Below are 115,343 nucleotides of genomic sequence, written 5' to 3' on the forward strand. Positions count from 1 at the left end.
ATATTTTAATATCATTTTGCTATGGTTCTGCTCACCATGGGTATCACACCAACGGATTGGAATACCCGCAGCATGTAGCTCTGAAGCAACTTGTCGGTTAGGAATACCATTCTTTTGTCGGCCAAATGCATCTTTATTTGGATCAAGTAAAACTCGGACAATAACCCCTCTATCTTGAGCGCTTTTTAGAGCCTGAATAATCTTGCGTTCAGATAAATAGAACATACTTAAATCAAGATGCTCTTTCGGCTTAGCTGAGTTAATCAATTTCAATACAGATTGATAAATCGCAGCTTCAGTTAACACCTGAACTTGTGGTTTGGTTACGTCTTTTTCAAAGTCACCTAAAATGAGCGATGGAGAACTACTACCTGACATTCGCGCAACCGCGGCTTCAGATTGTAAAACGTCTGCGGCTGTCGCTCCTGTTACAACTAATGCAACATTTGAGTGTCTAGAACTACCATCATGCGGATTTGCTGAAGTCACCAGTGACTTCCAACCAGCATCGGTATCGACAACTACAGTTTTACGGTGATTCGCCTTAAAGTTAAATAAGTTCAAATAACTGCGCAGTGTAATTTTTTCCTCACCAAATGGATTTGGCAACCAGCCTTTTTCAGGGTTATTTCCAACATTCTGACAGCAGATATACCATAAGCCTGACCAGAACGGATTAGAAGCACGTAAAGGAGCTAAATTGGTTTCAATCACATCAACACCCGCTTGACGTAACTGGCGGTAATGTTCAGGGCTTAAACCACCATATACTGAGTTAATCGGGTCAGTAATTAATACAATCTGGATTTGGCGATTCTGTCTTTTTTTACTTACTAATGCATCGGTTAACTCTTGCATTAATGGCCTTTGCTTCAGTTTTGAGTCACCCACTTCTGAATTAAACAAGAACATGTCAACCACAACTGTGGTTTTTGCCTCATCAATCATTTTCAAGATTTCATCAAAGATGTGCTGATCGACCTGCTGTTGTCCTTTTGCATCAAGGTAGGTTTTATCTGCTAAAAATTTGACATCAGCATGTCTAAGCTTGCCACTAAAGTTAATTCCTTGTGGCAATGGTTTTACCGTGTGATAAATTGCCGATGCAATATATGCAATAGCAACAACGCAAAGTAATATCGCCATATAACGACGCCCAGACCAATTTATTTTTTGATGAATTCGTTGAAAAATACGCATAAAAAAGACCTAACTTGATGCTTTCAAATTAGGTCTTTTAGATTGATTTTTCAAGTTTAGTTTCGTGTTAAAGCCTTAAAAACTAAACTCAACACCTACCGTAAAATTGCGTCCAACTTGTGGAATATTTGATAAGAAAGATGCATGTTGATAAACCGTGTCATCTAACAAGTTATTCGCTTTCATATAAACACGATAATCTGTTTTTGCACCATATTGTCCAGAATATGCCACCCCAAGATTGAGCATATTATAGCCTTCAGTTTCGGTTTCGTAAGCTGCGATCTTGTCTTGGTTAAAGACATGATAATACTCAGCAGAACCACTAAAACCATCACCAAAATCTGCGTCGACTTTAGTACCTAAACGTCCTGCTGGAATACGCGGGGCATTACCTTCTGCATCAATTTTACCGCGCACATAGTCACCAAAAGCACTGATCTTGTACATTGGTGTAATTTGATAACCAATTTCCCCCTCTGCACCATAGAAGCGTGCTTTATCTTGAGTATATTGAACTAAACGGAAGTCTTTATAACGGTCAAGGGTTTGCGCATAGATGTAGTCATCAAACCAGTTATGGTAAACATGAAGATGGTAATCAAGTTTGTTATTATCAAAATGCAAACCTAACTCAACATTATTCGATTTTTCCTTACTGAGTTGATCATTTCCTAACTCATAAGTATTTGTCGCAAAGTGCCCACCATTTGCATATAACTCTTGAGCTAAAGGTAAACGTTCCTGATGTGAAGCGACAAAAGAAAGTTTGTAGTTCGGTGCAAACTCCCAGTTCGCAGCACCTGCATAGGAAAATGCAGAGCCATCAAAATCTTGTTTAGAGTTATCGTCTACATCAACTTCTTGCTGATCTGCACGTGCAGAAAGCTCAAAGTGTACGTCTTTCCATTGCTTATGTTCTAAAGCAAATACGCTCCACTTTTTGGTAGTGGTCGGTGCCATAAATGCTTCTTCGCCAGTTAAATTCAGTTTTTGCTGGCCTAACTGTGCACCGATCACCCCTTCCCAACTTGCAATTGGGTTATGTACTAACTCAACACGCCCATCATAGCCTTTGTTTTGGAATCGGGTTGCAATTGCTCCCTCTTCAATTTCGTCATGTTGATAGTCGGTATAGCTCGCTTGTGCACGTAACTTTTGGAAGCCTGCAAACGGATCATTTAACTCAGTTTTAAAATCATAACGCTCAGATTTTAAGTCAATCCATGGACCGCCATGTTCGTGACCATGTTCTTCTTGTCCATGATCATGAGCTTCTTCACCATCTTCATGCTCATGGTCTCCACAATGCAAATGTGGTGTACCTGTTAAATGAGCGCTACAACTTTCATATTCATGACTATGCCCCGGTAAGCCATATTGATCACGACGGTTGCTATAAGAAATACCTGTATAACCACGGTCATAAATCCAAGACAACCCAACGTTAACCGAATCGCCCTGAGCAAAAGTATTGTCTACACGGCGCTCTTTTTCACCTTCATGAATGTAATTTGGCGCAATGTAGTTATTTGCATCACGTGTTAACCCCTCGACACGTAAAGCAACCTGGCTACCCAAGCCAACAGTTACTCCAGCGCTCGCCAGTTTTTCATCACTTCCAGTGTTGTAACGTAAGCCAACTTGTCCTTCATAACCGTTTTCAGGCATTTGCGTAGGGATCTTGTTATCAATGACGTTGACTAAACCACCTACAGTTCCAGCACCAAACAATAAAGTTGAAGGACCTCGAATCACTTCCACTTGCTTCGCAAGCACAGGATCTACAGTTACCGCATGGTCAGGAGACAAGGTCGAAACATCAATATTTTCTGATGAATTTTGGAGTACTTTAACGCGTGGTCCATCTTGCCCACGAATCACTGGTCGACTCGAACCAGCCCCAAACTGATTAGCATAAATTCCAACTTCACTACTCAGCGCATCCCCAATAGTGGCGGCCCCTTGCGATAAATGCTTTTGATCAACAACAGTATCTGCAACTGCAAAATCTTGTGAAGTTTGCTCAAGTGGATGAGCCTTAATTCGAATAGTTTCTAACTTTTCAACATTTTCACTTTCTGCTGCAAACGAAGGAACGGATATGACAGCTAAAATGGATAAGGTCAAAATATTTTTATAAAACTGCATTGGATGTGTCCCGGATCACGATATGTTTTATTTTTGTTATATTATAACATTTCGTTTGTTTTGCAATAAAAAACATTTCTGATTCGACGATTCGTTAGACTGGTCAACTAAATGATGTGAGTAATTTTTGATTTCTAATGCCTTTTACCATCTCTCATGCCGTTATAGCTCCTCCCTTATCTAAGCTTAGTCAAAACACTTTACCGATTGCTGCGTTAGCCATTGGCAGTATGACACCCGATCTTTACCGCTTATTTACAGTTCAGTCCAGCATGCTGACGCACCAATGGAAAGGTCTGATTTATCCCAACCTTGCATTAGGCCTCGCCTTTTGTGCAGTTTGGTATTCTCTTTATCGTCCAGTGGTGTACCGTTTTTTTGGTGTGCAACATGATCTTGGCCTCAGCTCTTTAAAACGTATTTTTATATTTTTTATTGGCGTTATATTTGCACTCATTGTCGGTATAGCAACTCATCTAATTTGGGATGGTTTAACACATTCAGACTTTCGAACGTTTGTATTTAAAGATGTATTAGCTACAACTATTCATCTTTCTGGTCATCCCTACCCTTTGCACCGTCTTTTACAACTTGGCTCCTCTGCTATTGCCTTACCTTTTCTTGGTTGGATGGGTATTCACTATTACCAGCGCTACAAACAACACTGGAAAGTAAGTAAAAAAATAAAAATTTTCGCGTGGTCTCTGTTTATTCTATCTACAGTCTTAGGCTTATTTTCATTTTGGGATTATGCACGTTACATACCCCATGAGGTTTGGCATGCCGATACCTATTATTTTACAGGCCGTTCTATCAACGAGTTTATGCAAGGTTGGCTCAGCACATTTAGTTTAGGGTGCTTACTTTTCCTATTTTTGGATAGACAACAAAGAATGGGGTAATTTGGAAAACTTGCTGCCAAATTGCTCATTTTTCGCTTAATTTCTGCGGTTTTTTGATCTACTTCTTGTGGCAAACCATGCAACAGGGCATAATCGAAAACTTATTTTTTTGACGGTGCGCGGTTTACGCATCCGTCTTTTCAGCCAATATAGTTTGGATAATCTTCATTATGATGCGAACTCATTACTGTGGCTCTTTAACTGAAGCCCAAATCGACCAAACCGTTACACTATGCGGTTGGGTACATCGTCGCCGTGACCATGGCGGTGTTATTTTCCTTGATATGCGTGACCGTGATGGCCTCGTTCAAGTGGTTATTGACCCAGATACTCCAGAAGCATTTGCAACTGCAGATAAAGCACGTTCTGAATATGTATTAAAAATTACAGGTCGTGTTCGTCGCCGTTATGAAGGTACTGAAAATGCCAACATGGTGAGTGGTCAAATTGAAGTTTTAGGTAAAGACATCGAAGTTCTTGCCGCTTCAGAAACACCTCCATTCCCTTTAAATGATGAAAATACCAATATTTCTGAAGAAATTCGTTTGAAATATCGCTTTTTAGATATTCGTCGTCCTGAAATGTTGGATCGTTTACGCTTCCGTTCTAAATTGACCAATCTTATTCGTAACTATTTCGAAGATAATGGTTTCTTAGACGTTGAAACACCTATTTTGACACGTGCAACTCCTGAAGGTGCGCGTGACTACTTAGTACCAAGTCGTGTACAAAATGGTAGTTTCTATGCACTTCCACAATCACCACAATTATTTAAACAATTGTTGATGGTGGGTGGTATTGATCGTTACTACCAAATCGCGAAATGTTTCCGTGACGAAGATTTACGTGCTGACCGTCAACCAGAATTTACTCAAATCGACGTTGAAACATCGTTCATGAGTGACGATGACATTATGGACTTAATGGAAGTCCTTACTGTGAAGATGTTCGATGAACTTCTTGGCGTTAAATTCGATAAATTCCAACGTATGACTTACGCAGATGCAATGCGTGACTATGCATCAGACAAACCTGATATGCGTATTCCGTTGAAACTCGTTGACGTTGCAGATTTAATGCAAGAAGTAGAGTTCAAAGTATTTGCTGGTCCTGCAAAAGATCCTAAAGGCCGTATTGTTGCTTTACGTGTTCCAGGTGCAGCATCATTGCCACGTAGTGCAATCGATGAATACACTAAATTCGTTGGCATCTATGGTGCAAAAGGTTTGGCTTACATCAAAGTTAATGAACTCGCTAAAGGAATTGAAGGCCTTCAATCTCCAATCGTGAAATTCATTGAACCGATCGTACTTGAATTGTTGGCACGTGTTGGTGCGCAAGATGGCGATATCGTATTCTTTGGTGCTGATAAAGCTAAAGTTGTAAATGATGCAATGGGCGCACTTCGTGTGAAGATCGGCCATGATTTGAATCTTGCAACTTGTGAGTGGGCTCCACTTTGGGTTGTTGATTTCCCAATGTTTGAAGAAACTGACGATGGCAAATGGACTTCTGTTCACCATCCATTCACTCTACCAAAATCAAGCGTAGAAGAAGTGAAGAGCAATCCAGGTGAAGCACTTTCTGTTGCTTACGACATGGTATTGAACGGTACTGAAGTTGGTGGTGGTTCTCTACGTATTTATACATTAGAAATGCAAAAAGCGATTTTTGAAGCGCTTGGTATTTCTGATGAAGAAGCAGAAGAGAAATTCAGCTTCTTATTAAATGCACTTCGTTACGGTGCTCCTCCTCACGGTGGTTTGGCATTTGGTCTTGACCGTTTAGTAATGTTAATGACTGGCGCGACTTCTATTCGTGACGTTATTGCATTCCCTAAAACGAAGACTGCTGAATGTCCACTTACTCAAGCACCTGCTCCTGTTGAAGCAAATCAGCTTCGTGACTTGGGCATCCGCTTACGTGAGAAGCCAAAAGCTGAAGAATCTAAATAATTTTTAGATTCTCAAATTAAAAAACCCTGCTTATGCAGGGTTTTTTATTAAGTAAATTTCAAATTTTAATGGGATATTTCTTTTTCAAAACTTGAGAGTGTTTTAAATTTTTGATCAAAAATTTGAATGATTTCTGTTTTAAGCTTTTCAAAATCGACCACGTGTTCATCGTCATTTAGACAAATTTGTGGAAGTTGTTCATTCTTAATAACCTGATTAATTTCAGGAAGATTTTGTAGCCTTAAATTAAAGTTTTGTCCACGCTCAAATATATTGACAGGATAAAAACGAGATGAGCACAACTGCCACAACCGAAAAAGATACTGATTAACGTCTAAAGGCTGTCTAAATCGATGACTTGATACTTCATTTAAATAAGCTTCTTCAGTTTTCCAAACTTCTTCAAATACCGATTTCAAAAAAGGTTGAGGTAAATGAGTACTATAAAAACTTGAAAATTTTCGGTTATATAAACTTAAAAAATTACCCACATTACTGCTCATAGAATAGCGATAGTTAAAAAGTGCATAGGGATTTTTATGGAGTAATTTTCGCTTATCAAAATGCTTATTAATAATCGCAACATCCGTTAGGGCAACGGCGCCTAGAAAGTTCTCTTCACCTACGACCATAAGTGGCTGTAAACGCACACCATCACAAGGTAAACCATTTCTAAAAAAGAACTCAGGCTCTAAAGGCCTATTGATAAAGGTATCATCATTAAAATAAACAAAATGTTCTGCTAGTCCCTCAATTTTATGAATATTGATTTCAATAGCATGTGAGTTAAATGTCGGTAAACAGTTTGATTCCATGATTTGATCATGTGTGACCAAATTTAACTTAGGATGATTTTTAACTAAAAATTCAGGGAAATGACCACAAGTCACCAGATGGATCTTTCTAACCCACGGGCAAAATTTCTCAACAGATCGAAACCAGTAATGAAGATTATTCCAGTCGCGATAGCGGCATTGATCAACAAGTTCAACCACCTTTGTTTTAGTTTCTTTAGATTTATAATATATGTATTGTTGCTGCCATTTCGTATCGGTTGAGTCCACCCAAATCATTACAAAATCAACAGGCTGCATTAAACATATATCCAAATAAGTACAGAAATTTACTAGAAAATTTCAGATAAAAATGGAATTCGAGGTTTATTAATGTTAATAAAAATTCACAATTTATTCATAATTTTAATTTTTCTACACAATTGACTCAATTTAGACTCTATTGAGATGAGAGTGGGCAAATGGCATAATATCAGCACTTTTTCTCCCTTGGTGATTCATTATGGCAATGCGCCCTGATGTACGTCGACATGCTTTAATCGTAATTGTATTCTCTCTTGCGCAGTGGTTTTTCATGCGCTATATCCTTGCAAATGAATTATTTAACATCACTACAAATCAACGTATTCTTTATTTCTGCGTAAGTAGCTTAGCAGGTGCATTGCTTATTTTTGTTGCGCTGATTTATATGGTTTTGAAAGGAAATGCGGATAAAAATTAATATCCGCTTCCCCTCATAAAATTCAGATAATCCTAAAATTTATTTCCCAATATAGTTATCGCATAACTGTATCAATTCCGGATGTCTGTCATGCTGATGGACAATAGGAATGATCTTTTGGTTACGATTGATAATAAGACCTTGATCATTAATCGTAATTTGATCTATTGGATATAATCCAAGAGTTACAATAATAGACTCAAATGGCTGACAGCGAGTTACATCTTCTAAATCATTGGTAATTAATAATTTATTGTGCATTGCCTGATCATAAATTCTTTCAGACATTTTTTGATATGGCTGTTTGCAGAACTCTTCAATCATTTTATTGATATAGACTTTAATCGAGTTCATATCTCCAATTGTGACGCCTGAGCACGAAACCTGCTCATCTTTTGCACTATTATAAAAACCATCTCCATATGCATCGATAATCCATTTTTGATTATATTGCTCAGTGCCTATCGTATAATCTGGATTTTCCATACCAACAAAGAGCCCTTTGCCCAGATCTTTAAAAGGATTACCCTGAAAAAAAACATCTCGCACATCGCTGAGCAGCACATGTGAAGCATCAGGATGACTTTCTACAACTTCTTTATATTCAAAAAAGCGACTCACATGCGGATAGCCTGTGATTTTAAGGGCTTTTATTTTTGAATCTGGAATTGCTTCATTTACAATTAATCCAATAATTTTCTTAAGAATATTCTTTATAAACTTAAACTTGTAAATACCTGAGTATTTTGACTTCGATTTAAATTTCCCAATCGTTGAAACTTTAAATTCAATTTTAAAATTTTTGATATTTGAAAATGCATTAACAAACTCTGGCATTTGCTCTTTATAGATAATTAAAGTCAAAATGCCATCAAAGTCTGTCTTTTCCAAAGAATATACAAAAGAAGAAATGAGGTCAGCACTGTATCCAGTTGCTGACCCGATAATAATATTTTTTTGCTTAGTCATAAAATTAGTAAGAAAATTTAAAAAAACGACTAAATTATATATTTATTAAGTATATATTTCTTTAGTTTAACTCTTAGGTAACGTAACAAATCACTATCATCTTGTGAAATAGGAGTAATTAAGCTTCTTTCCTTTTCTAAATAACTTAACGCATCATCATTTTCAATAATTGGGTGATCGAATAAAAAGCTAACATAAAAACTGAAATCACCTCGTCCAACAAGGTCTTGCCAGTGATCATAAATTTTTATCGGTTGATGATAATCAACTAACATTTGTGCCATTTTACGATCTACAACATAGGCATACGCATAGGCTAGTTTTTCGAGATAGTCATAATCAACTTTTAGAATTTTTTGGTTATACAACTCTTCGGATAAAAATTTTCCACGAACGCGATTGCATATTTTCATTTGAATACCGCCCAAGCTTAGGAAAAAGCACGGACCTAGATTCAAAGAATGAATGTGCTTTTCTAAGTCTTGGAAATCAATTTCAAAACGTTCGATCACATCATCTTCAAAAATAATTGCATATTCTTCATCGGAGTTTAAAAAATCTTTTAGTGCAGCAATATGAGACATGGCACAACCAAGCTCACCAGGCGTCATCGGTTTTTTCTTGCCAGCTACACCTTGTTGAAAATATTCACTAACGCTTAAATTCTTACCGATTACCCCAAACTGCTTAAATTCATCGCGATATTTGTAAAATGTTGCTTGAGAGTACAACTTTTTTAAACGTTCACTATTAGCAGATTCAATACTGATTAAATATTTTTTCATTTCATTCAAATGTTAAAATGAGTCAGGGATAGTCTATCTAATTATAGTTATATCGAGTGTAAAATTTAATGCTAAATCGCCTGATTCAAAAAAAATGGTATAAATACCAACAAGCAAAAAAAGCAAAATCTTTTGACTCTCATTGGTATATGCGTTTTGGCTGGTTAGAGCAACCTTTTACTACACTTGAGCAACTGGATTCTCTCTTTGAGATCCACTCCCCTAAAAAGTTTACATTTGCAGATAGCTTTTATGCTTATGAAAATGGCCGTCATTTCATTTTTTTTGAAGAAGTTGATGACGAACATCCTGTAGGTTTCCTTTCAGTTTTAGAAGTTTTTAAAGATGGCACCTACACACCACCCGAGACAATCTTAAAGCTCGACTATCACCTTTCTTATCCTTGTATATTCAAAGTAAAAGATACTTGGTACATGATCCCAGAGACTTCTGCCAACAAGACGATAGAACTTTGGAAATGTACTGAATTTCCACTGAAATGGGAAAAGCATTCTAATCTGATCGAGAATATCGAAGCAGTCGACAGCACCCCTTTCTATCATGAAGGCTTATGGTATCTTTTTACTTCAACACGTCGTGACTGTAAGAAATTTGGTGACCGTTTAGATCTATTCTTTACCGAAGATATTTTAAACCCGAACTGGCAAGAGCACCCCATGAACCCAGTGTGCCGAGGCAGTCAGCAGTTCCGTATGGCGGGTAAACCTTTTATTTATAAAGGGCAATTGGTTCGACCAAGCCAAGATTCTTTAAAACGTTATGGTGGTAATATCGAATTAAAAGCGATTAGTCAGCTTAGCCCGACAGCTTATGAAGAAAAATTACTAGAAGTAGTTTTACCAGATTGGGATCAAGCAGATGACGGTTGTCATACCATTAATGTCGAAGATAACTTCGTGGTACTTGATGCCATCCGCCTTACACCGAAGAATAATTAAGTTTTCAGCAGGCTTTTATAAATGTTAAGCGTCTGCTCAGCCATGGCTGGTACAGTCAGTTCAGCCTTGGCTTTTGCATATAAAGGGCTAAAGTCGTGTTGAGCTTCAGGTTGAAGCGCACATTTAAGCGCTTTTGCTAAACCTTGTGCATCTCCGATTTCTGCCAGATATTGCTCTGGCAGCCACTCAATCACACCGTTTACTTTGGTTGAAGCCATTGCTTTATCAGCCTGTAAAGCTTCGACCATAACAAGTGGAAAACCTTCACGATCTGATGACAAAACCACGATATCTGCTAATTGCACCAGATCTCGAGCATCAGTTCTAAACCCAAGAAAAGCGACCCGATCTTGCATGTTTAATTCACTGACTTGTTTTTCTAAACTTGCTCGAAGTGAACCATCACCAATAATCCATAAATTGGCATCAATCTGTTGCATCGACTCAATCAGTAAACTGATATTTTTTACTGGCTCTAGACGTCCAATACACATAACAACTTTTTTGCTTGCATCTAGCTCAGCAAAATCTTTTTGAATCGATTGAAGTAACTTTTCTTTATTTTCAACTGTAAGTACGGGTTGAGGATAGACCCCGTTGTAAACCACATGGGCTTTAGACTCTGGAATGCCTTGCGTGAGTGCTTGGCTCACTGCAATAACGGCATCACCCGCTAAATAAGCAGACTTATTCTTTTTGGTACCATGTACTGTTGTCACAAACTTTGGGCCAGATAAAAATGGCTTAATTCGGGCAATCAGTTCCGCCGCCTTTCCTGCTTGTGCATGAACAATAGCAGGTTGAATTTGCTGGATAAGATTTTTAAGTTGCCAGAGTAAAAAAATATTCCAACGGCTACGTGCAAAATCAACCGCATGAAAATTTACTTGTTGGCTAAATTTGTCTAGATAGCAAGGATGTGCAATCACATGTACTTCATGATTTAAAGCGAGCTCATTAACAAGGTTAAAAGTGTGTTGCTCTAAACCACCAACTCCACCACTAGTTGCCAATACCTGAACAATTTTCATAGCTTGCCTACTTATTTTTTATCTTTATTCATAGTCTGTTCAAATAGTTTGGCTTCTTTTAGAAAAGCATAAAACGCGTTAATCATACTATTTACGAAACCACGCCAACCATTCAAGAAACTACGGCGAATAAAATAAGATTTCATGAAAGTCACTGGCATTACTAAAACCAATTTTACAACGCTTGGAGACTTTCCTTTTTGGTATTTCTCTAATGCTTTTAAATTGGAATATTGATTATTTTTTTCGACTTTAACGAAAATGCTCGACTCGCCATAATGATAGATATCATGTTGAGCACGCTGAGATTCACCTTGTACAATCACATTTTCATGGACCTTATTGGCAAGGTCGTAATGCCCTTTAGACTTACGGAAAAAACGCACCTTTGCATGCTTTTTAGTATGTTTGCTGTTGGGAACGCCTAAAAACACGTCATTAATCGGTGTGATTAAAGCATCAAGTTTATTCTGCTGAATGGTCTCAACAATTTCTTGTTTTAACTCGTTAGATAAGACTTCATCACCATCTAAATTGAGTACCCAATCATTTCGGCATTTTGCTAAAGCTAAACTTTTTTGCCCAGCATAACCTTGCCAATCTTGATGAGAGATTTGCGTATTTTCAAAGCACTCTGCAATTTCATAAGTATTATCAGTACTGCCAGAGTCTAAAATAATAACTTCATCAAACTCACTGACACTTTGCAAAGTTCGCTCTAACCAAGCACCACAATTTAAAGTGACAATATAGACACTACATGGAATTTTATTCATAACTTATAACGTCCTTTAGCAAGGGCGATACGCATCTGTAAAGCATTCATGGCACCATGCGTGCTGACACGTGGAATATTAAATTGGTTAACAGCTTCATAGGCTTCGATTTTTTTACGCGTCGATACAGCGTTTTTAAAGCCAATCTCTTCAGCCATTTTCTGGTGTTTTTCGTTAAATCGACCAAATGGATAGGCAAAGCTTAGGCACTTCCCAACTAATGCTTCAACGTCGCGTTTAGACTGAAGCATTTCATCGTAAGCGGTTTGATCATCAAGCTTAAGTAAGTTCACATGATGTTGGGTATGCGCACCAAATTCAATCAAACCAGAATTCGCCATTTCATGGATTTGCTCATGACTTAGCTTTTCAATTCCTTCAATTTGCGTTGCCAAATAAATGGTTGCCTTTGCATTATATTTTTTAAGTAATGGATAGGCATAAAGATAATTATCCATAAAGCCATCGTCAAAACTTAAAGCAACGACATTTTTTTGATTAAGATATTGTTCAAGCTCAGAGACAAAACAAAAAGTAGCCCCTTTACGCGTCAACAACGTTAAGAGTTGTTCAAACTTTTCAGGAGGCATGTTCATACCAGAGGCTGCATCTTTAGGTGTAACCTGATGCAACATCACAATGCGTGGTAGTTTGTTCGAACGAAACGGAAGCCAGAATGTATAATTACCCAGCACATATAACAGTGCAGCAAGTACTAATAGGCCTACCGCAACGTACAAAAACCACATCATGCATAAACCTCATGTGACCATTCATAATCTTCTGAAAGGGGCTGCTTAAATGTCACTTCAACCATAAATTGGGTGATGCGTTTAGCATTGAAAGACCTACGTGTTTTCTCCCAACCCTCTTTCGCTATTTTTTCAGCCTGATCTGGGTTTTGATCAAAGAATTGGATCTTCTTGGCCAAGTCAAACTGATCATCAAAGTAAACCACTTCCTGCTCGGTGTAGAGCTTCTCAAAGCCCGGAATTCTTGGGCTAAAAGTCAATAAACCATTACCAGTCAGTTGTACAATACGGTCAGAACTATACAGAGTTACATCATTACGGCGTGAGTAATTAAGTCCCATTTTTGTTTCAGATAGAACTTTATAATACGCTTTACCGTAAACACCAGGTTGCTCAAAACATCCATAATATTGATAGTTTACATGGCCTTGTTGCAACGCATCTGCTAAGTCCTTTAAGAACTTCTCACGCTCAGGTTCTTTATAGACTACGCCACAAAAAATAAAGGTCTTATCCGTATTAGCGTTTGAAAATTGCTGTAGTGTTTCTACATTACGATGACCCACATTTGGCAGATAGGCTACGCTTAAATGCGGCTGTTTTAATTTTTGTAGATATTCTCCACCGGTTGTACAGAAAATAGCATCTAAATACGGCGAGAATGCTTTAACAAAGTCGAGTTTGCTTTCAAGATAAAGCGGGTCAACATACCAAAATGCAATTTTAGTATTTGGATAAGCTTCTTTAATCTGCCTAAGAACATCTGGACTCATTAAGTCACTATGTCCAATGAGTACCAGATCAGGTTCAATATTATTAACGACCTTTAGTACTTCTTTATTGGCCCAACTGGCACCCAGTTTTTTTGTTTTAAAAATGGTTCCCATTCGAGCCATGTCACGAAAACTAAAGTCATAAACGAAATGGCCATTTTCAATTAATCCGGCAGAAATTTTACGGTCTGTGCAGTAAAAATGGGCGCCTTGTTTATTAAAGCCAAAATTCGCAATATGCAATATTTTCATTTATTTACTCAAAATAAAAAATTTAATTTTTCGCTAAAAGATATGTTGCCACACGGTCCGCTTCTTTAAAAGCATAAGGTTGTGGTAACTGTACAACACAAGTCTGCTGTGAAATTAATTTTGATTCTAACATTTGATCAACTGAGTGGGTAATCCGGTCATCTTTCAACCTGTCCACTGCCATTACACCGACTCGACAACCCGCGGTAAGCGCCTCAAAAATCATAGATACGCTGTCTTCTGTTACCCAAACTGCTTCTGCTTTTTGCATTTCTTCAAAAATCCAGCCTTGAGGTGTTTGATCAACTGGAAATATTTGTAAATGCCCAGCAAAGCTTTGCTGTCTTAAAATATCGATAAATTCTGCTGGCGTGCGGCGTGAAGTTGTCAAAATAATTTCAGCGTTTGGATTATTCTCAACAATTTTTTCAACACTGCTTAATACTTTGTTTTGGTTCCATTGATGTCGTTTAGATGAACCACCTAAAGCAATTAAAATTCGGTCTTTTTGATGGCGGTTTTCATTACGAATGGGATTTAATGCACCACGTGTAACAATCACATGGCTATCAGCATGAATACCATCATGTTCTGGAATAACAGCGTAATCAAAGCAAACTACAGGTAAGTTAGGCTTCATCAAAATAATAGTTTTGGCTTTTCTAAAAATTTTGCCGAGTAACCAGACACGAAAATGTGTGTGGCTTCCCACTCCAAATATAAAATCGGGTACTTTTTTTAATAACGATTTTTTTGAAGAGAAAAGCGCCTGAATTAAAGAAATAATTGGCAAATCAGAAATAAGAATCTCTTCAAAAGTTGTTTCTGGCTGTTGTCTTTGCATTGCCTGAAACAAGCCTAATGCTTGTGAACGGTGCCCTGCCTTACCATCAGAGACATAGACAATATGCATAAAAGCTCCCGAAGCCAAAAATAAAAAGGCGAAACTTATGTTCGCCTTTTTATGTTAACGGATTAACTTATTTTACGTAAGTTAACCAGTGTTCATATTTCGGATTTCTACCTTGAACTGCATCAAAGTAAGTCTTTTGAATTTCAGTAGTAATTGGGCCACGACCACCTGTACCAATTGGACGGTCATCGTATTCACGAATTGGTGTTACTTCCGCAGCAGTACCTGTGAAGAATGCTTCATCTGCAATGTAGAATTCATCACGTGTAATACGACGCTCAACAACTTGATAACCAAGATCTTTAGCAATCGTCATTACTGTTTGACGTGTAATACCATCAAGCGCACCACCAGCGATATCTGGAGTGTGTAAAACGCCATCTTTAATTAAGAATACGTTTTCACCAGAACCTTGGCACACATAACCTTGTGGGTCCATTAACATTGCTTCGTCGTAACCAGAATGTGCAACTTCTTGGTGAGCAAGAATTGACAATGTGTAGTTACCAGATGCTTTTGCTTTACACATCGTCACGTTTGGATGATGGTGAGTAAATGATGAAGTTTTAACACGAATACCATTCGCCATTGCTTCATCACCAAGGTATGCGCCCCACGCCCATGCTGCAACTGCGGCATGAATCGTGTTATTTGTTGCTGCAATACCAAGTTTTTCTGAACCGATCCAGATTAATGGACGTAAATAGCAAGAAGCTAATTTATTTTCACGAACAACATCGATTTGTGCTTGTTCAAGCGTGGCTTGATCATACGGCACTTTCATTTGATAAATTTTTGCTGAATTTAACAAACGTTTTGTGTGGTCTTGAAGACGGAAAATGGCAGTACCTTTAGGCGTTTCATAAGCACGAACACCCTCAAATACGCCCATACTGTAGTGTAATGTATGGGTTAAAACGTGAATCTTTGCATCACGCCAATCAATTAATTTTCCATCTTGCCAAATAAAACCATCACGATCAGCCAAATTCATGGAACACTCCAAATTGTTATAAAATCATTCACTATCCAACTCAACCGAAGCGGTTGGGTCTATTAATCTTTGCCATAAATTGCAAACGACCGCACGGGTACTACGCCAGTCCGCTGCGCTGACTTGCATGGATTGATTTGCAAGGGCTAAGCGGTGGCTTTCGGCACGTTCACTAAGATAGGCTCGAATTAATGCTGTGGCATCTTCACTGGATAAGCAGTCTGCTTTAGCAGCATCTTCTAATATTCTTACATTATCAGAATAATGGGCGAGATCGGGTTTCGTCCCGCTCCATGCAAGTACAGCATACTGTGCCATAAATTCGATATCGACGATACCACCTGCGTCCTGTTTTAAATGAAAAATACCATGTTTTTTTTGTTCAGAAGACGAACCTAGGTGGTCTTTCATTTTCTGACGCATTTTCAACACTTCCTCACGAACATAAGCCTCATCTCTAGATTGAGTCAATATCTCGCGTCGAAATATTTCAAATTTCTGGCAAAGCACCTCATCACCAGCAATAGAGCGTGCTCGAACGAGTGCCTGATGCTCCCAAAGCCATGCACTTTTCAACTGATAGTGTTCATAAGCCTTAAGACTTGTCACTAATAAACCGGCCTCACCTGAAGGTCTTAACCGCGTATCAATTTCATAGACACGGCCATCAAGGGTTTGAGTGGTCATGAGTGACATAAACTTTTGAGCGACACGCATAGCAAACTCAAAGCCACTAATTGACTTCGTTCCATCCGTATCTGCTTGTTCATCTAGATAATGAATAAAGACAAGGTCCAAGTCAGAACCATAGCCAAGCTCAATCCCACCCACTTTGCCATAACCAATAACAGCAAAAGCTTTGTAGTCGAGTGAGCAGCGTTTTCCATCAACATCACATGGATAACCATGACGCTTTGCTACGGTCTGATAAGCTAAATGAAGTGTTGCATTAACACTCACTTCAGCAATATCGGTTAATGCATCAGATACTTTCATTAGCGGGCTTTCAGCTAACACATCACTTGCCGCAACAGTGAGTACATTGCTCTTTTTAAACAGTCGAAGTGCTCGCATTTGGTCTTCAACTTGATCAATTTCGATACGAAGCAATTGCTGACGTAATGAATCTTCTAAGTCCTTACGCTTTGGTAACTCAAAGCCCATCGATAAAAACTCATCAAGCAGTACTGGATATTGCGTTAACTCTTCACAAATCCACGGACTTACGGTCGCCATTTTAACTAAGCGTTGCAATGCACCTTTACTTTCAATCAACATCACCAAGTACACGGTTCGGCGCATGACTGATTCAATCAGCGGCATTAAGCGCAAAAGTGCAGTTTGAGGTTGTTCTGACTGTAAAATCACTTCAATTAAATGAGGCCAGAATGTCTTTAATCGCTGAACAGCATTTGAAGGTAATTTTTTGAGTGCGTGACCATGCCAGAATTCATGAATCAGATTTTTCGCATTGTCATCCAACACTTCATCTAACTGCTGCTCTAACTGTCCAAAGTTTTCAGTTGCGGCATTTGAACTGGTATCTTCAATGAGCTGCTTAAATTGAACTTTAACTTTTTGACGTTTCTCGTTAAGAACATCAATAAATTCATCCCAACTCGTAAAACCTAAGGTATCTATAATGCGCTGTCTTAAGTCTACTTCTTCTGGCAATAGCTGGGTTTGTTGGTCATTCAGCGCTTGAATTGCGTGTTCAACACGGCGCAAAAATAGATAGGCATCTTCAAGTTCTAAAACAGCTTGTCTTTCTAACAAACCTGCTTCACCAATATGCTCAAGGCTAACTAAACATTGACGATCTTGCAGCTCACGTTTAGAGCCGCCGTAAATAAGCTGAAATACCTGAACAATAAACTCAATTTCGCGAATACCGCCTGCCCCGAGTTTAATATCATCCTCAATATGACGACGCAGAACTTCGCGCTCAATCATCGCTTTCATATCGCGCATCGCGGCAAAAGCGGTGTAATCGACATAACGGCGGAACACAAAAGGACGTGTCATCTCTAACAAGTCTTGCCCTTCTTTACCGCCCGTCACAACACGCGCTTTAATCCACGCATAGCGTTCCCACTCACGACCATGCTGACTTAAATATTTTTCTAAAGCTGCGTGACTAATTGCTAGTGCTGAGCCATCACCCCAAGGACGTAAGCGCATATCAACTCGAAATACAAAACCATCCGCGGTAATGTGCTCAAGCAAATAAATGAGTTTTTGTCCCCACAAAATACAGAACTGCTGTACATCAATGCATTTACGACCATTAGTTTCACCTTGTTCATCGAAGGCAAAAATCAGGTCAATATCACTCGACAGATTAAGCTCTTGAGCACCAAGTTTACCCATGGCAACGACAATCAAATCTTGAACTTTGCCAGAGTAGCTCATCGGTTCACCATGTTTCGCCACAAGCGCTACACGTGCAAAATCCTTTGCCGCACAAATACTGGCATCGGCAAAATCAGAAAGTTCGCGTGTGAGTGTGACAACATCGGTAAGCTGATTGGCATCTTGCCAAATCCAACGGAACATTAAACGACTTCGTAAAATGCGTAATCCACGCATCCAAGATGTTTCGTCACCAATTCCATCTAATGTGGTTTGTACAAATTGATAAATCTGTTCGGTCGAGAGCGGTGCAGTAAATTGATCTAGTTTGTAATCTTGTTCTAAAACAGCTTGATGCAAGCCTAAAACTTGTTCTGCGTACTGACTCGCACGCAATGTTTTTTGTAACTGCTCCGCATTCATATAAAAAGCTCTTTTCCTCGTACTCTGTTTTTAGTTATAGCAGTTCGAGTAGTGGTAGGAAAAGGGATTAGACTAATTTTGCTTCCGCTGAAGAGTAATGCTCTGCATGAGCCTCATGACTTTCTTGAGCAGAAGGTAATAAAACTTTAAATGTCGTTCCTACGCCTTCTTTTGAACTGACATCAATTTTACCCTGATTAATTTCGACAAAACGCTTACAAAGACTTAAACCTAAACCCGCACCTTTTTCACCTGCGGTTCCTTTAAAGCTGGCTGTAATACGTGGATGGAACAAATTTGTCATTTGTTTTTCGGTCATGCCTAAACCAGTGTCTCGAACGGTTATTTCTATATTTTTGTCAGCTTGCCTAGCTTCAATAAAGACTTTGCCAGAGCCGTCAATATCTGTAAATTTCAGCGCGTTTGACACCAAGTTTTGAATTACAGAGGTCATCATATTGATATCGGCATAGATGTTTAAATCATCTGGAACATCATTGACCAGTTCAATATTTTTCTTCAAAGCTAATGTGTGCAGTACATCGCAAACAATATTGCTGACTTGTCTAAGCTTAAAGTTAATTGGGTGATAAACAAAACGCCCACCCTCTGCCATCGCCCATGTCAGTAAGCTTTCAAGTAAGTTATAAGTCGATTGTGACGTGTCATATAAATAATCTGCAATATTTTGAATGCTAGATTCATCTAAAGTTTCACGCTCTTTGGCGAGTACTTCAGAAAACCCGAGCAGCCCATGAAACGGCGCTCGTAAGTCATGCGAAATAATCGAGAAAAATTTAGTTTTACTAGAGTTAATCGCAACTTGTTGTTCATAGAGTTCGTTTAACTCTTCATAGTTAAACTTCAATTCGACTTGCTGCATAAAAGTCGAACAGTAATCGAGCAGCAATTGAATATCGTCATCTTCAAATGTAGCTGCATCGTCATCGAAAAAGACAGCAAAGCCCATAGACGTTTTATCGGGGTGTAAAAGATGCACGGCCAATGCCCTGCTGCACTCGATGTTTAGTTCTTTTAAATAGTTGGTTAAGTTTTGATAAGAGGGATGTGAGTGATTAATGATCTGTTGTTTAGCAAAGCACTGTTTTAAATGTTTCGAAGGTTTAAACGAGATTGCCGTCATACCCTCAGGGCAACGATGCCAAAAGTAAGGTTCCTGATTAAAAGTCAGTAAGGCTTTTTTACAATTCAAAAGACGAAGACTAAACCGGAAAAATTGCTCGATGTAGTTCTGCTCGGCATTTAATCCAAGTAACAGAGATATCCTACAAGCACTTAACTGCTCAACCTGATTTAGTTCTAAACGCTGGAATGTCATTGCCCGCCTCACAGATTTTGTCGTTTTTGGTCGGAACCGCTCTTAAAAATGTACTTATAATCATTATGATCTACTACAAACTTTAACACAGTACATTAAAAGAGCAACGTTCTTTTCAAAATAGAAATGTGAAGTTTCAATTAAAGGTTTTCAGATACATAAAGTGGGTATGCTTGAGGAAAATACAACAAATGTTTGAAGGTAAAGAGTTGTAAGATGTTAGAAATGCGAGTTCAGAATACTAGTAAAACAGAGTAAAAAAATAATATTTGAATAAGAGCTTAGATTCTTGCTCAGTTTCGCTTTTATCAAACGTGTTTGGCATTTAAACAAGAACTTCTTGAGCTAAAAAATGAAAGATTTTTATAAGCTCTGAATTTATAACTAGAAATTCTAGTCCGATTCTTGGGATCAAATAATAACTTCCTAAGCTCTATCCACTTTTTTATAACCAACAAAAAACCCCTAAGCCGTTAGCTTAGGGGTTTTCGTAGAATCTTACGATTCTGAATATGGTCCCGAGGGTCGGACTCGAACCGACACGTCATCTCTGACAGCGGATTTTGAGTCCGCCGCGTCTACCAATTTCACCACCTCGGGAGAGGAAGTATGTTTGTGTTGCGTATATTAGCGCGTTTGTAAAACTTGTCAAACCCTAAGTGAATATTATCGTTCACTTTTAGATCATTTAAACATTTTTCATGATTTAGGCCATAAGCACAGCCATAAAAAAGCGAAAAAGTTTATACTAGGCCCAATTTTTGCGGTGTTTTTTCCTAAATATGCAACTGTCCGACTTTTCCTTTGAATTACCTGATGAACTTATTGCCCGTTATCCTCTTGAATCACGTAGTGCTTCGCGGTTATTACACTTAGACTCAAAGGGTCAATATCACGATCACATGTTCACAGACATTATCGATCTGTTCGAAGAAGGTGATCTATTAGTGCTCAATGACACTAAAGTCATGAAAGCGCGACTTAAAGGAAAACGCTCTACAGGCGGTGCGATTGAGATTTTGGTTGAGCGCATGTTGAACCACACCACAGCGTATTGCCATATTAAATCGAGTAACTCGCCTAAAGCAGGTGCAGAGCTTTTTGTTGGTGCAGATAATATTCCTGTGATTGTACGTGGCCGTCACGAAAATTTATTTGTGGTTGAGTTTTCACAGCCGATCTTGCCTGTACTTGAGCAATATGGTCAGTTGCCTATTCCGCCTTACTTTAACCGTGAAGCAGAAGAAATTGACACAGAACGCTATCAAACGGTTTTCCATAACCCAGAGAAAATTGCCAGTGTTGCAGCACCTACTGCAAGCTTGCATTTTGATGAAACACTTCTAGAAAAATTAGAACAAAAAAATGTTCAAAAAACCTTTGTGACTTTACACGTCGGTGCAGGCACATTTATGCCTGTTCGTACTGATGACATTACCAACCATATCATGCACAGTGAATGGTGTGATGTACCTCAAGAAACCATTGATTTAATTTTGGCGACTAAAGCACGCGGCAATAAAGTGATTGCTGTTGGTACAACAGCAACACGTGCTTTAGAAAGTGCAGCTCAAGCTCATGGTGGTAAAATCGCGGCTTGGACTGGCGACACGCAAATCTTTATCTATCCGGGCTATGAGTTCTGCATCGTAGATCGTTTAATTACCAACTTCCATTTGCCAGAGTCTACTCTGCTGATGTTGGTGTCAGCGCTTTCAAATCGAGATAATATTTTGGCTGCCTATGAACATGCAGTTAAAAGCCGCTATCGTTTCTTTAGTTATGGCGATGCAATGCTGATTGATAAATTAGACGTTTAAAGACTAAGGCTGGGTTAAACCATATCGGTTAATGGAAAGGTTTAACCCAGCCCAAATACTCACAATAAAAAATAATGACTTTAGCTCTGTGAGTTGCAGAAATTTAGCAATGAAATCAGGCATCAACTTTTAAAGAAAAATTCTCAATTTAGAAACATTTAGTATTTATCTCTTTCAATTTAAAAGATAATCTAGAAATAGCTCTTTATGATAATGAACTCATTACTTCCATGCCAATCGATACTGTACAAGAAGCTCTTCATATAAGGCGTAAAAAAAATACACAGGTTTTTCGCAATATCGCTCGACTTTGGGACGCTGGACAAAAATCTCATTCAGCCCAAGATCTTTTAAATGCTTTACATCCATGGCGAGAAGATCACAACCTTCGTTTTTTTAATGTGCTCCCCTATTTACTCGCTATTTGCAGCATCACAATATTAGGTTTTGGTTATTTTCTTCATCCACATATTCAATATATTTGGAGCTTTTTAGGTGCCTTTTTAACAGGGTTTCTGGCTTATTTACTCTATCAATCTCAAGAACCATTAACGCAAGTTATTCGTTATCTAGAACAGCGTATGGTGATTTTGCGTTACGGTTTACAGTTTCAGCAGTTACCAGCTTATCTTCCCATTCATGCTCAGCCAGTTTTAGTTCTGAGTAAATTAAAACAGTATTTCCCTCTGTTTAACCGAGGGACTGAGTCTAACGAAATTACTCAGTTTGCTTCGACGACATGGAACGATGGAGTAACCGATCATCAAGTCTTGCTGTTTCAATATCATTACGTTAATGAAATCCCTATTATTCAAGACCAAAATAGCGATAAAAAAATTATAAAAGAAATTCATAAAGATTTATGGGGCGCTTTTATATTTCAAATACCAGCTTTGGGCATTGCTGTTAGCAATCAACGTTCTCGTTTTTTTACTCCCTACACCAGTAAATGGCAAAGTAGCGATATTTTAATTAACCAAGAACTTAATATTTTTGGGGTTGATCAACATCAGTTAGCCAAAGAAGTTAGTCCAAGCTTAACTTTAAAATTAAATGATTTTTTTCAGCACTTTAAAGGTGATTTAATTTATCATCACGAAGAACAAATTTTGTGTTATCTGGGTGAGCAAAATCTTTTTCAGACTACCAGTAAGCAAGATGAAATTCATGATGTTTCAGCATTACGTGGGCACTTGCGTACCATGACCATGCCGCAATATGAAAAATTTCAGCAATTAATGTTGAACTTAATTAAATAAATCTCTCGTATGACTTGATTGTCGTCTCATTAAAAATGAGAAGTCAAAAGTACACTGAGGGAATAACAATAAGGAACTGACCATGACTGGTTTATTTATTTTCCTGGGGATTTTTGTTGTACTGATCGTCTGGGGCGTTCACATCCGTAATACCATCGTACGTTATTTTAATGCGACCAAACGCGCTTGGTCTGAGGTTGCCAATTTCGAACGTCAAAAGGTAAAGACTTTAGAGGCGCTTGAGACAACACTGAATCAATATACTTATTTTGAAAAATCGACATTAGAAAAAGTCACTGAATTACGTCAGCAAATTCTTAATTTAAATGTGAATAACACTGATATTTCTCAGCTCCAACAAATCGAGAAAATGAGCAAAGAACTAATTCGCAGCTTAAATGTTGTTGTTGAAAACTACCCTGAGCTTAAAGCCGATTCGCTTTATAGCAAAATGATGGATGATATTCAGGAACAAAACGAAAATGTGGGTGCTGCGATTAGCATTTTTAACCGTAATGTCGAGCTGTTCAACAATCAGATTGAAGTATTCCCTAACAATCTCATTAACACCTTAACTTTATCCAAGAAAGCGATTCGCCCTTTTAAGGATAATCTTGTTAATGAAAATTTTGACTATAAACCTAATTTTTAATAGGAAAAAAACAGCCCCTAACCTGTCGGAAATTTTATCTATTTTATAACCAGCTACATTTAGTAGTAGAACTACATCGCAGAATCAAGGAAAATAGCTCTCTTTTTAGCAGCGAACTGTTTCTTCGCCTCTGCTCGTGTTCAGGATTTTTAGATGAAGTTTGAAAAATTAGGTCAGTCGGGGCGCGCCCGTCGTGGTCGTTTAACTTTAGAACATGGTGTTGTTGAAACACCTGTTTTTATGCCAGTGGGGACTTACGGCACAGTCAAAGGTATGCTACCGCGTGATATCGAAGACATTCAGGCACAAATTATTTTAGGAAATACCTTCCATTTATATTTGCGCCCGGGTCTTGAAGTGATTAAAGAACACGGCGGTTTGCATAACTTTATTAAATGGGATAAGCCAATTTTGACTGACTCTGGCGGTTTCCAGGTTTTTAGTCTTGGCGCAATGCGCAAAATCAAAGAGGAAGGTGTTACTTTCCGCTCGCCGATTGATGGTTCAAAAGTGTTTTTATCGCCTGAAATTTCTATGGAAATTCAGCAGGTATTGAACTCTGACATCGTCATGATTTTTGATGAATGTACACCTTATCCTGCAACGCATGAAGAAGCACAAAAATCATTGCAGCTTTCTTTACGCTGGGCAAAACGTTGTAAAACTCATCATCATGATGAACTCAAAAATAAGAATGCGTTATTTGGCATTATTCAAGGCGGTATGTATGAAGACTTACGTGATGAGTCTTTAAATGGCCTTCTTGAAATTGGCTTTGACGGTTATGCGATTGGCGGCTTATCTGTAGGTGAACCTAAAGAAGAGATGATCAAAGTTTTAGATTATCTCCCAAGCAAAATGCCACAAGACAAACCGCGTTACTTGATGGGCGTTGGTAAACCGGAAGATATCGTTGAAGCGGTGCGCCGTGGTGTCGATATGTTCGACTGTGTAATGCCAACCCGTAATGCGCGAAACGGTCATTATTTTGTCACTGATGGTCTGGTACGTATTCGTAATAGTAAATATCGCCATGACCAAAGTCCGCTCGATCCACATTGCGATTGCTACACTTGTAAGAACTTTACCCGTGCTTATCTATTCCATCTTGAAAAATGTGGAGAGATGTTAGCGTCTATGCTCGGTACCATTCATAACTTACGTTATTACCAACGTTTAACTGAAGGTATGCGTGATGCATTAGAGAATGGCACATTTGATGAATTTGTTCAGGACTTTTATGCCCGTCGTGGTTTAGAAGTTCCACCATGTCCGGTTGATGAATAAGCCCGATTTGCGCTCAACCTCAAGACAAGGTAAATTGCAAAACGAATTAGGATTATGTCAGGTATCTGACTCATATTTTTAACTTTAGGAAATCAAAATGAGCTTTTTAATTTCTGCTGCACATGCAGCACCAGCAGCTGGCCCAACTACAGGTATTTTGCCAAACATCTTGATGATTGTTGTATTCGTTGCAATCTTTTATTTCTTAATTTGGCGCCCTCAAGCAAAGCGTGCTAAAGAGCACCGTTCTTTAATCGAAAGCTTAGGTGTAGGTAGTGAAGTTGTGTTCGCTGGTGGTTTAATGGGCAAAGTGACCAAAATTGAAGGTGACTATGCAGTTGTTGAACTTAGCCGTGGTGTAGAAGTAAAAATTCAGCGTGCCAGCGTAATTTCAGTATTACCTGAAGGCACTCTAAATAACCTTTAATCATAAAACAGTCGTGCTTTAGCACGACTTTTTCATTTAAGAAGAAAGCGAATGCGTTACCCTGCATGGAAATATTTACTGATTCTGGTTGTTCTGGTAGTCAGTACATTATACGCACTGCCTAGTCTATATCCGGATGAGCCCGCCGTTCAAATTTCCGGTGCCAAAGCTGGTACCCAAATTGATCAAAGTGTGGTGCAAAAAGCAGAGCAAATTTTAAAAACAGCAAATATTGCAAGCCACGATAATACTTTTACAAATAATGCTGCCCTCTTGCGTGTCAGCTCTTCTGAAGCACAGTTGAAAGCAAAAGAAGTATTACGCCGTGACTTAGGTGATCAATATGTTGTCGCCCTAAACCTTGCCCCAACCACACCGGAATGGCTGCAAAAGATTGGCGCAAAACCAATGAAACTTGGTTTGGACTTACGTGGTGGTGTCCACTTCTTGCTTGAAGTAGATATGGACAAAGCCGTTGCCCAACGTATGGAAACCTCTGCCACCGATTTGCGTCGTCAGTTCCGTGAAAACAAAATCAAATTTAATAGTCTTGCATTAACAAACAATGTAATCACTGTTCAATTTGCTGACAATGCTGACCGTGATGCAGCAATGGATTTTTTACGTCGTAATGGGAATGAATATACTCAACAGGCATTAGCAAGCTCTACAGGTTCTACTTTAAAGCTTACTTATACAGATGTACGTCGTCAGGAAATCCAGTCATATGCGGTAAACCAAAACTTAACAACATTACGTAATCGTATTAACGAACTTGGTGTTGCAGAAGCATTGGTACAAAGTCAGGGTAGCAACCGTATTGTTGTTGAATTACCAGGTGTGCAAGATACAGCTGAAGCTAAACGTGTTTTAGGCCGTACTGCAAACCTCGAATTCCGTTTAGTTTCTGACTCAAATGATCAATATATTGACCCATATACAGGTAAATATAATGGTCAACCTTTACCTCCGGGCACAGAAGTTTTTGCTTATGAGTCTTTGGATAGCGGTCGTCAACTTTTGTTGCAACGTAACCGTATCTTAACTGGTGAGCGTGTTCAAAATGCAAGTTCTGGCTTTAGCCAAGACTCTGGTGGTGCCGAGGTAAATATTACCCTCGACAGTGCTGGCGGTAAGCTTATGTCCGATGCAACTCGTAATGCTGTTGGTAAACGCATGGCGGTATTGTTCATCGAAAATAAGCAAAAAATTACTTATGTCACAGATCCTAAAACTGGTGCACAAACAGAAGTTCGTACTCCATACACTGAATCTGTAGTTATTAATGCTGCAACAGTTCAAGCCGTTTTAGGTTCAACTTTCCGTATTACCGGTTTAAGTTCTCCTCAAGAAGCATCAGAACTTGCATTAATGCTACGTGCAGGTGCTTTGGCAGCGCCAATGTACTTTGTTGAAGAACGTGTGGTTGGTCCAAGTCTTGGTCAAGAAAATATTGATAAAGGCGTATTATCAACTCAAATCGGCTTCTTGCTTGTTGCAATCTGGATGGTGGTCTTCTTCCGTGTATTCGGTTTAATCGCTAACTTTGCACTTGTTGTTAACTTGGCAATGATTTTAACAGTCATGTCTTGGATAGGGGCTTCCCTCACCTTACCAGGTATTGCGGGTATCGTTATTACCATTGGTATGGCTGTCGATGCGAACGTACTGATATGTGAGCGTATTCGAGAAGAAATGCTCTGGGGAGCCTCGCCCAAACAGGCCATTGTGGCCGGTTATGATCGAGCCTATAACACGATTTTTGACTCGAACTTAACAACGTTCCTTGTTGCTTTCATTTTGTTTGCAATTGGTACAGGCCCGATCAAAGGTTTCGCCGTAACATTAATGATTGGTATCGTATGTTCGATGTTTACTGCAATTACAGTGACTCGCGCAATTGTACAAATCATTTATGGTAAACGCCGTAATTTGAAAAAGTTGAGCATTTAAGGAGATCGATGATGACTAAAGTGACTCAACAAGATTCAAAACAATATGGACGTCCGGATGATGCAAAAATCATCCCGTTCATGAAGATTGCTAAACCTGCGGCAATCTTCTCGATCCTGATTACGTTAGCGAGTATTTTCTTTATTGCGACTAAAGGTCTTAACTTAGGTTTGGACTTTACAGGTGGTGTTTCAGCTGAGCTTAACTATGCTCAACCAGCCAATCAGTCAGAAGTTATTCAAGCACTCGACAAAGCTGGTTTTAAAGATGCTGTAGTACAGACACTTGGTAGTAATAAAGACTTACTTGTGCGCATGCCAGTACAAGAAGTTAAGGTTGAAGACCTTACAAATGCCATCACCAAGGCTGTACAGTTGCCAAATAATACCGCAGAAGTTCATAAAGTAGACTCTGTAGGTGGTCAAGTAGGTAACGAGCTTTATGTTCGCTCTGCTGGTGCTGTTGCGCTTGCTCTTATTTTAATGTTGATTTACGTGACGATCCGTTTCGAGTTTAAACTCGCGATGGGTGCCGTGATGTCTTTATTCCACGACATCATCATTATTATTGGTGCTTTTGCATTATTCCAGTGGCCGTTTGACCTTACAGTTTTAGCTGCGGTACTTGCTGTTATTGGCTTCTCGCTTAACGATAACATTGTAGTGTCAGACCGTATCCGTGAAAATTTCCGTAAAATTCGCGGTGCGACTCCTCGTGAAATCGTCGATATTGCTTTAACCGAAACTTTACGTCGTACCATTCATACATCAATGACCTTATTGCTTGTAGTTCTAGCAATGATGTTCTTAGGTGGTGATGGCTTACACTGGTTCGCTGTGGCAATGTTTGTTGGTGTTTTTGTAGGTACTTACTCTTCAATTTATATCGGTACAGCTTTTGCCTTATGGCGTGGTCTTAATCGTCAGGACTTCATCGTTCAGGTTAAACCTGAATTTGAAGATGACATTCCTTAAGTTAGATAAAGTAAGACATATAAAAAAACCGCGATTAATTCGCGGTTTTTTTTATTTAAAATATATATCATTTACGGCGCAATGCATCTGAAATTGCTTCAACCAACTGTTGAGAAATTTCTTGCTTAGATGCTTTCTCTAACTCACGCTTTTTCATGTGGTAGTTTTCAGCAAAGAAAACTGTCATCGCATTTTCATCAGAAGCAAAACCAATATCTGCACGTGATACATCATTGCATGCAATCATATCTAGTTTTTTAGCGACCAGCTTTCCTGCCGCATATTCTTCAACATTTTGTGTTTCAGCTGCAAAGCCTACCATAAATGGGCGTTTTTCCTGACCCGCAATGGTTGCTACAATATCCGGATTTTTCACAAGGGAAACGTTCAACTCATCCCCTGCCTTCTTAATTTTATGCTCGGCAACTTCCGCTACGCGATAGTCTGCGACTGCTGCAGTTGCAATGAAGATATCACAGCCTGTTTCTAACGAGTCCATACTGATATCTAACATTTGTCTTGCTGAAGCAACATTTACTCGTTTTACACCATTCGGTGTATCTAAACTTACAGGTCCAGCAATCAGAGTTACTTGTGCACCCGCAGCATAACAGGCAGCAGCTAAAGCGAAGCCCATTTTGCCAGTACTGTGGTTCGAGATATAACGAACAGGGTCAATTGCTTCACGTGTTGGCCCAGCAGTAATCACAACTCGCTTACCTGCCAACAACCCAAATTTTTCAGCAATTGCACGTTGAGCCTGATGGAAATACCCAGCGACTTGCCTTGCAATTTCTTCTGGCTCTGGCATACGTCCTAACCCGACATCACCACACGCTTGCTCACCCGCATCTGGCATGATCACATGCACACCATCTTCGACCAAAGTTTGTAGGTTTCGCTGAGTTGCTTTGGCTGCCCACATTTGCTGGTTCATGGCAGGTGCAACCCAAACAGGAGATTTTGTTGCCAAAAATACTGTACTGAGCAAATCATCTGCTAAACCATTAGCAAATTTTGCCAATGTGTCACAGCTTGCAGGAGCAACCAGTAATAAATCAGCCCAACGTGCTAATTCAATATGTCCCATTCCAGCTTCAGCCGCAGGGTCTAAAAGTTCAGTATGAACTGGATTACCAGAAAGAGCCTGAAAAGTTAGTGGAGTAATAAATGCCTGAGCACCATGGGTCATGACCACGCGAACGTCAAAACCATAATCTTTAAGGCGACGGACTAAAATGGCACTTTTATAGGCAGCAATTCCGCCCGTAACAGCTAAAACAATGTTTTTATGAGGAATAACACTTAGATCAAAGCTCACGAACAGGATACCTTACTGTTGCAGTGGCGCTCACAATAGCATTAAATACGCGCAGACCCAAGATTGATTGGGCAAACAAAATAAAATTTTAAGCGAATTATGCTGGGGAATATGAATACTTCTATTAAAAATTGGCCCGAACAAGAGCGGCCAAGAGAACGGTTATTGCAACAAGGCCCTCAAAGTCTCTCTGATGCGGAGCTATTGGCGATTTTTCTTCGCTCAGGTTCAAGGCAACATTCAGCAGTCGAATTATCACGTTTACTCATTCAACACTTTGGTAGCCTAAATGCAGTGTTTGATTCATCGTTAAGTGAATTAACTCAATTTAATGGAATTGGAGCAACGAAATACTCTCAATTACTGGCAGTTAAAGAACTTGGACGGCGTTATCTCGATCATCACTTCCACAAGAATAATCTTAGTCTTCACTCTTCTGATTTAGTTTTAGATTATTTACGCTATGAATTAAAAGGTGAAAAACAAGAAGTCTTTGCCGTGCTGTGTCTAGATCCAGAATTAAGAAAGCTTCATTTTAAAAAGCTATTTTTTGGTTCAATGCAGCATTGTGCGGTCTCGGTCAATCAAACTTTACGATACGCCTTACAACAACATGCTTGCCAACTCGTTATTGCACACAATCATCCATTTGGTTCAGCGCAGCCTTCTGCCGAAGATATTACCTTAACTCAGCAACTCGAACATGCCTGCCAACTTGTTGAAATACGGCTCCTAGATCATTTTATTATCTCCCCGGAAGGAAGCTTTTCATTTGCTGAACAACAACTGCTCAACCCCGCAACAAGATCAGTTCAATAATATTGACAAAGCTTAACTAAGCCTAGAAGATCAAAACAAAAATAGTGATGCTTAAAATAAAATGATTGTTCGTGATCAACCTAGTATTTTCAAAGTTTTATTCTCTTGGCGAGGAACGATTTTACCTAAAATTCTTCCCTCTCTAGGTGTTGTTATGTTGATCTCGTCAATCATTGGTGGCGTGGAATATATCAATCTGTACCGCTTTCCAGAAATTCCTTTGGTGGGCTTTACGCTCATTGGTGTCGTACTTTCTATTTTCTTAGGATTTAAAAATACTGCATGTTATGACCGTTGGTGGGAAGCGCGAAAGTTATGGGGTGTTTTAATTGCAACTTCGCGCCATTTTGACCGTGACTGCCGTATTTTAACTCAAGCTCGTCGAGAGCGTGTTATTCAGCATGTGATTGTTTTTGCTAATGTGTTACGTGATCGTTTACGTCGTCAGACTGCGAACCCAACTGAGTTAATTCAAACCAGTGGTATGAGTCAGCAAGCACTCACCCAACTCTATCAGCAAAATAATGCCCCTCAGTACACGTTGAGCCTTATTCACTGGGAATTATTACAAGCGCTTAAAGAGGGTGAAATCTCTGACATCATCTATGCGCAAATGAATAAAAATGTTTCAGATTTAAGTGTCGTACAAACTGGCTGCGACCGAATCGCTAATACACCTATTCCATTTGCCTATTCAGTTTTGCTCAATCGTACTGTCTATTTTTTCTGTTTTATGTTGCCGTTTAGTCTGGGTTCTTTGCTTGGTTTAGCGACACCGCTTCTGGTTGGAATTTTGGCATATACATTCTTAGGACTTGATGCACTAAGTTCGGAAATTGAAGAGCCGTTCGGGACTCAAAGTAATGATTTACCTTTAGATGCGATGGTACGTAGTATTGAAATTGAGCTTTTAGGAACTTTGGGTAAACCTACCCCACCACCAATTCAGGCTCAAGATAACAATTTGCTCTAAAGTCTCTTAGAGAAAACGTTCCCAAATACCTTGTTGATTAGCCGTTGGTTTAGGTGTATTTCCCAATTTAATCCATGGCATATTTTCACCATGAAAATCACTGCCAATCGACACAGCTAATTGATATTGCTCAATCATCCGATCGACCATCTGGCGAGTAGATAACGTTTCCAAGGGTGGAGGTAGCTCAATTGCATCTCCACCTGAAGTTGCGAACAATTCAATTAAATATCGAATGTTAGTTGCAGATAAATCATAACGAGTTGGGTGAGCTAAAACCGCCAGCCCTTTACTTTCATGGATCACATCAATTGTTTCTTTTAATCCTAAGCCTTCAAACTTAACAAAGGCACGTCTTCCCTCTTTTAAGAAACGATCAAATGCTTGTTGAGGGCGGCTTACAATATTCTTCTCGACCAATGTTTTAGCAATGTGAGTTCTTGTCACACGGTCAGCCTGATCTTCAACTTTGGCAAGAACATCTTCATAAATCTGAAAACCAATACATTTTTCTAATAAATCGCAAATGACTTTAGCTCTTTGCGCCCTAACTCTTTTTTGTTGTTCTAATGCTTCTAAAATTGGTGCTTCATCTTGCATGTTTAAAGCAACAATATGTACGCCATAACTTTTTTTAGTTGTTGGGCGTGACCACTGACTCGAAATCTCAGTACCAGAAATTATTTTTAAATCATAACCTTGCGCAGCAATTCTGGCTCGCTGCAACCCATCCATTGTATCGTGATCAGTTAAAGCCAAAGTATGCAAATTCACATCAATAGCAGCTTGCACCAGTAATTCCGGAGACAAAGTTCCATCAGAAATATTGCTATGTGTATGTAAATCTATGCCTTGCATCTTTTATACTATGCCATTCACCAAACCTGATCAGATACTCTAACATGAAAGCACTTCTGGACTTTGTTCCATTAATTATTTTCTTCTATTTATATAAAACAGTTGATCCAGCTAACGCACAGCATCCTTTACTTAAACTGATCGGGTCTGCTGGCGGTGCAGATAATAATAATATTCTTGTAGCAACTACTGGTCTAATTATTTCAATGCTCGTGGTATATGGTGCCCTATTTGTTTTCCAAAAATTCCGTTTAGATAAACAACAATGGTTTGTATTGTTTATGACTGTGATTTTTGGTGGCATCACGCTCATGCTAAGTGATGATTTCTATATTCGTCTAAAAGCTGCAATTTTGAATTTGGTTTTTGCAGGCGCATTCTTGGTTTCACCTTGGTTTGGTAAAGATCGTAAGCCACTCATACGACGTTTATTTGATCCTATTTTAGAGTTAAGTGAAAAAGGTTGGAAAAATCTAAATTTCGCTTGGGCAGTCATGTTTGTGGTGATGTCTTGTTTGCATGTGTTCTTTGCATTTTTATTTCATGGCGGAAAATATTGGGGTGAATTCACTGCATTTGGTGACATGATTGTGATGTTTTCATTTATCATTATTCAGTTCATTATTTTACGTAAACATTTTAAGTCACCTGAAGCTTAAAATGATTCCTGATTGATTACAGAGATACGATCACATGCCTTTTTTTGTTCTAAGCTGTACCGATAACGAAGGAACTCTAGAGAAGCGCTTAGCAATACGCCCTCAGCATATCGAACGTTTACAAAAACTTGATGATGAAGGTCGTCTTGTTACAGCAGGTGCTATGCCAAAAGATCCTAATGATCCACAAGCAGGCTTCTATGGTAGTACCATGATTGTTGAATTCGACAGTCGCGAAGCATTAGACGAATGGTTAAAAGAAGAACCATTTCTCAAAGAAGGCATTTACGCTCATATTGATGTAAAACCGTTTAATAAAGCATTTCCAAAAGGGTAATCATATGCACCCTGCAATCAAAAGCTTTCTTGGCTTGTGTTTGATCTGTTCAACTGCTAGTGCAGTTGAACCTGCTGCCACACCAGCAACGACTCCTCCAAGTGCGCCTTCAACTCAGGCTGCGAATCAACCAGTTCCAACAGCTTCTACAACGGTGTCGACCGCAACAAAACCACTCACGGCTGAGCAACTTGCAAAGAATAAACAACAGCAAGATGCGAAAATCAAAGCTTTAGTTCAAGATCAAGCATCTCGCTTAAAACAGTTAGAACATGCCAATCTTGAAGCACTCGCTCAGAACCAAGAGCTACAGTTAAAAAACGACAGCCTCTCTGTTCAGGTTCAAGTCTTACAAAGCGAACGTAGTGCGCAAATGTTTTTATATGGCGCGGTTACCTTAGCGGGTGGCGTATTGCTAGGATTCTTTATCGCTAGTTATATCCATACAAAACGTCGACGTCAGTGGTAAATCCAAGCAATCTATTAAACCAAATGAACGTATCAAACCGTATCCAAACAGCAGAACTGGATTGGGAATTAATCGATGGTATCGAAGTTCCCATTTCCAAACAATTTGGTGATGTCTATTTCTCTAAAGATAATGGCTTACTTGAAACACGACATGTTTTTCTAAATGGTAATGACTTATCAGAACGCTTAGCCCATCTAAAAGATTTTGAATATTTCAGTGTAGGAGAAACCGGTTTTGGTACGGGTTTAAACATTCTTGCACTTTGGCAACTTTGGCAACAAGTTCGTCCAGATAATCAAAGTCATTTACATGCAATTAGTGTTGAAAAATTTCCATTAAGTAAAGCTGACCTTATTCGTGCTTTAAATGTCTGGGATGAGCTTAAACCACTTGCAGAGCAGTTAATTGAACAATATCCGCTCCCTATTGCTGGATGTCATCGCTTAACTTTTCCTAACGAGCGTTTTAGCATCGACCTATGGCTAGGAGATGCACAAGACATTTTCCCAAGCATAGCTAAAACTAAAGCAGTAAATGCTTGGTTTTTAGATGGCTTCGCGCCCTCTTGCAATCCAGAGCTGTGGGAACAAAACGTTTTAAACCATATTGTTCGTCTTTCTGACTATGGCAGCACATTTTCCTCTTTTAGTGTCGCGGGTGTTTTAAAACGTGGGCTAAAAGCGCATGGTGTTAGTATTTCTCGTCCACGTGGTTTTCGGCATAAACGGGAAATGCTCAAAGCAATCTGGAATCCACCTCAATCTGATGATGAATCCTCACAATCAGACCAAGTTCAGCTATTGGATAATCAACAGCAGCATATTGCGATTATAGGAGCTGGTGTAGCAGGTTTAACTACGGCGTGGGCGTTTGCAGCACGCGGGCATCAAGTCACCTTATACGAGCAAACAGAAGCATTATCTGGCGCTTCTGGAAACCCTTTGGCATTGCTTAATCCTAAACTATGTCCGATTGAACAAAGCCATGAACATCTCATGACTTTAAGTTGGCAACATGCCTTAAATTTTTATAAAAATTTTCAAGCATTCCGTCCACTTCAAATACAACAAATCGCATTGAAAAATGCGGATGAACTTCTCGATCTTGTAAACCAATATCCAGCAGAAGTTGTTACCCACTCAACAAACTCACTTGAAACCGCATATTTTAGCATTTCACTAACCGAAGCGGGTTCTGTTTCACCACATCAACTACGTGATGAAATTTTACAACACCCTTTAATTGCTCTAAAAATTGCCCATGTCACAGCACTGGTTCCTTTTGAAAATAAAGTGCAATTGCATACTGATAATGAGGTTATTGCTGAGGCAGACCATGTTGTTGTGTGCTGTGCTCGGGGAAGTGCTGCTTTATTTGAAAGCTATCCAAAGTTAAAACCAATACGCGGACAAGTGAGTTGGGTTAATAATTCTTTTGCTCCCCTGCCTTTAAATGAAGCTTATAGCTATGGTGGGTATTGCATGCAACTTGATGCTTCACAGATGATTTTAGGTGCATCTTTTTACCCAAATCGTGAAGATGAAGATGTGCTTCCCGAAGACCATGTGCATAACTTTGAATTAATCCACAGTGTATTCCCTGCATATGCAGAAAAGTTACCATCCACTTCGACATGGCAAGGCCGTGCATCTATCCGTGCACAAAGCTTAGATTATTTTCCTCTTGTTGGAAAAATGCTTGAGAATAGTCGAATTGCTACTTTTGCAGGTCTTGGTTCTAAGGGCTTTCTATTTGCTCCGCTATGCAGCGAGATCTTGGTTGCCCAGATATTAGGAGAGGCTTGCCCAGTACCGGACAGCTTATTACAAAAACTGAATCCACAAAGATTTCAAAAAAAAGTAAAACCTAAAAAGCCGTATTTCAAACCACACAAACCGCAATAGTTCTCTTCAATAAAAAAGCACCCGAAGGTGCTTTTTTTTATGCGCCCTGCTCTAGAGGCAAGCCAGCATCACGAGCTGCACGTGTCCCCCCCATCAGCACGACATATTCACGCGAGGCATCCAATCCTTCTAGTTTCTCAGCTGCACGAGGAGCTTTGCTACCACCACCACATAAAATATAAATCGGCTGACCCGCAGAGACCTGGTTCAAAATATCAGCATTCAAATCATTAATCGGGCGATTCACCGCACCTTTAACATGCCCTTCTGCATAAGCATTAGTATCACGGACATCCCAGATAACAGCATTTTCTGGGAATTCAAATGTTGTAATTTCTTGTTTACGGATCATTGTGCACTCCTTTGATGTAAACAACACTTGGCAAATGAAGAAAACCCTCTTAGCATCTCAAATATTCTTTCACTTTGTAAAGGTCTAAACTATGCCTTCTTTCGATATTGTCTCTGAATTAGAGTTATTTGAGGTTAATCATGCTGTACAAAACACACAAAAAGAGATTGCAACACGCTTTGACTTCCGTGGTCATGATGTCTCAGTCGAAATAAACGAAAAAAATAAAGAAATTAAAATCAGTACAGAAAGTGATTTCCAGTGTGAACAAGTTTACAACATGTTAGAAAATCACTTTTATAAACGTAAAATTGATGTACAAGCACTTGATCCACAAAAAGCTGCTGCTTCAGGCAAAAATTTTGTACAAGTAATTAAACTTAAAGACGGTCTTGACTCAGATACTGCAAAAAAAATTAATAAAGCCATTAAAGAAAGTGGCGTTAAAGTGCAATCTTCTATCCAAGGCGACAAAATTCGTGTAACAGATAAAAAGCGTGACACCTTACAACAAGTCATGAATTTTTTACGTGAACAGCAATTTGGTGTGCCATTACAGTTTAATAACTTTAAAGATTAATCTCTTTTCGTGACATTCAAAGCTAAGGTAATTCCATGTCTCAATCCAATCGTCTATCAAAACTGGTAAAAGCGACTTCAAAATTCCCTAAAGGTATTCGGAGCACGCTTTGGAGCAAGGCGTTTGGTCGTATCGTGCCAATGGTTGGTACAGCAAATATCCGCTATCTGGAAGTAGACTCAAACCACGTTACTGTCCGTTTAGAAAACCAGAAAAACATGCAGAATCATATTAAAGGAGTACATGCTGCGGCGATGGCTCTTTTAGCAGAAACTGCAACAGGTTTTCTAACGGGTTTACATATTCCTGATAACCGCATTTTATTAATCAAATCATTGCATGTAGATTATTTAAAAGTGGTTGAAGGTGGTTTGACTGCTACAGCAACATTGTCTGCTGAACAGCAAAAGTTTATTGCAGCTAATGAGAAAGGTGAACTTGTGATTCCGGTTACAGTCATTGATGATGCAGGCAATGAACCAATCCAGTGCCAGATGCTGTGGGCATGGTTACCTAAACGTAAGAAATAATAACTAATCTAAAGTATTTTTAGATTTTTATTTGCCTCAAGATATAAAAATTATTTTTTGTATCTTGAGGTCAAAATGAAAAAAATACTGATTCTTTCCTCTTTATTTACTAGTTTCATATTTACAACAATAACGACTCATGCGACTGAACCTCACGTTAAAACCAGTAAATTAACTTCGACCAAATCAGAAGCGATAGATAAAGTAAGCGCTCAAAACAAAAGAATAGTCATCGAATTTTATGAAGGCGTCTTTTTAAAACATAAAGTCAAAGAATATGCAGACCGTTATATTGGTCAACAATATATTCAGCACAATCCGAATGTACCAGATGGGAAAGCACCTTTCGTTAATTTCTTCACTGAAAAATTTCAAAAGAATCCACAAGCTAAAAATGAGATTAAACGTGCGATTGCTGAAGGTAATCTTGTCGTTTTACATGTCCATTCGACTGAAAATGAAAAAGATCGAGGAAGAGCGATTATTGATATATTTCGTGTCGAAAATGGAAAAATCGTAGAGCATTGGGATGTGATACAAAATATTCCAGAGCAAAGCAAAAATACCAATACGATGTTTTAATTCTAAAAATGAGTTCTTTGTCGAAATTAAAAATTAAAGCCTGAATATTGATATTCAGGCTTTATACGTTTTATTGAGTATCTAAAAACTTTTGTCTTGCTTCTTCGGGTATTTGACGCTTATTACCTTTTACATCCACTGCTACAAAAGTAAAGACCCCTTCAGTAATACGTATTGGCGCACGAGAGTCATCATGACTATCCCAAACTTCAATTTGCATCTGAATAGAAGTATTTCCAACTTTTAAGATTTTGGTATAGCAGCTAATGACAAAACCAACCTTTACCGGAACCAAAAAGGTCATTTGATTAATGGAAATCGTAGCACAACGGCCACGACTGAAACGTTCTGCATGAATTGCTCCAGCCAAGTCCATTTGTGACACAATCCATCCACCAAACACATCCCCACTCCAGTTTGTATCTGCTGGCATGGCAATCGTTTGTAAGGATAAAATTCCTTCTGGTTTGGTATAAGCTTCTGACACCTTAGCTCCCGAAATTCGTTTGAAGTTGTTGATCGAGCCACTGCTGCAATTCAGGCGCACGTAATGCACCGCTAATACGCGCGACCTCTGTCGTTTTATTCATTAAGACAAGTGTCGGAATACTTCTCACATGAAAAGCTTGGCTCAAGCGAGGAGATTCTTCGGTATCAATCTTGGCAAAAATAACGCCTGGATTCTGTTTTGCGACCTGCGCAAAATGTGGAGCCATCATTTTACAGGGTCCGCACCATTCTGCCCATAAGTCTATGAGAATAGGTAAATCACTATTCGTGATGTAGTTACTAAAATTTTGCTCATTTAGTTCAATAGGTGCAAGCGGTAGTAATGGCTGATGACATTGCCCACAGCTTGGTTGCTCAGGAAGTTTTTCTTCCGGAACTCGGTTTTTAGCACCACACGATGCACATACAATAATCATTTACATCACTCCTATATGCTGATGTAAAAATTCTAATTGGGTTATCACTGCTTTTTCAAACCATGAACCGTGATAGATATCAAAATGTTTCATATCCCACTCATGATAACTCACAAAAGGTGCAATATTTGTCGCGGCTTCGCGACTGGACTCAATAGGAATAAGTGAATCTTTTTGGGCTGCAATAAATAAAACCGGAATATTAATCTGACGTACAACCTGAATTGGACGGTATCGCATCAAATTAAAGAAGACGCGAGCTGGGACTTCCCCGCTCCAATAATAGTCAGGATTCACAATCGATAGATAGCCATAATAACTATCTGCTGTAGGCATAAAGCATAAGTTATGTTGATCAACCACAGGCAACCTCTTTGGATTAAGCCCCATCTTTGATCCCATATAATCCTGACTCGATAACTTCAATGCTTGAGGATAACGTTGCAAAGGATAGAGCTTGGCAGTTTCAGCACCATCTACATAAGGAATTTGTACTAAAATTGCCTGAATATTCTTTAATTCAGAAGCTAGGCTTAGTGCATATCCGCCACTTAAAGAAGTTCCCCACAGTACAATCCTTCGGTTATCTACAAGCTTACAGGTCGAAGCATATTGAATAACGGTCTTCCAATCTTCTAATTGTGAATTGATTGAGACCATTTCTCTAGGCTTGCCAGTACTCCCACCCCAATATCGATAATCAAACAAAATAACAGCATAACCTGCTTGGGCGAACCGCTGAGCATATTGGATGAGTTTAAATTGACGCAACGCAGCAAAACCATGGGCCATAATAATTACGGCAGATTTCTTATTTGTTTTAGGAATATAAAAATCAGCTGCGATCGTTTCCTGACCACATGGAACATATAAAGGCTCAACCGTATAAGCGTGCATATGTGCTCCGTTGAAATAGAATATGAATAACCAATTTTAAAATAGCGCGATGATCGTTTTTAAAATTTATAACTTAGCTATAAGACATAACTTTCTCAGTCAGAACAACACAAGAGTGTCTTGTATCTCAGGTTAAGCTTAATGCTATGATACAGCATAAGAGGTTTTGTTAAATTTTGGAGTGACGAAATGTCAGATAATGTTGGTTTCGCAGGTCAAATTGGTCCAGAGCATGTTGGCCAAGTTGTAGAAAAAGGATTTAAATCGATTATCAATAATCGACCAGATATGGAAGGCGGCCCAGAACAGCCTACAAGTGCTCAAATTGAAGAAGCAGCACGCCAAGTAGGTTTAGACTATGTTTATCAACCTGTTGTAGCTGGACAAATTACAGAACTCGATGTACGTACTTTTGCTAATCATTACAATGAGTTGCCAAAACCTGTACTTATGTTTTGCCGCACAGGAAACCGTTCAAATAATCTATATCAATTAGCAAAACAAATGGATTTATTAGACGACTAATTTTAAGAAATTAATATTCCATAAAACCCTATTTCTTCCTTAAAGTAGGGTTTTTTGATAACTTATTTTGCATATCTCTGCACGAATTCAACAGAACTAAAAATAATATTGATCTAAAGTATTTAAATCTTTTTTGAATCAATTATTAATTTTTATGAATAAATTTATATTCGCTCTTTTAAGCTGTTTAATTCTTACAGCATGCTCCTCAATGCAAGTAAAACCTACGGTTGGAGTAACTATGGGTACAAGAATTTAATTAGCTAATTGCTCATAAATATAATGAGCAACCTCATGAAATATATGTTATTTTATAAATCTAAAAAATTATTTTAAATAACTTATCATTTTAATTGGGGATAATGATGAAACTTACTCATGGGGTATGTGGGATTACTTTGGCTGCTTTTTTGACAGCTTGTGGTGGAGGTGGCGGTGATGGCTACTATAACCAAAATTCAAGTTCAGGCTCTACAACAACACCAACCACACCATCAACAGATCAAGAGTTGGCTACTTCTGTTTTAAATAGTGTAAAGCAAGAAGGAAAATATTTGTTTGGCGCCTATGATCTTAACGATGAAAAATTATCAAAAGGTTACATTGATCACGCACTAGACACCTTCGCTCAAGGACCACTTAAGTTAACCTTAGATATTCGCAAAGTAGATCTTACCAAGTACTCCGACCACTATCGTGATAAATGCTTTATTAAAAGTACTACAGACTACCGCGCTTGCTATGTATTTAAAGGTGAAGAAATTAAAAGTTTACTCACTGGATATAGTGATTGGGACTTTGATATTACAGCAGATGATTTAAAAAATATTAAACTGGCGAATGACAATACATCTCCAAATTTAGAGGATTATCAATCAAATACCAGAATTTATATTTTTCAAAATGAAAATAATGATAAGAACTTCCAAGATGTAACAATTACTGGAGCCTTTGCGTATCCATTCCAACAGTCATGGGGACTTGAACAAACTAAGCAAAAAAGATTCATATTAATTAATTCAACAACAAGTGATTATAAAATCACTACATCGACTATTGTTCAAGATCCAGAGACAGGTCAACCGACTGAAAAAGAAGTTACTACTGGTGCAATGAGTGTATATAAAGATAATACATCAACTGATGGTGATCTCTACGTAGTTCAGAGTGGTTCTGGTTTCAACGTACTTATTAATGATAATCCAAATGTTCCTTTTGCAGAGCCAATTTCATTTGTTGTAAATTCAACTCCAGGCAATACGAACAATGCGACATACAAAGTAAAATCAGGTAATCAGCAAATATTAAGCCTACCAAGTATTACTAGCCTTGAAGGAAGTCGCGTTGAGAATGAGCCATCAACAACAAACGCACAAAAATTTAATGGCAGTATTTATTTAGAAGGACAAAATATTTTTACTTTTAAACAAAGTTTGAATGGAACTACACTAAACTTTAAGCATGTTATTAATGGTATAAGTATTGAAGGTCAGTCTATTAATCAAAATGGGACTGTTTCAACCACTTTAAAAACACCTTTTACGCAAAATTTTACATTTTAAAGCTAAATAATTAGAACCAAACCCTCTGTTCAAGAGGGTTTTTCTATATATTCTAAATATCTATTAAAATAGCTTAATGACAATGTTCGATATTATTATCATTGGCGCAGGTACGGCTGGTATTAGCGCATATAAAGAAGCCGTTAAACATACCAATAATATTTTAATTATAAATGATGGACCATGGGATACCACTTGTGCTCGTGTAGGCTGCATGCCAAGTAAAGTCCTCATCTCTACAGCAAACCGCATGTTTGACATTCAAAATGCTCAAGAGGTTGCTTTGAATGTATCTGCAAAAATTAATACAGATCAAGTGATGCAGCACGTACAAACTTTACGTGATCGTTTTACACAAGCAACATTAAAAGATGTAGAACAATGGCCTACTGAACACAAAATTTCTGGTAAAGCACATTTTATTGATTCACAAACTATAGAAGTTAATGGGCAACAGTACCAATCAAAAAGTTTTATTCTGGCGGTTGGTTCAACCCCTAATTATGATCAAACATGGAAGCAAGAACTCGGAAATCGATTTATAACAACAGATCAAATATTTGAGTTAAAAACACTACCTAAATCTATTGCGGTAATTGGTAGTGGTGTTATTGCCCTTGAGATTGCTCAAGCAATGCATCGTTTAGGTGTAGAAACCACAATCTTTGCTCGCAGTAAACGGATTGGGGTACTTACTAGTCCTAGGCTTCAACAACTTGCACAAAAAGAGCTACGTAAAGAGTTAAAAATTCTATTCGAAACTCTACCAAATGAAGTTAAATGCAGTGAAGAAAACGCTGTATTAACTTACCAACTTAATGAAACAGAGAAAACTCTCAAAGTTGAATACGTTTTAGCGGCAACAGGCCGTACAAGTTTAATTGATACTTTAAAACTAGAAAATATTGATAATTCTATTAAAGATAATAAGTTATTACCTATAAATGCAAAAACCAAGCAGTTAGCTACATATCCAATTTTTGTTGTTGGTGATGCTTATACCTCAACACCACTGCAGCATGAGGCAGCACATGAAGGGAAAAAGGTTGTTTATAACTGTTTGAATTATCCACAGGTTAATTCAGTTAAGACGCTTACTCCATTAGGAATTGTATTTAGTCATCCTGAGATGGCGATCGTCGGGCAAAGTTATAAACAACTAAAAGACAATGGTATAGACTTTATTACAGGTGAAGCCTCTTATGAACGACAAGGAAGAGCTATAGTTCTTGGGAAAAACAGAGGTGCGATTGAGGTTTATATAGAGAGAGAAAGCCAAAAACTTCTTGGTGCTGAATTATTTACAGAAGCAACAGAACATATGGCTCATTTATTAAGCTGGATAATAGGTGAAGAATTGACGTTAAATGACATTCTAGAGAAGCCTTTCTATCACCCTACTCTAGAAGAAGGTCTTCGCACTGCTTTAAAACATGCACGCAGACAGTTATAAAGATAGTCTAATTAATTTAATATTGATTTAGAAGATGCAGGCCTTGCAGCCATTTCTAACTTGGCACGGATTCGAAATTTCCTTCCTCTATAAAAAAAGGACTCTAAGAGTCCTTTTTTTATTGTCTTACTACATCTAAATCAAACAATCAATTTAATTTCCCATAAGGAAACACCCCGGCCTCTTTCGGGGTCGGGGTGTTTGAATAATGAGCTGGCGATGACTTACTCTCACATGGGAAACCCCACACTACCATCAGCGCTAAGAGGTTTCACTTCTGAGTTCGGGAAGGGATCAGGTGGTTCACTCTTGCTATGGTCGCCAGCACAACTGGTATGGATACTTGCATGGGTCTTAATGTGCCGATGCGTTTTCCAAATCTTTACAGATGGGCTGATTGAATCTTACTTTATTTGTTCATTTTAGCTAAGCATATAACTAAATCAAGTTGCTTTGCATATTAATGAATCGATTGATGCTTTATATACAACTGCTTGGGTGTTGTATAGTCAAGCCTCACGAGCAATTAGTATTGGTCAGCTTCACATATCACTATGCTTCCACATCCAACCTATCAACGTCCTAGTCTCGAACGGCTCTTTAGAGGACATAAAGTCCTAGGGAAATCTTATCTTGAGGTAGGCTTCCCGCTTAGATGCTTTCAGCGGTTATCCCTTCCGAACATAGCTACCCGGCGATGCGACTGGCGTCACAACCGGTACACCAGAGGTTCGTCCACTCTGGTCCTCTCGTACTAGGAGCAGATCCTCTCAAATTTCCAGCGCCCACGGTAGATAGGGACCGAACTGTCTCACGACGTTCTAAACCCAGCTCGCGTACCTCTTTAAATGGCGAACAGCCATACCCTTGGGACCTGCTTCAGCCCCAGGATGAGATGAGCCGACATCGAGGTGCCAAACACCGCCGTCGATATGAACTCTTGGGCGGTATCAGCCTGTTATCCCCAGAGTACCTTTTATCCGTTGAGCGATGGCCCTTCCATACAGAACCACCGGATCACTAAGACCTACTTTCGTACCTGCTCGACTTGTGGGTCTCGCAGTTAAGCGCGCTTTTGCCTTTATACTCTACGCGTGATTTCCGACCACGCTGAGCGCACCTTCGTACTCCTCCGTTACTCTTTAGGAGGAGACCGCCCCAGTCAAACTACCCACCAGACATGGTCCTCGCCCCGGATTACGGGGCAGAGTTAGAACCTCAACATTACCAGGGTGGTATTTCAAGGACGGCTCCATTGGAACTAGCGTTCCAACTTCAAAGCCTCCCACCTATCCTACACAAGTAAGGTCAAAGTTCAATGTCAAGCTGCAGTAAAGGTTCACGGGGTCTTTCCGTCTAGCCGCGGGTACACTGCATCTTCACAGCGATTTCGATTTCACTGAGCCTCTGCTGGAGACAGCGCCGCCATCATTATGCCATTCGTGCAGGTCGGAACTTACCCGACAAGGAATTTCGCTACCTTAGGACCGTTATAGTTACGGCCGCCGTTTACTGGGGCTTCGATCAAGAGCTTCGCTTACGCTAACCCCATCAATTAACCTTCCAGCACCGGGCAGGCATCACACCCTATACGTCCACTTTCGTGTTTGCAGAGTGCTATGTTTTTAATAAACAGTTGCAGCGGCCTGGTTTCTGTGGCTGCCAATAGCTCAGACCGCGAGGGTCATCACCGTCAGCAGCGTACCTTCTCCCGAAGTTACGGTACCATTTTGCCTAGTTCCTTCAGCAGAGTTCTCTCAAGCGCCTTGGTCTACTCGACCTGACCACCTGTGTCGGTTTCGGGTACGATTCCTGTGTAACTGAAGCTTAGAGACTTTTCCTGGAAGCATGGTATCAGCCACTTCGCTGTACAAGTACAGCTTGCTATCAGATCTCAGCATAGAGCACCCCGGATTTGCCTAAGATGCATGCCTACTTCCTTCCACCTGGACAACCAACGCCAGGCTGACTTAACCTTCTCCGTCCTCTCATCGCATTACACAGAAGTATTGGAATATTAACCAATTTCCCATCGACTACGCCTTTCGGCCTCGCCTTAGGGGTCGACTCACCCAGCCCCGATTAACGTTGGACTGGAACCCTTGGTCTTTCGGCGAACGGGTTTTTCACCCGTTTTGTCGTTACTCACGTCAGCATTCGCACTTCTGATACCTCCAGCATACTTCTCAATACACCTTCATCGGCTTACAGAACGCTCCCCTACCACTTGACTAAAAGTCAAATCCGCAGCTTCGGCACATAGTTTTAGCCCCGTTACATCTTCCGCGCAGGCCGACTCGACTAGTGAGCTATTACGCTTTCTTTAAAGGGTGGCTGCTTCTAAGCCAACCTCCTAGCTGTCTATGCCTTCCCACATCGTTTCCCACTTAACTATGATTTTGGGGCCTTAGCTGGCGGTCTGGATTGTTTTCCTCTTGACTACGGACGTTAGCACCCGCAGTCTGTCTCCCGGATAGTACTCATAGGTATTCGGAGTTTGCATCGGTTTGGTAAGTCGGGATGACCCCCTAGCCGAAACAGTGCTCTACCCCCTATGGTATTCGTCCGAGGCGCTACCTAAATAGCTTTCGGGGAGAACCAGCTATCACCAGGCTTGATTAGCCTTTCACCCCTATCCACAAGTCATCCCCTGGCTTTTCAACGACAGTGGGTTCGGTCCTCCAGTTAGTGTTACCCAACCTTCAACCTGCTCATGGATAGATCGCCTGGTTTCGGGTCTATACCCAGCAACTAAACGCCCTATTAAGACTCGATTTCTCTACGGCTCCCCTATACGGTTAACCTCGCTACTGAATATAAGTCGCTGACCCATTATACAAAAGGTACGCAGTCACCGAACAAGTCGGCTCCCACTGCTTGTATGCATGCGGTTTCAGGATCTATTTCACTCCCCTCACAGGGGTTCTTTTCGCCTTTCCCTCACGGTACTGGTTCACTATCGGTCAGTCAGGAGTATTTAGCCTTGGAGGATGGTCCCCCCATATTCAGACAAGGTTTCACGTGCCTCGCCCTACTCGTCATCATTATGTGTGCCCTTTCGTGTACGGGAATATCACCCTCTACGTTCGCACTTCCCAGAGCGTTCCACTAAAACACACATAACTTAATGGGCTGATCCCCGTTCGCTCGCCGCTACTAAGGGAATCTCAATTGATTTCTTTTCCTAAGGGTACTGAGATGTTTCACTTCCCCTCGTTCGCCTTGCAACACTATGTATTCATGTTGCAATACCTACCTTAAAGTAGGTGGGTTCCCCCATTCAGAAATCTCCGGATCAAAGGATATTTGCCGCCTCCCCGGAGCTTATCGCAGGCTATTACGTCTTTCATCGCCTCTGACTGCCAAGGCATCCACCACATGCACTTAATTACTTGACTATACAACCCCAAACAGTCGTCAACACTTACAAGTGAGTGTTGTCCGTGCGACTCTTCATCGCTACTATCTGTTGTCTGTGTACTTAAACACTGTACAGCTTCAATCTAAATTCATATACCAAAACGCTTGATTCAGTTAATTTGCTAGTTCTCAATTAACTCTAAGATCAGAATTACTTCCTCTCTCTTTGTTATTGAGTGAACAATTTATTTCAGACTCAATTTTGCCAATCTGTTAATGAATAAACATGCCTTCGTCAGGTCATGCTTAATACCGTGATACTTAAATCACAGAAGTTAATAAACCAAGATCTAAATCTCTATTTACTAATTTCTGTAATCCGAACTTCTCTTAAGTTCTGGTGGAGACTAGGAGAGTCGAACTCCTGACCTCCTGCGTGCAAAGCAGGCGCTCTACCAACTAAGCTAAGTCCCCAGCTTACATCATCAGTCATGTATCTTTTATCTATAACTTCAACCAGTCAAAGTCATGGTGGGTCTGACAAGACTTGAACTTGTGACCCCACGCTTATCAAGCGTGTGCTCTAACCAACTGAGCTACAGACCCTCAGATACATCTATGAAGAACAACTTGTTGTGGATTCTTACCAATCGTCAATCTTTCGTTAAGGAGGTGATCCAGCCGCAGGTTCCCCTACGGCTACCTTGTTACGACTTCACCCCAGTCATCGGCCACACCGTGGTAACCGCCCTCTTTGCAGTTAGGCTAGCTACTTCTGGTGCAACAAACTCCCATGGTGTGACGGGCGGTGTGTACAAGGCCCGGGAACGTATTCACCGCGGCATTCTGATCCGCGATTACTAGCGATTCCGACTTCATGGAGTCGAGTTGCAGACTCCAATCCGGACTACGATCGGCTTTTTGAGATTAGCATCCTATCGCTAGGTAGCAACCCTTTGTACCGACCATTGTAGCACGTGTGTAGCCCTGGCCGTAAGGGCCATGATGACTTGACGTCGTCCCCGCCTTCCTCCAGTTTGTCACTGGCAGTATCCTTAAAGTTCCCGACATTACTCGCTGGCAAATAAGGAAAAGGGTTGCGCTCGTTGCGGGACTTAACCCAACATCTCACGACACGAGCTGACGACAGCCATGCAGCACCTGTATGTAAGTTCCCGAAGGCACCAATCCATCTCTGGAAAGTTCTTACTATGTCAAGGCCAGGTAAGGTTCTTCGCGTTGCATCGAATTAAACCACATGCTCCACCGCTTGTGCGGGCCCCCGTCAATTCATTTGAGTTTTAGTCTTGCGACCGTACTCCCCAGGCGGTCTACTTATCGCGTTAGCTGCGCCACTAAAGCCTCAAAGGCCCCAACGGCTAGTAGACATCGTTTACGGCATGGACTACCAGGGTATCTAATCCTGTTTGCTCCCCATGCTTTCGCACCTCAGCGTCAGTGTTAGGCCAGATGGCTGCCTTCGCCATCGGTATTCCTCCAGATCTCTACGCATTTCACCGCTACACCTGGAATTCTACCATCCTCTCCCACACTCTAGCTAACCAGTATCGAATGCAATTCCCAAGTTAAGCTCGGGGATTTCACATTTGACTTAATTAGCCGCCTACGCGCGCTTTACGCCCAGTAAATCCGATTAACGCTTGCACCCTCTGTATTACCGCGGCTGCTGGCACAGAGTTAGCCGGTGCTTATTCTGCGAGTAACGTCCACTATCTCTAGGTATTAACTAAAGTAGCCTCCTCCTCGCTTAAAGTGCTTTACAACCATAAGGCCTTCTTCACACACGCGGCATGGCTGGATCAGGCTTCCGCCCATTGTCCAATATTCCCCACTGCTGCCTCCCGTAGGAGTCTGGGCCGTGTCTCAGTCCCAGTGTGGCGGATCATCCTCTCAGACCCGCTACAGATCGTCGCCTTGGTAGGCCTTTACCCCACCAACTAGCTAATCCGACTTAGGCTCATCTATTAGCGCAAGGTCCGAAGATCCCCTGCTTTCTCCCGTAGGACGTATGCGGTATTAGCATTCCTTTCGAAATGTTGTCCCCCACTAATAGGCAGATTCCTAAGCATTACTCACCCGTCCGCCGCTAAGTGATAGTGCAAGCACCATCACCCCGCTCGACTTGCATGTGTTAAGCCTGCCGCCAGCGTTCAATCTGAGCCATGATCAAACTCTTCAGTTAAAAATCATTTTGCACCTTATTAAAGACAAGGTGCCAATTCTGGCTCATCAATTTTCTGACTTAAATTTCGCTCAAATAAACTTCGAGTAATTTAAACCAATCAATCAATGATAATATTTCGATTAATCAATCAGTAAAAATCCACACAAGTTGTTCTTCAATTCTCTTAATGATCTTCTTCCTGGTTCGTCACCAGCAAGCTAGGTCGGCTATATTACTCTTAATCTCTTAAAAGTCAACAGGTAATTTCGATATTTTTAAAACTTAGTCTCAAAACTAACTTCTCATCAAATTCATCACTTAAAGCAACCAATCTAATTCCAAGTAACTGTTTTTCAACAAGTTCTTATCTTCATCACCGCCGATGGATGTGCATTATAGACCATTAAAAACCTTTGACAACCCCTTTTTTAATTTAATATTGCCACATGTTCGTTTTTTAGCCTTTTTAGTCAACTTTAGATGAGATATTAAACTTTTTTTACTTTATCAACTTCATGTAGAATAGATTATTCGTGCAATAGTTTGGCATTAACTCATCATGTGGCAGTTCGCTAAAAAAGTATTTGTTTGCATACTTGTAGTGTTTGCTACGAGTGGGCCGTGTTATGCCAATTCAAAACATAACTTTTATGTGCTTACTTTATCTATCCTGAGCTACAGTAAGTGGGAGAATGTAAATACTCCTACTCTTTGCATTATTGATAATCCCTCTATTACATCTACGTTCCAATCTTATATCCAGCAAATGTCTTATAATTATCGTGTTCAAACTGTAAACGCGAAAGACTTTGCTCGGTCACATTGTCAGGCTGTTTATTTTTCTACGACTTCGCCCCAACAACAACAAAGCCTTATTCAGAACTATCCTTACCGTTCTTTACTTTCTTTAAGCATTAATAATCCAGAGTGCGAAATTGGAAGTATCTTTTGTTTATATAATCAAAATAATTACACTACCTTTAAAGTTAACTTAGATGCTTTAAGTCACTCCAAAGTTCATATTGATCCGAGAGTATTGCTCTTGGCTAAGAATGCGGAGTAAGGATTATGATATCAAAGTTGTATCAGTCCACTTCATTGCATGCATTATTTAGAAAATCTCAATTTACTATCTTTGCAATTACTTTCTTTATCTGCTCTTTTACGTTCGTGTCGATTTCTGTTTTTACAATGGAAACTTACGCCAAACAAAATTTGCAATTGCTTAGCCATACGCTACTAGAGCGTATTCAGCCTGCAGTTGTATTTAATGACAAAATTACGATTGAGCAAATTTTGAATGAATATACGAACGACCATTCAATTCGTACTATTCATATTTATGATTCAGAGCATCATTTAATTGCGCAAAGTTTTAAATTATCAAGTCAGACTTCAATTTTAGAGGGCTGGTTTGATCATTGGTTTCTGAATGAACCCGTTCATCTTACAATTTATCATCACGAGCAAAATGTAGGTGAACTCACGCTTTTTGGTAGTTCCGAAAAAATATTGCAATTCCTCAAAATGATTATGGTAGGGCTTGCAATTGCGATGTTGTTTATTGTTTGCGCTTTATGGTGGTCAGTAAACTTAACTTATCGTCAAATTATGCAAGCTATTTACCCACTTACTAATATTGCTCAAATTGTAAGTGAACAAAAAGCTTATAATCTTCGCTTTCCTTATAATCGAATTAAAGAATTTCAAGATTTAAATACCGTTTTTAATGAGTTACTTGAAGAAATTCAGATATGGGATAACCAGCTACAAAAGGAAAATCGTAAATTATCCTTTCAAGCTCACCATGATCAACTCACCTTATTGCCTAATAGACATTATTTTTATCAGATTCTCTTAGACATGTTTGAAGATAAGGGTTTTGATAACAAGTCTGCGTTATTATTTATAGATAACAATAACTTCAAAGCAATTAATGATCAGTTTGGCCATTTAGCTGGAGATGAAGTTTTAAAAGAAATGGCGAATCGTCTGCAAACCCGTTTACGCCACCAAGATTTTATCGCGCGTTTAGGTGGCGACGAATTTGCTGTCATTTTGCATTCCATTAGTCATGCTGATCATTTAATATCTATTGCTGAAAATTTACTCGAAAGCTGTAAAGAACCTTTGTATCTGAATGGTCAAACGATTTACTTCAGTTTTAGTGTAGGTATTGCTTTATCACAATTTGCATCTAGCCCCGAAGATTTCATTATGCAAGCAGACCAAGCAATGTATAAGGCTAAAACTTCGGATGAACACTGGTTTATCTATAAACCTGAAAATTAAATTTAGGCTAATCTATGAATACAAGATCTCTAAAACTCTCCTTTATTGCATTGTTATGCATTACTCTTGCAGGGTGCCTGAGTTTTGGCCCATTAAAATATCGTCAGGTAAAATTGCTCAAAAAAGAAGGTTTCGTTCTTACTGATGAAGGATGGACTTTAGGTTTACCAGAACGTTTGTTATTTGACTTTAATAATGCAGAGTTAAAACAAAGTCATGAAGCTGAGTTAGTACGTCTAGCAAATCAATTGAATAAATATGATCTAAATAAATTGAAAATTGTAGGTCATACTGATGATGTTGGCGATGCTGCTTATAATCAAAAGTTATCTGAAGAGCGTGCACAAAGTGTAGCAAACCTTTTCTTAGCTCGCGGATTTAAGAAAGAAAATATCTACGTGATTGGTCGTGGTTCAACACAACCTTATGTTCCAAATACAACTAATGAAAATCGTGCGATTAACAGACGTGTTGCCATTGTCGTTATTCCATAAGTAAGTTTAATTCATAAAAAAAGCCAATCCTCTGTGATTGGCTTTTTTTATTTTAAACTAACTCAATAATATCAATGGTTGGCGGCACTCTAAAACGTAAAGGAATTCCGACCATTCCTGTGCCAACGGTAACGAAGACATCTGCATGTTCGTGAGAGTAAAATCCACGTTTGTGACCTAAAATTGATACTTTCTTCATAATATAGTTAGTTAACCATGGAAGCTCCACCTGCCCTCCATGTGTGTGCCCTGATAACATTAATGGACGATTCGGTAATTTAGGCACCATATCGACCGTATCTGGATTATGAGACAAAATTAACCAAGGTTTGTCTTGAGGTAAATCTGGCATAGAACGCATATCTGTTTTTCCAGCCCAAAGATCACCAATACCAATCAGACGGAATTCTTCAAAATCAACGATCTTTCCTTCGATATCAACAACTTCATTATAAAACAAGGCATCTTTTAATAATTGTTGAATAGGAGGTCCAGGATATTGCTCATCATGATTTCCCGGAACAGAGTAAACAGGCGCCTGAATTTCTTTTAAAACACTTAACTCTTCAATTAGTCTATCTTCTGGTTCATATGTCCAGTCACCTGCCACAACCACTAAATCTGGTTGCTGCTCATTTAATTTTCTAACTATAGTTTTGAGCTGACGTTCATGTCCTGAAAATAAACCAATATGTAAATCTGCAATTAGGGCTACTTTGACTGGCTTATTAAAACTACGATCTGGATTTAAGCGATATTGATGAGTATCGACACGGACCAGATGAGGCTCAATAAATCGGGCATAAATTAAAACACCACTTAAGAAAAAGATGAAAATACCTTGATGAATTGAGTAGTAACCAATCCAAGCAGCATATAAATTAAAAAACCAGAGAGGAATAAGTAGATAAGAGAGATAAAATGCGAGTAAATGCACAAAAGCTTTAAATGGATGAATCGTCTCGGTCCGAGATTGATGAATCCAAGCCTCAGAAATCCCCCATAGAGCAAGTATTGAAAAAATAAAGTAAAAACAAAAAATAATTGAATTTGGATCCCACATTACGACTCTCGACTTATCTTCTATTGATTGCTAGTAATCAAATTCAATATTTATCTTTCAATATGCACGAATTATACTCTAGCTCACGTTATCGTATGTACTGATTATGGCACAATCCTCTCATTCCAAACAGCTTCAAACGAATCAACAAGCTAGAAGCTTTTTGATAAAAGCCTCTATAGTCCTATGTTCTAGTTTTGCTGTGGGTTTAACAGGATGTAGTACTCTGCCAAAACATGGTGTCGAACCATTAGAATATGCAAATGATATCGATACATCAGAGACTTCACTTGCTCAAATTATTACTCCCTTACGTCAGCAAAATCCAAAACTAACGGGTTACCACGTCTTAAATGATCCATTGGAGGCTCTAGCAGCTCGTCTAAGATTAATTGATAAAGCTGAAAAGACTTTAGATTTACAATATTACATTTGGGATAATGACAAAGTTGGTGCTTTAGCTTTACATGCCATTATTCGAGCAGCTGATCGCGGGGTAAAAGTCCGACTTCTCATTGATGACAATAATGCAAAAAAAATGGAAGGGATTTTACTCGCCCTTTCTCAGCATAAAAATATTGAAGTTAAGCTTTTTAACCCCTATCGTTTCCGCAAATATCGTGCGATGGATATGGTGCTTGATTTAAAACGTATCAATCGTCGCATGCACAATAAAAGTTTTATTGCCGACAATGAGGTTGCTCTTATTGGCGGACGTAACATGACCAATCAATATTATAATGTAAGCGATAGCTATCAATTTTCTGATGTCGATGTGATGTTGGTCGGTGCTGCGGTTGATGACATTGTGAATTCATTTGATGACTACTGGAATCATGAATACGCCTATTCAGTTCAAAGTATTGTAAGTCCTGAGCAGCACCGTTTACGCTACGAGGGATTAAAAGAGCAACTCGAAGCTCATTATCAACAAGCAACTGTTCAAAACTTTTTAAATTTAACTGCAAAATCACATGCATTTGATAAATGGTTAAATCACAATATTCAATTCGACTGGGTTAAAGCAGAAGTCGTAAAAGACTCGCCTGATAAAATCAAATCAAAGGCCAAAAAAGAAGAGCACTTAAATTTCCAGCTAATTAACCATCTGGAAAAACCAGAAAGCAACGTAGATTTAATTTCAGCTTATTTTATTCCTGAAAAACAAGGCGCTAAAATTTTAAGCACGCTTGCTAAAGAAGGTGTGGAAGTACGCGTTCTAACTAACTCGTTTAAAGCAAATGATGTTGCAGTTGTACATGCATTTTATGGGAAATACCGTAAAGAACTGCTTAAAAACGGCGTACAACTTTATGAATTTTTACCAACACCAGATAAAAGAGATTTAAATAAAAATACAGATGAGCTTGCCACTAAAGCAAAAGTAAACATGAAAGGATTAAGCCGCTCAAGCTTACATACTAAACTGATGGCATTAGATGAACAGGTTTTTATTGGTTCATTTAATTTTGATCCACGCTCAGCTTATTTAAATACTGAAATTGGCGTAATTTTAGATAGCCCGTCATTGGCTAAGACAATTCACCATACGATGGACGAAAATTTAAATAAATATGCTTATAAGCTAAAGCTCGACGCTAACAATCATATTTATTGGCAGCAAGAAACTCCCAATGGCCCTTTAATTTATAAACAAGAACCCGAGATGAAATGGTGGCAAAAAGCAGGCATGAAATTTCTTTCATGGCTGCCACTTGAAGGCTTTATGTAATTAATTTTTTGGCTTAAGTACTTTCTGATGTAGTTGAGCCAAGCCTTCTACCATTTTTTCTTGAACTTCACGCGTTAAACTCTTCACATCATGCCCTTCCACAGAAATTGGTGGCAAAGTTAACAAATGAGCTGTTACTTTCGGCATTTCAAGTACACGCTGAATATGTTCAGCAAATGACATGTCACCAATGAATGGCGCAACTGTATCTAATTGTCCATGACGGTTTACATAACAAATTAAACATACCTGTACTGGGCGTTGAGCCTCAATAGCAGCACCGAGCAAACGACCATGTACTTTCTTAACAGAATGTCCATCTGTAGTGGTCGCTTCAGGAAAAAACAGCACAGGAATATTTTGTTTTAAGAATTCGGTAATCTGCTCACGAATTTTAACGGAATCACCAGACCCACGCTTAATAAATAAAGTGCCGCCACCTTTAGCTAGATTTCCTAAAACGGGCCAATTTTCAATTTCAGCTTTGGCAAGAAAGAAAACACGAGCTCCTGAACCTAAAACAGCAACATCTAGCCAAGAAATATGATTACTTACCCATAAAGCAGGTTCTCTAGGAATTGTTCCGTGTACTTCTACATCTAAGTTAAAAACCTGACATAAACGGCGGCAAAAATATTGAACATAGCGTGTATTGACCGGATTATTAGGATCTTTATAAAGGCCATGTCGATAAACTAAATAAAAACCTTCACTAATTGCAGCGGTGGCAGAAGTGACTTTTTTTCCGTACAAACCTATTTTTGATAATTTCTTTAACGTTGAATTAACTATACTTTGCGTTTGAGCCATAAAATTTCACTAACGATCAATCATTGTTATACCCATCTCGAGCATTCTATACGTTTCAGAATAAACTTGCATTGATGATAAAGAACGGGAAAAAAATAAATTCAGACACCTCAAACAACATTTAACTAATCTAAAGGATAAGAACAAACGCTTTCCCCTTTTGCATAAGTTTCATCTAGAATAAAGTTTTCCCATTTTCAGGATTTACAACCACGTGGAATATGTTGATCGGCATCAAGGCGGTGAACGCACAATTTTAGTGAGTGTTTCAGTACAATTATTAGATGATCTGGATGCCGAAGAGTTTGCTCTACTTGCACAGTCTGCTGGTGCAGATATACTTGAACATATCAAGGTTCAGCGAAATAAACCCAATCCTAAATTTTTTATTGGTTCAGGAAAAGTCGAAGAAATTGCAGAGCGAGTTCAGGAACTAGAAGCAAGTCTGGTGATTTTTGACCATGCTTTGTCACCCGCTCAAGAACGAAATTTAGAAAGAATATTAAAATGCCGAGTCATTGATCGTACAGGATTAATTTTAGATATTTTTGCGCTACGTGCCCGTACGCATGAGGGTAAATTACAAGTCGAACTTGCTCAGCTTAAACATTTATCTACCCGCCTTATTCGTGGTTGGTCTGCCGACTTTGAACAACAAAAAGGTGGTATTGGGTTACGTGGTCCTGGTGAAACGCAACTAGAAACTGATCGTCGTCTCATTCGTGTACGTATCGCCCAATTAAAAGATAAATTAGAGAAGGTACATCAAACCCGTATACAAGGACGTGCTGCAAGACAAAAGGCAGCCATTCCAACTGTGTCGTTAGTAGGCTATACCAATGCTGGGAAATCAACTTTATTTAATATTTTAGCAAAAAGTGATGTCTACGCGGCCGATCAACTGTTTGCAACACTCGACCCAACATTACGTCGTTTGGAATGGGATGGTATTGGTACTGTAGTGCTCGCAGATACGGTAGGTTTTGTACGAAACTTACAGCATGATTTAATTGAATCATTCAAAGCAACACTTGAAGAAACCCTAGAAGCCACGCTTTTACTACATGTTATTGATAGTAATAGTCATGACATGCTTGATCAAATTGAAGCAGTTGAAGGCGTTTTAAAAGAGATTGGTGCAGATGCTCCAGTACTTCGGGTATACAACAAAATTGACCTGAGTGGTGAAGAAGCCAAAATTGTTTATGCCGAACCACATGTACCAGATCGAGTTTATGTTTCTGCTCACGCTGGCCTTGGTCTAGAGTTACTTCAAAAAGCAGTACAAGAATGTTTAATGGGGCAAATTCAAAAGTTTTCTCTGATTCTTAAACCTGCTTATGGCAAATTTCGCACACAGCTTTATACCTTAAATGTAATTGAGTCTGAACACTACGATGATGCAGGCTTATTACATATTGATGTACGTATTGCACCACATAAGCTAGAAAAGCTTATTCGCCAAGCAAAACTGCCCTTAGAAGAAATCTTGGGAGAACGCGCTAATCAATTTAAACGGCCATTGGAAGAGTTTGAAATCAAAGGCGAGATCAGTTAAAACTCGATAAGTAAACTTTTAGAGATAAAAAATATGGATAAGATCAAAAGTATAGACTGGACAGCATGGGTAGCAACTTTACTACTCATTATTGGTTTTCGTGAAGGCTCTGTCATCGTCATGCGTGCTTTTGGTCATCCAGAATTAGGTAATCTGGTCGGGTTAATCAGCTTACTCACTGTTTTGATTATTTGGAGAAAGTTCAAAAAAATTCCTCTTCGAATAGTTGATACGAATAATAAAATCATGAAAGAAAGTGGTTTTGCTTTTTTACCTGTTTGTGCTGGCTCTTTAATTATGTTGGTGCATATGGGGAAAGAAATTCCACTATTCCTTTTTGTTTTAGTGGTCAGCACCCTTATACCTTTGTGGGTCTATGCAAAAATGGCAAAACGTTGGTTATAAGGAGAATAAAATGTTTACGATTTTCTACGGTTTTTTGATCACACTTATTGGTTATCTATGTGCAAAACCTTTAAATCGACGCTTTCCGCAAGTTCCACTTTTAGTTTTCGGCATGTTCATTGTCATTGCATTACTTTCAGTTTTACAAGTTCCTTATGAACAATATCGCCTTTATGTGAATGACTTATTTGGTCATCTATTAGGTTATGTCACAGTAGCCTTAGCCATTCCTTTAGCTGCAATGCGTTACGATGATCTTCCAATTAAATCAGTGATTGGTATTTTACTTTTTGCAAGTATTAGCGCCGTTGCTTTGCCTATGGGCCTCGCTTACTTGTTACATATGTCGGAACCTACCATTCTTGCATTTGCAACCCGTGCGGTGACTACTCCTATCGCCTTAAATATCGCAACGTTATTGCATGCTCCTGAAACGCTGGTAACGCTTATTGTTATTTTATCTGGGGTTATTGGAGCAGCTTTTTCACCATTTTTACTTAAACATATTCATGATGAAAGAGCATCTGGATTAGCCTTAGGTTTAGCTGCGCATGCCATAGGAACAGCTCAAGCTTGGCAACGCGGACCCGTTGCAGGTCGCTACGCTGCATTTGGTATGGCTTTAAACGGCGTATTTACTGCAATTTGGCTGCCTACATTAATGTTGTCACTTGGCACACCATAATTAAGAAGCCTATTAAATAAACATTGAACGGTATATCAATTCGAAATAAGATGACCTTTCAATGTTAAAAGGATTTTTAATCATGGGGAAAATTTTTATTGGAGCTCTGCTCTTACTGGGGATCAACACTGCTACGTTTGCAGCAGACATTACAGGCCTTTGGCAAACAATTGATGATAAAACTGGTGCTCCCAAAGCACAGGTAGAAATACGAAAAGAAGCAAATGGGACATATGCAGGAAAGATTATCAAAGTTACACCACGCCCAGGTTATACCCCTAAAGAGATTTGTGATAACTGCCCTTCGCCGTATACCAATAAACCAATTATAGGATTGGATATTGCAACTGGCTTAAAACAAACAGATGATCTTAATTATACAGGTGGGAAAATTTTAGATCCTAATACTGGTAAGGTTTACGGGCTTAAAGCAAAACTCAGTGCAACTGGTAAACGTCTTCATATGCGTGGATATCTTGGCGTTTCAGCATTAGGCCGTAACCAAATTTGGTTACGCGTAGAATAAAAGTTAAAAATAAAAAAGCCGCTTATGCGGCTTTTTTATTACATCACTGGATTTTCAACAGCAAAGATTTCTTTATCTTCAAGGCGATAAGCCATTAATTTTCTGCCCCAGACACAGCCGCCATCAATATTCTGAATCTGATCATTAATAGTTCTGCCCTCGAGCGCAGCCCAATGGCCAAAAATGATTTGATGAGTTTGTGCCGCTTTGCTCGGAAATTCAAACCAAGGTAAATAACCCTCTGGCATTGGCGCATCCAGAGCATCTTTAAAACTGAACTCTAAAGCCCCTTCTGCGTTGGTTAAACGCATGCGGGTCAAATAATTAGTAATACAACGTAAACGAGCTGAACCCGTTAAGTCGTTTTCCCACAAATCTGGTTTTGAGCCATACATTTCTGCCAAAAATGCGTCCAATACAGATAAGTCTTGATGTGAGAGTACTGCCTCCACTTCTTTTGCAAGCGTTGCAGTTTTTTGTGCATCCCAAATACAAGGTATACCTGCATGAGTAAGAATTGTGTGCTCATTCGGGAATAAACATAAAGGTTGTTTACGCAACCAGTCGATTAACTCATCACCATCAATTGCATCAATAACATCCTGCGTGCGATCTTTTTCTTTAATCTCTTTTAAACCACGTGCACCAGCAACTAAAGTCAGGTCATGATTTCCTAGTACAGTTGCAGCAGCTCCGCGATCAGCAAGTTTTTTAACAAAACGTAAGGCACCTACTGAGTTTTCGCCACGAGCGACCAAATCACCCGCAAACCATAAAAAATCTTGGTCTGGATCAAAACGTATTTCTTTAAGTAAGGCCTTCAGAGCTTCAAAACACCCTTGTACATCGCCAATCACATAGTTAAAACGTTTAGTCATTTATGCCACCATTTGATCGGCTAAAGCAACAAATTGAGCAAGTGTTAACGTTTCTGGACGAGCCATTGGATCAACGCCTGCTTTTTCAAAGCCATCTTCAGCAATCATACCTTTTAGACTATTTCTTAGGGTTTTACGGCGTTGGGTAAATACATGAGCAACCAAACGGGCTAAAGCTTTTTCATCTTTTGCAATAATTGGTTTTTGTTCATATGGAACAAGGCGGAAAACAGCACTCGTTACTTTAGGTGGCGGATTAAATGCGCCCGCTGGCACTTCAAATAAAAATGTAGGTTGGCAATAATACTGAATCATTACCGACAAGCGCCCATATTCTTTTGTGTTTGGTTCGGCAGTAATACGTTCAACCACCTCTTTTTGCAACATAAAGTGCATGTCTTTAACTTTACTGCCAAATTCCAAGAGATGGAAAAGTAATGGAGTTGAAATGTTATAAGGTAAATTACCAACCACACGTAATGGTCGACCATCCTTTACCAGTTCATTAAAATCATATTTTAATGCATCAGCTTCGATAATAGTTAAACGTTCAGGATGTGGAACGCGTTCTGGCAAGCCTGCCGCTAAATCACGATCTAGCTCAACCACTGTTAATGCATCACACTCTCCAATTAAAGGAGAAGTTAAAGCAGCCAAACCAGGTCCAATTTCAACAACATTTTCACCCGCACGCGGATTCACCGAGCGCACGATTTTGGCAATGACTCGCTGATCATGTAAGAAGTTTTGACCAAAACGTTTACGAGCTTTATGCCCTTCATCTTTCGGGTTTAGGGCATTAATTTGATACATATAACATTTCCAACATGAAAAATTTAGCTCGCTGCCAGAGATAACGCTAAATCGACAGCGACATTTAAACTTGAGCTTTTTGCCAAACCAGTCCCAGCCAAAGACAATGCAGTGCCATGATCGACCGAAGTTCGAATGAATGGCAAACCCAATGTAATATTGATGGCCTCACCAAACCCTTGTGATTTTAACACAGGTAAGCCTTGATCATGGTACATAGCGAGTACAGCATCAGCATTTTTAAGATGCTCAGGGGTAAATAAGGTATCCGCAGGCAAGCTTAGGCTCATTTTAATTCCTTGTGCCCGATAAGTTTCGAGTACCGGATTAATGGTATCAATCTCTTCACGGCCCAAATAGCCATCTTCCCCCGCATGAGGATTTAAGCCACACACCAATATGCGCGGATCAACAATCTTAAATTTAGTTTTTAAATCATGTATTAAAATATCAATGACTTGATGTAAACGCTCTTTGGTAATTGCATCGGCAACATCCCTTAAAGGCAAATGCGTAGTCGCTAAAGCAACGCGCAGAGTCTTGGTTGCAAGCATCATGACAACGCGCTCTACCCCTGCAAACTCTTGATAATATTCAGTGTGACCACTAAACAAAATGCCTGCATCATTAATGATCGATTTTTGCACTGGTGCCGTAGCTACCCCAATACTCTTACCAGACATGGCATAATCAGCTGAGCGGTGTAATTGTTCTAATACATAAGCCGCATTAGCTGAATTTAATTGGCCATCAACAACCGCCTTTTCTAAAGGTACATGCTCTATATAAAGCTCACCAGAAGAGGATGATTCAGCTTGTCCCGTATATTCTATAAATTGAATATCTACCCCTAGTTTCTGGGCACGTTGTTCTAATAAATTTTGGTCCCCCAAAACAACAACAGGACGTTCATCAACTCGCTGAGCCAAGCTCAAGCAAATATCTGGACCAATACCAGCCGGCTCACCGGAAGTGACATATAAAGGCAGCATAATCACCCCAGACACATAACTAAAATTTGTTTGATTTTAACATATCCCACATTCATCGGTTTATGGATTAAATTATGTGGCTTAAACTGGATTTTTCTTGTGACTTTGAACAAACTCGTTTAGAATGCTCGCTCCTTTTGTTTGGACAGATTCCATAGTCCAAACCAACTATAATAGGTAGTGGTTTAATGAAAACTCTCAGCGCTAAGCCAGCTGAAGTTCAACATGACTGGTATGTTGTTGATGCTTCTGGCAAAACTTTAGGTCGCCTTGCGACTGAAATCGCTCGTCGTTTACGCGGTAAGCACAAAACTTCTTATACTCCTCACGTTGACACTGGCGATTACATCGTTGTGATTAATGCTGAACAAGTTCAAGTGACTGGTAAAAAAGCGCTTGATAAGAAATATTATCGCCATACTGGTTTCCCTGGTGGTATCCGTGAGACTAACTTCGAGAAGTTAATTGCTCACAAGCCTGAAGCTGTTCTTGAAAAAGCAGTTAAAGGCATGTTACCAAAAGGTCCTCTTGGTTATGCAATGATCAAAAAAATGAAAGTGTACGCTGGTACTGAGCATCCGCATGCTGCTCAACAGCCACAAGTTTTGGACATCTAAGGGATACAGCACATGGCTACTAATTATGGTACAGGTCGCCGTAAGACCGCAACTGCACGTGTTTTCTTGTCTGCTGGTACAGGCAAACTCGTTATTAACAACCGTACTTTAGAGCAATATTTCGGTCGTGAAACTGCTCGTATGGTTGTTCGTCAACCTTTAGAACTTTTAGAAGTTACTGAAAAGTTTGACCTTTACATCACTGTTAAAGGTGGTGGTATCGGTGGTCAAGCTGGCGCGATCCGTCACGGTATTACTCGTGCGCTTATCGCTGCTGACGAAACTTTAAAACCTGTTCTTCGTCAAGCTGGTTTCGTTACTCGTGATGCTCGTGAAGTTGAACGTAAGAAACTTGGTTTACGTAAAGCTCGTAAGCGTCCTCAATTCTCTAAACGTTAATTCGTTTACCGAGTTGGACAAAAAGCCTTGGATTTTTCCAAGGCTTTTTTATTATGAAAATCGAACAATAAAATGCAAACTTATAAATATAAACAAACTATCTCTTTAGAACCGTGATTTCCTAGAGCATTTTTAGTATCCTAATCGATTCACTCAACCACGTCGTCTTGTGATATGTCGGTCGAAAACACCTCTATTCAGGGGATTACCCTTTACAGTCATGCTGATGATTTCCGTTCTCACTGGATTCGTTTTCTATTAGCAGAAAAGCAAATCAAATATCAATTGATCATAACTGACCATGAAGACGAAGATTTGGCAAGTTTGAATCCTTATAACCAGTTGCCGATGTTGGTCGAGCAAAATCTTAAATTATTTTCAGCGCCTATTATTGCTGAGTATTTAGATGATCGTTATCGCCAAAGTAAGCTTTACGCAGATGCTCCAATGATGCGTGCAGAGCAGCGTCAATATATATGGAGACTTGAAAACGACTGGTTTAAATTAGCAGATCACATGTTAAAACATGCTGATTCTTTAAATATCGAACAGAAGCAAAAAGCTCAAAAAGAATTACGCGAAACTTTAATTTCACTTACGCCCCTATTTCAGCATTTCCCCTATTTTATGTCTGAAAATTTCACAATTTTGGACTGTATGCTTGCACCTATCTTTTTAAGATTAAATAGCATGGGAATAGATTTACCCAAACAGCATTGTCGTCCGATACTTTTGTATTGTAAACGTATCTTTGAGAGACCTTCTTTTGCTAAATCAATGACGGCTCAAGAGAAAAACCGTTACAATGAACTATTAAATATGGAATAGTGTGATATGTCTGAGCAACCTATTGATTTAACCCCTACACGTCCTTATCTTGCTCGTGCAATCTATGAATGGATTTGTGATAACCAACTTACTCCTTATCTATTAGTAGATGCGACACAGCCACATACCGATGTTCCACAGCAATTTGTTAAAGATGGACAAATCGTTTTAAATATCGTGCCTCATGCTGTTCATCAACTTATTATCGGAAATGAAGCCATTACTTTCTCTGCTCGTTTCGGGGGAGCATCAAAAGACATTTATGTACCTATTCAAGCTGTTCTAGGTATTTATGCACGTGAAAATGGACAAGGTTTATTTTTTGATCCTGAAGAATATGCCAATGTAGCACCTGTAGAAAATACAGTAGAGTCTCAAGTACAAGAAACAATTGAAACAACATCAACTAAGAAAAAACCAACGTTAAGAATTTTAGATTAAATTTAGAGGAAGAAAGCATGGCATTTGATTTAGTCCAATATTTTGCTGAGCAGATAAAAATTCAAAAGCCTCAGCTTTTAAATCAATATCCAGTTAATGAAAAAAATAAACTGATTGATGAGGTGAATATTCTTACGCTTGGAAAACTGATTAGTTTATGGCGCCAAGATGACAATAAGATTTATCAAGAAATCAAAACTTCAGATCCACTTTATATTCAAGAAGTTGCTCGTCATTTAACAACATCTAAGCATAATCAGTCAGCTTTAAAAAACTCAGAGCTAGAACAGAGTATTTCTGAAATTTTAACTTTGCAGTTAGCAGAACTTAACCAGCTCGATGAAACAGGTGGTTTTGGGCATAATGGTTTAAAAGAATTAATCTTAGGCCAAGTAGAGCATTTATCAGGTCAGGCAGAAGATTGGGTTTGGTCAACAAACCACCTAAATGAGTTAATTGGTTCTAAACCAGTGGAACAAGAAGAGCTATCATTGGATACAACAATGAAGGAGTTCAACCAAATGGTTCACCAAGCCCAACCTCATCATGATGATTCGCATATTGAAGAACAAGCTGCTGAGATTTCTGTACCTACATGGTCAAAGATTATTGCCCCTGTCGTTGCTTTAGCAATTTTGGGTTACCTGTATTGTATTTACACGCAACTTGTTTAGTTTAATCATTATTATAAAAAAGGGGGTTTTTATCTCCCTTTTTTATGATTAAAATTAAAATAATTTATTAATCAATATTGTATTAACATTCTATTACAATTACTTTAACTAAATTTAAAAATATATAATGTAAACCGTATCGCAGTCTTAAAAGTATAATGTAAAAATAATCTTATAATGTTTTTTCTAGTCTGACATTTTACGTCACTTCTTTCCCAAAACAGAAACCTCCCGCTCTACTTAATGAATTGACTTCAAATTATTTAGAAATACAATGAATTTCAGCTACTTTTAGAAAAGTAGTTTATATAATTTTAGAATCCTGAGAGATAAAAACATGGCTAAACTTTCTTTAGATAGCTTAACTGAAATTGATGGTTTTATTGCTTCTGCACTTGTTGATTCAGAAAGTGGATTATCACTTGCAACACAAGGTGGTGGGGAAATTGATTTAGAATTAGCTGCTGCCGGAAATACAGAAGTAATTCGTGCAAAGCGAAATATTGCCAATGCTTTGAAATTAAATGACAATATTGAAGATATTTTAATTACATTAGGTAAGGCTTACCACTTAATTCGACCTCTAGAAAGTAATAATAATTTATTCCTTTATTTAGTCCTTGACCGTAGCAAATCGAATTTAGCCATGGCTCGTCATGAGTTAAAGTCATTTGAAAAAGAGCTAGACTTTAGCTAATTAAACTAAGATATGCTTTTTATATTTATTATAAAAAGCATATTAAAACCATTATATTATTCAATAAAACTTAATGTGATACTATGGATAGGAATTGCATAAATATTGCTACATCTGGTTTAAGCTTAAAAGTTTTAGATGAATTAAAAACTTTAATCAGAAAGTTAATATCTAATGAGTATATTATTAATTGGGTTAATATTTCTAACAGCCATATTGATCTATTATTAATTAATGAAAACTTCTTTGACTCAGATAATATTCAAAACATTCTTCAAAAGAAAAAATGCCCTTATTTAAAAATTACTAAAACTCCGTCACAAAATGAATATCAATTTGATGAACACACCCTTCATTTGCCACTAGAAAAAGTAGAATCTCTATTAGACTGGCTACAAATAAACCTAATATCTTATTTAAACCAAAAGAAAATTGCCTTAGTTTCAGATTTATCAAATGAGTCCATACTCATTGATGATAAGTTTATAAGGAATTTACACAATTCAGAGAATGCCAAATTACACATCTTTGATGATAAAGGCACTCTCGCCATTATTGATAACAGGACTCAGATGGCTTGGTTGGAACCATCACGGCAACAAACTCAGACCAATCAAAGCTTTGATTTCACTTTTGCTAAAACCTCCGACTTCACCAAAGTGTCTCGTAAAAAAAACTACTATTTGCAGGACTGGCTATGGAATTTGTTTTGGCATTCAAAAAACTTTGAAAATCTAGCCTCGAAGGATAGTTATTTTAAAATTGACCACTGGCCACAGCCCTACCAAAAAGAATATAGAAAAGTGAGCCTACAACTCTCTGCTTGTTTTATACAGGGAGCAAAAATTACTGATGTGGCGAACCAACTTAACTTGTCAATTAATGATGTCTTACGCTTCGTTACCGCTTGTTTAATAGCAAATAATGGAAAATTTATTTCTGCGAATAAATGTGCTTACACGCCAAATTCTCATTTAGAAAATTCAAATACAGACAATCATTTTTTTAAAAATTTTATAGGGAAGATTAGAGGGCGTTTTGGTCTTTAAGGGAAATTATGATTATACAGCAATATAAAATTGTCTTTGCAGGTAGTATGGGGGCAGGAAAAACAGAAGCGATTAAATCGCTATCTGAAATTCCAATTTTGGGAACAGAAGCATTCAATACTGATGTACAAAGCCACCAGAAAACCCAAACTACCGTAGGCATTGATTATGGTGAAATTACTTTAGATGATGGAATCAAAATTGGACTCTATGGCACCCCAGGACAAAGCCGTTTTGATTTTATATGGTCGGTCATTTGTGAAGGTGCAATCGGCATTATTTTATTATTAGATCATAATAGTCCTAATCCGATTGAAGAGCTAGAAAGCTACTTAGAAACCTTTAAAAATTATAATGATAATATTGCAATTGGTATTACTCATGTTGATGAGAATAAAGAATCGTCACTTCAACAATATCGTCATTGGATAAAAGCAAATGGACTTTCATATCCATTGTTTTTTATTGATGCACGCGAGCAGGAACAAATTTTAATGATGGTTGAATCATTAATTGCATCTCTTGAAGTCAAAGTAGGTTTAACATCTCAGGGGAATGATCATGCTTAGCATCCCAACTCAAAAACGCACCGCGCCTACACAATTGCTACAGCTAGCAAAAACTGAAGCTCATAATATTTTGATGAATACGCGTGGTGTAGATTTTGTCATGATTTGCTCTTCTGATGGTTTTGAATTAGCGACAGTGAGTCATAAAAACTACCATAACACCACCAAATTAGCGGCGGTGAGTAGCTCAATTTTGGCAATGGTCACTGCATTTTTAAAAGAGATTCAGCTCACTGGCTGTAACAACATTACTTTAGATGCAGATAATGGTAAGGCTATTCTGACGGCTATTCCAGCAACTCATCACCCGATGGTCATGGTCACGCTAAGTAATAAAGAGGTACTTTTAGGACAACTATTATATAGCCTAAAAAAAGCAAGTCAGTTGATCGCAGAAGCTGATGGAGAATAACTCAAAACTACTGATCGAAAATAAATACCGCTCAAATAGAGCGGTATTTTTCACTTAAGTTTGAATACTAAATAACATTTGCCGTTTTTTTACTTGTTGACCCTGTTGCCCTAACACATCTTCAACTACCCCATCCACATCAGATTTAATCTGTTGCTGGATTTTCATAGCCTCAAGCACTAGTAAGGTTTGGCCTTTCACAACTTGATCACCTTTATCAACCAAAATATTCACTACAGCACCATCCATCGGTGCACGAATTTTGCCATCACCAGCCACATCAGCTATTTCTGGGGCAGCATAAGTCACATTGCGTATCGCAACATTGCCATTCTCTCGATCTAAGTAAAGCTGATCACCATCTAATACATATTGCACACGGCGGCGTACGCCATCAATTAAATAAACTAATTGCTCTGGCGTTCTTTCGAGCACTTCAATACTAACTGATTGATCGCAGAGCTGTGCTGTAAACGTGTTATTTACAGATGAAAGCTGCAATTGAATTTGCTGATCATCATATTTAAGTTTTAATGGTAGTGGCACTCCAAGCCCAGTTTGCCACACAGCAGCGACTTTACTTTGACTAAATAATGCAGCAGCAATCGCTAAATTTTCTAAAGATAGAACCTGCTTATGTAGGCTGCTATCGTTTTGAAAATGCTGTTGAATGAACGCTGTATTGGTATCACCAGCAACAACGACTGGATGGCGTAATAAATTGACCAAAAATTGTTTATTACTATTCACTCCAAGTAAAACACTATCATCGACTGCACGAGCCAGTAAGCGAATCGCATCCTCACGCGTTTTACCATATGCGATCACCTTTGCTACCATCGGATCGTAAAATGGACTAACCTCATCAGTTACTAACATCCCATGATCAATCCGTACATTTGGCAAAGTTGCTGGCTGCCAACGCAGAACTTGTCCTGTCTGTGGCAAGAAATTCTGACATGGGTCTTCTGCATACAAGCGCACCTCGATTGCATGACCGTTTAACATCAATTCATGTTGTTGCAAAGGCAACTGTTCACCATTGGCAACACGCAACTGCCACTCAACTAAATCTAAACCTGTAATGAGTTCAGTAACAGGATGTTCCACTTGCAAACGGGTATTCATTTCTAAAAAATAAAATGTACCTGATGCATCAAGTAAAAACTCAACAGTTCCCGCACCTACATACGCACATGCTTTAGCTGCTGCTACAGCTGCCTCACCCATTTGCTGGCGTAGTTCAGAAGTCATGACTGGACAAGGTGCTTCTTCAACAACCTTTTGGTGACGTCGCTGAATTGAACAATCCCGTTCAAATAAATAAACATAATTGCCGTGTGTATCACCAAAAACCTGAATTTCGACATGGCGCGGCGCAATCACTGCTTTTTCTAAAATAAGCTCACCTGAACCAAAAGCATTTTCAGCTTCTGAACGTGCTGTTTGTAATGCCTCAATCAATTCGGATGAGTGCTGCACCAAACGCATCCCGCGGCCACCACCGCCCGCAGAAGCTTTGACCATAATTGGAAAGCCAATCTGCTCGGCTTGTGTCGCTAAATACTCAAGGTCTTGACGATCACCTTCATAGCCCGGTACACAAGGGACGCCTGCTTCAATCATGGCAATTTTTGAGAGTCGTTTACTCCCCATTAGCTCAATTGCAGAAGCTGTTGGCCCAATAAATGTAATCTGGTTATCGATACATGCCTGAGCAAAATCAGTGTTTTCTGACAAAAAACCATAACCGGGGTGAACAGCATCTGCCCCAGTTTTTTTACAGGCTTCGATAATTTTAGCAATGGAAAGATAAGACTCGGATACTTTAGATGCCCCAATATAAACAGCTTCATCGGCTTCTTGTACATGCCGAGCGTTACGGTCTGCATCAGAATAAACCGCCACAGTTTGATAGCCCATTGCTTTGGCTGTTTGCATGACTCGAACTGCAATTTCACCACGATTGGCAACCAGTACTTTTGAAAATTTCATTATTTTTATCCTTATCTCTTACGATTCATCGGCCCAATTCGGCAACCGTTTCTGAATAAAAGCCATCGTACCTTCTTGTCCTTCGGCACCACCAACCGCTTGAGCAAACTGCTGTGCAGCATCATCTAACAAATCACTCAAAGGTTCATTAAACGCTCGATGTAACAGTGCTTTAGTCACACGCGAAGCTTGAGGAGCTGCTCGTTTAATGTGTTGAATGGTTTCCTCTAAAGCTTGTTCAAGTTCGATTTCATTATGTGCAATCTGATGAACCACTCCGGCACTAAGTGCTGTAGGGCCCTCAAAACGCATGCCGAGTAAAGCAAGTCGTCGCGCCTGAGTCAGACCAATACGTTTCACCACAAAGGGAGCAATTTGCGCAGGGATCAAACCAAGACCAGTTTCAGGTAAACCAAACTGAGCATTGTCACGGCTAATGGCAACATCTGAAACACATGCTAAACCAAAACCCCCACCTAACACCGCGCCTTCTAAAATTACCACAACCGTTTGCGGTGCGGCTTCAACTTGCTCAAGCATGGCACCAAAACGGCGGTTAAAGTCAGCATAAGGTTGTAGACTGCCGACATTGGTCGCTTCAACGCGTAAAGCAGCCATATCTTTAATGTCACCACCGGCACAAAAAGTCCCACCTTCACCACGAATGATGACTGCACGAATCGAAAAGTCATCGCGAATGGCAGCAAAAACTTGCTGAATTGCATTGACCATCTTCAAGTTCATGGCATTACGGCTCTCTGGTCGATTTAACCAGAGATATAGAATACCGCCCTCCTGTTCCAATTGAATACTGTCATCTATATCTAAAACTTGTAGAGATGCTGAAAGTGTCATGGTCGTTCCTTATTTTTATTTCTGTTTTTTAGGTAGGATGTCCATCAACTTACAGATAATCCCCAACATAATCTCATCTGCCCCGCCACCAATTGAACCTAAACGACCATCACGATACAGCTGTGATGCAGGGTTATCCCACATGAAGCCATTGCCACCCCAGTATTGCAGACAGCTATCAGCAACTTCACGGCTTAAACGTCCAGCTTTTAGTTTTGCCATAGAAGCCAGTTTGGTCACATCTTCACCCGCAATATGCTGCTCACACGCTTGGTAGGTGAGGGCTTTAAGTGCTTCTACTTCAGTCATAAGTTCAGCAAAACGGAAATGAATATATTGGTTATTGATGAGTGGCTGACCAAAAGTGGTACGCTCTTTGGTATAGTCGATGGTCTTTTCGATTAAATTTTCCAACCCACCAATGGCATTGGCACAAGCCCATAGACGCTCTTCCTGAAATTGCATCATTTGCATCATAAAGCCCATACCTTCAACGCCAACCAAATTACGTTGTGGTACACGGACATTGTCCAAATAAACTTGCGCTGTGGTCGTTGAACGCATCCCTAATTTATTAAGTGGCTCTGAAAAACTAATCCCTTTCGTTTTTGCGGGCACAATAATCATCGACTTATTAACGTGTGGTTTATCATCAGACGTGTTGGCTAAAAGACAAAAAAAGTCAGCTTGCAATGAGTTGGTAATCCACATTTTGCTGCCGTTAATGACATAGTCATCGCCATCTTTTTTAGCTGTAGTTTTAATAGCAGCAACATCCGAACCAGCATGCACTTCAGATACCGCAATCGATGCGACATATTCCCCAGCAATCGCTGGTGTTAAAAACTCATCACGTAATTCTTTACTACCAAAACGGGCCAAAGCTGGTGTTGCCATATCGGTTTGCACACCAATCGCCAAAGGCACCCCGCCACAAGCTGCATAGCCAATTTCTTCTGCAACTACAAGGTTATAAGAATAATCTAAAGCTAAACCGCCATTTTCCTCAGGCTTACAAATCCCCAATAAACCAAGATCACCCATCTTTTTAAATACATCGTGGATTGGGAACTGCCCTGCAGCTTCCCATTCCGGAATATGTGGATTCAGCTCATTTTGAACAAATTGATGAGCTGTACGGCGTAATGCTTCATGTTCGGCAGTAAATTTCATGGTGTTATTCCTATTAATTTTTTTAATTGCGGTAAAGGTTGATTAAAAACGGGACACACCAAAACGAGTTGGATTTAGCTCTCGTTGCTGTGCTTCATAAATGGTTTGTAAAAGGAAAATTAATAATTTTCGGGTATCTCGCGGATCGATAATGCCGTCGTCATGTAGCATGGCCGTATTGAAAAGCGCGGTGGATTGCTGTTCTAATTTCATGGCCGTACTTTGCTCAAGAAAATCGAGCATTTGCGGATTAGGCTCCTGACCAGAAGCTTTTTGCTTTCCTTCAGCCACAATGCGTAGCACCTTTCCAGCTTGTGCAGCGCCCATTACAGCAACATGCGAATTTGGCCACGCAAAAATAAAGTCTGGCGATAAACTCCGACCACACATTGCGTAGTTACCTGCACCATAAGAACCTGCCACAACAATTGAAATTTTAGGTACAGAACAATTGGCAACCGCTTGAATCAGTTTTGAGCCATGCTTAATAATGCCATTTTGCTCGGCATCGGTCCCCACCATAAAACCGGTAGTGTTATGCAAGAATAATAACGGACGCTTGGTCTGTTCACACAGGTGAATAAACTGGGCTGCCTTCGCTGCCCCTTGAGGTGTAATTGGACCATTATTGGTAATAATACCGATATGTAAGCCTCCAATTTTTGCCCAGCCACATACCGTTAAATCATCATATTCCTGCTTAAATTCTAGAAAATCTGAATCATCAATAATACGAGCAACCACTTCTTTCATATTGAATGGTTGTTTAGGGTCACTTGGAATAACACCCAACAGTTCCTCGGTATCGTAACAAGGTTCTTTATAAGTCACATCAACTGGCTTGATTTGCTCTTTCCAGTTTAGGTGTTCAAAGATTTCACGTGCAAGTCGAATCCCATCGGCATCATTTTCAGCCAAATATTCTGCAGTTCCGGCAACCTGCGCATGCATTTCTGCCCCGCCTAACTCCTCAGCTGTTGCCACTTCACCAGTTGCTGCTAAAAGTAAAGGTGGCCCTGCAAGCAACATCTCGGTTTGCTTACGCACAGCAATGACATAATCTGAAAGGCCGGGTTGGTAAGCACCACCTGCCGTTGCATTACCATGCACCACTGCAAGTTGGGGAATACCTGCCGCAGAAAGTCGTGCCTGATTGGCAAAGGTCATACCGCCATAGGTAAATACTTCCGCCGCATAATTTAGGTTGGCACCGCCACTTTCAGTCAACGTAATCAACGGGAGTTTTTGTTCCAAAGCAATTTTTTGCAAGCGTAAGGTTTTCTGCACACCCATAGGTGACATGGTTCCGCCTTTAATCGCGCTATTACTTGCAGAAACCAGACAACGCACACCACTGACAAAACCAATACCAGCAATTACGCCACCACCTGCTTCGGAGCCATCCTTGTCATCATGCATGTTGTAGCCAACCAAGCCACAAAGCTCAACAAAAGGTGAATCTGCATCGAGCAACAACCGTACACGCTCATGCGGCAGAATCTTGCCTTTCTTATCGAACTTCGGTTTGGCAGCATATGACTTTTCAATACTTTTTTGCTGAATTGCACGTACTTCATTCAACTGAGCAAGGAGTACATCTTTATTCTTTTGATACTGTTCACTACCTAGAGCAATTTCAGATTGGAGAATAGTCACTGTTATTCCTCCTCAGCCTCAGTCTTTTTCTGAAAAATTTCAGGAATAAATGCACGATGGAAACCATTATAAGACTGACTATTTGTAGCCTCAGCTAGTGGATACATGCGTGTTCCTTGTGATGCGGCCCCATCAATACGTAAGGTCACACCAGAGACAAAAGCCGCAGCATCAGATAACAAATAGCAAATTGCTGATGAGACTTCCGACTCAGTTCCCATACGCTTTAGAGGTACATTGCCAGCAAGACTTGGAATAATCACTTTGGCAAAATCACCACTATAATTATCCATACCAGATGAGACAATCCATCCTGGTGCAACCGCATTTACACGTACACCAGATTTCCCCCATTCGACCGATGCTGTTTTAGTTAAGTTATCAACTCCCGAACGTGCAGCACCAGAATGTCCCATTCCCGGCATGCCGCCCCACATATCAGCAGTCATGTTGACAATACTGCCGCCATGTTTAGCCATCCATTGGTTATAAGCTTCACGCATCAGGTAAAAAGTTGAGTGCAAGTTATTACGTACGACCGCATCAAAACCATTCGCAGAGATATTTTCTAAAGCTGACGGAAACTGACCACCCGCGTTATTCACCAATCCATCGAGTTTGCCGAATTTCTCAATCACTTCAGCAATCATATTTTTCACTTGTTCTTCTTCACGGTTATCACAAACAATGAAATGAACCTGACCGCCATCTTCTATAATTTCTTGGCTTACTTTCTCTAATTTCTCAATTTTTCGTCCTGTAATAACCACTTGAGCACCAAGGGCAGCAAGCTCATGTGCAGTACAACGACCAATTCCTGAGCCGCCACCTGTCACAATAATGACTTTATTAGCAAAAGCATCTGGTCTAAAAATTGATTGATAACTCATCTTTGCTTCATCCATTCATTTTATTTTTCTAAAAGATTTGCCGGAACTTTGACAGGCATATCCAATAATTGTTGTGCAAATGCTTTACCTTGTGGATCAATACGTAAGCTTGCAACACCACCGCCACCCAAGGCATTCTCCAACATAAAATTCAGTGCATTTAAACCTGGTAACTCATAACGAATCACTCGTCCTTTCTTAGCATCCAAAACATGCTGCATATAACTTGCAACTGCCTGTTCAGTCAGTGCCGCACGAATCCACGGTAAATATTCTGCTTTACGCGCAATCACGCCGATGTTGCTATGATTGCCTTTATCACCACTGCGGGCATGTGCAATTTCAATCAAAGGAACTTCAATTTCATTCCCTTGATAAACCGCACTTTCACCCGCTGCTAAAGTATTGAATTGATCTGTAGAAGTGTTCCGAGGAATCTCAACCGGATAGCGGCTTCCATCAAAATCGATTTCGACATTAATTTGATTTTTATCAATTAAAAATGAAAATAACTTAATCACTGGAGATGCTTTTGGTCGTCCTCCGACAATTCCCGCCAAGGCTGGAGCCATACCTGTGGAAGCCTGTGCAATTTCAGATGCAAAGAACATACATGCTTCTTTAAACATGTGTTTTACAGCTATTTTGACCACAACTTCACGGCTATTTAATGTTTGGGCATGTGCTCCATAGGTACTTTCAATACCTAAGATTTCAACCGACTTTTCACTAAATGGCGGCACCGAACGCATTGCTAAAACACGCTCACACTTCGTCAAAATCGCATCGGCAATGACTTGTGCTTTTTGTGGTGCCTCACGTCCTGCAATTAAAAAACTCACTAAAACCCGATAACCATCAGGATAAGTTGCACTAACTTTATATTGCGCAGTCGGAGCTTGCCCTTTTGCACCCGTCACACGAACTCGGTGCTCCCCGACTTGCTCTAAGTGCACGTGGCTGAAATCAGCAATTACGTCAGGTAGTAAATATGCTTGGGGATTGCCAATTTCATAAACAATTTGTTCAGCAACCGTGGCGGTAGAAACCAGACCACCTGTCCCTTGTGGTTTGGTCACAACGAATGAACCATCTTCACTCACTTCGACCACTGGAAATCCCATGTTGTCGAAACCCTGTACTAGGCGCCAATCGGTAAAATTACCGCCCGTACATTGCGCACCACATTCAATGACATGACCTGCCAGCGAGCCTTGTGCCAACTTATCGTAGTCATCTAAAGACCATTGATACTCATGAAGTAAAGGGGCAAGCACCACAGCGGAGTCAACCACACGGCCAGTAATCACAATATCTGCCCCTAAATTTAAAGCATCACGAATAGCCACCGCACCTAAATAAGCATTACTACTCGCCACCTGTTCCGGCAAAGCTTCTCCGCTAAACATTTCCTGAATATTTTGATGCTTAAGTTGCTCATGTTTCGCTAAAAGATCATCACCTAATACCACAGCCACTTTCAGATCTAGGCCATATTCTTTAATTATTTTTTGCAAGGCATCTCGACACGCCAATGGATTAACACCACCTGCATTACTAATCACCTTAATCTTTTTTTCTGCAATTTTTTTAAGTAGGGGGGCCATCACTCGGCTGACAAAATCTAAAGCGTAACCATGTTTTGGTTCCACCATCTTCGCTTTTGCCATAATCGACATGGTGATCTCTGACAAATAATCAAAAACCAAATAATTAATATCAGTTAGATGTACCAGTTGGAAAGCGGCAGTATTGGTGTCTCCCCAAAAACCTGAGGCACAACCTATTTTTACGACACGCTCATCACCCTGTTGATTACTTGCCATCTTATTTCTCATTATTTTGTTTAAAAATTAAACTCAACATTACCAAGCAAGCGCTTGGTTTGTAAAGAGCAAAATGTTATTGTGAAATTGACCAAAACTGCCAAACTCGACAGCTCAGGTAAAACATGATGAGATTTGGCAAACTTTTCTGTTAAGTATTTTTATATAGAGGAACCAGCTTTCGCATGATTGCTACTTCAATTGAACAGATTCCAAATATCTCTTGTTTTGACGATAGCCCACGTGGTCGTTTATTACGGGGGGCTGCTTACCTATTTCATAAACAAGGCTATGATAAAACCACCGTACGCGAACTTGCTCAATTTATTGGAATCCAGTCGGGAAGCTTATTCCACCACTTTAAAAGTAAAGATGACATCCTCGCTCACGTGATGGAGGAAACCATTATTTACAATCTTGCTCGTTTACAAGATGCGGCAGCCCAATCTACCAATCCAGAACAACAATTACGTGCCCTTATTAAAGCTGAGCTCATTTCAATTACTGGAGATACAGGTGCAGCCATGGCTGTTTTGGTTTATGAATGGTTTGCCCTATCAAAAGAAAAACAAGATTATCTTCTAAAAATGCGTAACGAATATGAACAAATCTGGTTAGATATTATTGAAAAGTTACGTACCCAGGGCAAGGTAAAACATGATGCCTTTATTTGGCGGAGATTAGTTGGTGGTGCAATTTCGTGGACCGTAACTTGGTATAAAGCTGAGGGTAAAGTCAAAATTGATGAGTTAACCGAAATGGTCTGGGAGATGGCTTTGAAATGAGTTCTATCTACTTGCGTAAACCCAAGAAAAATGACCTTGCAGAAATTAAAGAAGCTTATGCACGTAGTGTTCAATTACATCAACCATGGGCATATCCACCAGCTGACTTTCAAACATATTTAGAACAAGAGCATCGCTATTTTGTCTGCTTAACCGATAGCCATGCGATTGCTGGAACATTTAATATTTCAAATATTATACGCGGTCACTTTCATTCAGCCTATTTGGGTTATGAAGCATTTCATCCCTATCAAGGTCATGGCTATATGACGCAAGGCCTCAAATTATTACTTAAAGAGGCATTCGAAAATTTAAATTTACATAGGTTAGAAGCGAATATACAACCTGACAATATTGCTTCGATTCAACTAGTTTCCAAAGCTGGTTTCATTAAAGAAGGTTTTTCTCGGCAATATCTTCAAATTGGAGGAAAAACATGGAAAGATCATGAACGTTGGGCAATTTTAAATGAGAAATGGATAGAACCATCTCAGTAAACTCTGGATGAGATGGTTCATACAAGCAAAACCTACTCTAAAATTAATAACCTAACTGCTTACTAATTAAATCTTTCATAATTTCCTCAGCACCACCACCAATCATATTGACCTTCACTTCACGATAAATACGTTCAGACTTAGTCCCACGCATAAATCCCATGCCTCCCAACGTTTGTACTGCTGCATCAGCACAAAATTGCATAGTACGAGTCGCAACATTTTTAAGCATTGAAATTTGCGCCACTAATTCAGGCCCTTGTAACTTCGGCTGAGTCATTTTCCATGCAGTTTCTTCAAGTAATGCCCGTGTTGAGGTCAATCGTGTTGCCATATCTACCAATTTATGACGAACCACTTGATGATCAATTAATCTCTTACCAAAAGTTTTTCGTTGCTGTGCCCATTCTAAAGCTTCTTCATAACAGACTAATGCATACCCATAAGCCACTACTCCCAAGAAGAACCGTTCCATATTAAAGTTATTCATAATAACTTTAAAACCAGCATTTTCTTTGCCGAGCAGATTTGATGCAGGTACTCGTACTTGATCAAAATGCAAATGAGCTGTATCAGAAGCCCACCATCCCATTTTCTTTAAAGGTGTTTTAGTAATTCCTTCGCTGTGCGCATCAACGAGCAACATTGAAATACCTTCAGCACCTGTTTTTGTCGGATCTGTACGCACTGCAACGGTATAGTAATCTGCACGAATTCCCGACGTAATAAAGGTCTTCTCACCCGAGACAATGTAGTAATCACCATCACGAATGGCTTTAGTTTGTAATGCAGCGACATCCGAGCCACCACCAGGTTCTGTAATAGCTAAAGCAGAAATTTTTTCACCAGAAATAATCTCTGGGAGGACTCTAGCTTTTAACTCCTCACTTCCAAAATGCTGAATGGGAGGGGCGCCAATTGTGTGTACCATGAGTGAGGTATGTACTCCTCCAGAACCCGCCTTTGCCATTTCAATACCGGCTAGTAATGAATAAAATGGATCTGCATCAGGAATACCACCATATTCTTCAGAAAAACCTAGTCCCAATAGACCAATTTCAGCAGCCTTTCTATAAAGCTCTCTAGGAAATGTCTCAGCTTCATCCCATTCATTAACGAAAGGTGTCATTTCTTTTTGTACAAATCGACGAACATTATCAGCAAAAGCAATATGTTGTTCATTATAGTAAATTGGGTTGAGTTGCATGTGTAGAAATGTCCTGATGTTTTTATTTAAATCCAGCACCTATCTTGTCATGTTTGCCGTCAATCAAAAGTTGCAAGAAACTCCATTTTCTTGGCATAAAACATCAAACAGAATTATTTTTATTTGAATAAAACACCTATACTCTTAAGCAACAGCGAAAACCACGGACAGCATAATATGATTGTGCTCCATTATGATAAATAAAGACTCGACCATAGCGACGGTCAGCAAAAATAGCTCCATCTAACCGTCGAATCTCATCTGGGGTGTTGAGCCAACTTGATGTTTTAAGATCAAACTCCCCTAACTTTTGTAATTCATGGTATTGCTCTTCTGTGAGAAGCTCAGCTTCCATTTCTTTAGCTACATCGATTGCACTATTTTTGGGAGGATGATCTTTTCTAGCCTCCAAAGCCTCTCGATCATAACAAAGGCTTCTACGACCTTTGGGTGTCTCAGCAGAACAATCAAAAAATAAATACTCATCCTTCTGTTGATCATAAGAGATAACATCAGGTTCTCCTCCAGTATTTTCCATTTCTTGCAACGACCATAATTTTTCAGGCGACTCTAATAATTTAGCTCGCACATTTGTCCAATCAATTTCTTTATGGCGATGTGTGTTCTTTTCAAATCTCTTCTTTAATAGTTCAAGCAGTGAATCTAATTCTGCTGGAGTTAATTGTTTTTTAGTTGTCATTGAATAAATCCTTATGATTATTAAGCTGAACGTCCATCAAAATAATTTATTTTTATTTTTTCTAAATCTATATCATCTATGCATCGAACATTAATCGCAAACATAGAATTACCCTCTGCATCTATACCTTGAGCATAGGGATGAATACCGCAATTTTTACAGAAATGATGGTTAATCACATGCTTGTTAAAAGTGTAATTCGCTAAAGTATTAGGAGAATCTAAAGTAACTGTAACTTGATTAATGGGTAGGAACCATAGTAAAGACCCTTTCTTTTGACAGATCGAGCAATTACAAGATAAAGCTTCTGTTAGCTCACCTTCTGCGACAAACTTTACCTGACCACAATGACAACTTCCTTGATATTTCATTATTCTTACTCTTTATAATTTTCATCCTACTTACTTTTCCAGTTTAAAGAATAAGTTTCCATATAAAAATGTAATCGAGCTACTTAATATTGATTTAGAAGATGCAGGCCTTGCAGCCATTTCTAACTTGGCACGGATTCGAAATTTCCTTCCTCTATAAAAAAAGGACTCTTATAGAGTCCTTTTTATTGTCTTACTGCATCTAAATCAAACAATCAATTTAATTTCCCATAAGGAAACACCCCAATCTCTTTCGAGACCGGGGTGTTTAGAATAATGAGCTGGCGATGACTTACTCTCACATGGGAAACCCCACACTACCATCAGCGCTAAGAGGTTTCACTTCTGAGTTCGGGAAGGGATCAGGTGGTTCACTCTTGCTATGGTCGCCAGCACAACTGGTATGGATACTTGCATTGGTCTTAATATGCCGATGCGTTTTCCAAATCTTTACAGATGGGCTGATTGAATCTTACTTTATTTGTTCATTTTAGCTAAGCGTATAACTAAATCAAGTTGCTTTGCATATTAATGAATCGATTGATGCTTTATATACAACTGCTTGGGTGTTGTATAGTCAAGCCTCACGAGCAATTAGTATTGGTCAGCTTCACATATCACTATGCTTCCACATCCAACCTATCAACGTCCTAGTCTCGAACGGCTCTTTAGAGGACATAAAGTCCTAGGGAAATCTTATCTTGAGGTAGGCTTCCCGCTTAGATGCTTTCAGCGGTTATCCCTTCCGAACATAGCTACCCGGCGATGCGACTGGCGTCACAACCGGTACACCAGAGGTTCGTCCACTCTGGTCCTCTCGTACTAGGAGCAGATCCTCTCAAATTTCCAGCGCCCACGGTAGATAGGGACCGAACTGTCTCACGACGTTCTAAACCCAGCTCGCGTACCTCTTTAAATGGCGAACAGCCATACCCTTGGGACCTGCTTCAGCCCCAGGATGAGATGAGCCGACATCGAGGTGCCAAACACCGCCGTCGATATGAACTCTTGGGCGGTATCAGCCTGTTATCCCCAGAGTACCTTTTATCCGTTGAGCGATGGCCCTTCCATACAGAACCACCGGATCACTAAGACCTACTTTCGTACCTGCTCGACTTGTGGGTCTCGCAGTTAAGCGCGCTTTTGCCTTTATACTCTACGCGTGATTTCCGACCACGCTGAGCGCACCTTCGTACTCCTCCGTTACTCTTTAGGAGGAGACCGCCCCAGTCAAACTACCCACCAGACATGGTCCTCGCCCCGGATTACGGGGCAGAGTTAGAACCTCAACATTACCAGGGTGGTATTTCAAGGACGGCTCCATTGGAACTAGCGTTCCAACTTCAAAGCCTCCCACCTATCCTACACAAGTAAGGTCAAAGTTCAATGTCAAGCTGCAGTAAAGGTTCACGGGGTCTTTCCGTCTAGCCGCGGGTACACTGCATCTTCACAGCGATTTCGATTTCACTGAGCCTCTGCTGGAGACAGCGCCGCCATCATTATGCCATTCGTGCAGGTCGGAACTTACCCGACAAGGAATTTCGCTACCTTAGGACCGTTATAGTTACGGCCGCCGTTTACTGGGGCTTCGATCAAGAGCTTCGCTTACGCTAACCCCATCAATTAACCTTCCAGCACCGGGCAGGCATCACACCCTATACGTCCACTTTCGTGTTTGCAGAGTGCTATGTTTTTAATAAACAGTTGCAGCGGCCTGGTTTCTGTGGCTGCCAATAGCTCAGACCGCGAGGGTCATCACCGTCAGCAGCGTACCTTCTCCCGAAGTTACGGTACCATTTTGCCTAGTTCCTTCAGCAGAGTTCTCTCAAGCGCCTTGGTCTACTCGACCTGACCACCTGTGTCGGTTTCGGGTACGATTCCTGTGTAACTGAAGCTTAGAGACTTTTCCTGGAAGCATGGTATCAGCCACTTCGCTGTACAAGTACAGCTTGCTATCAGATCTCAGCATAGAGCACCCCGGATTTGCCTAAGATGCATGCCTACTTCCTTCCACCTGGACAACCAACGCCAGGCTGACTTAACCTTCTCCGTCCTCTCATCGCATTACACAGAAGTATTGGAATATTAACCAATTTCCCATCGACTACGCCTTTCGGCCTCGCCTTAGGGGTCGACTCACCCAGCCCCGATTAACGTTGGACTGGAACCCTTGGTCTTTCGGCGAACGGGTTTTTCACCCGTTTTGTCGTTACTCACGTCAGCATTCGCACTTCTGATACCTCCAGCATACTTCTCAATACACCTTCATCGGCTTACAGAACGCTCCCCTACCACTTGACTAAAAGTCAAATCCGCAGCTTCGGCACATAGTTTTAGCCCCGTTACATCTTCCGCGCAGGCCGACTCGACTAGTGAGCTATTACGCTTTCTTTAAAGGGTGGCTGCTTCTAAGCCAACCTCCTAGCTGTCTATGCCTTCCCACATCGTTTCCCACTTAACTATGATTTTGGGGCCTTAGCTGGCGGTCTGGATTGTTTTCCTCTTGACTACGGACGTTAGCACCCGCAGTCTGTCTCCCGGATAGTACTCATAGGTATTCGGAGTTTGCATCGGTTTGGTAAGTCGGGATGACCCCCTAGCCGAAACAGTGCTCTACCCCCTATGGTATTCGTCCGAGGCGCTACCTAAATAGCTTTCGGGGAGAACCAGCTATCACCAGGCTTGATTAGCCTTTCACCCCTATCCACAAGTCATCCCCTGGCTTTTCAACGACAGTGGGTTCGGTCCTCCAGTTAGTGTTACCCAACCTTCAACCTGCTCATGGATAGATCGCCTGGTTTCGGGTCTATACCCAGCAACTAAACGCCCTATTAAGACTCGATTTCTCTACGGCTCCCCTATACGGTTAACCTCGCTACTGAATATAAGTCGCTGACCCATTATACAAAAGGTACGCAGTCACCGAACAAGTCGGCTCCCACTGCTTGTATGCATGCGGTTTCAGGATCTATTTCACTCCCCTCACAGGGGTTCTTTTCGCCTTTCCCTCACGGTACTGGTTCACTATCGGTCAGTCAGGAGTATTTAGCCTTGGAGGATGGTCCCCCCATATTCAGACAAGGTTTCACGTGCCTCGCCCTACTCGTCATCATTATGTGTGCCCTTTCGTGTACGGGAATATCACCCTCTACGTTCGCACTTCCCAGAGCGTTCCACTAAAACACACATAACTTAATGGGCTGATCCCCGTTCGCTCGCCGCTACTAAGGGAATCTCAATTGATTTCTTTTCCTAAGGGTACTGAGATGTTTCACTTCCCCTCGTTCGCCTTGCAACACTATGTATTCATGTTGCAATACCTACCTTAAAGTAGGTGGGTTTCCCCATTCAGAAATCTCCGGATCAAAGGATATTTGCCGCCTCCCCGGAGCTTATCGCAGGCTATTACGTCTTTCATCGCCTCTGACTGCCAAGGCATCCACCACATGCACTTAATTACTTGACTATACAACCCCAAACAGTCGTCAACACTTACAAGTGAGTGTTGTCCGTGCGACTCTTCATCGCTACTATCTGTTGTCTGTGTACTTAAACACTGTACAGCTTCAATCTAAATTCATATACCAAAACGCTTGATTCAGTTAATTTGCTAGTTCTCAATTAACTCTAAGATCAGAATTACTTCCTCTCTCTTTGTTATTGAGTGAACAATTTATTTCAGACTCAATTTTGCCAATCTGTTAATGAATAAACATGCCTTCGTCAGGTCATGCTTAATACCGTGATACTTAAATCACAGAAGTTAATAAACCAAGATCTAAATCTCTATTTACTAATTTCTGTAATCCGAACTTCTCTTAAGTTCTGGTGGAGACTAGGAGAGTCGAACTCCTGACCTCCTGCGTGCAAAGCAGGCGCTCTACCAACTAAGCTAAGTCCCCAGCTTACATCATCAGTCATGTATCTTTTATCTATAACTTCAACCAGTCAAAGTCATGGTGGGTCTGACAAGACTTGAACTTGTGACCCCACGCTTATCAAGCGTGTGCTCTAACCAACTGAGCTACAGACCCTCAGATACATCTATGAAGAACAACTTGTTGTGGATTCTTACCAATCGTCAATCTTTCGTTAAGGAGGTGATCCAGCCGCAGGTTCCCCTACGGCTACCTTGTTACGACTTCACCCCAGTCATCGGCCACACCGTGGTAACCGCCCTCTTTGCAGTTAGGCTAGCTACTTCTGGTGCAACAAACTCCCATGGTGTGACGGGCGGTGTGTACAAGGCCCGGGAACGTATTCACCGCGGCATTCTGATCCGCGATTACTAGCGATTCCGACTTCATGGAGTCGAGTTGCAGACTCCAATCCGGACTACGATCGGCTTTTTGAGATTAGCATCCTATCGCTAGGTAGCAACCCTTTGTACCGACCATTGTAGCACGTGTGTAGCCCTGGCCGTAAGGGCCATGATGACTTGACGTCGTCCCCGCCTTCCTCCAGTTTGTCACTGGCAGTATCCTTAAAGTTCCCGACATTACTCGCTGGCAAATAAGGAAAAGGGTTGCGCTCGTTGCGGGACTTAACCCAACATCTCACGACACGAGCTGACGACAGCCATGCAGCACCTGTATGTAAGTTCCCGAAGGCACCAATCCATCTCTGGAAAGTTCTTACTATGTCAAGGCCAGGTAAGGTTCTTCGCGTTGCATCGAATTAAACCACATGCTCCACCGCTTGTGCGGGCCCCCGTCAATTCATTTGAGTTTTAGTCTTGCGACCGTACTCCCCAGGCGGTCTACTTATCGCGTTAGCTGCGCCACTAAAGCCTCAAAGGCCCCAACGGCTAGTAGACATCGTTTACGGCATGGACTACCAGGGTATCTAATCCTGTTTGCTCCCCATGCTTTCGCACCTCAGCGTCAGTGTTAGGCCAGATGGCTGCCTTCGCCATCGGTATTCCTCCAGATCTCTACGCATTTCACCGCTACACCTGGAATTCTACCATCCTCTCCCACACTCTAGCTAACCAGTATCGAATGCAATTCCCAAGTTAAGCTCGGGGATTTCACATTTGACTTAATTAGCCGCCTACGCGCGCTTTACGCCCAGTAAATCCGATTAACGCTTGCACCCTCTGTATTACCGCGGCTGCTGGCACAGAGTTAGCCGGTGCTTATTCTGCGAGTAACGTCCACTATCTCTAGGTATTAACTAAAGTAGCCTCCTCCTCGCTTAAAGTGCTTTACAACCATAAGGCCTTCTTCACACACGCGGCATGGCTGGATCAGGCTTCCGCCCATTGTCCAATATTCCCCACTGCTGCCTCCCGTAGGAGTCTGGGCCGTGTCTCAGTCCCAGTGTGGCGGATCATCCTCTCAGACCCGCTACAGATCGTCGCCTTGGTAGGCCTTTACCCCACCAACTAGCTAATCCGACTTAGGCTCATCTATTAGCGCAAGGTCCGAAGATCCCCTGCTTTCTCCCGTAGGACGTATGCGGTATTAGCATTCCTTTCGAAATGTTGTCCCCCACTAATAGGCAGATTCCTAAGCATTACTCACCCGTCCGCCGCTAAGTGATAGTGCAAGCACCATCACCCCGCTCGACTTGCATGTGTTAAGCCTGCCGCCAGCGTTCAATCTGAGCCATGATCAAACTCTTCAGTTAAAAATCATTTTGCACCTTATTAAAGACAAGGTGCCAATTCTGGCTCATCAATTTTCTGACTTAAATTTCGCTCAAATAAACTTCGAGTAATTTAAACCAATCAATCAATGATAATATTTCGATTAATCAATCAGTAAAAATCCACACAAGTTGTTCTTCAATTCTCTTAATGATCTTCTTCCTGGTTCGTCACCAGCAAGCTAGGTCGGCTATATTACTCTTAATCTCTTAAAAGTCAACAGGTAATTTCGATATTTTTAAAACTTAGTCTCAAAACTAACTTCTCATCAAATTCATCACTTAAAGCAACCAATCTAATTCCAAGTAACTGTTTTTCAACAAGTTCTTATCTTCATCACCGCCGATGGATGTGCATTATAGACCATTAAAAACCTTTGGCAACCCCTTTTTTAATATTAGTGCAACAACAGTTCGCTTTTTAATCAAAAACACTAAAAACAATCATTTTTTATATAAACATGGCTGTAAAAGCATCAATTTATCTAAAATTTTCTCGTCTTGATTCTTTTCCTGCCATCTAAGTGGACGACAATCAATATATTCACAATATCCACCCTCACCTTGTAGACATTGTTCATTCCAACTTAATTGGTATTGAAAGCTTCCTACATATCCAGCAGCTAACCCAAACTTGTAGTCGCCACGGCTTTGTGCATAAAGTTCAAAAATAATTTTTCCATTTTTCTTACACTGCCAAGAAAATTCTCTGGGTAAATACATCTCTTTACCGTTCGGTGTTCTAACTTTTGGATAAACGCGATGGATATGTAAGTTTACATCTTCAGTAAAACTCTCAACAGGCTTCCCAAGTTCTTGAATATCTAATCTTGAACACAATATGATATTCCACTGATTTCTTATTTGTGAAAATGCAAGCTGAGTCGTTTCATTTAAATTAATAATTTGGCATGTGTAAAAACATAAAGATAAGAACGGTAAATGCAGGGCTCTTGCGTGTTTAAATCGTCCCAACCCTTCAACTTGATACTTTTGCCCTTTATAAAAAACTTCACCTTCACATAAACATAGTGTTGACCAATAGTCCGAAACACCCCACTGCAATGCAGAATTATTAGAGATATTTTCTGAAATATGAATAGTAAGATTACAACCCATTTCTAGGTCTAATCTCTGAAGATGGATCTTTGGGATTTTCCACTCAATCAAGTCTGTTTTATCAAACTTGTATTGTTCTGAGTCAAACTGGCACTGCCGCCGAATAGAATAAGTTTTTAAATGTCCCACACTATGTTGGCTATTACTTACAAGCACAGTTGCAGTATCAATTGCCGAAGTTGTAATGGTGTGAGCGTTATAACAAAGAGGAATTCGTGGCTGCCCAACTAGACTAATGTAATTAAAGTAACGCAGTGGAGCAGGTAAATTTGGAAGGATTAAGCCTTGATAAACTATTTTAAAAAAGCCGCGAGAAGGCTGATATACAACCCCCTCTTTAGCATTCAGGCCCAGCTGCTGTAATTGATTAATTTGACTTATCAACTTAGGCATACTGAACCTCTTCTATTTTATGTTTTTATTGTTTCGTTACTCTTGCGTGCAAATAGTGTCGTAACAAAACCAGAAAGAGCATAGAGAATTGAAACAGTCAAAATGCCCATTGGAATATTATAAGTGATTGCTGCAAAAATCAGTACTACTGGCAACATAACTACAAAGGGAACGCGCTTACGGTCCATCTGTTTGAAAGAATAATATTTAATATTGGAAATCATGAGTAACCCCACAACAACCATAATCACAGCATTAATGGATTTAATCGCAATATCACGTAAATCAAAAATGAAAGGATAATCGCGAGCAACCCACACAAGGGAAATAATGATAATGGCAGCGAGTGGACTTGCAATCCCAATAAAATAGCGCTTATCAACAACACCAATTTGTACATTGAAACGTGCTAAACGGAAAGCTGCACATGCTGTATAAACAAAACAACATGCTAACCCAATACGGCCTAAATCATGCAAACTCCAGCTATACATCAGCATTGCCGGAGCCACACCAAAAGCTAATAAATCAGAAAGAGAATCATATTGCTCGCCAAAAGCACTTTGTGCACCAATCGCGCGAGCAACTCGACCATCTAGACCATCGAGAAGCGCTGCTATAAAAATGGCATAAATAGCTTGGGTAAAATCCCCATTCATACTTGCAATGATGGAATAGAAACCAGACAACAAAGCGGCTGTCGTAATTAAGTTAGGCCAAAGATAAATACCTCGGCGCTTCACTTTTTGTCCTTCCGGATTATCCTCTTCTTCAACCACTTCGAATGTAATCCCATCAAATGAATGTTCATTATGAGTTAAATCTTGCTCTGGTTTAGGCGCATTTGTCATTATTTTCTATTCCAAACATGTGCATTGATTTAAGTTAACTGTTACTCACCTACTAACCAGCGAACAGCAGCGTGACCACCAGTTTCTTGCATGCGTAGATGCGGGAATAACCACTGTAGAGCCTGGTCAGCTTGTTCAGAGAACTGCCAAGGTGGGTTAATCACTAATAGACCACAACCATTCAAACCTACAGGTGTATCATCTGGCCATACACAAATTTCGCAGACTAACTGACGGCGAATTCCTGTTTTAAACATTTTCTTTTCAAAACGTTCAATCATCGCTCGGTCTTTAATTGGATACCAAACTGCAAAAACGCCTGTTGGCCATTTCTTATGAGCTTGTTGTAACAGTTCAACTAATTGCGGAAAATCTTTACGCTCTAATTCATAAGGCGGATCAATCATGACCAAGCCACGTTTTTCTTTTGGCGGAATTACGCCAAGCAAACCTTCATAGGCATCACGTTCATGTAAACCTGCACGTTTATCATAAATATTGTGTCGCAATTGTTGAAAGACATCGCGTTGCATTTCAAAAATTGTTGCCTTATCAATTTCACGCATGCCTTGCAAAGCAAACCATGGTGAACCTGGATAACTACCTTTGCCTTCTTCAGAGCGTAGCTGTTCTACCAACTTCAAATATTGCTGGATTGCTTCAGGTGCCTGACGCTTTTCCATTTCAGATATTTGAACTAGACGGTGAATGCCTGTAAGAAACTCTCCAGACTTTTGTGCAGGCGCCAGAGATAAATCATATTTTCCTGCACCTCCATGCGTATCGATATAACGATAAGGTTTATCTTTAGCATTTAAACGGTTGAGAAGCTGTAGCAAAAGCACATGCTTCATAACATCTGCAAAGTTGCCCGCATGGAAATGGTGACGGTAATTCATGTTGACTTTAATTCCTCAATTCAACAAATAGTTTAACATGAAAAAAATATTCTTTCGTAAGGTTGTGATCATCTAAAATAGAGCGGCTTGATATTTTTACGATCTACTCGAGGTTATATGCTCTCTCACCCGCTTCCGGACTCATGGGATCTGGATCAAATTCTAGATGATTTAAATACGCATGGCTTTGCGATTATTAATCAAGCCTATTCGGATCAATATCGCGCTCAAGTCGCTAACGAGTGTAGCCATCATATTGATGAGTTTAGAGAAGCTGGCATTCAAAACGGCGTGATGAGTAATATCCGTAGCGATCATATTCTCTGGATTAATGATCAACTTCCTATTGCTCAGCAACATATTGAAACCTTAACTTCTTTTTCACAAAATCTAAATCAAGCATTCTATTTAGGAATTAAAGAAGTGGAAGCTCATTTCGCCCGTTATGGTTTGGGTGAGTTTTATGCTTTACACCGAGACAATCCTCAGCAAAAAAATGATCGTATTATCTCAACCGTTTATTATTTACATCCAGAATGGCAAGAAGATTGGGGTGGTCAACTGCGACTGCAAGATAAAAATGAGAAGTGGCATATCGTTAATCCAGAGCCAAATCGACTTGTAATATTTCAAAGCAATTTATTACATGAAGTATTAACTTCAAAACAACAAAGACTCTCTATCACAGCTTGGCTTCGTAGCGGAAATTCGATTTGGGTTTAATGGTTACTCTTTAAATTTGGTAAACGAACCCGATATAAAAGCTATTCATTAAAGAAGGTAATGGCGTATGTCTATTGAAAGTAAAACAATTGTGAACCGAATTGGTGAAACAGACCAACTTTATTTGACTGAAAATACGCCTGAACTTGCTTTGGAGCGTGCCGAGTTACGCATGCAACTCGTCGTATTAAGTCGTGTTCGCCAAGAACAACTTCATTTTTTACAAGAAGCGATTGTTTTGCTTGAACAAGCTCGTATGGAATATGAAGAAATGCCTTTGAGCTTATATCTTAATTTGTCTCTACACTTGGCCAAAGCGTATATGCTTTATTTTGAACTAAATAAAGAAAAACGTTTTGCGTTGATTACTCAACAAATTTTGAAGCCATTAGCACATCATGAACATGCTGATATTTATTTCTTCTTGGCTTATGCGTCAGCCGCTCGACAAGAGTCGGCATTGACACGCCATTGGTTAACTAAATATCTATCAACAAGCACGTGTGATCTTGAATTGCTTCATGGCCAACCTGTATTTGACCTTGTGCGTCATGAGCCATGGTACAAGGATCAATTAAAAATAAAGACACATTAAACAGTTAATGTAATTAGGCCTGTTTTATATATTGAATATAAAACAGGCCTTTGTTTTATTCGTTTATTTTTTCACACTATCTTCATGTAGTTGTTCATTAAGTTCATCAATTACCACAATCCATTCATCATCTTTTTCCCAATGACTCTTTAAAAAATCACTTTGACCTTTTGACCAAAAAGAGGCTTCATGCAATTTCTGTTCAGCAGGCAATTGATGTGTTTTGATAAAGTTTTCGATGCTTGCTTCATCTGAATCTAAACCCAGCTGATCAAATAAAAGCTCTAAAGTAGGTTGCTGCTCAAACATTGTTATTCTCCTATAACTTGTTTTAAATCATCTATTAACTAATCTAACAATAAAACCTTTTTATATGCATGATAATGTTTATATTTTCTTGTTGTTTTTTGTGTTTTGTTTCAAATGATTAAATATAAAAAAGCACTCTAAAAAGAGTGCTTTTTTTAACTTATCAAAAAGATAAATTATTTCAACATGTCAGCAATTGCTGCACGTTCTTCTTCAAGCTCATTTAACGTAAAGTTAATACGTTCACGGCTGAATTCATCAATTTCTAAACCTTGAACGATTTTGTATTCACCGTTTTCAGTTGTTACAGGGAAACCAAACATAACGCCTTCTGGAATACCATAAGAACCGTCAGATGGAATACCCATAGTTACCCATTTGCCGTTTGTGCCAAGTGCCCAGTCGCGCATATGGTCAATTGCAGCGTTAGCAGCAGAAGCAGCAGAAGACAAACCACGTGCTTCGATAATCGCAGCACCACGTTTACCAACAGTTGGAAGGAACACATCTTTGTTCCATGCCGCATCGTTGATTTTGTCTTTTAAGCTTTCGCCATTTGCAGTTGCAAAACGGTAGTCAGCATACATTGTCGGAGAGTGGTTGCCCCAAACTGTTAAGTGTTCGATATCAGCAACAGCAACACCAGCTTTTTGAGCAACTTGAGTCAACGCACGGTTGTGGTCAAGACGCAACATAGCAGTAAAGTTTTTCGCTGGAAGGTCTGGAGCAGAGTTCATAGCGATGTAAGCGTTAGTATTTGCAGGGTTACCTACAACTAATACTTTAACGTCACGACTAGCAACTTCGTTTAATGCTTGACCTTGACCGATGAAAATTTCACCGTTAACTTTTAACAAGTCAGCACGTTCCATACCAGGACCACGTGGACGAGAACCTACCAATAAAGCGTAGTCAGCATCTTTAAATGCAACTTTCGGATCATCAGTCCCGATCATGCCAGCCAATAAAGGGAAAGCACAGTCATCAAGTTCCATCATTACGCCTTTAAGCGCTTGTTGAGCTTTTTCAACTGGAACTTCAAGCAATTGTAAAATAACAGGTTGATCTTTACCTAACATTTCACCGCTTGCGATACGGAATAATAAGCTGTAACCAATTTGACCTGCAGCGCCAGTCACGGCAACACGAACGGGTTGCTTCATGTAATTGTCTCCAATGAGTGTCCTTAATCGGGCTAAATAGGAATTCCATCTAACCAAATCATCATAAACGGCAAAGATTGTACTCTAAAGATGTGGCAGATGCATGTAAAAGCGACTCATTTTCACCAAAAGTCTGATAGAAAATACAAATTAATCTTTACAAATAGATTCAATGTATGGTCAGCATTTTTTTACGAAATGATAGTTACCTTTAATAACTACCTTTAATCGTGATTTCACCTGGGCAATTCGATACCACATGATTTGCACATTGTTTATATTGGCCTTTTACCGTGTAACATACCTTCACTTCCGTTAAAACAACATCTGAACGTGATAACTGACAAGTCAAACGAATACCATTTTGAGGCAAGCTCGGATTAAGACGAGTAAATTGCTGTTTTAAGGCCGACTGTTGAATTTCAACATTTGTCGAACTGGTAAGGCTAGCTGGAATTTTTAAACGTTCAGCAAAGTTAATGACCGTCCGGAAATATTGACTTGCATTCATAGGAACGCATCCCCCTACACTTTTCCAAAGCTGTACACGCGCATTATTGTCAGGCATGACCCGAGCTACGACTTTGGCTTGCAATGGGGAAAGAGCGGCCGAACTTTCTGTTGAACAATCGGTCTGATTTGTTTCAGGCATAAGGCCCGTAATTGTCAGTGAATATCCTTCAAGACATTTACGTTGTTTTTGTTTAGAGGGATCTAACGCACATGCGGCAGGTGTCATTTGTACGTGCATAACATATCCCTGTAAATTAACAGGTTCGGCATGCAAAACGGAACTCATCAATCCTACCCCTGCACAGATAAGCCACCATGCAAGTTGCAAAATTGAACGAAGTTCCAAATATCTATATTTCATTTAATTAAAACTTGAATATGCCAATTAAAAGAAGATCCATCATCAACCACCTAAACTTAAGGCGATGTACGCATTGGAATGACTTTCATACGTTGTGATAATGATTGAGCTCCTTGCCCCAATATCACACCATAATGTGTTGCATTCGTCATAACATGCTTGACATAGTCTCTGGTTTCTAACAATGGAATTGTCTCTGTATATTGGTCAGCCGAAATTGATTGAAAGTCCGGTTGCCAACGTCTTGCCCGATTAGGTCCAGCATTATAACCTGCCGTTGCCAAAACTGGATTATTGCTTAATTGTCCCTGAATCATCGACAAATAAAATGTACCATAACGAATATTGGTATTCATTTCATTTAATGCCGCTGGATTATAGGTTTCGCCCATTTGACGTGCAATCAACTTTGCCGTATCAGGCATAATTTGCATAAGTCCACCCGCTCCAACGTGAGAACGTGCGGAAGTAACAAATCGGCTTTCTTGTCGCATTAAACCATAAGCCCACGCTGGATCAATTCCTGCATTGTAACTATGACTTACGACATTAGTCTTATGGGGTGTCACATAGCGATACGTATCATTATGTTTATTTGTTGTACGATCTGCTGCGTAAATCGCACGGTCATACCATCCCATATCATGAGCACGCTTTGCAGCAGCTAACAACACACCATCATCATGTTGAAGATAAGCTTGTCGAACTGCCCAGTTCCATTCTCGATTGGTATAAGTTGGATTTGCATTAATACGTCTTAAAGTAAAAGCACGATTAAAGTGAACATTCTGATCTAAACGTCTTAAATCACTTGCTGTTGGCTGATCATCATAAGGCTGGTGATTATAACGTTCGCCCAAACGATCTTTAGCTAAAAGGTTGTGATAGTCATCGCCACTTTCAGCTAACTTCTTATAAATACGTTGCGCAGTATTTTTTGAATTACTATCATTGCGCTGCTCTGTTGCACGAGCAAGCCAATATTGCCAGCGATCTTCTTGTTTTTGTGTCACGCTCATAGCATCAATGGCACGAATTAAACTTTCCCACGCACCAAATCGAATTGCCTGACGCGCATAAATTTCAGCTTCCTCAGGGCTTAGAGGATAACCGTAACTTGCATCAAAATATTGAAGAACTTCACGATTGAAATTATTTTTCATGACCGTGGTCCCACCAATATAAGCCACCGTTCTATATAAATACTTTTGTATATTCTCTGGTGTACCTTGAGCAACACGTTGTACGTTCGAAAAAGCGTTAGGTAAGTCATTATTAGCCAAACGACCTAATGCAAAAATCAAATAAGCATAGTCTGTATCATTTGTTTTAGGCGCACTCCACAAATAATTGAGTGGGTTAGCCTGAATTTGATTAAGCTGAGCCAAAGACAAATTCATACCTAAAGTCTGCGCCGTAGCAAGTGCCTGCCCCGTTAAACCAGAACGTAATTGCACCCAAAGACGCTGTTGCTTATCTTGCTGACTCATTAATGGGCTAGATAACATCAAGCGTCCTAGACCCACACAAGATTCAGGTTGCGATTCGGTGGCTAACCATACATCTTTATATTCAGCAAAAACTAATGCATCACCGGTTTTGGCTCTCACCTGTGCCAATGCACAATTTTCGGCCTGATCTGGGTTGGTGACATAAGATAGTAAAGGTTGTGCAGATGCGAAGTCAGCTTGTTTAACTTTTTCTTCAACATAATCGGCTGCTAATTTCTCAGCCATTGCTGATTGAGGATAACGTTGAGCAAAACTTATAATCGAAGCTGAAGGTTGAAAGCCAAGATTGGTATTAAGTTTCCAATATTCTGGATAGTACCCCAATACATCATTTTGCATAGCAAGCTGATATTGGTCTAATAAAGCGGTATTGCCACTATTTGCAGCATTTAACGCATCATTGAACTGCTCTTCGGCAGCATAGGTAAATGAACAACCAAGTAAACACATAGCTCCTAACCAGCTACGATGCATATATTTATTTTTCATTAGACGACTATGGATTGATGAGCTCTTTCTACTTGGTCTCATAAATGTGTTAAACCCTGACTATTCACCTTCAAAGCATAGTTTAATTAGTCTTCGTGCTTTCTTTTGTTGTGTTATGTAACTCTATGATTCAACATCATTAAAATTCACATAATTTACTTCAAAAAAATGGTGTCACGTTCTAAAGGTTTACTGTTATCGGTTCAGTCCAAATGCTGCTATAATGAATGGTTTGACCCATTTTGGGCAAATTTATTCTTTTTTAGATCGATCTGTTAGGAGCCTGCATGACGGTTCAAACCTTCATTCCCAATGGTGCCAAAGCTGCCTCAGAAAACACTGTTACCCAGCCAACGCACACCACTGATGTTTCAATAAAAAAACTTTATATTGAAACTCAAGGGTGTCAGATGAATGAGTATGACAGTCACCGTATGGCAGACCTTTTAGGGGACTCTCACGGTTACATTTTAACGAGCAACCCTAATGAAGCAGACATCCTGCTCATGAATACGTGTTCTATTCGCGAAAAAGCACAAGAAAAAGTATTTAGTGAATTAGGGCGCTGGCGCAAACTAAAAGACAAAAATCCAGATCTTGTGATTGGTGTCGGTGGGTGTGTTGCTTCTCAAGAAGGTGACAATATTCAAAAACGTGCGCCTTATGTCGACATGATTTTTGGCCCTCAAACATTACACCGTTTACCACAAATGCTTGATCAACATAATGCTCAAGTAGAAAAACCTAAAAAAGACAAAATCAAACTCATTGATATTTCTTTCCCAGATATTGAAAAGTTCGACTTTTTACCAGAACCACGCGTAGAAGGCTTTAAAGCATTTGTTTCTATTATGGAAGGCTGTTCTAAATACTGTTCTTTCTGTGTAGTTCCATATACACGTGGTGAAGAAGTTTCTCGACCTTTAGACGATGTACTTGCAGAAATTGCTGGCCTTGCTGAAAAAGGTGTCCGTGAAATTTCACTTCTTGGTCAAAATGTAAATGGTTACCGCGGTGAAACCTTCGAAGGTGGCATCTGTACCTTCCCTGAATTGTTACGACTCGTTGCAGAAATTCCGGGTATTGGACGCTTACGTTATACAACATCGCACCCACTAGAGTTCTCTGATGAGCTAATTCAGTGTTATGAAGATTTACCTCAAATGGTGTCACATTTACACTTACCTGTTCAAAGTGGTTCGAATGACGTTTTACAGGCAATGAAGCGAAATCACACGATTGATGTTTATATCGATAAAATTGCCAAGCTACGCAAAATTCGTCCAGATATGCATTTATCAAGTGATTTTATTATTGGCTTCCCTGGTGAAACTGATGAAAATTTTGCAGAAACATTGCAATTTATCAAAGATTTAGACTTCGATCACTCTTATAGCTTTGTTTATTCTAAACGCCCTGGTACACCAGCATCGGACTTGCCAGACACCACACCTGAGCAAGTTAAAAAAGAGCGTTTAGCTCAAGTTCAGAAAGTGATTAAGCAGTCTAGTATTGAAAAAACAGATGCTATGTTAGGTAAAATTGAACGTGTACTTATTGAAAAAGTATCTGATCAAGACCCTAATATTTTAATTGGTACTGCTGACAATACACGTCTAGTTACTTTCGTTGGTGATGCAACTTGGGTTGGTCGTTTTGCAGAGATCGAGATTACTGAAATTAAAACTTTAAATTTTGTTTACGGTGAGCTCTTGAATCTTGAACCTGACGTGGCGTAATGTAGAGGTATTCTAAAGTCTACTGAAAGGTTTTCTCTTGACTGCAGCGATTCGACGTACCGTAACATTTCCTGAAATTTCAATGGAACGTTTAAAGAGCATTCTAGGTGCCTATAATGGGCACCTGAAGCAAATTGAGCAGCGTTTAGATGTCAAAATTACTCATCGTGGAGATGTTTTTCACATAGATGGTGAAATAGATGCTGTTGGGAGAGCCGAGGCATTATTGCAACGACTCTACGAAGAGTCTGAGGTATCCCAGCAAATCAGTGCTGATCTATTACACCTCCTCATTCAATCGTCACAAACTGAACGCAATTTCGAGTTGGTTGGAGATGAAATGGATGAACACGATGCGCCGCTTGATGTCTATTTCCAGACCCGAAAAGGCCGCATTAATCCACGTGGTGCCAATCAAAAACGTTATGTACAACGTATTTTACAAAGTGATATTTCTTTTGGTGTAGGCCCTGCTGGTACAGGTAAAACCTATTTAGCAGTTGCTGCCGCCGTAGACATGCTAGAACGTAACGAAATCCAACGGATTTTACTTGTACGTCCTGCTGTAGAAGCTGGAGAAAAGCTGGGTTTCTTACCCGGTGATTTAACCCAGAAAATTGACCCCTATTTACGTCCTCTTTACGATGCACTTTACGAAATGCTTGGCTTTGAAAAAGTTGCTAAGTTAATCGAGCGCCAAGTCATTGAGGTTGCACCTCTTGCATATATGCGTGGGCGCACACTTAACCATTCATTTGTCATTTTGGATGAAGCTCAAAACACAACACCAGAACAAATGAAAATGTTCTTGACCCGTTTAGGTTTTGGCTCTCGTGCAGTGATTACAGGTGACATTACTCAAGTAGATTTACCTCGAGGTCAACAATCTGGTTTGGCACACGCACTTCGCGTACTCGAAAATATTACAGAAATTCATATTACCCGTTTCCATTCCCGTGACGTTGTACGTCACCAACTGGTTCAAAAAATCGTTGAAGCGTATGAAGGATGGGATGGTGAACAACAGCGTCTTAATGCTGAAGCACGTGCTGAACGCAAAGCACGTCAAGAGGCATTAGTTGCTGAAAACGATACAGCAGCAGACTTGCAACATCAGGATGCTTAAGGATTTATTTTGAAAATCAGTTTAAGTTTACAACAAGACTTTCAATCACTTGAGTTAGAGCTCAAACGAGCTCAACTCAAAAAAATTATTGAGACAACTTTACGCCACGTTGGCTATAAAGAAGATTGTGAAATTGGCGTTGCTTGTGTCGATTTAGCAGAAAGCCAACAACTTAATCTGCAATATCGAGAAAAAGATAAACCAACTAATGTTTTATCATTTCCAAGTGATATTCCTGAAGAAGTTTTACCAATGCTTGATGCCTTACCTCTAGGTGATTTAGTTATTTGTATTCCAGTGGTATTACAAGAAGCATTAGAACAGAAAAAAACTGCCCAAAACCATTTTGCACATCTCTTAGTACATGGTGTTTTACATTTGCTTGGTTATGATCATGAAACCAGTGATGAAGATGCAGAGGAAATGGAAGGGATTGAAGTCGAAATTCTAGCAAAGCTGAACATCGAAAATCCTTACCAAGAACAGATTTAATCATTATTGATTAGAAGAAAAACATAATCTGTCTTCAGATGGGATTTGTTCTAATTGATTATAATCAATGTGGATAAGCTAAGACTTATCCACATTTTTTATTAATGTACTTCAAATTCTGCTTGAGCCGGATCGAAACGCCACGTACGTACAATACGTAATTCAGAAATATCTTTCATATTGGCATCGAAATGCCCAAATGGTGCACCACGACGTACTGAAGACTTAGCTGCTTCATCTAATATTGAGTGTCCTGAGCTTTCAAGTAATCGAATTGCACGAATTCCTCCTTGAGCATTCAAAATCACCATTAAACGGACTTCGCCTCTTAGCTGTTGTTGTTTGGCTTCTTCTGGATAATAGCGATTACCATACAACTCTACTTTTTCACGGAACTTATCTAAATAAACAGCCGAAGCATCTTTCTTCGCTTGAATTCCATCTACAGTTTTGATTTTTTGTTGCCGACTGAAATCTTGTCTACGTTGTAAATATTGTGCTTCAAGACTCGCAACCATCGCAGCTTTTGCCTGAAATTGACTTTGTAATTGTTCTAGTTCTTTTTTCCTTTGACTCGCATCCGCTTGTTTTTGCCAACTCAAAACAGTCATTAAGACTTTTTCTTCAAATTTAAGCTCTCTTTGCTGCTGAACCTTTTGCAAACTTTCTAACTCTGCATTTCCTGTTGAAGCATCATTAGGCATCGGATTTGGAGTATCACTAGAGGTACGATGGGCTTCACGAAATGTGCCCGAACCCTGCTGGTCCGCTTGTGCTAAAAAATCTGCCTGCTGAACTGGCTCATTGCTTGATCGAATTGAAATTGCAATTTCTTTAGTAGATTGCTCTGACGGGCTAGGCATGGCAAAGTGGATGAGCAATACAAAAACATGCAGTAAGATTGCCAATATTGTTGCAGCAATAAAGACTCGGTCTTGCCACCAATGGTAAAAAGGCTCTATGGATAGACTTCTTTTGTTCAACATAATCTTAAAAGCATATAAATGCCTTATCCCCACGGTTTAATACCGAATAAAATATAAACTGATATTCAAATATGGATAAAAGTGTGATTCACTTCAAATATAGAGTTTTATCCATTTTCATTTTGTCAAAATGTATCAATTAAATTTGTTACACTGCAATATCAAAACTCGTTTTTTATCATAATAAAGATTGTGTTGGTTCTTAAGTAAATTATCTTCTGGAAGTTCTTTTATGCAAACGCTATTTTCATCATTAGTCAGACGCCTTAAAAAGGTCTACCAAAAAGCAGAAGCATTCATTGAAGAAGAAAGAGATTTTACGTTATCACAAACCTTTCTGAATGCGACTTTACAACGTTATGTTACCAATAATGTTGAATTTCTAGATGACCTCCACGCGGATCTTTATCATGACTGGTTAAGGTTATATGCAACCCTGCATGTAAAAGGCCTAGAGACGACGCTATCTGTTGATTTAAAACTGATTCAGATGGAATTTAATCAAGAACAACAGCTTTTGGTTTTTGAACAAATTAGTAATACACAAATTATTGAAGCGAAATATAAAAACTTTTGGCAGAAGATTGCCGTAAAAGCCGCTGTTTTTTACTACCATAAAATTTTGAAAAAAGATCCTTTAGGAATGATTCTGGAACGTTTTAATGTAGCAGAAGAACGTGATGAACTCATATTCCTTGATCTCAATCGCTGGTTTGGTAAAAAAGCCAGTATTATCGAGACATTAAGTAAAGTGCATGTAAATTACGCACGAGTTCGTGAGGCTGAGTTAGTCGTATTTGGAAATGTGAATTTAGCAGCATTACTTTACCGTGATCAGGACGATGATTTTGAAGATGAATTAGAAGATTCTGAAATCACACCAATCCAACAAAAAGATGTATAGCGCTGTGATGAATAAAAATGAATTAACTGCCAAAAAACACAAATAGATTACACATTTAGCATAAATCCTGATTTTTTCTCCATGATCAACAGGCATAATATGTTTAAGTTATAGATGCATCAGCACTGACTTTTCAGTCTGTACAAGGATATTTACTTATGGCAACAAAATTTCTGAAATCGTTTGGCATCGCAACAGGTATTTCAACAACTTTGCTTTTTGCAGGTTTCTCAAGTCATGCACTTGCCATGAGCCCATTTCAGGCAAATTATCAGTTCACTTATAATAATAAGGGTATGGGTTCAGCTACACGTACCTTAAGCCAGCAAGGTAATAATTGGACTTATAATTTCACAGCAAAAGCAGGTGGAATTGCTTCAGCAAGTGAAACAAGTAAATTTAGTTTTGCTAATGGTAAAATTGGATCTCAAAGTTTTAGCCGTACCAGCAAAATTTTGATTCATAACAACACCATGAATATTAACTTTAATCCAAACAGCAAAACTATTTCTACCAAGAAAGATGATAAAGCTCGTTCATTTGCTTGGCAGGCTGGTGTACTTGATGAGTTAAATGCAGAATTACAAGTGCGTGAAGATTTAAAAAATGGTTCACTTAAAACCTCATACCCTCTTGCCGATGCAAAAGAAGTTGAAAACCGTCGTTTTGTAAAACAAGGCAATGAGAGAATTAAAACTTCTTATGGCACATTCGATACCGTAAAAGTTGTTTTAGAACATGGTAAACCAGACCGTAATACTATTTTCTGGTTAGCACCTAAATTGGACTACTTACCAGTTAAAGTTAGCCATGTTGATGGTAAAACTTCTTATGGCCTGTTATTAACAAGTTATACAGGTAAAACGAATTAAAGCTTGCATTTTTTCGGATGCTTTTTAAAATACGCATTTGCTTTAAAAGCATCCGTCTAGAGGATTCTCCCGTGCACGCACTAGAACAGAAAATCTTAACAGAAGGTATCGTTCTATCTGATCAAGTCTTGAAAGTCGACGCTTTCTTAAACCACCAAATTGATCCTGTATTAATGCAGCAGATTGGTAAAGAATTTGCCGCTCGCTTTAAAGATGCAGGGATTACCAAGATTATTACCATTGAAGCATCAGGTATTGCACCTGCAATCATGGCAGGTTTGGAACTTGGTGTACCTGTAATTTTCGCTCGTAAATATCAGTCATTGACACTAAAAGATGACTTATATCGCTCTAAAGTATTTAGTTTTACTAAACAAACTGAAAGCACAATTGCGATTTCAAACAAACACCTTCATTCAACTGATAAAGCATTAGTTATTGATGACTTCTTGGCGAATGGCCAAGCAGCATTAGGACTAATTGATTTAATTCACCAAGCAAATGCAGAAGTTGTGGGGGTTGGTATTGTGATTGAAAAATCATTCCAACCGGGCCGTGATTTATTGCTTGAAAAAGGCTACCGAGTTGAGTCATTAGCACGTGTTCTTTCTCTTACAGATGGCAAAGTTACCTTTGTAAAAGAATAAATTGTGCAAAAGAAAAAGAGCGGATATCCGCTCTTTTTTTTAACTGTTTAAAGCGAAACTAAAAGCTTTTTAACAACCTCGCCCAAACGTTTGCCCTGAGCTTCACACAAAATCTTTTCATCCTGACTTAAACTCTGGTCATGGCGGGGTCCGCTTACATGACTTGCCCCATATGGTGTTCCACCTGTTTTAGTATTGGATAAAGCTGGAATTGCATTTGGTAATCCCAAAATCATCATCCCGTGATGAAATAACGGCGGTAGCATCGTAAGTAAAGTACTCTCCTGCCCACCGTGCATTGATCCAGAAGTGGTAAAAACACAAGCAGGTTTACTGTGTAATGCCCCATTTAGCCAGAGACTCGTCGTTTGATCCCAAAAATACTTCATTTCACTCGCCATATTGCCAAAGCGAGTTGGAGAACCTAAGGCCAAACCAGCACAATTTGCTAAATCATCTAAAGTACAATAAATGTCACCTTCTGCCGGAATACTTGGTTCGGCTTCGACGACTACTGGAGCTATATTCGGTACTGTACGAATTTTCACTGCCATGCCCGTAGATTCAACGCCATTGGCAATTAAATGAGCCATTTCTTTAGTAGAACCATATTTACTGTAATAAAGTACAAGAACGTAAGGTTGCATCGGTTTCATGAATTTTGTTAAAAAGAACACTATACGGTATTTTTTATTTTTTTGGCGAAGCCAATTTTATGAAATTCTAGAGGTGATTGATTGTTTAGCGTTAAAGGCAACACGAGCAAATTTCTCAAATTCCTTGAGTAAAAGGTTCACCAACTTTTGATGAATCTTATGATCACACAACAGAAAGCCAACTTTTCTGAAAAAGATTATGGCTACAATTTTTTCTATAGCGCATAGTAAACTTACAGAACGACTTTAATTCTATAAGTTATTATTTTGCTTTAATCTACGATTTGAGTTCTTCAGCTCATACTTTGATAAGCTATTAATCGCCCAACATGATGACTAAAAAAATCGGGATAGACGACGTATGTTACAACGTTTTTTAAAGAAACTTCCTTTTTATAATAAAACCTGGTTTCAGTTCGTTTTATATGTATTTAAGCGTTTTGAAGCTGATCGGTGCCGTGAACAAGCAGGCTCTCTTACCTATACAACACTATTCGCAGTTGTACCGATGCTAACGGTTTTTTTAGTAATTATTTCTTCAATTAAAGCGTTAGAACCTGCAAGACAACAGCTTCAACATTTAATCTATAGTAACTTTTTACCTAAGAGCACTATCGCATTTGATAAAGCTCTAAATGCTTTTACCGAAAAATCCAGTAATTTAACTGTAATTGGTGTGCTGTTTTTATTTGTCACAACAGTTCTAATGCTGACAACAATTGAAACTGCCTTTAATCGTATTTGGCGAGTAAAAGAAACCCGCAGTGGTATTGTAGGTTTTATGCGCTACTGGACCATTATTTCGCTTGGTCCCATTATCTTAGGTAGTGCCTTTGTTATTTCATCAACTGTTGCATCGATGAATTTATTAAGTAATAACTTTACAGGTTATCAACTTGATGGTGCCTTTCTACTTTGGCTCATTTCTTTTCTTCTTACTGTTTTGGGGTTCTTTATTTTATATTGGACTATTCCCAACCGCACAGTTCCGCTATTTTCAGCAGCAATTGCCGCATGTTTGAGTGCTGTATTGTTTGAAATACTCAAGAACTTATTTGGCTTTTTGATGTCAAACTTTACCAGTTATGAAATTATATACGGAGCATTTGCAGCAGTACCTATTTTTCTATTATGGGTTTTCTTGTCTTGGAATATTGTTTTACTTGGGGTCGAAGTGAGTTTTGCACTTACCGCTTTCCATTCAGGCAAAGAGCAAAAAAGACATCCTGTACTAATGTTACTCGATATTTTAGAACTATTTTATAAAAAGCAAAAAGTTGGTGAAAGTGTAAGTGACAAAGAGGCTTTAGAAATTTTAGGCCGTGGAGAGATTGGGCGCTGGCCTTCATATGTCCTTTTACTTGAAGAGCAAAATTTAGTTAAACGCACAGATAAAGATGAATATGTTCTTGCACGTAATTTGTCTCAAGTCGACTTTTGGACTTTCTTTACCGCTCTTCCATACCCATTACCTTTACGCCAAGATGTTCAAAATGTACATGATGACGATGAATGGATGGAAAAAATTGGTCCTGCCTTAATCGAGTCTAATGATTATTTAGCTGCAAAACTTTCAATTCCTCTTTCAACAATTTTTGAAGAGAAATAGAAAAAATAAAACTATTTATTAATATAAATATCTCCCACTTCTAGATAATAAAAAACCCTACTATTGAAAAAATAATAGGGTTTTTTATTGGAAAATTTAGGAATAGCTTATGCTTTCACAAAAGTTTTCCATACAAAATCTTGCGTTGCACCTTTCAATGTCATTTTTAACTGATCACCCGAGTGTAATGGCCCAACACCAGCAGGTGAACCTGTCATAATTACATCACCTGGTTCTAGTGAAAAGACCTGATTAATATCAGCTAATAGATCACCAATAGTAAACATTAATAATGCCGTATTACCATCTTGACGTAATTCATCATTAATATGGAAAGTGAATTTAGTTTCTTGCCAATCTGTAATTTCGCTCACATCTACCCAATCAGCTAATACACAAGCACCGTCAAAAGCTTTTGCACGTTCCCATGGATGACCTTTACTTTTTAGATCATTCTGTAAATCACGCATTGTTAAATCCAGACCTAATGTTACCGCACCAATTGCTTTTAATGCTTTTGCAGGATCTATTTCACCTTTTAAAGGTTGATCAATGCGTAAAACTAATTCACACTCAAAATGACAACTACCCCAAGCTGGATTCCAGGAAATACCGTCATTTAAACCAATCAAACTACTAGGTGGTTTAATAAATAATATAGGCTTGTCAGGCATAGCATTATTTAATTCTTTGACATGATCAGCATAGCTTCTGCCTACGCAAACGATTTTTGAAGGACGAGTATTCATGAGGCTTCCTTTGTTGTTGCGGCTAATAATTCCAATAATTTATTTCTTAAATGTGTTTTCAAATATCGTTTGATCTGAAGCCTGTGCAAATGCTCGTTTTGGAACAATAATTACAGTTTTGTTTTTTAACTCAATCATGTACGTCAGCTTACCTTTAGCAAAGGTTTGCACATCCGCATATTGCACTACTTGCTTACGTTCACTGGAATAAAGCTCAAAATAATCTTGATAAAGGTCGATTCCCTGCTCACTCTTTCCAAACTGGTAACGAACAAATTGACGTTTAAATAACATCGGTAAAAGCCAATAACGCATCAACCCTTGCATTACTAGAAAAAACAAACCTAATCCAACATAATATCGGCCAACGCCAGAGAAACCTAAATAAAGTCCCCAGATAATAATTGCAATACTAATCGCAGGTGTTAGAAAACGGGTAAATTGTTTTTTCCCAAATGTTACTAACGAAAATCCATCTTGTGATTCTTCTAAATTCAAATAGTAACGTAAAGATAAAGCTGTTTTTTGCTCAGTCATTGCAATGCATCAATACTCAATAAATCGAAACTATTAGAGCATATTCATTTCAGCTTTAAAATGAATCAAAGGCTATTTTTTGTTTTGTTTAAAAGGAGCTGTTATGGTTTGGTTGCAAAATATTTTTCGTTGCATATATGGAACGTAGATTCATATTTTTTGAGCTTATTTCACTTTTTAAAGTTTCTACAATAACAGCGTCACCTTTTTAGTGGAATGTCTCATGTCTTTTTTTGCAAAATTATTTGGCTTAAATCAAAAAGTAACAGTCTCCAAAGATGTGGTTACGCAAACCACTCAAGAGAAGAACCTCTCAAATGAATCAAGCTTTTTAGAATTAATTAAAAAACGTCGTTCAATTTATTCAATAGGAAAGAACTTAAAACAGTCTCCAACTGAAATTGAAAAATTAATTCAAGAGGCTGTAAAACATAGCCCATCTGCATTTAACTCCCAGTCTTCTCGCGTTGTGATTTTATTTGATCAATCCCACCAAAATTTTTGGAATATTGTTTTAGATGTATTAAAAACGCTTATTCCAGCAGAAGCCCTAACAGGAACTGAACAGAAAATTCAAAGTTTTTCGGCGGGTGTAGGTACAGTTTTATTTTTTGAAGACCAGCATGTGATTAAAGGTCTACAAGAGCAATTTGAAACATATGCAGATAATTTTCCAATCTGGTCTGAGCACTCAACAGCAATTGCACAATTTGCGGTATGGAACATACTGGCTGAACAAGGCATTGGTGCTTCTTTGCAACACTATAATCCAATCATTGATGAGAAAATTAATGCCACTTTTAATTTTCCCGCTCATTGGAAATTAAGAGCTCAATTAGTATTTGGTTCAATCGAAGGCGAAGCCGGAGAAAAAGCTTTTATTGAAGATGAAAGCCGCTTTAAAACATTTGGCTAATTTTCTACTTTTAATTTTGTTCAAAGCTGGTTGCCACGGGCACTAGCTTTTAATAGAAATGACAAAAAATAGGCACAAAAAAACCGCTATATATAGCGGTTAATTCTTCAAGTTGGTGCGCTCAGAGAGATTCGAACTCCCGACCCCTTAGTTCGTAGCCAAGTGCTCTATCCAGCTGAGCTATGAGCGCGTACTTGATGTTGCGCATTATACGCATTTTTTAAGGCTTAGGAAGCCTTTTTTCATCTTTCTGTCATCAACCGTCTAGTTCTTAGCCACACTCCTCTTTTACATAAAATAGTAGCTAAAATTATTGAAGACTTTCTTACCTAAGATGTATTTGAAATATTTTTTTTCAAATAAGTTTTATAGACTTTTTGATGTATTTCGCCATATATCTAAAAGCTAAAGTCGACCATTTCACTCAACATTATAGAAATAATATATTTCTAGCTAAGCCTTAACATTATAGACTTCAGTAAAATTTATCTAATATACTGCTTCAAATAAGTGGAAATATAAGAAAAAATATAATTAATTAAAAAAATATTATATAAAAACCATTATTATTTTTACGTCTAAATTAAATGAATTATTCTTTCTTTAAATATTATTTAATATTAAAAAATGTGACCAAAAATACACATTGACAGCTTTTGATATCTAACCAATACTAAATTCCAATTATTGAGATATACATCTCATTAATTATGTAGCGCAATAAATAATACTTACTTAAAAATACATAATTATATAGGAAATAGACCAACATGTTTTTACTAAAAAATCTCGTATCTTCGATTTCAAAAGTTACTCAAGACTTGGGTAATGTTGTATCGGTAAATACCACGGTAAACACGGACTCCTCTGTTGATGCACACGTTTCAACATCAGGCTTACTTTCAAATGTTATTTCTACAGTAACGAATACTGTTACCCACACAACAACAGGCTTAGTTTCTGATGTGATTGGCACTGTAACCGGTACTGTCGACTCTACAAACCCATTAGAAACAGTAACCAATGTTGTAGGTGGTGTAACTGGTGGTTTGATTGGAGGCGTAAGTGGTGGCAATCCTCTTGAAGTAGTCACTGATGTTATAGGTGGTGTGACTGGCGGAACTTCACCAATTTCCCCAGTCATTGATGTCGTTCAAGGTGGTATTGATATTCTTCAGGGTGTCGAAAGCCTAAAAACTGAAATTATCAACACTGGCATTGAAACTGTTGCTGGAACAATCATTGGAGTACTCCCACAAACTGAACATCCTGTTTCTGAAATTGCAGAACTTGGCACATTAACTTTTGAAACTTCTCGCGACACGGTAAATGGTGCTCTTGAAGTTGTTTCTGATTTAGTCGGTGGAGATATCTCAGGCGCAACTGCGTCAGCAACAGGTATTGTTGAAACACTTATCAATAATGGTACAACTGCTACAGGTATTGTCACTGGTGTGGTTGGAAGTGTTACAGATGTAGTTGGTGGCGTAACAGGCGGTGTTAGCGGCAACCCTCTTGAAGTTGTGACTGACATCATCGGTGGCGTAACAGGTGGTGTTGGCGGTAATCCTCTTGAAGTCGTAACCGACATCATCGGTGGCGTAACGGGTGGTATCGGTGGCGGCACATCACCAATTTCTCCAGTAATCGACGTAGTTCAAGGCGGTATCGATATTCTTCAAGGCGTTGAAAGCCTAAAAACTGAAATTATTAATACAGGTATCGACACTGTTGCCGACACAATCATTGGTATTCTCCCACAAACTGAACATCCTGTTTCTGAAATTGCAGACCTCGGCACATTAACTTTTGAAACTTCTCGCGACACGGTAAATGGTGCTCTTGAAGTTGTTTCTGATTTAGTCGGTGGAGATATCTCAGGCGCAACTGAATCAGCAACTAGTATTCTGGGTACACTTATCAATAATGGTACAACTGCTGCTGGTATTATCACTGGTGTTGCAGGAAGTGTTACAAATGTAGTTGGTGGCTTAACAGGCGGTGTTAGCGGCAACCCTCTTGAAGTTGTGACTGACATCATCGGTGGCGTAACAGGTGGTGTTGGCGGTAATCCTCTTGAAGTTGTGACTGACATCATCGGTGGCGTCACAGGCGGTGTTGGCGGTAATCCTCTTGAAGTCGTAACTGACATTATCGGCGGTGTAACAGGCGGCGTTGCTGGTAACCCTCTTGAAGTCGTAACTGACATTATCGGCGGTGTAACAGGCGGCGTTGGTGGTAACCCACTTGAAGTCGTAACCGACATCATCGGCGGCGTAACAGGTGGTATTGGTGGCGGCACATCTCCAATCTCTCCAGTGATCGACGTAGTTCAAGGCGGTATCGATATTCTTCAAGACGTTGAAAGCCTAAAAACTGAAATTATCAACACTGGTATTGATACCGTAGCGGATACGATTATCGGTATTCTTCCACAAGTAGAACATCCTGTTTCTGAAATTGCAGACCTCGGCACATTAACTTTTGAAACTTCTCGCGACACAGTTAATGGTGCTCTTGAAGTTGTATCTGACTTAGTCGGTGGTGATATTCAAGGTGCAACTGAATCAGCGACTGGCATTATCGGTACACTTATTACTAATGGCTCAACTGCAACTGGTCTATTAACAGAAATCCTTGGCGGTGTAACAGGCACTATTGGTGGAGTTACTGGTGGTGATAGCCCTCTTGGCGTAGTAACTGATCTTCTTGGAGGTTTAACTGGTAGTGTTAGCGGCGATAGTCCACTCGGTGTAGTGACTGACCTTCTAGGCGGTTTAACTGGTGGCGTTACTGGTGGTACAGAAAACCCTATTGGTATCGTAACGGATATCGTGGGTAGCTTAACTGGTGGGGTGACTGGTCAAGGTGGCTTAGATGTCATTTCTAATTTACTTGGTGGATTAACAAGTGGCAGCCTACTCGGTGGAGTAACGTCTACAGTAACTAGCGTAACAAATACAACGCATACTATCGTACCTCAGTCATTACTTACTGATAACTTCTTAGATAATTCTTTCCATACTGTTTAATATCATTAAAAGAAAGCCACTTTTATAAGTGGCTTTCTGATTTAATATAGTTTCAAATATTAATTTAATACTAATCAATCTCTTGCCATCTATAATACTTTTTATGTGCTAATTCCAACATTGCATAATCATTAGGAGTATCACCATAAGCATATATGGTCGGGTATTGGCTTAAATCATATTTATTTTTTATTCTATTTACTTTTTCCAAATAACCACAATCACCATCAATAAAATGGCCTGTTAAAATACCATTATGTGTTTCAAGTTGGTTGCATATAACATCTAAACCTAAAGAATGACACCAACTTTCTAAATAAACGCCTAATGATGCAGATACAACAACAATTTGATCACCTTGTTGTTTATGCCAGAAAATACGCTCTAAAGCATTTTCACGAACACATGTAGGAAGTACCTTTTTAGCAAACTCTTGCCCCATATCTTTTAGGGAATTCGCGTCATAACCTACATATCCTACTTGGCAGAGCTTGGTTCGAATAGTTTTATCCGTTACCCAACCAAGTTTATAGCCAGCTATATAGGGTGCAAGCCGAATACCACCGATGAGTTGTGTTTTGCTGTCTAATGAAAATTTAAGAAACAAGCTGAATGTGTCGTTATGAGTGATGGTGCCATCAAAATCAAATAAAGCTAGGTTCATTTATGATTATCTCTAATATAATTAAAAAGTTATAAATTTAGATTTATTAAAATTACTAAAAAATAAGCACAAAAAAACCGCTATAAAAGCGGTTAATTCTTCAAGTTGGTGCGCTCAGAGAGATTCGAACTCCCGACCCCTTAGTTCGTAGCCAAGTGCTCTATCCAGCTGAGCTATGAGCGCGTAACTTGTGTGCCTTTCAGCGATTCGTTCTGTTTTACTTGGTGCGCTCAGAGAGATTCGAACTCCCGACCCCTTAGTTCGTAGCCAAGTGCTCTATCCAGCTGAGCTATGAGCGCATTAAGTAAATGGCGGTGAGAGAGGGATTCGAACCCTCGATACCAGTAATAGGTATGCTTCCTTAGCAGGGAAGTGATTTCAGCCACTCATCCACCTCACCGGAACGAGCCGCCATAATACAAACTAAAACCACATTGTTCAAGTCATCATACTGAAATTTTCTTGTTTTTTAGTTCAATGAATTATTTTTTAAGCAATTTCCTCATTATTTTCGTCTTTTTCGATCAAACGCTTGTTAAGATAGATATTATTTCTTCATCAAAATACCGTAGTGCATAACACATTATTGCAAACCTGAACGTGCAGTTCGGGTCTGCATGGCTTATGCTAAACTTATCTGCCAAGCGTGAAACAAAACGACATGACAAAAAACTGGGCTGACCCTGAAGCGAAAGCTGAAGCTGAACGTTATGACAATCCTATTCCAAGCCGTACTCTGATTTTAGATACGTTGGAACAGTTGCAAACACCACAATCTCATGCAGAGCTTGTCGATCATTTTAATATTCATGACCAAAAAAGTATCGAAGCATTAAGTCATCGTTTAAGTGCTATGGTTCGTGATGGTCAAATCATGAAAGACGGTTTTAAATTTCAGTTGGTGGCAGATCAACCAACATATGAAGCAACTGTTTATATTAATAGTAAAGGTTTAGGTACAGCACATATTGATGGTCAAACTGATCTTTTACTTCCTGAACGTGAATTACGTTTAGTATTTAATGGTGACCGAGTTAGAGTGCGCCAGACTTCAGTAGACCGTAAAGGTAAACCTTGGGGTTTTATCACAGAAGTTTTACAGCATCGTGTTAAACAATTAATTGGTAAATTGTCAGTTCATGAGGGTGAATATTTTATTCAACCCAACAATCCCAATCAGCATCAGCCTATTCCTTTAGAAAAAGAACTCGTAAAACATGCTGGGGCGAATGTTGGCGATATGCTACGTGTTGCAATTGATAGCTATCCGACCCGTGAAGAGTTTTCAACAGCACATATTATTCAGTCTATGGCAGACAAAGCTGATACAGAAATTATCATTCCACAAACTATTCTTGAATTTGGTTTGCCATATGAATTTCCAGATCAGGTATTAAAAGAAGCAGAAAGTTTTAAAGAGCCATCTGCTCAAGACCGTGAAGGTCGTATTGATTTAAGAGATTTGGCATTAGTTACAATTGATGGTGAAGACGCTCGGGATTTTGATGATGCAGTTTATGCAGAAAAACGTCCGGGTGGGGGTTACCGCGTTGTCGTCGCAATTGCCGATGTCAGCCATTATGTACGCTTAGACTCAGCCCTCAACGAAGAAGCTGAGGAACGAGGCACTTCGGTATATTTCCCACACTTTGTATTACCAATGCTACCAGAGGCTTTGTCAAACGGCTTGTGTTCTCTGAATCCTCACGTAGACCGCTTATGTATGGTCTGTGACCTTAAGCTCTCTCGTTCAGGCCGTGTAACTGGTTACGATTTTTATCCGTCGGTTATGCACTCAAAAGCACGTTTGACCTATACACAGGTAGCGCAATACTTTGAAGGCGCAACAGATGCGATTCCAAAAGATCGTGATGTTCATAAATCTTTAAATACACTTTTCCAGCTTTATCAAATTTTGAAAAACTTGCGTGCTGACCGCCATGCAATGGAATTTGAAACCATTGAAACGTACATGACTTTTGATGAGTTGGGTGGAATTAAAGAAATTTTGCCACGTACACGTAATGAAGCACATAAGCTCATTGAAGAATGTATGTTGCTTGCTAACGTTGCTGCAGCTGAATATGCATTAGAGCATGATGTTCCGATGTTATATCGTGTGCATGAAGCTCCAGAGTTTTCACGTATTCAGAAAGTAAAAGACTTTGTTAAATTGCTTGGTCTACCCTTCCCTGACCAACCAACTCAAGCAGACTATCAAAAAGTTATTGAAGCGACCAAAGACCGTATTGATGCACCAAGTATTCATGCCGTTTTATTACGCTCAATGATGCAAGCTTATTATGGTGCAAAAAATGCGGGGCACTATGGTTTGGCTTATGAAGCCTATACCCATTTCACTTCGCCAATTCGTCGTTACCCAGATTTATTATTGCACCGTGCTATTAAAGCACACTTGAAACAAAAGCCTTATCCACTCTCTGGTGCAGCGCTTGATGATGCTGGTGAACATTTTTCTCAAACTGAACGCCGTGCAGATGAAGCTTCTCGTAGCGTAACAACTTGGTTGAAGTGTCACTACATGCAACAGCATTTGGGTGACGAGTTTATTGGTATCGTAAGTGCAGTAACCGAATTTGGTTTATTTATCACACTTAAAGATCTATATGTCGATGGCATGATTCATATTAGCCAACTCGGCGATGACTTCTTTATTTATGACCAAGCGAGCCAAAATCTGGTAGGTCAAAATCGTGGTCAAGTCTTTGGTTTAGGCGATGAAGTTAAAATTCAGGTGGCTGGCGTAAATCTTGAAGAACGTAAAATTGACTTCCAGCTTCTTCAACAAGTCACGCATGCTGGAAGAGTGGTTCGTAGCCGAGCTCCACGCACAACGAAAACATCTTCACAGGCAACTGAAGAAGTTTTCAGTAAACCAACAAGTAGTGATGGTGAAAGACCTGTTCATAAAAAGAAAGAAAAAGCTAAGGCGAGTTCTTATACTAAAAAGTCTGGTAAAAAACCTTCTGCAAAAGCCGAAAGTAAACCAGAAAAAGTAAAGAAAAAGTCTAAGCCTAAAAAGAAAAAGGCCAATGCAAAATCAAAGGCTGAATAATTAAACACTAGATGTTGCCAGCCTAGAAATAAGTCCCGATTTGGGACTTATTTCTTTTTAAAAAGCTTATTTTGCACATTAAACTTGATTTCTGGCTTGAGAGGACCTACATCTAATAACATGTTTAAAAAATAATGTGGCTAACAGCAATGACTTTACAGCAAGCGACCTTACCAACCCCGCGTTTTGATGAAATTGAATTAGAAAATTTAAAACAAGACATCCAACAAGCGATTCAAGCAGGCCAAGAATTTTTAAATACTCTTACCGCTGTACCTACCGATACCGCTCAACAACTTGCCGTACTTGAACAAGTCGATACACTTGAAAATAACCTCAGTGAATCATGGGGTGTTTTATCACATTTAAATGCGGTGATGAACAATGCTGAAACCAGAGAAGTCTATCAATCGTTATTACCGGCCTTGAGTGAATATTACACTCAACTTGGTCAACACACGGCGCTCTATCAAACTTATCAGCATATCCATGATGGTCAGGGTTATACCTCTCTTAGTCCAGCCCAACAAAGTGCTATTCGACTCGCTTTACGTGATTTTAAACTTTCTGGTGTGGCTTTAGAGGGTGAAGAGAAAAAACGCTATGCAGATATTTCTGCTCGCCTTTCACAGCTTTCTTCTGATTTTTCTAACCATGTACTTGATGCAACACAAGCATACTTTAAACCGCTTACAGAAACTGAGCTAAAAGGTCTTCCTGAAAGTAATGTTGAGTTATTAAAACAATACGGTAAACAACGTGAACTCGATCAAGCTGTAGCAACTCTAGATTTCCCAGCTTATTTTGCAATCATGACTTATGCAGATGACCGCGCTTTGCGTGAAGAGCTTTACAGAGCTTATGTCACTCGTGCATCTGATCAGTCTGAACAAACTGAGTTTGATAACAGCAAAATTATGGAAGAAATTTTAAGTCTTCGTCAGGAAATGGCGAAGCTACTTGGTTTCAATAACTACGCTGAATATTCTCTTGCAAGTAAAATGGCACCAGATGTAAAAACGGTACATGACTTTTTAGTTGATCTCGCTGAGCATGCTCGCGCCCCTGCTCTTCAAGAAGTTGCTGAACTTAAAGAGATTGCCAAACAAGATGGTGTTGACGAACTTAGACCTTGGGATAGTACTTACTATTCTGAAAAGCTCAAACAGCAACAATTCAACTTATCGCAAGAAGCATTAAAACCGTACTTTCCTGCACCTAAAGTCATTCAGGGTTTATTCCAGATCGTGCAGCGCTTATATGGTATTAGCATCATCGAAAGACAAGCACCAGTCTGGCATCCAGATGCACGTTATTTTGAATTAGAAGACCAAGGCCAAGTGATTGGTGGCTTCTTCTTTGACATCTATGCACGTACGGGTAAACGTGGCGGTGCGTGGATGAATGGTTTCCGCTCACGCATGCAAACTGTTCATGGTTTACAAAAACCAATTTGCTACATGGTGTGTAACTTCACGCCTCCAGTAGGTGATCAGCCAGCCTTACTGACTCATGATGAAGTCATTACCCTGTTCCACGAATTTGGACATGGTTTACATCACATGCTAACCGAAGTAGATAATATTTCAGTTGCAGGAACTCATGGTGTTGCTTGGGATGCAGTAGAGCTACCAAGCCAGTTCATGGAATTCTGGTCATGGGATAAAGAAAGCCTAGATGTATTAAGTGAACACATCGATAGTAAACAAACTTTGCCACAAGAATTACTCGATGCTTTATTAAATGCACGATTCTTCCAGTCTGGTATGCAAACTTTACGTCAGCTTGAATTTGCATTGTTTGATTTGACTATTCACACTAAAACACCTGCTTTGAATAGTGAGCAAATTCAGCAGACCTTAGATGACATTCGTAAGCAGTATGCAGTTGTTCCTGCTGTAGATTACAACCGCTTCCAGCATAGCTTCAGTCATATTTTTGCTGGTGGTTATGCGGCAGGTTATTATTCTTACAAATGGGCAGAAGTTTTAGCAAGTGATGCATTTGACCGTTTTGAACACGAAGGTATTTTCAACACTCAAACTGGCAAAGAATTCCGTCAGGCAATCTTAGCAGTGGGTGGTAAAGATACTGCACTTGAAGCATTTGTGAGTTTCCGTGGCCGTGAACCTAAAATTGATGCACTGTTACGTCATCAAGGTTGGACGAATGACAGTAAAACCGCTTAAACTATGGGCCTAAATTGATCGTGTGGTTAGGGTGATAAAGATGAAAAAACGTTTCATTGCTGGGGCTAAATGTCCAAAATGTGAAGCAACAGATCGGATTGTCATGCTAACCACCGCTGAAGACGAATGGATTGAATGTATCGAATGCGGTTATAGTGAAAATCGTCCGACTCATATTGATGAGCCTGAAGCGCCCGCTGTACCTGATGAAGTTGGAGTAATACAGTTCAAGCCTCGTCGTCCTGACTAAAGGTCTTAGAGATGCCACTACAAAGAAAACAAAACTCAAAACTATTGTGGATTTTAATTGGGGGCTTAAGCATTCTTGTAGTGCTTTTTTTAGCTGCACAATGGTTTTTCAAAAAAACCGAGTCATCCGCACCAATTGTTGATCCTCAACCTGTTTCGACACCCGCTCCCGTTAAAACCACGGATCCATCATCAAGCTCAGAACCTGTAGAAGAAACTGCAAGTTCACAACAGCTTGTGAATGAAGATGTACTCAAACAGCCTGTACCAGCTCAAGAGTCTTTAGCAAAAGAAGAAGTGTCTAAACTCGATGACATCCATCGCCAGCTAAAAGATCAGGAAGCAACTTTAAAAGCTCAGCATGCTGATGCTGATCAATTAACAAAACTCAAAGAAGAACAAGTTAAATTGCTTGAAGCTCAGCTCAAACAGCAATAGTTTTCCAATGGGGAAAAAAAGCTAAAGATAGATAACTTTAGCTTTTTTTATTTTAATTAATAACTCCAGCCATTCTTTTTTCCTAAATTTATTGAATCCTCTTAATACAAAAAGCCCTCCATTTAGGAAGGCTTTTTTGTATAACCTATACTTTAATTTAAGTTAATGGTACCAACCGAATAACTTAAATACATATGGTACATAAGTAACCAATACCAGTGATGAGAATAAGACAATAATTGGTAGCAACCAGCGCTCATAACGGAAGTAGAAGCTTGTATATTTCTCTTTCGCTTCAGCATCAGCAGCGTTCACTTCATCATCTCCGACGGACAACCGCGTGAGTAGATGGTTCAAGGCAACTGGTGGAGTTACATAACCAAATTCGAATGCAACCAACACAATCATCCAGAAGTGAATTGGATGAATACCATTTTCGTACGCTACAGGCGCAATGGTTGCAGCAACTAAAATTACAGCACCAAATGGATCTGTACACATACCAATAATAGCAAGTAACAGTGCAATACATGCCAGTGATATATAGATACTGCCTAAATGAGTCGGCAATAATTCAACCACTTCAGAACGTTCAATTAAACCCCCAACACTTGCAGACAATGCCATCAGGATAATTAGTGCGCCAATATGGCCTACAGTTTCTGAAGTTGCAAAGCGAAGCGCTCCACCAAAACCAAGACGGAACTGAGAACTATGCGGATCATGTGCTCGAAGGAATGGTGATTTCTGTTCGTGTTCACGAACAATCGCCTCATGAATATTGATCGCAGGATCTTCTTTTGGCGCTACCAATTTGTCATACAAAATCATTGCGATCAGCACTAATGGCAAAATTACTGGAGCAGTAAATTCATTCATTCCTGTGTCTAATGCATATTTATAAATAGCAAGAACAACAGCAGTGATCAGAATGTATGGAATTACAGGTATAAAGGCGCGCATCATGCCTGGAATCGCAACTTTTGGCGAATTTACACGGAACTTCTCTTCAGCCAAGAGTAATGAAACACCCAAGAAAATAAATGCTGTTAACCAAAATACATAAACACCATGGCCAAACAACTCATCGGACGTTACATGACGGCTGTCCAGCATCGCAATTAAAACGACCAGTAGACATGGACGTACTACTACCCCTAAAGAACCAGACATTGCAGATACAGCCAATGCATATTGACGGCGAGCACCCGCATTCCAGACTTCTTTATAAATAATTGCACCTGCTGCAATAACGAAAATACCTGACGCGCCTGTATAAGCCGTCGGTAC

103 protein-coding genes, 9 tRNA genes, 6 rRNA genes and 1 pseudogene (2 of these 119 cut by a window edge) are annotated in these 115,343 nt (G+C 39.5%); 58 read left to right on the forward strand and 61 right to left on the reverse strand.

Annotated elements, in window-relative coordinates:
- Together ACS125_RS01040 and znuD are read right to left on the reverse strand one after the other, a co-directional pair.
- Nucleotides 1-1,200, reverse strand: the 5' portion of a protein-coding gene (locus ACS125_RS01040) for a phospholipase D family protein (protein ID WP_443270094.1). The gene continues 264 nt to the left of window position 1, outside the view; the window shows 1,200 of its 1,464 coding nt (coding positions 1-1,200); the start codon lies at nucleotides 1,198-1,200; its stop codon lies off the left edge, out of view.
- Nucleotides 1,201-1,275: 75 nt separating this feature from the next.
- Nucleotides 1,276-3,351, reverse strand: a complete 2,076-nt coding sequence (znuD, locus tag ACS125_RS01045) for a zinc piracy TonB-dependent receptor ZnuD (protein WP_443270096.1) — start codon at nucleotides 3,349-3,351, stop codon at nucleotides 1,276-1,278.
- Between the two features lie 137 nt (nucleotides 3,352-3,488).
- Here znuD and ACS125_RS01050 point away from each other — a divergent pair, with 137 nt between their 5' ends.
- On the forward strand, nucleotides 3,489-4,253 hold the full coding sequence (locus ACS125_RS01050) for a DUF4184 family protein (protein WP_443270098.1): 765 nt from the start codon (nucleotides 3,489-3,491) through the stop codon (nucleotides 4,251-4,253).
- Between the two features lie 170 nt (nucleotides 4,254-4,423).
- A complete protein-coding gene (gene aspS / locus ACS125_RS01055; protein ID WP_004789117.1) occupies nucleotides 4,424-6,208 on the forward strand; it encodes an aspartate--tRNA ligase in 1,785 nt (594 codons plus the stop codon).
- A 65-nt stretch (nucleotides 6,209-6,273) separates the two neighbouring features.
- On the opposite strand, the gene ACS125_RS01060 is transcribed toward aspS, so the two are convergent.
- The gene (locus ACS125_RS01060; RefSeq protein WP_443270101.1) at nucleotides 6,274-7,302 is read right to left on the reverse strand and encodes a stealth conserved region 3 domain-containing protein; all 1,029 of its coding nucleotides are present in this window, start codon (nucleotides 7,300-7,302) and stop codon (nucleotides 6,274-6,276) included.
- 202 nt (nucleotides 7,303-7,504) lie between these two features.
- Between ACS125_RS01060 and ACS125_RS01065 the strand changes: the two genes are divergently transcribed.
- The gene (locus ACS125_RS01065; protein ID WP_004789113.1) at nucleotides 7,505-7,723 is read left to right on the forward strand and encodes a hypothetical protein; all 219 of its coding nucleotides are present in this window, start codon (nucleotides 7,505-7,507) and stop codon (nucleotides 7,721-7,723) included.
- A gap of 39 nt (nucleotides 7,724-7,762) precedes the next feature.
- Here the strand turns inward: ACS125_RS01065 and ACS125_RS01070 are convergent, their stop codons facing one another.
- Both ACS125_RS01070 and ACS125_RS01075 read right to left on the reverse strand, forming a co-directional pair.
- Nucleotides 7,763-8,692 carry a lipooligosaccharide outer core biosynthesis glycosyltransferase GtrOC6 gene (locus ACS125_RS01070; protein ID WP_443270103.1) on the reverse strand — a complete coding sequence of 310 codons (930 nt, stop codon included), beginning with the start codon at nucleotides 8,690-8,692 and terminating at the stop codon, nucleotides 7,763-7,765.
- 29 nt (nucleotides 8,693-8,721) lie between these two features.
- Nucleotides 8,722-9,477 (reverse strand): glycosyltransferase family 25 protein, encoded by a 756-nt coding sequence (locus ACS125_RS01075; RefSeq protein ID WP_443270105.1) that lies wholly within the window; start codon nucleotides 9,475-9,477, stop codon nucleotides 8,722-8,724.
- A 68-nt stretch (nucleotides 9,478-9,545) separates the two neighbouring features.
- Here ACS125_RS01075 and ghy point away from each other — a divergent pair, with 68 nt between their 5' ends.
- Nucleotides 9,546-10,436 (forward strand): glycosyl hydrolase Ghy, encoded by an 891-nt coding sequence (gene ghy / locus ACS125_RS01080; protein WP_443270107.1) that lies wholly within the window; start codon nucleotides 9,546-9,548, stop codon nucleotides 10,434-10,436.
- On the opposite strand, the gene ACS125_RS01085 is transcribed toward ghy, so the two are convergent.
- The 9 genes from ACS125_RS01085 to ACS125_RS01125 form a co-directional block, all read right to left on the reverse strand.
- Nucleotides 10,433-11,467, reverse strand: coding sequence for a glycosyltransferase (locus tag ACS125_RS01085; RefSeq protein ID WP_443270109.1), 1,035 nt, complete (start codon nucleotides 11,465-11,467; stop codon nucleotides 10,433-10,435). The genes ghy and ACS125_RS01085 overlap by 4 nt on opposite strands.
- Before the next feature lie 11 nt (nucleotides 11,468-11,478).
- Nucleotides 11,479-12,243, reverse strand: coding sequence for a glycosyltransferase family 2 protein (locus ACS125_RS01090; RefSeq protein WP_443270111.1), 765 nt, complete (start codon nucleotides 12,241-12,243; stop codon nucleotides 11,479-11,481).
- A complete protein-coding gene (locus ACS125_RS01095) occupies nucleotides 12,240-12,995 on the reverse strand; it encodes a polysaccharide deacetylase family protein (RefSeq protein ID WP_443270113.1) in 756 nt (251 codons plus the stop codon). Before ACS125_RS01095 ends, ACS125_RS01090 begins: the two co-directional genes overlap by 4 nt.
- The gene (locus ACS125_RS01100; RefSeq protein WP_224972626.1) at nucleotides 12,992-14,020 is read right to left on the reverse strand and encodes a glycosyltransferase family protein; all 1,029 of its coding nucleotides are present in this window, start codon (nucleotides 14,018-14,020) and stop codon (nucleotides 12,992-12,994) included. The genes ACS125_RS01095 and ACS125_RS01100 overlap by 4 nt, the downstream gene beginning before the upstream one ends.
- A gap of 22 nt (nucleotides 14,021-14,042) precedes the next feature.
- Nucleotides 14,043-14,933 carry a mitochondrial fission ELM1 family protein gene (locus tag ACS125_RS01105; RefSeq protein ID WP_443270116.1) on the reverse strand — a complete coding sequence of 297 codons (891 nt, stop codon included), beginning with the start codon at nucleotides 14,931-14,933 and terminating at the stop codon, nucleotides 14,043-14,045.
- A gap of 67 nt (nucleotides 14,934-15,000) precedes the next feature.
- Nucleotides 15,001-15,927 carry a branched-chain amino acid transaminase gene (locus ACS125_RS01110; protein WP_004789093.1) on the reverse strand — a complete coding sequence of 309 codons (927 nt, stop codon included), beginning with the start codon at nucleotides 15,925-15,927 and terminating at the stop codon, nucleotides 15,001-15,003.
- A 24-nt stretch (nucleotides 15,928-15,951) separates the two neighbouring features.
- Nucleotides 15,952-18,702, reverse strand: coding sequence for a bifunctional [glutamate--ammonia ligase]-adenylyl-L-tyrosine phosphorylase/[glutamate--ammonia-ligase] adenylyltransferase (gene glnE, locus ACS125_RS01115; RefSeq protein ID WP_443270118.1), 2,751 nt, complete (start codon nucleotides 18,700-18,702; stop codon nucleotides 15,952-15,954).
- A 67-nt stretch (nucleotides 18,703-18,769) separates the two neighbouring features.
- Nucleotides 18,770-20,041 (reverse strand): sensor histidine kinase, encoded by a 1,272-nt coding sequence (locus tag ACS125_RS01120; protein ID WP_238612523.1) that lies wholly within the window; start codon nucleotides 20,039-20,041, stop codon nucleotides 18,770-18,772.
- Nucleotides 20,042-20,554: 513 nt separating this feature from the next.
- A tRNA-Leu gene (locus ACS125_RS01125) sits at nucleotides 20,555-20,641 on the reverse strand.
- Nucleotides 20,642-20,823: 182 nt separating this feature from the next.
- On the opposite strand from ACS125_RS01125, the gene queA reads away from it, so the two are divergent.
- The 7 genes from queA to secF all read left to right on the forward strand — a co-directional run bounded on the left by queA (nucleotide 20,824) and on the right by secF (nucleotide 28,413).
- Nucleotides 20,824-21,861 (forward strand): tRNA preQ1(34) S-adenosylmethionine ribosyltransferase-isomerase QueA, encoded by a 1,038-nt coding sequence (gene queA / locus ACS125_RS01130; protein WP_443270120.1) that lies wholly within the window; start codon nucleotides 20,824-20,826, stop codon nucleotides 21,859-21,861.
- A 230-nt stretch (nucleotides 21,862-22,091) separates the two neighbouring features.
- A complete protein-coding gene (locus ACS125_RS01135; protein WP_443270123.1) occupies nucleotides 22,092-23,120 on the forward strand; it encodes a hypothetical protein in 1,029 nt (342 codons plus the stop codon).
- An 82-nt stretch (nucleotides 23,121-23,202) separates the two neighbouring features.
- On the forward strand, nucleotides 23,203-23,772 hold the full coding sequence (locus ACS125_RS01140) for a LemA family protein (protein ID WP_443270125.1): 570 nt from the start codon (nucleotides 23,203-23,205) through the stop codon (nucleotides 23,770-23,772).
- 153 nt (nucleotides 23,773-23,925) lie between these two features.
- Nucleotides 23,926-25,059, forward strand: a complete 1,134-nt coding sequence (gene tgt, locus ACS125_RS01145; RefSeq protein WP_049838131.1) for a tRNA guanosine(34) transglycosylase Tgt — start codon at nucleotides 23,926-23,928, stop codon at nucleotides 25,057-25,059.
- A gap of 97 nt (nucleotides 25,060-25,156) precedes the next feature.
- Nucleotides 25,157-25,486 carry a preprotein translocase subunit YajC gene (gene yajC / locus ACS125_RS01150; protein WP_003655131.1) on the forward strand — a complete coding sequence of 110 codons (330 nt, stop codon included), beginning with the start codon at nucleotides 25,157-25,159 and terminating at the stop codon, nucleotides 25,484-25,486.
- Between the two features lie 51 nt (nucleotides 25,487-25,537).
- The gene (gene secD, locus ACS125_RS01155) at nucleotides 25,538-27,439 is read left to right on the forward strand and encodes a protein translocase subunit SecD (RefSeq protein WP_174739417.1); all 1,902 of its coding nucleotides are present in this window, start codon (nucleotides 25,538-25,540) and stop codon (nucleotides 27,437-27,439) included.
- Between the two features lie 8 nt (nucleotides 27,440-27,447).
- Nucleotides 27,448-28,413 carry a protein translocase subunit SecF gene (gene secF, locus ACS125_RS01160; protein ID WP_081399420.1) on the forward strand — a complete coding sequence of 322 codons (966 nt, stop codon included), beginning with the start codon at nucleotides 27,448-27,450 and terminating at the stop codon, nucleotides 28,411-28,413.
- 67 nt (nucleotides 28,414-28,480) lie between these two features.
- Here the strand turns inward: secF and coaBC are convergent, their stop codons facing one another.
- Nucleotides 28,481-29,734 (reverse strand): bifunctional phosphopantothenoylcysteine decarboxylase/phosphopantothenate--cysteine ligase CoaBC, encoded by a 1,254-nt coding sequence (gene coaBC, locus ACS125_RS01165; RefSeq protein WP_004789077.1) that lies wholly within the window; start codon nucleotides 29,732-29,734, stop codon nucleotides 28,481-28,483.
- A 99-nt stretch (nucleotides 29,735-29,833) separates the two neighbouring features.
- Here coaBC and radC point away from each other — a divergent pair, with 99 nt between their 5' ends.
- Nucleotides 29,834-30,553: a RadC family protein gene (gene radC, locus ACS125_RS01170; protein ID WP_151964279.1), complete on the forward strand. Its 720-nt coding sequence runs from the start codon at nucleotides 29,834-29,836 to the stop codon at nucleotides 30,551-30,553.
- A 61-nt stretch (nucleotides 30,554-30,614) separates the two neighbouring features.
- Nucleotides 30,615-31,526, forward strand: coding sequence for a bestrophin family protein (locus tag ACS125_RS01175; RefSeq protein ID WP_151964278.1), 912 nt, complete (start codon nucleotides 30,615-30,617; stop codon nucleotides 31,524-31,526).
- A 6-nt stretch (nucleotides 31,527-31,532) separates the two neighbouring features.
- On the opposite strand, the gene ACS125_RS01180 is transcribed toward ACS125_RS01175, so the two are convergent.
- Entirely contained in the window at nucleotides 31,533-32,384 is an 852-nt protein-coding gene (locus ACS125_RS01180) for a PHP domain-containing protein (protein WP_443270131.1), read from the reverse strand.
- A gap of 44 nt (nucleotides 32,385-32,428) precedes the next feature.
- Between ACS125_RS01180 and ACS125_RS01185 the strand changes: the two genes are divergently transcribed.
- From ACS125_RS01185 to mnmC, 4 genes are read left to right on the forward strand one after another with little or no spacing between them, the layout of a single operon-like run.
- Nucleotides 32,429-33,043: a septation protein IspZ gene (locus tag ACS125_RS01185; RefSeq protein ID WP_004789072.1), complete on the forward strand. Its 615-nt coding sequence runs from the start codon at nucleotides 32,429-32,431 to the stop codon at nucleotides 33,041-33,043.
- Between the two features lie 34 nt (nucleotides 33,044-33,077).
- Nucleotides 33,078-33,380: a YciI family protein gene (locus ACS125_RS01190; protein WP_004789071.1), complete on the forward strand. Its 303-nt coding sequence runs from the start codon at nucleotides 33,078-33,080 to the stop codon at nucleotides 33,378-33,380.
- A 4-nt stretch (nucleotides 33,381-33,384) separates the two neighbouring features.
- Nucleotides 33,385-33,849 (forward strand): hypothetical protein, encoded by a 465-nt coding sequence (locus ACS125_RS01195; RefSeq protein WP_004789069.1) that lies wholly within the window; start codon nucleotides 33,385-33,387, stop codon nucleotides 33,847-33,849.
- A 23-nt stretch (nucleotides 33,850-33,872) separates the two neighbouring features.
- Entirely contained in the window at nucleotides 33,873-35,756 is a 1,884-nt protein-coding gene (gene mnmC / locus ACS125_RS01200) for an FAD-dependent 5-carboxymethylaminomethyl-2-thiouridine(34) oxidoreductase MnmC (RefSeq protein WP_238612516.1), read from the forward strand.
- 37 nt (nucleotides 35,757-35,793) lie between these two features.
- On the opposite strand, the gene ACS125_RS01205 is transcribed toward mnmC, so the two are convergent.
- On the reverse strand, nucleotides 35,794-36,108 hold the full coding sequence (locus tag ACS125_RS01205) for a rhodanese-like domain-containing protein (RefSeq protein ID WP_002116171.1): 315 nt from the start codon (nucleotides 36,106-36,108) through the stop codon (nucleotides 35,794-35,796).
- A 91-nt stretch (nucleotides 36,109-36,199) separates the two neighbouring features.
- Between ACS125_RS01205 and ACS125_RS01210 the strand changes: the two genes are divergently transcribed.
- The 3 genes from ACS125_RS01210 (at nucleotide 36,200) to ACS125_RS01220 (ending at nucleotide 37,800) form a co-directional block, all read left to right on the forward strand.
- Nucleotides 36,200-36,688 carry a YajQ family cyclic di-GMP-binding protein gene (locus ACS125_RS01210; protein WP_004789065.1) on the forward strand — a complete coding sequence of 163 codons (489 nt, stop codon included), beginning with the start codon at nucleotides 36,200-36,202 and terminating at the stop codon, nucleotides 36,686-36,688.
- 35 nt (nucleotides 36,689-36,723) lie between these two features.
- Nucleotides 36,724-37,218: a DUF4442 domain-containing protein gene (locus tag ACS125_RS01215; RefSeq protein WP_004789063.1), complete on the forward strand. Its 495-nt coding sequence runs from the start codon at nucleotides 36,724-36,726 to the stop codon at nucleotides 37,216-37,218.
- Nucleotides 37,219-37,293: 75 nt separating this feature from the next.
- Nucleotides 37,294-37,800 carry a nuclear transport factor 2 family protein gene (locus ACS125_RS01220; RefSeq protein ID WP_312825073.1) on the forward strand — a complete coding sequence of 169 codons (507 nt, stop codon included), beginning with the start codon at nucleotides 37,294-37,296 and terminating at the stop codon, nucleotides 37,798-37,800.
- A 70-nt stretch (nucleotides 37,801-37,870) separates the two neighbouring features.
- Here ACS125_RS01220 and ACS125_RS01225 read toward each other — a convergent pair whose 3' ends face one another.
- From ACS125_RS01225 to ACS125_RS01235, 3 genes are read right to left on the reverse strand one after another with little or no spacing between them, the layout of a single operon-like run.
- The gene (locus ACS125_RS01225; RefSeq protein ID WP_151964273.1) at nucleotides 37,871-38,287 is read right to left on the reverse strand and encodes an acyl-CoA thioesterase; all 417 of its coding nucleotides are present in this window, start codon (nucleotides 38,285-38,287) and stop codon (nucleotides 37,871-37,873) included.
- 1 nt (nucleotide 38,288) lies between these two features.
- On the reverse strand, nucleotides 38,289-38,726 hold the full coding sequence (trxC, locus tag ACS125_RS01230) for a thioredoxin TrxC (RefSeq protein ID WP_003655112.1): 438 nt from the start codon (nucleotides 38,724-38,726) through the stop codon (nucleotides 38,289-38,291).
- A complete protein-coding gene (locus ACS125_RS01235) occupies nucleotides 38,727-39,623 on the reverse strand; it encodes an alpha/beta hydrolase (RefSeq protein ID WP_005309502.1) in 897 nt (298 codons plus the stop codon).
- A 189-nt stretch (nucleotides 39,624-39,812) separates the two neighbouring features.
- Between ACS125_RS01235 and ACS125_RS01240 the strand changes: the two genes are divergently transcribed.
- The 4 genes from ACS125_RS01240 to ACS125_RS01255 all read left to right on the forward strand — a co-directional run bounded on the left by ACS125_RS01240 (nucleotide 39,813) and on the right by ACS125_RS01255 (nucleotide 43,163).
- A complete protein-coding gene (locus ACS125_RS01240; RefSeq protein WP_002116083.1) occupies nucleotides 39,813-40,148 on the forward strand; it encodes a TIGR01244 family sulfur transferase in 336 nt (111 codons plus the stop codon).
- A 154-nt stretch (nucleotides 40,149-40,302) separates the two neighbouring features.
- The gene (locus tag ACS125_RS01245; protein WP_371864353.1) at nucleotides 40,303-40,407 is read left to right on the forward strand and encodes a lipoprotein; all 105 of its coding nucleotides are present in this window, start codon (nucleotides 40,303-40,305) and stop codon (nucleotides 40,405-40,407) included.
- 106 nt (nucleotides 40,408-40,513) lie between these two features.
- A complete protein-coding gene (locus tag ACS125_RS01250) occupies nucleotides 40,514-41,710 on the forward strand; it encodes a hypothetical protein (RefSeq protein ID WP_443270137.1) in 1,197 nt (398 codons plus the stop codon).
- An 82-nt stretch (nucleotides 41,711-41,792) separates the two neighbouring features.
- Nucleotides 41,793-43,163 carry a dihydrolipoyl dehydrogenase gene (locus ACS125_RS01255; protein WP_443270139.1) on the forward strand — a complete coding sequence of 457 codons (1,371 nt, stop codon included), beginning with the start codon at nucleotides 41,793-41,795 and terminating at the stop codon, nucleotides 43,161-43,163.
- A 211-nt stretch (nucleotides 43,164-43,374) separates the two neighbouring features.
- Here ACS125_RS01255 and rrf (ACS125_RS01260) read toward each other — a convergent pair.
- The 5 genes from rrf (ACS125_RS01260) to ACS125_RS01280 form a co-directional block, all read right to left on the reverse strand.
- Nucleotides 43,375-43,489 (reverse strand): 5S ribosomal RNA (gene rrf, locus ACS125_RS01260).
- A gap of 179 nt (nucleotides 43,490-43,668) precedes the next feature.
- Nucleotides 43,669-46,561: ribosomal RNA gene (locus ACS125_RS01265) — 23S ribosomal RNA — on the reverse strand.
- A 360-nt stretch (nucleotides 46,562-46,921) separates the two neighbouring features.
- Nucleotides 46,922-46,997 (reverse strand) — tRNA-Ala (locus ACS125_RS01270).
- 55 nt (nucleotides 46,998-47,052) lie between these two features.
- Nucleotides 47,053-47,129 (reverse strand) — tRNA-Ile (locus ACS125_RS01275).
- 59 nt (nucleotides 47,130-47,188) lie between these two features.
- Nucleotides 47,189-48,726 (reverse strand): 16S ribosomal RNA (locus ACS125_RS01280).
- The 16S, 23S and 5S rRNA genes sit together here with 2 tRNA genes alongside, the layout of an rRNA operon.
- A gap of 541 nt (nucleotides 48,727-49,267) precedes the next feature.
- On the opposite strand from ACS125_RS01280, the gene ACS125_RS01285 reads away from it, so the two are divergent.
- Genes ACS125_RS01285 through ACS125_RS01295 form a run of 3 tightly spaced genes read left to right on the forward strand, consistent with a single transcriptional unit; the run spans nucleotide 49,268 to nucleotide 51,494 of the window.
- A complete protein-coding gene (locus ACS125_RS01285; protein WP_004796328.1) occupies nucleotides 49,268-49,771 on the forward strand; it encodes a YfiR family protein in 504 nt (167 codons plus the stop codon).
- A gap of 5 nt (nucleotides 49,772-49,776) precedes the next feature.
- Nucleotides 49,777-51,000, forward strand: a complete 1,224-nt coding sequence (locus ACS125_RS01290) for a diguanylate cyclase domain-containing protein (protein WP_443270142.1) — start codon at nucleotides 49,777-49,779, stop codon at nucleotides 50,998-51,000.
- Between the two features lie 14 nt (nucleotides 51,001-51,014).
- Nucleotides 51,015-51,494 carry an OmpA family protein gene (locus ACS125_RS01295; protein ID WP_004796325.1) on the forward strand — a complete coding sequence of 160 codons (480 nt, stop codon included), beginning with the start codon at nucleotides 51,015-51,017 and terminating at the stop codon, nucleotides 51,492-51,494.
- Between the two features lie 52 nt (nucleotides 51,495-51,546).
- On the opposite strand, the gene ACS125_RS01300 is transcribed toward ACS125_RS01295, so the two are convergent.
- Nucleotides 51,547-52,557 carry a metallophosphoesterase gene (locus ACS125_RS01300; RefSeq protein ID WP_174730146.1) on the reverse strand — a complete coding sequence of 337 codons (1,011 nt, stop codon included), beginning with the start codon at nucleotides 52,555-52,557 and terminating at the stop codon, nucleotides 51,547-51,549.
- A 106-nt stretch (nucleotides 52,558-52,663) separates the two neighbouring features.
- Between ACS125_RS01300 and ACS125_RS01305 the strand changes: the two genes are divergently transcribed.
- Nucleotides 52,664-54,289 carry a phospholipase D family protein gene (locus ACS125_RS01305; RefSeq protein ID WP_004796322.1) on the forward strand — a complete coding sequence of 542 codons (1,626 nt, stop codon included), beginning with the start codon at nucleotides 52,664-52,666 and terminating at the stop codon, nucleotides 54,287-54,289.
- Here ACS125_RS01305 and ACS125_RS01310 read toward each other — a convergent pair whose 3' ends face one another.
- Complete coding sequence (locus ACS125_RS01310) at nucleotides 54,290-55,099, reverse strand: lysophospholipid acyltransferase family protein (RefSeq protein ID WP_174740131.1); 810 nt, start codon at nucleotides 55,097-55,099, stop codon at nucleotides 54,290-54,292. It abuts the gene before it with no gap.
- A gap of 214 nt (nucleotides 55,100-55,313) precedes the next feature.
- Between ACS125_RS01310 and hflX the strand changes: the two genes are divergently transcribed.
- The 4 genes from hflX (at nucleotide 55,314) to ACS125_RS01330 (ending at nucleotide 58,273) form a co-directional block, all read left to right on the forward strand.
- Nucleotides 55,314-56,657 (forward strand): ribosome rescue GTPase HflX, encoded by a 1,344-nt coding sequence (hflX, locus tag ACS125_RS01315; protein WP_443270146.1) that lies wholly within the window; start codon nucleotides 55,314-55,316, stop codon nucleotides 56,655-56,657.
- 33 nt (nucleotides 56,658-56,690) lie between these two features.
- Nucleotides 56,691-57,062 (forward strand): hypothetical protein, encoded by a 372-nt coding sequence (locus ACS125_RS01320; RefSeq protein WP_005299915.1) that lies wholly within the window; start codon nucleotides 56,691-56,693, stop codon nucleotides 57,060-57,062.
- 10 nt (nucleotides 57,063-57,072) lie between these two features.
- Complete coding sequence (locus ACS125_RS01325) at nucleotides 57,073-57,747, forward strand: LrgB family protein (RefSeq protein ID WP_009388694.1); 675 nt, start codon at nucleotides 57,073-57,075, stop codon at nucleotides 57,745-57,747.
- Between the two features lie 82 nt (nucleotides 57,748-57,829).
- Entirely contained in the window at nucleotides 57,830-58,273 is a 444-nt protein-coding gene (locus ACS125_RS01330; RefSeq protein WP_004796314.1) for a DUF2147 domain-containing protein, read from the forward strand.
- 38 nt (nucleotides 58,274-58,311) lie between these two features.
- On the opposite strand, the gene ACS125_RS01335 is transcribed toward ACS125_RS01330, so the two are convergent.
- The 3 genes from ACS125_RS01335 to pdxA are packed head-to-tail and all read right to left on the reverse strand — an operon-like array spanning nucleotide 58,312 to nucleotide 60,971.
- Nucleotides 58,312-59,151, reverse strand: a complete 840-nt coding sequence (locus ACS125_RS01335) for a symmetrical bis(5'-nucleosyl)-tetraphosphatase (protein WP_049838420.1) — start codon at nucleotides 59,149-59,151, stop codon at nucleotides 58,312-58,314.
- Nucleotides 59,152-59,964 (reverse strand): 16S rRNA (adenine(1518)-N(6)/adenine(1519)-N(6))-dimethyltransferase RsmA, encoded by an 813-nt coding sequence (gene rsmA, locus ACS125_RS01340; protein ID WP_005299908.1) that lies wholly within the window; start codon nucleotides 59,962-59,964, stop codon nucleotides 59,152-59,154.
- Nucleotides 59,965-59,987: 23 nt separating this feature from the next.
- Nucleotides 59,988-60,971: a 4-hydroxythreonine-4-phosphate dehydrogenase PdxA gene (gene pdxA, locus ACS125_RS01345; protein WP_443270150.1), complete on the reverse strand. Its 984-nt coding sequence runs from the start codon at nucleotides 60,969-60,971 to the stop codon at nucleotides 59,988-59,990.
- Nucleotides 60,972-61,144: 173 nt separating this feature from the next.
- Between pdxA and rplM the strand changes: the two genes are divergently transcribed.
- The 9 genes from rplM to ACS125_RS01390 all read left to right on the forward strand — a co-directional run bounded on the left by rplM (nucleotide 61,145) and on the right by ACS125_RS01390 (nucleotide 66,642).
- On the forward strand, nucleotides 61,145-61,573 hold the full coding sequence (gene rplM / locus ACS125_RS01350) for a 50S ribosomal protein L13 (RefSeq protein WP_003656097.1): 429 nt from the start codon (nucleotides 61,145-61,147) through the stop codon (nucleotides 61,571-61,573).
- Nucleotides 61,574-61,585: 12 nt separating this feature from the next.
- Nucleotides 61,586-61,972, forward strand: coding sequence for a 30S ribosomal protein S9 (rpsI, locus tag ACS125_RS01355; RefSeq protein ID WP_002048725.1), 387 nt, complete (start codon nucleotides 61,586-61,588; stop codon nucleotides 61,970-61,972).
- Nucleotides 61,973-62,146: 174 nt separating this feature from the next.
- Nucleotides 62,147-62,800 (forward strand): glutathione S-transferase N-terminal domain-containing protein, encoded by a 654-nt coding sequence (locus ACS125_RS01360; protein WP_005299902.1) that lies wholly within the window; start codon nucleotides 62,147-62,149, stop codon nucleotides 62,798-62,800.
- 6 nt (nucleotides 62,801-62,806) lie between these two features.
- The gene (locus ACS125_RS01365) at nucleotides 62,807-63,241 is read left to right on the forward strand and encodes a ClpXP protease specificity-enhancing factor (protein ID WP_174730135.1); all 435 of its coding nucleotides are present in this window, start codon (nucleotides 62,807-62,809) and stop codon (nucleotides 63,239-63,241) included.
- 17 nt (nucleotides 63,242-63,258) lie between these two features.
- Entirely contained in the window at nucleotides 63,259-63,915 is a 657-nt protein-coding gene (locus ACS125_RS01370; RefSeq protein ID WP_151964715.1) for a hypothetical protein, read from the forward strand.
- A gap of 337 nt (nucleotides 63,916-64,252) precedes the next feature.
- Nucleotides 64,253-64,612 carry a hypothetical protein gene (locus tag ACS125_RS01375; RefSeq protein WP_003656109.1) on the forward strand — a complete coding sequence of 120 codons (360 nt, stop codon included), beginning with the start codon at nucleotides 64,253-64,255 and terminating at the stop codon, nucleotides 64,610-64,612.
- Nucleotides 64,613-64,695: 83 nt separating this feature from the next.
- Entirely contained in the window at nucleotides 64,696-65,661 is a 966-nt protein-coding gene (locus ACS125_RS01380) for a hypothetical protein (protein WP_443270154.1), read from the forward strand.
- A gap of 8 nt (nucleotides 65,662-65,669) precedes the next feature.
- Nucleotides 65,670-66,230 (forward strand): GTP-binding protein, encoded by a 561-nt coding sequence (locus ACS125_RS01385; protein ID WP_174739696.1) that lies wholly within the window; start codon nucleotides 65,670-65,672, stop codon nucleotides 66,228-66,230.
- On the forward strand, nucleotides 66,223-66,642 hold the full coding sequence (locus tag ACS125_RS01390) for a roadblock/LC7 domain-containing protein (protein ID WP_004796294.1): 420 nt from the start codon (nucleotides 66,223-66,225) through the stop codon (nucleotides 66,640-66,642). Before ACS125_RS01385 ends, ACS125_RS01390 begins: the two co-directional genes overlap by 8 nt.
- A 54-nt stretch (nucleotides 66,643-66,696) precedes the next feature.
- On the opposite strand, the gene ACS125_RS01395 is transcribed toward ACS125_RS01390, so the two are convergent.
- The 6 genes from ACS125_RS01395 to ACS125_RS01420 are packed head-to-tail and all read right to left on the reverse strand — an operon-like array spanning nucleotide 66,697 to nucleotide 75,037.
- Nucleotides 66,697-68,637, reverse strand: a complete 1,941-nt coding sequence (locus ACS125_RS01395) for an acetyl/propionyl/methylcrotonyl-CoA carboxylase subunit alpha (RefSeq protein ID WP_443270157.1) — start codon at nucleotides 68,635-68,637, stop codon at nucleotides 66,697-66,699.
- A gap of 18 nt (nucleotides 68,638-68,655) precedes the next feature.
- Nucleotides 68,656-69,492: an enoyl-CoA hydratase/isomerase family protein gene (locus tag ACS125_RS01400; protein WP_443270159.1), complete on the reverse strand. Its 837-nt coding sequence runs from the start codon at nucleotides 69,490-69,492 to the stop codon at nucleotides 68,656-68,658.
- A gap of 15 nt (nucleotides 69,493-69,507) precedes the next feature.
- Nucleotides 69,508-70,665 (reverse strand): acyl-CoA dehydrogenase family protein, encoded by a 1,158-nt coding sequence (locus ACS125_RS01405; RefSeq protein ID WP_443270161.1) that lies wholly within the window; start codon nucleotides 70,663-70,665, stop codon nucleotides 69,508-69,510.
- 42 nt (nucleotides 70,666-70,707) lie between these two features.
- Entirely contained in the window at nucleotides 70,708-72,321 is a 1,614-nt protein-coding gene (locus ACS125_RS01410; RefSeq protein WP_443270163.1) for an acyl-CoA carboxylase subunit beta, read from the reverse strand.
- A 2-nt stretch (nucleotides 72,322-72,323) separates the two neighbouring features.
- Complete coding sequence (locus ACS125_RS01415) at nucleotides 72,324-73,211, reverse strand: SDR family oxidoreductase (RefSeq protein WP_004796284.1); 888 nt, start codon at nucleotides 73,209-73,211, stop codon at nucleotides 72,324-72,326.
- A gap of 20 nt (nucleotides 73,212-73,231) precedes the next feature.
- Nucleotides 73,232-75,037, reverse strand: coding sequence for an acyclic terpene utilization AtuA family protein (locus ACS125_RS01420; RefSeq protein WP_443270166.1), 1,806 nt, complete (start codon nucleotides 75,035-75,037; stop codon nucleotides 73,232-73,234).
- Nucleotides 75,038-75,222: 185 nt separating this feature from the next.
- Between ACS125_RS01420 and ACS125_RS01425 the strand changes: the two genes are divergently transcribed.
- Both ACS125_RS01425 and ACS125_RS01430 read left to right on the forward strand, forming a co-directional pair.
- On the forward strand, nucleotides 75,223-75,822 hold the full coding sequence (locus ACS125_RS01425) for a TetR/AcrR family transcriptional regulator (RefSeq protein WP_019456602.1): 600 nt from the start codon (nucleotides 75,223-75,225) through the stop codon (nucleotides 75,820-75,822).
- Complete coding sequence (locus tag ACS125_RS01430; RefSeq protein ID WP_443270168.1) at nucleotides 75,819-76,319, forward strand: GNAT family N-acetyltransferase; 501 nt, start codon at nucleotides 75,819-75,821, stop codon at nucleotides 76,317-76,319. The genes ACS125_RS01425 and ACS125_RS01430 overlap by 4 nt, the downstream gene beginning before the upstream one ends.
- A gap of 43 nt (nucleotides 76,320-76,362) precedes the next feature.
- Here ACS125_RS01430 and ACS125_RS01435 read toward each other — a convergent pair whose 3' ends face one another.
- From ACS125_RS01435 to ACS125_RS01485, 11 genes and pseudogenes are all read right to left on the reverse strand, one after another.
- A complete protein-coding gene (locus ACS125_RS01435) occupies nucleotides 76,363-77,526 on the reverse strand; it encodes an acyl-CoA dehydrogenase family protein (RefSeq protein WP_443270170.1) in 1,164 nt (387 codons plus the stop codon).
- A gap of 136 nt (nucleotides 77,527-77,662) precedes the next feature.
- On the reverse strand, nucleotides 77,663-78,226 hold the full coding sequence (locus tag ACS125_RS01440; RefSeq protein WP_443270172.1) for a DUF4256 domain-containing protein: 564 nt from the start codon (nucleotides 78,224-78,226) through the stop codon (nucleotides 77,663-77,665).
- Between the two features lie 20 nt (nucleotides 78,227-78,246).
- Entirely contained in the window at nucleotides 78,247-78,597 is a 351-nt protein-coding gene (locus ACS125_RS01445; protein ID WP_174732953.1) for a GFA family protein, read from the reverse strand.
- 279 nt (nucleotides 78,598-78,876) lie between these two features.
- Nucleotides 78,877-78,991 (reverse strand): 5S ribosomal RNA (gene rrf / locus ACS125_RS01450).
- A 179-nt stretch (nucleotides 78,992-79,170) separates the two neighbouring features.
- Nucleotides 79,171-82,063 (reverse strand): 23S ribosomal RNA (locus ACS125_RS01455).
- Nucleotides 82,064-82,423: 360 nt separating this feature from the next.
- Nucleotides 82,424-82,499, reverse strand: a tRNA-Ala gene (locus ACS125_RS01460).
- A gap of 55 nt (nucleotides 82,500-82,554) precedes the next feature.
- A tRNA-Ile gene (locus ACS125_RS01465) sits at nucleotides 82,555-82,631 on the reverse strand.
- A gap of 59 nt (nucleotides 82,632-82,690) precedes the next feature.
- Nucleotides 82,691-84,228, reverse strand: a 16S ribosomal RNA gene (locus tag ACS125_RS01470).
- Nucleotides 84,229-84,680: 452 nt separating this feature from the next.
- Nucleotides 84,681-85,758: pseudogene (locus ACS125_RS01475) on the reverse strand (DUF6670 family protein).
- 17 nt (nucleotides 85,759-85,775) lie between these two features.
- Nucleotides 85,776-86,609, reverse strand: coding sequence for a CDP-diacylglycerol--serine O-phosphatidyltransferase (gene pssA / locus ACS125_RS01480; RefSeq protein WP_004789558.1), 834 nt, complete (start codon nucleotides 86,607-86,609; stop codon nucleotides 85,776-85,778).
- Nucleotides 86,610-86,650: 41 nt separating this feature from the next.
- The gene (locus ACS125_RS01485) at nucleotides 86,651-87,508 is read right to left on the reverse strand and encodes a 23S rRNA (adenine(2030)-N(6))-methyltransferase RlmJ (protein WP_004789560.1); all 858 of its coding nucleotides are present in this window, start codon (nucleotides 87,506-87,508) and stop codon (nucleotides 86,651-86,653) included.
- Nucleotides 87,509-87,625: 117 nt separating this feature from the next.
- Here ACS125_RS01485 and ACS125_RS01490 point away from each other — a divergent pair, with 117 nt between their 5' ends.
- Nucleotides 87,626-88,231 (forward strand): 2OG-Fe(II) oxygenase, encoded by a 606-nt coding sequence (locus tag ACS125_RS01490; RefSeq protein WP_004789561.1) that lies wholly within the window; start codon nucleotides 87,626-87,628, stop codon nucleotides 88,229-88,231.
- 67 nt (nucleotides 88,232-88,298) lie between these two features.
- Complete coding sequence (locus ACS125_RS01495) at nucleotides 88,299-88,826, forward strand: hypothetical protein (protein WP_004789562.1); 528 nt, start codon at nucleotides 88,299-88,301, stop codon at nucleotides 88,824-88,826.
- A 63-nt stretch (nucleotides 88,827-88,889) separates the two neighbouring features.
- Here the strand turns inward: ACS125_RS01495 and ACS125_RS01500 are convergent, their stop codons facing one another.
- From ACS125_RS01500 to ACS125_RS01515, 4 genes are all read right to left on the reverse strand, one after another.
- Nucleotides 88,890-89,135: a DUF2789 family protein gene (locus ACS125_RS01500; RefSeq protein WP_002119522.1), complete on the reverse strand. Its 246-nt coding sequence runs from the start codon at nucleotides 89,133-89,135 to the stop codon at nucleotides 88,890-88,892.
- Between the two features lie 176 nt (nucleotides 89,136-89,311).
- A complete protein-coding gene (locus ACS125_RS01505) occupies nucleotides 89,312-90,298 on the reverse strand; it encodes a malate dehydrogenase (protein WP_003653591.1) in 987 nt (328 codons plus the stop codon).
- 211 nt (nucleotides 90,299-90,509) lie between these two features.
- On the reverse strand, nucleotides 90,510-91,172 hold the full coding sequence (locus ACS125_RS01510; RefSeq protein ID WP_004789563.1) for a ribonuclease T2 family protein: 663 nt from the start codon (nucleotides 91,170-91,172) through the stop codon (nucleotides 90,510-90,512).
- A 56-nt stretch (nucleotides 91,173-91,228) separates the two neighbouring features.
- Nucleotides 91,229-93,172 carry a transglycosylase SLT domain-containing protein gene (locus ACS125_RS01515; RefSeq protein ID WP_443270178.1) on the reverse strand — a complete coding sequence of 648 codons (1,944 nt, stop codon included), beginning with the start codon at nucleotides 93,170-93,172 and terminating at the stop codon, nucleotides 91,229-91,231.
- Between the two features lie 287 nt (nucleotides 93,173-93,459).
- Here ACS125_RS01515 and miaB point away from each other — a divergent pair, with 287 nt between their 5' ends.
- The 3 genes from miaB to ybeY are packed head-to-tail and all read left to right on the forward strand — an operon-like array spanning nucleotide 93,460 to nucleotide 96,529.
- On the forward strand, nucleotides 93,460-94,911 hold the full coding sequence (miaB, locus tag ACS125_RS01520; RefSeq protein WP_443270180.1) for a tRNA (N6-isopentenyl adenosine(37)-C2)-methylthiotransferase MiaB: 1,452 nt from the start codon (nucleotides 93,460-93,462) through the stop codon (nucleotides 94,909-94,911).
- Between the two features lie 37 nt (nucleotides 94,912-94,948).
- Nucleotides 94,949-96,037: a PhoH family protein gene (locus ACS125_RS01525; RefSeq protein ID WP_004789570.1), complete on the forward strand. Its 1,089-nt coding sequence runs from the start codon at nucleotides 94,949-94,951 to the stop codon at nucleotides 96,035-96,037.
- A 9-nt stretch (nucleotides 96,038-96,046) separates the two neighbouring features.
- Entirely contained in the window at nucleotides 96,047-96,529 is a 483-nt protein-coding gene (gene ybeY, locus ACS125_RS01530) for an rRNA maturation RNase YbeY (protein ID WP_443270183.1), read from the forward strand.
- 101 nt (nucleotides 96,530-96,630) lie between these two features.
- Here the strand turns inward: ybeY and ACS125_RS01535 are convergent, their stop codons facing one another.
- Nucleotides 96,631-97,515 (reverse strand): energy transducer TonB, encoded by an 885-nt coding sequence (locus ACS125_RS01535; protein WP_174728799.1) that lies wholly within the window; start codon nucleotides 97,513-97,515, stop codon nucleotides 96,631-96,633.
- A 232-nt stretch (nucleotides 97,516-97,747) separates the two neighbouring features.
- Between ACS125_RS01535 and ACS125_RS01540 the strand changes: the two genes are divergently transcribed.
- The 3 genes from ACS125_RS01540 to ACS125_RS01550 all read left to right on the forward strand — a co-directional run bounded on the left by ACS125_RS01540 (nucleotide 97,748) and on the right by ACS125_RS01550 (nucleotide 99,938).
- On the forward strand, nucleotides 97,748-98,419 hold the full coding sequence (locus ACS125_RS01540; protein ID WP_174728801.1) for a hypothetical protein: 672 nt from the start codon (nucleotides 97,748-97,750) through the stop codon (nucleotides 98,417-98,419).
- Between the two features lie 158 nt (nucleotides 98,420-98,577).
- Nucleotides 98,578-99,291: a DUF3108 domain-containing protein gene (locus ACS125_RS01545; protein WP_174728803.1), complete on the forward strand. Its 714-nt coding sequence runs from the start codon at nucleotides 98,578-98,580 to the stop codon at nucleotides 99,289-99,291.
- Nucleotides 99,292-99,362: 71 nt separating this feature from the next.
- Nucleotides 99,363-99,938 (forward strand): xanthine phosphoribosyltransferase, encoded by a 576-nt coding sequence (locus ACS125_RS01550; RefSeq protein ID WP_004789579.1) that lies wholly within the window; start codon nucleotides 99,363-99,365, stop codon nucleotides 99,936-99,938.
- 47 nt (nucleotides 99,939-99,985) lie between these two features.
- On the opposite strand, the gene wrbA is transcribed toward ACS125_RS01550, so the two are convergent.
- On the reverse strand, nucleotides 99,986-100,594 hold the full coding sequence (gene wrbA / locus ACS125_RS01555) for an NAD(P)H:quinone oxidoreductase (RefSeq protein WP_174728806.1): 609 nt from the start codon (nucleotides 100,592-100,594) through the stop codon (nucleotides 99,986-99,988).
- A gap of 361 nt (nucleotides 100,595-100,955) precedes the next feature.
- Here wrbA and ACS125_RS01560 point away from each other — a divergent pair, with 361 nt between their 5' ends.
- Complete coding sequence (locus ACS125_RS01560) at nucleotides 100,956-102,203, forward strand: YihY family inner membrane protein (RefSeq protein WP_004789583.1); 1,248 nt, start codon at nucleotides 100,956-100,958, stop codon at nucleotides 102,201-102,203.
- A 107-nt stretch (nucleotides 102,204-102,310) separates the two neighbouring features.
- On the opposite strand, the gene ACS125_RS01565 is transcribed toward ACS125_RS01560, so the two are convergent.
- Nucleotides 102,311-102,952 carry a fumarylacetoacetate hydrolase family protein gene (locus ACS125_RS01565; protein ID WP_443270188.1) on the reverse strand — a complete coding sequence of 214 codons (642 nt, stop codon included), beginning with the start codon at nucleotides 102,950-102,952 and terminating at the stop codon, nucleotides 102,311-102,313.
- Between the two features lie 39 nt (nucleotides 102,953-102,991).
- On the reverse strand, nucleotides 102,992-103,489 hold the full coding sequence (locus tag ACS125_RS01570) for a YcxB family protein (RefSeq protein ID WP_238612737.1): 498 nt from the start codon (nucleotides 103,487-103,489) through the stop codon (nucleotides 102,992-102,994).
- Nucleotides 103,490-103,712: 223 nt separating this feature from the next.
- Between ACS125_RS01570 and ACS125_RS01575 the strand changes: the two genes are divergently transcribed.
- Nucleotides 103,713-104,405 carry a nitroreductase family protein gene (locus ACS125_RS01575; RefSeq protein WP_443270191.1) on the forward strand — a complete coding sequence of 231 codons (693 nt, stop codon included), beginning with the start codon at nucleotides 103,713-103,715 and terminating at the stop codon, nucleotides 104,403-104,405.
- Nucleotides 104,406-104,518: 113 nt separating this feature from the next.
- Here ACS125_RS01575 and ACS125_RS01580 read toward each other — a convergent pair.
- Nucleotides 104,519-104,595 (reverse strand) — tRNA-Arg (locus ACS125_RS01580).
- Between the two features lie 580 nt (nucleotides 104,596-105,175).
- Here ACS125_RS01580 and ACS125_RS01585 point away from each other — a divergent pair.
- Nucleotides 105,176-107,437 (forward strand): hypothetical protein, encoded by a 2,262-nt coding sequence (locus tag ACS125_RS01585; protein ID WP_443270193.1) that lies wholly within the window; start codon nucleotides 105,176-105,178, stop codon nucleotides 107,435-107,437.
- 70 nt (nucleotides 107,438-107,507) lie between these two features.
- Here the strand turns inward: ACS125_RS01585 and ACS125_RS01590 are convergent, their stop codons facing one another.
- From ACS125_RS01590 to ACS125_RS01605, 4 genes are all read right to left on the reverse strand, one after another.
- Nucleotides 107,508-108,101 carry an HAD-IB family hydrolase gene (locus ACS125_RS01590; RefSeq protein ID WP_440203263.1) on the reverse strand — a complete coding sequence of 198 codons (594 nt, stop codon included), beginning with the start codon at nucleotides 108,099-108,101 and terminating at the stop codon, nucleotides 107,508-107,510.
- Nucleotides 108,102-108,207: 106 nt separating this feature from the next.
- Nucleotides 108,208-108,284, reverse strand: a tRNA-Arg gene (locus tag ACS125_RS01595).
- Nucleotides 108,285-108,323: 39 nt separating this feature from the next.
- Nucleotides 108,324-108,400: transfer RNA gene (locus tag ACS125_RS01600), tRNA-Arg, on the reverse strand.
- 10 nt (nucleotides 108,401-108,410) lie between these two features.
- Nucleotides 108,411-108,501, reverse strand: a tRNA-Ser gene (locus ACS125_RS01605).
- Nucleotides 108,502-108,762: 261 nt separating this feature from the next.
- On the opposite strand from ACS125_RS01605, the gene rnr reads away from it, so the two are divergent.
- From rnr to ACS125_RS01625, 4 genes are all read left to right on the forward strand, one after another.
- The gene (rnr, locus tag ACS125_RS01610; protein ID WP_013196788.1) at nucleotides 108,763-111,177 is read left to right on the forward strand and encodes a ribonuclease R; all 2,415 of its coding nucleotides are present in this window, start codon (nucleotides 108,763-108,765) and stop codon (nucleotides 111,175-111,177) included.
- Between the two features lie 134 nt (nucleotides 111,178-111,311).
- Nucleotides 111,312-113,366 carry a M3 family metallopeptidase gene (locus ACS125_RS01615; RefSeq protein WP_443270196.1) on the forward strand — a complete coding sequence of 685 codons (2,055 nt, stop codon included), beginning with the start codon at nucleotides 111,312-111,314 and terminating at the stop codon, nucleotides 113,364-113,366.
- 40 nt (nucleotides 113,367-113,406) lie between these two features.
- Nucleotides 113,407-113,616, forward strand: a complete 210-nt coding sequence (locus ACS125_RS01620; RefSeq protein WP_004639498.1) for a YheV family putative zinc ribbon protein — start codon at nucleotides 113,407-113,409, stop codon at nucleotides 113,614-113,616.
- 11 nt (nucleotides 113,617-113,627) lie between these two features.
- Nucleotides 113,628-114,053 carry a hypothetical protein gene (locus ACS125_RS01625; RefSeq protein ID WP_443270199.1) on the forward strand — a complete coding sequence of 142 codons (426 nt, stop codon included), beginning with the start codon at nucleotides 113,628-113,630 and terminating at the stop codon, nucleotides 114,051-114,053.
- A 162-nt stretch (nucleotides 114,054-114,215) separates the two neighbouring features.
- On the opposite strand, the gene ACS125_RS01630 is transcribed toward ACS125_RS01625, so the two are convergent.
- Nucleotides 114,216-115,343 carry the 3' portion of a TRAP transporter large permease subunit gene (locus tag ACS125_RS01630; RefSeq protein ID WP_443270201.1) on the reverse strand. Its footprint extends 1,068 nt past the window's final position, so only the last 1,128 of its 2,196 coding nucleotides appear in the window; its start codon lies off the right edge, out of view; it ends in the stop codon at nucleotides 114,216-114,218.

It is taken from the genome of Acinetobacter sp. PFS20 (assembly GCF_052261015.1).
In the GTDB taxonomy this organism is placed as follows: Bacteria; Pseudomonadota; Gammaproteobacteria; order Pseudomonadales; family Moraxellaceae; genus Acinetobacter.

Bases quoted from the DNA above. Each gene is read 5' to 3' on its own strand.
- ACS125_RS01240 (WP_002116083.1), top strand. From the start codon at position 39,813: ATGTCAGATAATGTTGGTTTCGCAGGTCAAATTGGTCCAGAGCATGTT.
- ACS125_RS01110 (WP_004789093.1), bottom strand. From the start codon at position 15,927: ATGAATTTGGCTGATCGTGATGGTTTTATTTGGCAAGATGGAAAATTA.
- ACS125_RS01615 (WP_443270196.1), top strand. From the start codon at position 111,312: ATGTGGCTAACAGCAATGACTTTACAGCAAGCGACCTTACCAACCCCG.
- ACS125_RS01420 (WP_443270166.1), bottom strand. From the start codon at position 75,037: ATGGCAAGTAATCAACAGGGTGATGAGCGTGTCGTAAAAATAGGTTGT.
- ACS125_RS01120 (WP_238612523.1), bottom strand. From the start codon at position 20,041: ATGACATTCCAGCGTTTAGAACTAAATCAGGTTGAGCAGTTAAGTGCT.
- ACS125_RS01500 (WP_002119522.1), bottom strand. From the start codon at position 89,135: ATGTTTGAGCAGCAACCTACTTTAGAGCTTTTATTTGATCAGCTGGGT.
- ACS125_RS01360 (WP_005299902.1), top strand. From the start codon at position 62,147: ATGTCGGTCGAAAACACCTCTATTCAGGGGATTACCCTTTACAGTCAT.
- ACS125_RS01485 (WP_004789560.1), bottom strand. From the start codon at position 87,508: ATGAATTACCGTCACCATTTCCATGCGGGCAACTTTGCAGATGTTATG.
- ACS125_RS01545 (WP_174728803.1), top strand. From the start codon at position 98,578: ATGGCAACAAAATTTCTGAAATCGTTTGGCATCGCAACAGGTATTTCA.
- ACS125_RS01505 (WP_003653591.1), bottom strand. From the start codon at position 90,298: ATGAAGCAACCCGTTCGTGTTGCCGTGACTGGCGCTGCAGGTCAAATT.
- yajC (WP_003655131.1), top strand. From the start codon at position 25,157: ATGAGCTTTTTAATTTCTGCTGCACATGCAGCACCAGCAGCTGGCCCA.
- ACS125_RS01620 (WP_004639498.1), top strand. From the start codon at position 113,407: ATGAAAAAACGTTTCATTGCTGGGGCTAAATGTCCAAAATGTGAAGCA.
- ACS125_RS01285 (WP_004796328.1), top strand. From the start codon at position 49,268: ATGTGGCAGTTCGCTAAAAAAGTATTTGTTTGCATACTTGTAGTGTTT.
- ACS125_RS01395 (WP_443270157.1), bottom strand. From the start codon at position 68,637: ATGAAATTTTCAAAAGTACTGGTTGCCAATCGTGGTGAAATTGCAGTT.
- rplM (WP_003656097.1), top strand. From the start codon at position 61,145: ATGAAAACTCTCAGCGCTAAGCCAGCTGAAGTTCAACATGACTGGTAT.
- ACS125_RS01210 (WP_004789065.1), top strand. From the start codon at position 36,200: ATGCCTTCTTTCGATATTGTCTCTGAATTAGAGTTATTTGAGGTTAAT.
- ACS125_RS01065 (WP_004789113.1), top strand. From the start codon at position 7,505: ATGGCAATGCGCCCTGATGTACGTCGACATGCTTTAATCGTAATTGTA.
- ACS125_RS01585 (WP_443270193.1), top strand. From the start codon at position 105,176: ATGTTTTTACTAAAAAATCTCGTATCTTCGATTTCAAAAGTTACTCAA.
- ACS125_RS01250 (WP_443270137.1), top strand. From the start codon at position 40,514: ATGAAACTTACTCATGGGGTATGTGGGATTACTTTGGCTGCTTTTTTG.
- ghy (WP_443270107.1), top strand. From the start codon at position 9,546: ATGCTAAATCGCCTGATTCAAAAAAAATGGTATAAATACCAACAAGCA.
- ACS125_RS01185 (WP_004789072.1), top strand. From the start codon at position 32,429: ATGAAAGCACTTCTGGACTTTGTTCCATTAATTATTTTCTTCTATTTA.
- ACS125_RS01175 (WP_151964278.1), top strand. From the start codon at position 30,615: ATGATTGTTCGTGATCAACCTAGTATTTTCAAAGTTTTATTCTCTTGG.
- ACS125_RS01490 (WP_004789561.1), top strand. From the start codon at position 87,626: ATGCTCTCTCACCCGCTTCCGGACTCATGGGATCTGGATCAAATTCTA.
- glnE (WP_443270118.1), bottom strand. From the start codon at position 18,702: ATGAATGCGGAGCAGTTACAAAAAACATTGCGTGCGAGTCAGTACGCA.
- ACS125_RS01255 (WP_443270139.1), top strand. From the start codon at position 41,793: ATGTTCGATATTATTATCATTGGCGCAGGTACGGCTGGTATTAGCGCA.
- ACS125_RS01195 (WP_004789069.1), top strand. From the start codon at position 33,385: ATGCACCCTGCAATCAAAAGCTTTCTTGGCTTGTGTTTGATCTGTTCA.
- ACS125_RS01385 (WP_174739696.1), top strand. From the start codon at position 65,670: ATGATTATACAGCAATATAAAATTGTCTTTGCAGGTAGTATGGGGGCA.
- ACS125_RS01300 (WP_174730146.1), bottom strand. From the start codon at position 52,557: ATGTGGGATCCAAATTCAATTATTTTTTGTTTTTACTTTATTTTTTCA.
- znuD (WP_443270096.1), bottom strand. From the start codon at position 3,351: ATGCAGTTTTATAAAAATATTTTGACCTTATCCATTTTAGCTGTCATA.
- rpsI (WP_002048725.1), top strand. From the start codon at position 61,586: ATGGCTACTAATTATGGTACAGGTCGCCGTAAGACCGCAACTGCACGT.
- ACS125_RS01390 (WP_004796294.1), top strand. From the start codon at position 66,223: ATGCTTAGCATCCCAACTCAAAAACGCACCGCGCCTACACAATTGCTA.
- ACS125_RS01445 (WP_174732953.1), bottom strand. From the start codon at position 78,597: ATGAAATATCAAGGAAGTTGTCATTGTGGTCAGGTAAAGTTTGTCGCA.
- ACS125_RS01095 (WP_443270113.1), bottom strand. From the start codon at position 12,995: ATGATGTGGTTTTTGTACGTTGCGGTAGGCCTATTAGTACTTGCTGCA.
- ACS125_RS01400 (WP_443270159.1), bottom strand. From the start codon at position 69,492: ATGACACTTTCAGCATCTCTACAAGTTTTAGATATAGATGACAGTATT.
- ACS125_RS01375 (WP_003656109.1), top strand. From the start codon at position 64,253: ATGGCTAAACTTTCTTTAGATAGCTTAACTGAAATTGATGGTTTTATT.
- ACS125_RS01440 (WP_443270172.1), bottom strand. From the start codon at position 78,226: ATGACAACTAAAAAACAATTAACTCCAGCAGAATTAGATTCACTGCTT.
- ACS125_RS01305 (WP_004796322.1), top strand. From the start codon at position 52,664: ATGGCACAATCCTCTCATTCCAAACAGCTTCAAACGAATCAACAAGCT.
- mnmC (WP_238612516.1), top strand. From the start codon at position 33,873: ATGAACGTATCAAACCGTATCCAAACAGCAGAACTGGATTGGGAATTA.
- ACS125_RS01215 (WP_004789063.1), top strand. From the start codon at position 36,724: ATGTCTCAATCCAATCGTCTATCAAAACTGGTAAAAGCGACTTCAAAA.
- ACS125_RS01405 (WP_443270161.1), bottom strand. From the start codon at position 70,665: ATGAAATTTACTGCCGAACATGAAGCATTACGCCGTACAGCTCATCAA.
- rsmA (WP_005299908.1), bottom strand. From the start codon at position 59,964: ATGTATCAAATTAATGCCCTAAACCCGAAAGATGAAGGGCATAAAGCT.
- ACS125_RS01515 (WP_443270178.1), bottom strand. From the start codon at position 93,172: ATGAAAAATAAATATATGCATCGTAGCTGGTTAGGAGCTATGTGTTTA.
- ACS125_RS01320 (WP_005299915.1), top strand. From the start codon at position 56,691: ATGGATAAGATCAAAAGTATAGACTGGACAGCATGGGTAGCAACTTTA.
- ACS125_RS01625 (WP_443270199.1), top strand. From the start codon at position 113,628: ATGCCACTACAAAGAAAACAAAACTCAAAACTATTGTGGATTTTAATT.
- ACS125_RS01425 (WP_019456602.1), top strand. From the start codon at position 75,223: ATGATTGCTACTTCAATTGAACAGATTCCAAATATCTCTTGTTTTGAC.
- miaB (WP_443270180.1), top strand. From the start codon at position 93,460: ATGACGGTTCAAACCTTCATTCCCAATGGTGCCAAAGCTGCCTCAGAA.
- ACS125_RS01050 (WP_443270098.1), top strand. From the start codon at position 3,489: ATGCCTTTTACCATCTCTCATGCCGTTATAGCTCCTCCCTTATCTAAG.
- ACS125_RS01370 (WP_151964715.1), top strand. From the start codon at position 63,259: ATGGCATTTGATTTAGTCCAATATTTTGCTGAGCAGATAAAAATTCAA.
- ACS125_RS01560 (WP_004789583.1), top strand. From the start codon at position 100,956: ATGTTACAACGTTTTTTAAAGAAACTTCCTTTTTATAATAAAACCTGG.
- ACS125_RS01295 (WP_004796325.1), top strand. From the start codon at position 51,015: ATGAATACAAGATCTCTAAAACTCTCCTTTATTGCATTGTTATGCATT.
- ACS125_RS01335 (WP_049838420.1), bottom strand. From the start codon at position 59,151: ATGACTAAACGTTTTAACTATGTGATTGGCGATGTACAAGGGTGTTTT.
- ACS125_RS01140 (WP_443270125.1), top strand. From the start codon at position 23,203: ATGACTGGTTTATTTATTTTCCTGGGGATTTTTGTTGTACTGATCGTC.
- ACS125_RS01245 (WP_371864353.1), top strand. From the start codon at position 40,303: ATGAATAAATTTATATTCGCTCTTTTAAGCTGTTTAATTCTTACAGCA.
- ACS125_RS01415 (WP_004796284.1), bottom strand. From the start codon at position 73,211: ATGAGTTATCAATCAATTTTTAGACCAGATGCTTTTGCTAATAAAGTC.
- ACS125_RS01380 (WP_443270154.1), top strand. From the start codon at position 64,696: ATGGATAGGAATTGCATAAATATTGCTACATCTGGTTTAAGCTTAAAA.
- ACS125_RS01100 (WP_224972626.1), bottom strand. From the start codon at position 14,020: ATGAAAATATTGCATATTGCGAATTTTGGCTTTAATAAACAAGGCGCC.
- ACS125_RS01325 (WP_009388694.1), top strand. From the start codon at position 57,073: ATGTTTACGATTTTCTACGGTTTTTTGATCACACTTATTGGTTATCTA.
- ACS125_RS01105 (WP_443270116.1), bottom strand. From the start codon at position 14,933: ATGCATATTGTCTATGTCTCTGATGGTAAGGCAGGGCACCGTTCACAA.
- secD (WP_174739417.1), top strand. From the start codon at position 25,538: ATGCGTTACCCTGCATGGAAATATTTACTGATTCTGGTTGTTCTGGTA.
- queA (WP_443270120.1), top strand. From the start codon at position 20,824: ATGCAACTGTCCGACTTTTCCTTTGAATTACCTGATGAACTTATTGCC.
- ACS125_RS01510 (WP_004789563.1), bottom strand. From the start codon at position 91,172: ATGAAATATAGATATTTGGAACTTCGTTCAATTTTGCAACTTGCATGG.
- ACS125_RS01310 (WP_174740131.1), bottom strand. From the start codon at position 55,099: ATGGCTCAAACGCAAAGTATAGTTAATTCAACGTTAAAGAAATTATCA.
- ACS125_RS01330 (WP_004796314.1), top strand. From the start codon at position 57,830: ATGGGGAAAATTTTTATTGGAGCTCTGCTCTTACTGGGGATCAACACT.
- ACS125_RS01075 (WP_443270105.1), bottom strand. From the start codon at position 9,477: ATGAAAAAATATTTAATCAGTATTGAATCTGCTAATAGTGAACGTTTA.
- rnr (WP_013196788.1), top strand. From the start codon at position 108,763: ATGACAAAAAACTGGGCTGACCCTGAAGCGAAAGCTGAAGCTGAACGT.
- ACS125_RS01205 (WP_002116171.1), bottom strand. From the start codon at position 36,108: ATGATCCGTAAACAAGAAATTACAACATTTGAATTCCCAGAAAATGCT.
- ACS125_RS01070 (WP_443270103.1), bottom strand. From the start codon at position 8,692: ATGACTAAGCAAAAAAATATTATTATCGGGTCAGCAACTGGATACAGT.
- ACS125_RS01090 (WP_443270111.1), bottom strand. From the start codon at position 12,243: ATGAATAAAATTCCATGTAGTGTCTATATTGTCACTTTAAATTGTGGT.
- ACS125_RS01535 (WP_174728799.1), bottom strand. From the start codon at position 97,515: ATGTTGAACAAAAGAAGTCTATCCATAGAGCCTTTTTACCATTGGTGG.
- wrbA (WP_174728806.1), bottom strand. From the start codon at position 100,594: ATGAAACCGATGCAACCTTACGTTCTTGTACTTTATTACAGTAAATAT.
- pssA (WP_004789558.1), bottom strand. From the start codon at position 86,609: ATGACAAATGCGCCTAAACCAGAGCAAGATTTAACTCATAATGAACAT.
- tgt (WP_049838131.1), top strand. From the start codon at position 23,926: ATGAAGTTTGAAAAATTAGGTCAGTCGGGGCGCGCCCGTCGTGGTCGT.
- ACS125_RS01365 (WP_174730135.1), top strand. From the start codon at position 62,807: ATGTCTGAGCAACCTATTGATTTAACCCCTACACGTCCTTATCTTGCT.
- trxC (WP_003655112.1), bottom strand. From the start codon at position 38,726: ATGATTATTGTATGTGCATCGTGTGGTGCTAAAAACCGAGTTCCGGAA.
- secF (WP_081399420.1), top strand. From the start codon at position 27,448: ATGATGACTAAAGTGACTCAACAAGATTCAAAACAATATGGACGTCCG.
- ACS125_RS01180 (WP_443270131.1), bottom strand. From the start codon at position 32,384: ATGCAAGGCATAGATTTACATACACATAGCAATATTTCTGATGGAACT.
- ACS125_RS01220 (WP_312825073.1), top strand. From the start codon at position 37,294: ATGAAAAAAATACTGATTCTTTCCTCTTTATTTACTAGTTTCATATTT.
- ACS125_RS01430 (WP_443270168.1), top strand. From the start codon at position 75,819: ATGAGTTCTATCTACTTGCGTAAACCCAAGAAAAATGACCTTGCAGAA.
- ACS125_RS01135 (WP_443270123.1), top strand. From the start codon at position 22,092: ATGCCAATCGATACTGTACAAGAAGCTCTTCATATAAGGCGTAAAAAA.
- ACS125_RS01435 (WP_443270170.1), bottom strand. From the start codon at position 77,526: ATGCAACTCAACCCAATTTACTATAATGAACAACATATTGCTTTTGCT.
- ACS125_RS01590 (WP_440203263.1), bottom strand. From the start codon at position 108,101: ATGAACCTAGCTTTATTTGATTTTGATGGCACCATCACTCATAACGAC.
- ACS125_RS01570 (WP_238612737.1), bottom strand. From the start codon at position 103,489: ATGACTGAGCAAAAAACAGCTTTATCTTTACGTTACTATTTGAATTTA.
- ACS125_RS01495 (WP_004789562.1), top strand. From the start codon at position 88,299: ATGTCTATTGAAAGTAAAACAATTGTGAACCGAATTGGTGAAACAGAC.
- ACS125_RS01540 (WP_174728801.1), top strand. From the start codon at position 97,748: ATGCAAACGCTATTTTCATCATTAGTCAGACGCCTTAAAAAGGTCTAC.
- ACS125_RS01060 (WP_443270101.1), bottom strand. From the start codon at position 7,302: ATGCAGCCTGTTGATTTTGTAATGATTTGGGTGGACTCAACCGATACG.
- ACS125_RS01085 (WP_443270109.1), bottom strand. From the start codon at position 11,467: ATGAAAATTGTTCAGGTATTGGCAACTAGTGGTGGAGTTGGTGGTTTA.
- ACS125_RS01190 (WP_004789071.1), top strand. From the start codon at position 33,078: ATGCCTTTTTTTGTTCTAAGCTGTACCGATAACGAAGGAACTCTAGAG.
- aspS (WP_004789117.1), top strand. From the start codon at position 4,424: ATGATGCGAACTCATTACTGTGGCTCTTTAACTGAAGCCCAAATCGAC.
- ACS125_RS01575 (WP_443270191.1), top strand. From the start codon at position 103,713: ATGTCTTTTTTTGCAAAATTATTTGGCTTAAATCAAAAAGTAACAGTC.
- radC (WP_151964279.1), top strand. From the start codon at position 29,834: ATGCTGGGGAATATGAATACTTCTATTAAAAATTGGCCCGAACAAGAG.
- ACS125_RS01565 (WP_443270188.1), bottom strand. From the start codon at position 102,952: ATGAATACTCGTCCTTCAAAAATCGTTTGCGTAGGCAGAAGCTATGCT.
- ACS125_RS01235 (WP_005309502.1), bottom strand. From the start codon at position 39,623: ATGCACGCTTATACGGTTGAGCCTTTATATGTTCCATGTGGTCAGGAA.
- ACS125_RS01290 (WP_443270142.1), top strand. From the start codon at position 49,777: ATGATATCAAAGTTGTATCAGTCCACTTCATTGCATGCATTATTTAGA.